General features: G+C 51.3%; 85 protein-coding genes and 4 pseudogenes (1 of these 89 cut by a window edge). 29 read left to right on the top strand and 60 right to left on the bottom strand.

Features of this window, described 5'->3' with window-relative positions:
* Window positions 1–79: IS3 family transposase (locus ACJHX3_RS16210; RefSeq protein WP_322967685.1), on the top strand; the 79-nt coding region annotated here is incomplete at its 5' end.
* 128 nt (window positions 80–207) lie between these two features.
* Here the strand turns inward: ACJHX3_RS16210 and mak are convergent.
* Complete coding sequence (gene mak, locus ACJHX3_RS16205; protein WP_094308319.1) at window positions 208–1,116, bottom strand: fructokinase; 909 nt, start codon at window positions 1,114–1,116, stop codon at window positions 208–210.
* A 124-nt stretch (window positions 1,117–1,240) separates the two neighbouring features.
* Here mak and rdgC point away from each other — a divergent pair, with 124 nt between their 5' ends.
* On the top strand, window positions 1,241–2,152 hold the full coding sequence (gene rdgC, locus ACJHX3_RS16200; protein WP_001298537.1) for a recombination-associated protein RdgC: 912 nt from the start codon (window positions 1,241–1,243) through the stop codon (window positions 2,150–2,152).
* Between the two features lie 77 nt (window positions 2,153–2,229).
* On the opposite strand, the gene ACJHX3_RS16195 is transcribed toward rdgC, so the two are convergent.
* The 7 genes and pseudogenes from ACJHX3_RS16195 to ACJHX3_RS16165 all read right to left on the bottom strand — a co-directional run bounded on the left by ACJHX3_RS16195 (window position 2,230) and on the right by ACJHX3_RS16165 (window position 5,493).
* A complete protein-coding gene (locus ACJHX3_RS16195; protein WP_120795376.1) occupies window positions 2,230–2,313 on the bottom strand; it encodes a protein YkiD in 84 nt (27 codons plus the stop codon).
* Window positions 2,310–2,651 (bottom strand): annotated as a pseudogene (locus tag ACJHX3_RS16190) (DUF2773 domain-containing protein); the annotation flags it as partial. The gene ACJHX3_RS16195 and the pseudogene ACJHX3_RS16190, both read right to left, overlap by 4 nt.
* 144 nt (window positions 2,652–2,795) lie before the next feature.
* On the bottom strand, window positions 2,796–3,080 hold the full coding sequence (gene ppnP / locus ACJHX3_RS16185; protein WP_000941942.1) for a pyrimidine/purine nucleoside phosphorylase: 285 nt from the start codon (window positions 3,078–3,080) through the stop codon (window positions 2,796–2,798).
* 71 nt (window positions 3,081–3,151) lie between these two features.
* Complete coding sequence (locus ACJHX3_RS16180) at window positions 3,152–3,829, bottom strand: AroM family protein (RefSeq protein ID WP_001276416.1); 678 nt, start codon at window positions 3,827–3,829, stop codon at window positions 3,152–3,154.
* 257 nt (window positions 3,830–4,086) lie between these two features.
* Window positions 4,087–4,278 carry a protein YaiA gene (gene yaiA / locus ACJHX3_RS16175; protein WP_001142439.1) on the bottom strand — a complete coding sequence of 64 codons (192 nt, stop codon included), beginning with the start codon at window positions 4,276–4,278 and terminating at the stop codon, window positions 4,087–4,089.
* A gap of 49 nt (window positions 4,279–4,327) precedes the next feature.
* The gene (gene aroL / locus ACJHX3_RS16170) at window positions 4,328–4,852 is read right to left on the bottom strand and encodes a shikimate kinase AroL (protein ID WP_000193393.1); all 525 of its coding nucleotides are present in this window, start codon (window positions 4,850–4,852) and stop codon (window positions 4,328–4,330) included.
* Window positions 4,853–5,034: 182 nt separating this feature from the next.
* Window positions 5,035–5,493, bottom strand: coding sequence for a YaiI/YqxD family protein (locus ACJHX3_RS16165; protein ID WP_000158159.1), 459 nt, complete (start codon window positions 5,491–5,493; stop codon window positions 5,035–5,037).
* 119 nt (window positions 5,494–5,612) lie between these two features.
* Between ACJHX3_RS16165 and proC the strand changes: the two genes are divergently transcribed.
* Window positions 5,613–6,422, top strand: coding sequence for a pyrroline-5-carboxylate reductase (gene proC / locus ACJHX3_RS16160; protein WP_001304841.1), 810 nt, complete (start codon window positions 5,613–5,615; stop codon window positions 6,420–6,422).
* A 16-nt stretch (window positions 6,423–6,438) separates the two neighbouring features.
* Here proC and adrA read toward each other — a convergent pair whose 3' ends face one another.
* The 5 genes from adrA to ACJHX3_RS16135 form a co-directional block, all read right to left on the bottom strand.
* Window positions 6,439–7,554: a diguanylate cyclase AdrA gene (adrA, locus tag ACJHX3_RS16155; RefSeq protein ID WP_000484041.1), complete on the bottom strand. Its 1,116-nt coding sequence runs from the start codon at window positions 7,552–7,554 to the stop codon at window positions 6,439–6,441.
* 101 nt (window positions 7,555–7,655) lie between these two features.
* Window positions 7,656–7,976 carry a phosphate starvation-inducible protein PsiF gene (gene psiF / locus ACJHX3_RS16150; protein WP_001295332.1) on the bottom strand — a complete coding sequence of 107 codons (321 nt, stop codon included), beginning with the start codon at window positions 7,974–7,976 and terminating at the stop codon, window positions 7,656–7,658.
* A 118-nt stretch (window positions 7,977–8,094) separates the two neighbouring features.
* Window positions 8,095–9,510, bottom strand: coding sequence for an alkaline phosphatase (gene phoA / locus ACJHX3_RS16145; protein ID WP_001445682.1), 1,416 nt, complete (start codon window positions 9,508–9,510; stop codon window positions 8,095–8,097).
* Window positions 9,511–9,610: 100 nt separating this feature from the next.
* Window positions 9,611–9,871, bottom strand: a complete 261-nt coding sequence (iraP, locus tag ACJHX3_RS16140) for an anti-adapter protein IraP (protein WP_000792975.1) — start codon at window positions 9,869–9,871, stop codon at window positions 9,611–9,613.
* Window positions 9,872–10,052: 181 nt separating this feature from the next.
* Complete coding sequence (locus tag ACJHX3_RS16135; RefSeq protein ID WP_000942026.1) at window positions 10,053–10,256, bottom strand: hypothetical protein; 204 nt, start codon at window positions 10,254–10,256, stop codon at window positions 10,053–10,055.
* Window positions 10,257–10,333: 77 nt separating this feature from the next.
* Between ACJHX3_RS16135 and ddlA the strand changes: the two genes are divergently transcribed.
* Entirely contained in the window at window positions 10,334–11,428 is a 1,095-nt protein-coding gene (gene ddlA / locus ACJHX3_RS16130; RefSeq protein WP_000413677.1) for a D-alanine--D-alanine ligase, read from the top strand.
* Between the two features lie 23 nt (window positions 11,429–11,451).
* Here the strand turns inward: ddlA and ACJHX3_RS16125 are convergent, their stop codons facing one another.
* A complete protein-coding gene (locus tag ACJHX3_RS16125; RefSeq protein WP_001295334.1) occupies window positions 11,452–11,664 on the bottom strand; it encodes a DUF2754 domain-containing protein in 213 nt (70 codons plus the stop codon).
* 259 nt (window positions 11,665–11,923) lie between these two features.
* Here ACJHX3_RS16125 and ACJHX3_RS16120 point away from each other — a divergent pair, with 259 nt between their 5' ends.
* A complete protein-coding gene (locus tag ACJHX3_RS16120) occupies window positions 11,924–12,232 on the top strand; it encodes a YaiY family protein (protein ID WP_000763151.1) in 309 nt (102 codons plus the stop codon).
* A 57-nt stretch (window positions 12,233–12,289) separates the two neighbouring features.
* Here the strand turns inward: ACJHX3_RS16120 and yaiW are convergent, their stop codons facing one another.
* Entirely contained in the window at window positions 12,290–13,384 is a 1,095-nt protein-coding gene (yaiW, locus tag ACJHX3_RS16115; RefSeq protein ID WP_000092043.1) for a surface-exposed outer membrane lipoprotein YaiW, read from the bottom strand.
* A gap of 12 nt (window positions 13,385–13,396) precedes the next feature.
* Window positions 13,397–14,617, bottom strand: coding sequence for a peptide antibiotic transporter SbmA (gene sbmA / locus ACJHX3_RS16110; protein ID WP_001308435.1), 1,221 nt, complete (start codon window positions 14,615–14,617; stop codon window positions 13,397–13,399).
* A gap of 351 nt (window positions 14,618–14,968) precedes the next feature.
* Here sbmA and ampH point away from each other — a divergent pair, with 351 nt between their 5' ends.
* Window positions 14,969–16,126, top strand: coding sequence for a D-alanyl-D-alanine-carboxypeptidase/endopeptidase AmpH (ampH, locus tag ACJHX3_RS16105; RefSeq protein ID WP_000830732.1), 1,158 nt, complete (start codon window positions 14,969–14,971; stop codon window positions 16,124–16,126).
* Here ampH and iprA read toward each other — a convergent pair whose 3' ends face one another.
* Window positions 16,127–16,750, bottom strand: coding sequence for a hydrogen peroxide resistance inhibitor IprA (gene iprA, locus ACJHX3_RS16100; protein ID WP_001295817.1), 624 nt, complete (start codon window positions 16,748–16,750; stop codon window positions 16,127–16,129). It lies immediately after the preceding gene.
* A gap of 85 nt (window positions 16,751–16,835) precedes the next feature.
* A complete protein-coding gene (gene ehaB, locus ACJHX3_RS16095; RefSeq protein ID WP_024041813.1) occupies window positions 16,836–19,784 on the bottom strand; it encodes an autotransporter adhesin EhaB in 2,949 nt (982 codons plus the stop codon).
* A gap of 525 nt (window positions 19,785–20,309) precedes the next feature.
* Here ehaB and hemB point away from each other — a divergent pair.
* Window positions 20,310–21,284, top strand: coding sequence for a porphobilinogen synthase (gene hemB / locus ACJHX3_RS16090; RefSeq protein ID WP_001389855.1), 975 nt, complete (start codon window positions 20,310–20,312; stop codon window positions 21,282–21,284).
* Window positions 21,285–21,323: 39 nt separating this feature from the next.
* Here hemB and tauD read toward each other — a convergent pair whose 3' ends face one another.
* From tauD to tauA, 4 genes are read right to left on the bottom strand one after another with little or no spacing between them, the layout of a single operon-like run.
* Window positions 21,324–22,175 carry a taurine dioxygenase gene (gene tauD, locus ACJHX3_RS16085; protein ID WP_094308322.1) on the bottom strand — a complete coding sequence of 284 codons (852 nt, stop codon included), beginning with the start codon at window positions 22,173–22,175 and terminating at the stop codon, window positions 21,324–21,326.
* Window positions 22,172–22,999, bottom strand: a complete 828-nt coding sequence (gene tauC / locus ACJHX3_RS16080) for a taurine ABC transporter permease TauC (protein WP_024229751.1) — start codon at window positions 22,997–22,999, stop codon at window positions 22,172–22,174. Before tauC ends, tauD begins: the two co-directional genes overlap by 4 nt.
* Window positions 22,996–23,763 carry a taurine ABC transporter ATP-binding subunit gene (gene tauB, locus ACJHX3_RS16075; protein ID WP_000939387.1) on the bottom strand — a complete coding sequence of 256 codons (768 nt, stop codon included), beginning with the start codon at window positions 23,761–23,763 and terminating at the stop codon, window positions 22,996–22,998. The genes tauC and tauB overlap by 4 nt, the downstream gene beginning before the upstream one ends.
* 12 nt (window positions 23,764–23,775) lie before the next feature.
* On the bottom strand, window positions 23,776–24,738 hold the full coding sequence (gene tauA, locus ACJHX3_RS16070) for a taurine ABC transporter substrate-binding protein (protein WP_001389854.1): 963 nt from the start codon (window positions 24,736–24,738) through the stop codon (window positions 23,776–23,778).
* Between the two features lie 608 nt (window positions 24,739–25,346).
* On the opposite strand from tauA, the gene ACJHX3_RS16065 reads away from it, so the two are divergent.
* The 7 genes from ACJHX3_RS16065 to fghA all read left to right on the top strand — a co-directional run bounded on the left by ACJHX3_RS16065 (window position 25,347) and on the right by fghA (window position 31,088).
* Window positions 25,347–26,018: a PIG-L deacetylase family protein gene (locus ACJHX3_RS16065; RefSeq protein WP_000362012.1), complete on the top strand. Its 672-nt coding sequence runs from the start codon at window positions 25,347–25,349 to the stop codon at window positions 26,016–26,018.
* 9 nt (window positions 26,019–26,027) lie between these two features.
* Window positions 26,028–27,224: a glycosyltransferase gene (locus ACJHX3_RS16060; RefSeq protein ID WP_094321701.1), complete on the top strand. Its 1,197-nt coding sequence runs from the start codon at window positions 26,028–26,030 to the stop codon at window positions 27,222–27,224.
* Complete coding sequence (locus tag ACJHX3_RS16055) at window positions 27,202–27,783, top strand: acetyltransferase (protein ID WP_072146072.1); 582 nt, start codon at window positions 27,202–27,204, stop codon at window positions 27,781–27,783. The genes ACJHX3_RS16060 and ACJHX3_RS16055 overlap by 23 nt, the downstream gene beginning before the upstream one ends.
* A gap of 1 nt (window position 27,784) precedes the next feature.
* Complete coding sequence (locus ACJHX3_RS16050; RefSeq protein ID WP_000596081.1) at window positions 27,785–28,558, top strand: YaiO family outer membrane beta-barrel protein; 774 nt, start codon at window positions 27,785–27,787, stop codon at window positions 28,556–28,558.
* A gap of 184 nt (window positions 28,559–28,742) precedes the next feature.
* Window positions 28,743–29,018: a formaldehyde-responsive transcriptional repressor FrmR gene (gene frmR, locus ACJHX3_RS16045; protein WP_001141271.1), complete on the top strand. Its 276-nt coding sequence runs from the start codon at window positions 28,743–28,745 to the stop codon at window positions 29,016–29,018.
* Between the two features lie 34 nt (window positions 29,019–29,052).
* Complete coding sequence (frmA, locus tag ACJHX3_RS16040; protein WP_000842102.1) at window positions 29,053–30,162, top strand: S-(hydroxymethyl)glutathione dehydrogenase; 1,110 nt, start codon at window positions 29,053–29,055, stop codon at window positions 30,160–30,162.
* A 92-nt stretch (window positions 30,163–30,254) separates the two neighbouring features.
* Window positions 30,255–31,088 (top strand): S-formylglutathione hydrolase, encoded by an 834-nt coding sequence (gene fghA, locus ACJHX3_RS16035; RefSeq protein WP_094308325.1) that lies wholly within the window; start codon window positions 30,255–30,257, stop codon window positions 31,086–31,088.
* 124 nt (window positions 31,089–31,212) lie between these two features.
* Here fghA and ACJHX3_RS16030 read toward each other — a convergent pair whose 3' ends face one another.
* The 8 genes from ACJHX3_RS16030 to ACJHX3_RS15995 all read right to left on the bottom strand — a co-directional run bounded on the left by ACJHX3_RS16030 (window position 31,213) and on the right by ACJHX3_RS15995 (window position 39,515).
* Window positions 31,213–31,752 carry a DUF2058 domain-containing protein gene (locus tag ACJHX3_RS16030; RefSeq protein ID WP_001096703.1) on the bottom strand — a complete coding sequence of 180 codons (540 nt, stop codon included), beginning with the start codon at window positions 31,750–31,752 and terminating at the stop codon, window positions 31,213–31,215.
* 101 nt (window positions 31,753–31,853) lie between these two features.
* The gene (mhpT, locus tag ACJHX3_RS16025) at window positions 31,854–33,065 is read right to left on the bottom strand and encodes a 3-(3-hydroxy-phenyl)propionate transporter MhpT (protein ID WP_094308348.1); all 1,212 of its coding nucleotides are present in this window, start codon (window positions 33,063–33,065) and stop codon (window positions 31,854–31,856) included.
* A 179-nt stretch (window positions 33,066–33,244) separates the two neighbouring features.
* On the bottom strand, window positions 33,245–34,258 hold the full coding sequence (mhpE, locus tag ACJHX3_RS16020) for a 4-hydroxy-2-oxovalerate aldolase (RefSeq protein WP_094321702.1): 1,014 nt from the start codon (window positions 34,256–34,258) through the stop codon (window positions 33,245–33,247).
* Window positions 34,255–35,205: an acetaldehyde dehydrogenase gene (gene mhpF / locus ACJHX3_RS16015; protein WP_000044314.1), complete on the bottom strand. Its 951-nt coding sequence runs from the start codon at window positions 35,203–35,205 to the stop codon at window positions 34,255–34,257. The genes mhpE and mhpF overlap by 4 nt, the downstream gene beginning before the upstream one ends.
* A complete protein-coding gene (mhpD, locus tag ACJHX3_RS16010) occupies window positions 35,202–36,011 on the bottom strand; it encodes a 2-keto-4-pentenoate hydratase (protein WP_094308327.1) in 810 nt (269 codons plus the stop codon). The genes mhpF and mhpD overlap by 4 nt, the downstream gene beginning before the upstream one ends.
* A 9-nt stretch (window positions 36,012–36,020) precedes the next feature.
* Window positions 36,021–36,887, bottom strand: a complete 867-nt coding sequence (gene mhpC, locus ACJHX3_RS16005) for a 2-hydroxy-6-oxonona-2,4-dienedioate hydrolase (protein ID WP_000121878.1) — start codon at window positions 36,885–36,887, stop codon at window positions 36,021–36,023.
* A 17-nt stretch (window positions 36,888–36,904) separates the two neighbouring features.
* Window positions 36,905–37,849, bottom strand: a complete 945-nt coding sequence (gene mhpB / locus ACJHX3_RS16000) for a 2,3-dihydroxyphenylpropionate/2,3-dihydroxicinnamic acid 1,2-dioxygenase (protein ID WP_000543457.1) — start codon at window positions 37,847–37,849, stop codon at window positions 36,905–36,907.
* Between the two features lies 1 nt (window position 37,850).
* Window positions 37,851–39,515: a bifunctional 3-(3-hydroxy-phenyl)propionate/3-hydroxycinnamic acid hydroxylase gene (locus ACJHX3_RS15995; protein ID WP_094308328.1), complete on the bottom strand. Its 1,665-nt coding sequence runs from the start codon at window positions 39,513–39,515 to the stop codon at window positions 37,851–37,853.
* A gap of 190 nt (window positions 39,516–39,705) precedes the next feature.
* Between ACJHX3_RS15995 and ACJHX3_RS15990 the strand changes: the two genes are divergently transcribed.
* The 5 genes from ACJHX3_RS15990 (at window position 39,706) to lacA (ending at window position 46,877) form a co-directional block, all read left to right on the top strand.
* On the top strand, window positions 39,706–40,539 hold the full coding sequence (locus ACJHX3_RS15990; protein WP_097769431.1) for a DNA-binding transcriptional regulator: 834 nt from the start codon (window positions 39,706–39,708) through the stop codon (window positions 40,537–40,539).
* Between the two features lie 76 nt (window positions 40,540–40,615).
* On the top strand, window positions 40,616–41,698 hold the full coding sequence (lacI, locus tag ACJHX3_RS15985) for a DNA-binding transcriptional repressor LacI (protein ID WP_000805877.1): 1,083 nt from the start codon (window positions 40,616–40,618) through the stop codon (window positions 41,696–41,698).
* Between the two features lie 122 nt (window positions 41,699–41,820).
* Window positions 41,821–44,895 carry a beta-galactosidase gene (lacZ, locus tag ACJHX3_RS15980; protein ID WP_094308330.1) on the top strand — a complete coding sequence of 1,025 codons (3,075 nt, stop codon included), beginning with the start codon at window positions 41,821–41,823 and terminating at the stop codon, window positions 44,893–44,895.
* 51 nt (window positions 44,896–44,946) lie between these two features.
* Window positions 44,947–46,200 carry a lactose permease gene (lacY, locus tag ACJHX3_RS15975; RefSeq protein ID WP_000291549.1) on the top strand — a complete coding sequence of 418 codons (1,254 nt, stop codon included), beginning with the start codon at window positions 44,947–44,949 and terminating at the stop codon, window positions 46,198–46,200.
* 65 nt (window positions 46,201–46,265) lie between these two features.
* Window positions 46,266–46,877, top strand: coding sequence for a galactoside O-acetyltransferase (lacA, locus tag ACJHX3_RS15970; RefSeq protein WP_001445686.1), 612 nt, complete (start codon window positions 46,266–46,268; stop codon window positions 46,875–46,877).
* 87 nt (window positions 46,878–46,964) lie between these two features.
* Here lacA and cynX read toward each other — a convergent pair whose 3' ends face one another.
* Genes cynX through cynT form a run of 3 tightly spaced genes read right to left on the bottom strand, consistent with a single transcriptional unit; the run spans window position 46,965 to window position 49,312 of the window.
* Complete coding sequence (gene cynX / locus ACJHX3_RS15965) at window positions 46,965–48,146, bottom strand: cyanate transporter CynX (RefSeq protein WP_089646553.1); 1,182 nt, start codon at window positions 48,144–48,146, stop codon at window positions 46,965–46,967.
* Between the two features lie 5 nt (window positions 48,147–48,151).
* Window positions 48,152–48,622, bottom strand: a complete 471-nt coding sequence (gene cynS / locus ACJHX3_RS15960; protein ID WP_000616241.1) for a cyanase — start codon at window positions 48,620–48,622, stop codon at window positions 48,152–48,154.
* Between the two features lie 30 nt (window positions 48,623–48,652).
* Window positions 48,653–49,312 (bottom strand): carbonic anhydrase CynT, encoded by a 660-nt coding sequence (cynT, locus tag ACJHX3_RS15955; RefSeq protein WP_094321703.1) that lies wholly within the window; start codon window positions 49,310–49,312, stop codon window positions 48,653–48,655.
* A 109-nt stretch (window positions 49,313–49,421) separates the two neighbouring features.
* On the opposite strand from cynT, the gene cynR reads away from it, so the two are divergent.
* Window positions 49,422–50,321, top strand: a complete 900-nt coding sequence (gene cynR, locus ACJHX3_RS15950) for a transcriptional regulator CynR (RefSeq protein WP_000952487.1) — start codon at window positions 49,422–49,424, stop codon at window positions 50,319–50,321.
* A 132-nt stretch (window positions 50,322–50,453) separates the two neighbouring features.
* Here the strand turns inward: cynR and codA are convergent, their stop codons facing one another.
* The 6 genes from codA to prpB form a co-directional block, all read right to left on the bottom strand.
* Window positions 50,454–51,737: a cytosine/isoguanine deaminase gene (gene codA, locus ACJHX3_RS15945; RefSeq protein ID WP_001445687.1), complete on the bottom strand. Its 1,284-nt coding sequence runs from the start codon at window positions 51,735–51,737 to the stop codon at window positions 50,454–50,456.
* Complete coding sequence (gene codB / locus ACJHX3_RS15940; RefSeq protein WP_000076233.1) at window positions 51,727–52,986, bottom strand: cytosine permease; 1,260 nt, start codon at window positions 52,984–52,986, stop codon at window positions 51,727–51,729. Before codB ends, codA begins: the two co-directional genes overlap by 11 nt.
* A 236-nt stretch (window positions 52,987–53,222) precedes the next feature.
* Entirely contained in the window at window positions 53,223–55,109 is a 1,887-nt protein-coding gene (prpE, locus tag ACJHX3_RS15935; RefSeq protein WP_094321704.1) for a propionate--CoA ligase, read from the bottom strand.
* A gap of 39 nt (window positions 55,110–55,148) precedes the next feature.
* Window positions 55,149–56,600 carry a 2-methylcitrate dehydratase gene (gene prpD, locus ACJHX3_RS15930; protein ID WP_001589780.1) on the bottom strand — a complete coding sequence of 484 codons (1,452 nt, stop codon included), beginning with the start codon at window positions 56,598–56,600 and terminating at the stop codon, window positions 55,149–55,151.
* Window positions 56,601–56,633: 33 nt separating this feature from the next.
* Window positions 56,634–57,803 (bottom strand): 2-methylcitrate synthase, encoded by a 1,170-nt coding sequence (prpC, locus tag ACJHX3_RS15925; RefSeq protein ID WP_094321705.1) that lies wholly within the window; start codon window positions 57,801–57,803, stop codon window positions 56,634–56,636.
* 44 nt (window positions 57,804–57,847) lie between these two features.
* Window positions 57,848–58,738 carry a methylisocitrate lyase gene (prpB, locus tag ACJHX3_RS15920; protein ID WP_000052173.1) on the bottom strand — a complete coding sequence of 297 codons (891 nt, stop codon included), beginning with the start codon at window positions 58,736–58,738 and terminating at the stop codon, window positions 57,848–57,850.
* 238 nt (window positions 58,739–58,976) lie between these two features.
* Between prpB and prpR the strand changes: the two genes are divergently transcribed.
* Window positions 58,977–60,563 carry a propionate catabolism operon regulatory protein PrpR gene (prpR, locus tag ACJHX3_RS15915; RefSeq protein WP_001589779.1) on the top strand — a complete coding sequence of 529 codons (1,587 nt, stop codon included), beginning with the start codon at window positions 58,977–58,979 and terminating at the stop codon, window positions 60,561–60,563.
* 100 nt (window positions 60,564–60,663) lie between these two features.
* Here the strand turns inward: prpR and yahO are convergent, their stop codons facing one another.
* Entirely contained in the window at window positions 60,664–60,939 is a 276-nt protein-coding gene (gene yahO / locus ACJHX3_RS15910) for a DUF1471 family periplasmic protein YahO (protein WP_000691953.1), read from the bottom strand.
* A gap of 146 nt (window positions 60,940–61,085) precedes the next feature.
* Between yahO and ACJHX3_RS15905 the strand changes: the two are divergent.
* A pseudogene (locus ACJHX3_RS15905) lies at window positions 61,086–61,757 on the top strand (LysE family transporter).
* 16 nt (window positions 61,758–61,773) lie between these two features.
* Here the strand turns inward: ACJHX3_RS15905 and yahM are convergent.
* The 14 genes and pseudogenes from yahM to ACJHX3_RS15835 all read right to left on the bottom strand — a co-directional run bounded on the left by yahM (window position 61,774) and on the right by ACJHX3_RS15835 (window position 76,922).
* The gene (gene yahM / locus ACJHX3_RS15900; RefSeq protein ID WP_000290600.1) at window positions 61,774–62,019 is read right to left on the bottom strand and encodes a protein YahM; all 246 of its coding nucleotides are present in this window, start codon (window positions 62,017–62,019) and stop codon (window positions 61,774–61,776) included.
* A 412-nt stretch (window positions 62,020–62,431) separates the two neighbouring features.
* Window positions 62,432–63,247 (bottom strand): protein YahL, encoded by an 816-nt coding sequence (gene yahL, locus ACJHX3_RS15895; protein WP_001309286.1) that lies wholly within the window; start codon window positions 63,245–63,247, stop codon window positions 62,432–62,434.
* A gap of 242 nt (window positions 63,248–63,489) precedes the next feature.
* Window positions 63,490–64,539: an NADPH-dependent aldehyde reductase YahK gene (gene yahK / locus ACJHX3_RS15890; protein WP_001558665.1), complete on the bottom strand. Its 1,050-nt coding sequence runs from the start codon at window positions 64,537–64,539 to the stop codon at window positions 63,490–63,492.
* A gap of 86 nt (window positions 64,540–64,625) precedes the next feature.
* Window positions 64,626–65,582 (bottom strand): ABC transporter permease, encoded by a 957-nt coding sequence (locus ACJHX3_RS15885; RefSeq protein WP_001558664.1) that lies wholly within the window; start codon window positions 65,580–65,582, stop codon window positions 64,626–64,628.
* Window positions 65,579–66,550, bottom strand: a complete 972-nt coding sequence (locus tag ACJHX3_RS15880; protein ID WP_000818902.1) for an ABC transporter permease — start codon at window positions 66,548–66,550, stop codon at window positions 65,579–65,581. Before ACJHX3_RS15880 ends, ACJHX3_RS15885 begins: the two co-directional genes overlap by 4 nt.
* Window positions 66,543–68,027 (bottom strand): sugar ABC transporter ATP-binding protein, encoded by a 1,485-nt coding sequence (locus ACJHX3_RS15875; RefSeq protein WP_140427148.1) that lies wholly within the window; start codon window positions 68,025–68,027, stop codon window positions 66,543–66,545. The genes ACJHX3_RS15880 and ACJHX3_RS15875 overlap by 8 nt, the downstream gene beginning before the upstream one ends.
* Window positions 68,028–68,075: 48 nt before the next feature.
* Window positions 68,076–69,058 (bottom strand): annotated as a pseudogene (locus ACJHX3_RS15870) (autoinducer 2 ABC transporter substrate-binding protein).
* A 253-nt stretch (window positions 69,059–69,311) separates the two neighbouring features.
* Complete coding sequence (locus tag ACJHX3_RS15865; protein ID WP_000152768.1) at window positions 69,312–69,722, bottom strand: ASCH domain-containing protein; 411 nt, start codon at window positions 69,720–69,722, stop codon at window positions 69,312–69,314.
* A gap of 298 nt (window positions 69,723–70,020) precedes the next feature.
* The gene (locus tag ACJHX3_RS15860) at window positions 70,021–71,403 is read right to left on the bottom strand and encodes an amidohydrolase family protein (RefSeq protein WP_000665143.1); all 1,383 of its coding nucleotides are present in this window, start codon (window positions 71,401–71,403) and stop codon (window positions 70,021–70,023) included.
* Between the two features lie 9 nt (window positions 71,404–71,412).
* Window positions 71,413–72,363, bottom strand: a complete 951-nt coding sequence (locus ACJHX3_RS15855; RefSeq protein WP_087890987.1) for a carbamate kinase family protein — start codon at window positions 72,361–72,363, stop codon at window positions 71,413–71,415.
* A 95-nt stretch (window positions 72,364–72,458) separates the two neighbouring features.
* Window positions 72,459–73,877, bottom strand: coding sequence for a DUF1116 domain-containing protein (locus ACJHX3_RS15850; RefSeq protein ID WP_087890988.1), 1,419 nt, complete (start codon window positions 73,875–73,877; stop codon window positions 72,459–72,461).
* The gene (gene fdrA, locus ACJHX3_RS15845; protein WP_087890989.1) at window positions 73,877–75,424 is read right to left on the bottom strand and encodes an acyl-CoA synthetase FdrA; all 1,548 of its coding nucleotides are present in this window, start codon (window positions 75,422–75,424) and stop codon (window positions 73,877–73,879) included. The genes ACJHX3_RS15850 and fdrA overlap by 1 nt, the downstream gene beginning before the upstream one ends.
* On the bottom strand, window positions 75,414–76,277 hold the full coding sequence (locus tag ACJHX3_RS15840) for a DUF2877 domain-containing protein (protein WP_087890990.1): 864 nt from the start codon (window positions 76,275–76,277) through the stop codon (window positions 75,414–75,416). Before ACJHX3_RS15840 ends, fdrA begins: the two co-directional genes overlap by 11 nt.
* 39 nt (window positions 76,278–76,316) lie before the next feature.
* Window positions 76,317–76,922, bottom strand: a complete 606-nt coding sequence (locus ACJHX3_RS15835) for an ankyrin repeat domain-containing protein (RefSeq protein ID WP_000153102.1) — start codon at window positions 76,920–76,922, stop codon at window positions 76,317–76,319.
* A gap of 257 nt (window positions 76,923–77,179) precedes the next feature.
* On the opposite strand from ACJHX3_RS15835, the gene ACJHX3_RS15830 reads away from it, so the two are divergent.
* On the top strand, window positions 77,180–77,677 hold the full coding sequence (locus ACJHX3_RS15830) for a DUF1097 domain-containing protein (protein WP_001013882.1): 498 nt from the start codon (window positions 77,180–77,182) through the stop codon (window positions 77,675–77,677).
* Window positions 77,678–77,768: 91 nt separating this feature from the next.
* Window positions 77,769–78,701, top strand: coding sequence for a LysR substrate-binding domain-containing protein (locus ACJHX3_RS15825; RefSeq protein WP_001084392.1), 933 nt, complete (start codon window positions 77,769–77,771; stop codon window positions 78,699–78,701).
* 41 nt (window positions 78,702–78,742) lie between these two features.
* Here ACJHX3_RS15825 and pdeL read toward each other — a convergent pair whose 3' ends face one another.
* Together pdeL and betT are read right to left on the bottom strand one after the other, a co-directional pair.
* A complete protein-coding gene (gene pdeL, locus ACJHX3_RS15820) occupies window positions 78,743–79,831 on the bottom strand; it encodes a DNA-binding transcriptional activator/c-di-GMP phosphodiesterase PdeL (RefSeq protein WP_001305451.1) in 1,089 nt (362 codons plus the stop codon).
* Between the two features lie 876 nt (window positions 79,832–80,707).
* Window positions 80,708–82,741 (bottom strand): choline BCCT transporter BetT, encoded by a 2,034-nt coding sequence (gene betT / locus ACJHX3_RS15815; RefSeq protein WP_000131044.1) that lies wholly within the window; start codon window positions 82,739–82,741, stop codon window positions 80,708–80,710.
* Between the two features lie 128 nt (window positions 82,742–82,869).
* Here betT and betI point away from each other — a divergent pair, with 128 nt between their 5' ends.
* The 4 genes and pseudogenes from betI (at window position 82,870) to ACJHX3_RS15795 (ending at window position 87,496) form a co-directional block, all read left to right on the top strand.
* The gene (gene betI / locus ACJHX3_RS15810; RefSeq protein ID WP_001469423.1) at window positions 82,870–83,457 is read left to right on the top strand and encodes a transcriptional regulator BetI; all 588 of its coding nucleotides are present in this window, start codon (window positions 82,870–82,872) and stop codon (window positions 83,455–83,457) included.
* Window positions 83,458–83,470: 13 nt separating this feature from the next.
* Window positions 83,471–84,943 (top strand): betaine-aldehyde dehydrogenase, encoded by a 1,473-nt coding sequence (gene betB / locus ACJHX3_RS15805; protein WP_024216464.1) that lies wholly within the window; start codon window positions 83,471–83,473, stop codon window positions 84,941–84,943.
* A gap of 13 nt (window positions 84,944–84,956) precedes the next feature.
* Complete coding sequence (gene betA / locus ACJHX3_RS15800) at window positions 84,957–86,645, top strand: choline dehydrogenase (protein ID WP_024216463.1); 1,689 nt, start codon at window positions 84,957–84,959, stop codon at window positions 86,643–86,645.
* Window positions 86,646–86,840: 195 nt separating this feature from the next.
* A pseudogene (locus tag ACJHX3_RS15795) lies at window positions 86,841–87,496 on the top strand (hypothetical protein).
* Between the two features lie 242 nt (window positions 87,497–87,738).
* Here ACJHX3_RS15795 and ACJHX3_RS15790 read toward each other — a convergent pair.
* The 4 genes from ACJHX3_RS15790 to rclR form a co-directional block, all read right to left on the bottom strand.
* Window positions 87,739–88,434 carry a lactate utilization protein C gene (locus ACJHX3_RS15790; protein ID WP_024216461.1) on the bottom strand — a complete coding sequence of 232 codons (696 nt, stop codon included), beginning with the start codon at window positions 88,432–88,434 and terminating at the stop codon, window positions 87,739–87,741.
* Window positions 88,427–89,854 carry a LutB/LldF family L-lactate oxidation iron-sulfur protein gene (locus ACJHX3_RS15785; protein WP_024216459.1) on the bottom strand — a complete coding sequence of 476 codons (1,428 nt, stop codon included), beginning with the start codon at window positions 89,852–89,854 and terminating at the stop codon, window positions 88,427–88,429. Before ACJHX3_RS15785 ends, ACJHX3_RS15790 begins: the two co-directional genes overlap by 8 nt.
* Before the next feature lie 10 nt (window positions 89,855–89,864).
* Entirely contained in the window at window positions 89,865–90,584 is a 720-nt protein-coding gene (locus tag ACJHX3_RS15780; protein WP_001102123.1) for a (Fe-S)-binding protein, read from the bottom strand.
* Between the two features lie 525 nt (window positions 90,585–91,109).
* Window positions 91,110–91,964, bottom strand: coding sequence for a reactive chlorine-specific transcriptional regulator RclR (gene rclR, locus ACJHX3_RS15775; RefSeq protein WP_000339593.1), 855 nt, complete (start codon window positions 91,962–91,964; stop codon window positions 91,110–91,112).
* Between the two features lie 225 nt (window positions 91,965–92,189).
* Here rclR and rclA point away from each other — a divergent pair, with 225 nt between their 5' ends.
* Window positions 92,190–93,471, top strand: the 5' portion of a protein-coding gene (rclA, locus tag ACJHX3_RS15770) for a reactive chlorine resistance oxidoreductase RclA (protein ID WP_001046322.1). It continues 44 nt past the right edge of the window; only the first 1,282 of its 1,326 coding nucleotides appear in the window; its start codon is at window positions 92,190–92,192; the stop codon falls past the right edge of the window.

Below are 93,471 nucleotides of genomic sequence, written 5' to 3'. Positions count from 1 at the left end.
GAATCAAAAAAGAATAAAACTCAGTCTTGGGGGACTCAGCCCGGTAGAATACCGGACTGAGTATCAAAAAGCCGGTTAACTGAAACTGTCCAGGTTTTGGGGTTCAGTTCAGAACACCTTATCCGGCCTACGGGCTGCTCATTTTGTAGGCCTGATAAGACGCGGCAAGCGTCGCATCAGGCATGATGCACCAATTGCCTGGTTTTTTTACTCTTGTGGCCATAACCACGCAGCGCCGCGTACGCCGCTGGAATCACCGTGCTTCGCCTTACGTACCGGCGTTTCACATTCGCCGCCGAAGACAAATTGTTTAATCAACTGCGGAACCGTTTGATATAAACGGTCTACATTGCTCATCCCGCCCCCCAGGACAATCACATCCGGATCGAGAATATTCACGACATGTGCCAGCGATTTTGCCAGCCGCAGCTCGTAGCGACGCAATGCCAGTTCCGCTACCGGATCGCTTTCTTCTACCAGGCGGATAATTTCACTGCCTTTCAGCGCATGTCCGCTCAAACGACGATAATCCGTCGCGAATCCCGTGCCCGAAATAAAGGTTTCAATACAACCTTGTTTACCGCAATAACAAGAGACTTCCTCGCGATAACGCAGTTCGTCTTCGTCCATCCACGGTAGCGGATTGTGTCCCCACTCGCCTGCCGTGCCATTGCCGCCGATATGCGCCCGCCCATTGAATGCCACGCCCGCGCCGCATCCCGTGCCGATAATCACGGCAAATACCGTCTGCGCTCCCGCTGCCGCGCCATCTACCGCTTCTGAAACCGCCAGACAGTTGGCGTCATTTGCCAGCCGCACTTCCCGCTGCAACCGCGCGCTTAAGTCTTTATCGAATGGCTGACCGTTGAGCCAGGTTGAATTGGCATTCTTCACCACGCCGGTGTAGGGCGAAATCGAACCAGGAATGCCCATACCTACCGTTCCGCGCTGCCCTGTTGCCTGCTCCGCCATATCAACCAGCGTGGCGATCGTTTCAATGGTCTGGCGGTAATCTTCACGCGGCGTGGGCAGACGATGGCGGTACAACTGCTCCCCTGCATCGCCCAGTGCAATCACTTCAGTTTTGGTGCCGCCTAAATCGATACCTATACGCACGGTACTCTCCTTATTTTTTTCAATATCAATAGCGTAGAGACGGACAACCGGATTGGCAATGCAAGCCCGCCGACAATTCGTTATCATGCCCGCTAAATTTAACGACAAGGCCGTGGAAATTATCATGCTGTGGTTCAAAAATTTAATGGTTTACCGTCTTAGCCGCGAGATTTCGTTGCGTGCAGAAGAGATGGAAAAACAGCTAGCCTCGATGGCATTTACCCCATGCGGCAGCCAGGACATGGCGAAGATGGGCTGGGTTCCTCCGATGGGATCGCACAGCGATGCGTTAACGCACGTTGCCAATGGTCAAATTGTTATCTGCGCGCGCAAAGAAGAAAAAATCCTCCCGTCTCCGGTGATTAAACAGGCGCTGGAAGCGAAAATCGCCAAACTGGAAGCGGAACAGGCGCGTAAGCTGAAGAAAACCGAAAAAGATTCGCTGAAAGACGAAGTGCTGCACTCTCTGCTACCGCGTGCTTTCAGCCGTTTTAGCCAGACAATGATGTGGATCGACACGGTTAACGGTTTGATTATGGTGGACTGCGCCAGTGCCAAAAAAGCGGAAGATACGCTGGCACTGCTGCGTAAAAGCCTGGGGTCGTTACCGGTTGTACCATTGAGCATGGAAAACCCGATTGAACTGACGCTGACCGAATGGGTTCGCTCCGGCAGCGCGGCACAGGGCTTCCAGCTGCTTGATGAAGCCGAGCTGAAATCGCTGCTGGAAGATGGTGGAGTGATCCGCGCGAAGAAACAAGATCTGACCAGCGAAGAGATCACCAACCACATTGAAGCCGGAAAAGTGGTGACTAAACTGGCGCTCGACTGGCAGCAGCGCATTCAGTTTGTGATGTGCGACGATGGTTCGCTCAAGCGTCTGAAGTTCTGCGACGAGCTGCGCGATCAAAACGAAGATATCGACCGTGAAGATTTCGCCCAGCGTTTTGATGCCGATTTCATCCTGATGACTGGTGAACTGGCAGCGTTAATTCAAAACCTGATTGAAGGATTAGGTGGCGAAGCACAACGTTAATTGCTGATTTACCTTTAATGCCGGATGCGACGCCTGCCGCGTCTTATCCGGCGTACGAAGCTACACCAGGCATATAATTATTCGCTACGGCGGGCAATAATTTTTAGCGCAGCAATATTATGCGTTTTACGCTGTAACTTGCTCCAGGGGCGTTGTGTCATTGTTTTTCCTCAAGCCGGTGACGCGCTTCACTGCGAATTTTCCGCGTTGCCCCGGTTTTCACTAAATCCCGTAACTGCGAAAGAGCGGGTTGATCGACAAATAAAAGTAATGATGGCTCCTCTTTTAGCCACACCGTTTTCACATCGGCAGCCAGCTGTGGATTATTAATAGCCAGCGACCGATCCTGAGACTCCGTCAATGTCGTTAACAACATCGGGGTATGTGCGTTGCGCAATGCCGTTTGGCGCAAATGATCATTGCGACTTTGCAGCAACGCACGCCACCATTCATCATCTGATTTATCTTTTATCGTGGCCAGTTCCGCAAAAATATCTGGAGATCTTCGCTGATATTTATATCAACCTTGATGAATTATGAATATATCGGAAATCGAAAAAATCCCAGCAAAGGAAATATTATTATGGGTTAAAGAGAGGACATTTCAGAAAAATGCCCTCCCATTCAAGGGGAAGGCGAGGAATTACAGATAGCGGCACAGATAAGAGGTGGGTTCGGCAACTTGCAGATGAAACTCGCTGTGACCGGGAACATTAAACACCGAACCGGCTTCATACACTTGCCAGTCGGTCGCGTCAGGCAGTAACACATTCAGCGCGCCACTGATTACCGTCATCTCTTCAGGCTCAGCGGTGCTGAAGGTGTATTCACCTTCAACCATAACACCCACGCTGGCGCGACCAGTGCTGCTGCTGGAAAAGCCGATCGATTTCACTTTGCCTGAAAAGTACTCATTACTTTGAAGCATAAACTGGCCCTGTCTGGTAGTTGAACATCTACTTCACTATAGGGGCCAGAGGCGCTGGCTGTCACGCAAAATTACATCAGTAATTCCGCAGCCAGCCGTGCAATCAATACGTTAGAGAGCAAGACAGGAACATCGAGCTGTTTTTGCAGTAAATCGCGATGACGCTGGTTAAATCCCAAACAATCCAGCATGATGACATCTGCACCTTTTGCCAGTAATTCTTTCCCGGCATCAATGATTTTTTGTTCCGAATCATGAATGGGGTTACCCAATGAAAATACTGGCGGTTTCTGCAAAATTTGCCATTTTTGCGCCTGAACGGTCAGCAACTCCTCAACCGGTACGATAACCCCCACCTGATGATCTTCAACAATAGAGGAAACCAGCGGAGGCAATATTCGCGACGGCTCAAGAAAGATCGTATTACGCGCAGTCATACTACTAATGTTTGCTGTACTCATTAATAAAATGACGTCATAACCCTGATTATCGAGCACTTCAACCACACCTTGCAGGTCCCGTTCCACTTTGCGACGCGAAACATGGGCCAGCTGGTTGTCATTTAATAATGTGAGAATGGTGTCTTCACCTGCTTCTGGCGCGTACTCCGCCATCACTTCTTCGCGGCTTAACTTCCCCAGCAGGCTATGATGGGAAATATTATCTTCGTCAATGTATTCTGTCAGGAGCGGCAAAACTTCCTGCATAGGTACAATGCCGATGGTCAGGATCGCCAACGACGCACTCATTGTTCTTCCACCTTACTTTTCTTTCGTCGTTAATTACCGGGCAAGCGCTAAGCACCACTGCTGACACTTACCTGTACTACAAATGACAAAAAGCGTAGCAGCAGACCTGCACGGCATAATGTAAAGATTCCAAATGATTCCAGTAATGGATTGTTATTGTTTAATATTCTAATTATTTGAAAAACATGAATTGTGAAAAATGTGACGCAGATCCCTTGTGGTGGCACTCAGAATCCCTTCCGAGCAGTCTGATGCGGTCACTCTTTGTCAGGATCCTCATAGCGTTTTTTCGCATCCATCGCTTCCTGAGCGGTCGGATGTTCACTGATCAACGAGTCTGGTTTAGGATGATCGGCTCTGAGTTGGTACCAGGTTACCGTCTGTCCTGGTTTTCCTTTTTCAATCGTCACTATATATGCTTCACGAGGATAAGGCGGTTTCGTTGGCATCGTTCTTCCTTATTTCACGGGATGAACGTTAAGTATAGGCGCTCGAAAATCAACAATTGATCGTCTGTGCCAGAGCACTGCGAATTTCAGAAATCACCTGGCTGGGTTCGTTTGTTGCGTCGATGATAATATGCGCAACTTCGCGATAAAGCGCATCGCGTTCTTCCAGCACTTCCTGAACTTCTTCGCTCAGCGGTTTCCCCGTTAAGGTTGGCCGTAAATCTTCTTCCGGTGCAGCTTGCAGTCGGTTAACCAGGACTGATACTGGCGCACACAAATAAACCACGATCCCGTTATTTTGCATAAAGTGACGATTAAATTCCGTCAGGATAATGCCGCCGCCCGTGGCGATAACGGTGGATGGCGCAGTTACCGCTTCCAACGCCGCCGTTTCTCTGGCGCGGAATCCCGCCCACTCTTCCCTTTCGACGATCTCCGCGACCGTCATATTGAGCTGTGATTGCAACCACTGGTCGGTATCGACAAATCGACGGTTAAGCGAATCGGCAAGGGCCATTCCGACCGTTGTTTTACCACAGCCCCGAGGCCCGATCAGAAAAAGAGGTTGTGTCATCGTGGGTTTTCCCCAATAGGTCGCAATGCGGCGAAAGCCGGTATCATGAGAATAGCGATCATACCATCAAACTAGTACAATTTCGATTGTAAAGAAAAAATTCCACTTAAAGTGAAAATTTTAATACACCCCTTACTATACCAATAAATTTTCAAGAATGAAGTGTAAATAATAAATTACATTCAGCCACGACTACGTTGCACTTCCAGCCACCACTTCTCCAGCTCCGCGGCAAAGGCCTGGCGGTCACGTTGTGAAAGGCTATCTGGTCCCCCGGTCTGGATCCCACTGGCGCGTAAGGTATCCATAAAATCGCGCATCGTCAGGCGCTCACGAATGGTCGCTGGCGTGTAACGTTCGCCGCGTGGATTAAGCGCCGCCGCGCCTTTCTCGATGGCTTCAGCAGCCAAAGGAATATCTGCGGTGATCACCAAATCGCCAGCTTCACACTGCCGGACAATTTCGTTATCGGCAACGTCGAAACCTGCCGCGACGCGCAGCGTTCGAATAAATCGCGAAGGCGGTACGCGTAAACTCTGGTTTGCTACCAGTACCAGCGGCATCTGCATACGTTCAGCCGCGCGATACAAAATCTCTTTAATTACATTGGGACACGCGTCGGCATCCACCCAAATTGTCATAAAGTCATCCTTTGTTGGGTAATTCTCTATTGTGTCGCGCTTTTGCCTTCCGGCATAGTTCTGTTTATGCTTCTGCCAGCGATTATCAAAACAATGAATTTCACGGCAGGAGTGAGGCAATGGAAAAGAAAATCGGTTTTATTGGCTGCGGCAATATGGGAAAAGCCATTCTCGGCGGTCTGATTGCCAGCGGTCAGGTGCTTCCAGGGCAAATCTGGGTATATACCCCCTCCCCGGATAAAGTCGCCGCCCTGCATGACCAGTTCGGCATCAACGCCGCAGAATCGGCGCAAGAAGTGGCGCAAATCGCCGACATCATTTTTGCCGCCGTTAAACCAGGCATCATGATTAAAGTGCTTAGCGAAATCACCTCCAGCCTGAATAAAGACTCTCTGGTCGTTTCTATTGCTGCAGGTATCACACTCGACCAGCTTGCCCGCGCGCTGGGCCATGACCGGAAAATTATCCGCGCCATGCCGAACACTCCCGCGCTGGTTAATGCCGGGATGACCTCCGTAACGCCAAACGCGCTGGTAACCCCAGAAGATACCGCTGATGTGCTGAATATTTTCCGCTGCTTTGGCGAAGCGGAAGTAATTGCCGAGCCGATGATCCACCCGGTGGTCGGTGTGAGCGGTTCTTCCCCAGCCTACGTCTTTATGTTTATCGAAGCGATGGCCGACGCCGCCGTGCTGGGCGGGATGCCTCGCGCCCAGGCGTATAAATTTGCCGCTCAGGCGGTAATGGGTTCCGCAAAAATGGTGCTGGAAACGGGAGAACATCCGGGGGCACTGAAAGATATGGTCTGCTCACCGGGAGGCACCACCATTGAGGCGGTACGCGTACTGGAAGAGAAAGGCTTCCGTGCCGCAGTGATCGAAGCGATGACGAAGTGTATGGAAAAATCAGAAAAACTCAGTAAATCCTGATGACTTTTGCCGGACGTCAGGCCGCCACTTCGGTGCGGTTACGTCCGGCTTTCTTTGCTTTGTAGAGCGCCAAATCTGCCGATTTCAACCACTCGCGATAGTGACTCATTTGTGGGTTCAGCGGCGCAACCCCCACACTAATCCGTAACATCACCTGCGGCGTATTCGGCAGGCGTAACGTATTTAATCCTTCATGCACTCGTAACATGGCGGTAATGGCGCTCTCAGCTGGCGTACCGGACATGATTACCGCAAACTCATCGCCGCCAAACCGACCAATCACATCGCTACCGCGCAGGGTTATTTGTAATTGTCGGGTAAGCGCCACAATCGCTTCATCGCCCACATCATGGCCCCAGGTATCGTTGATGCTCTTGAAATGGTCGATATCGATAATCAGTAATGTCGCATCGCGGTTATGCCGCCGACAGTTATCAAATTCATTGCGTAACATAGTTTCCCAATGACGTCGGTTATACACGCCCGTCATACCGTCGCGGGTACTCATGACCTGCAACCTGCGTTTATGTTCCGCCAGTTTAGTCGCCGTCTGGTAGCTGACCCAGCCAAACAGCAGAGGATAAATGACGATAATGGGAAGGGAGAGCCACCATTCCAGCGGCGCACTATTGAACGACACGGTGATGCCCGTCAGTTCAAGGGTGACAAGACAGGAAACCACCATCAATACCAGACCCGCGACAAACAGACGGGGGCCGCCTGCCCCCATCAAATTCAGACACATAATCATCAACATCGCGGTGGAAGGCAGCACGTTTACGCCCATTACGCCTACCCACATTCCCGCTAATACTGCATCGGTTTTTAAGTTGTAAATTTCCCGGCTAAGCGGATCGACGGCCCTGCTCGCTATCTGCCAGGCTAAATGCGGCCAGACGAACGCCCAGCCGACCAACACCAGCCACCACCAGCCCGGCGGCGGGTGCGAAACCAGCGTTGAAGCAATCGGTAAGAACATGCCAGCCAGGCCAACCGCGCGGGGTAGTCTGACGCGACGGGCGAAGCGCAGCCCGGATCGCTGATGTTCGTTTTGAGGAGTTAAAGGAGGTTCCTCCCCATGCGCCGCCGCTTTTTTGAAAAAGTTTTCATCATTCATTATTTTTGGGAACATTCAGAAACAATTTTCCCAAATTATAGAGACGGGGCTAAAGGCAGAAGTATGAAATTTCGGGTGAGCCATTTTCGTAGCTCACCCGTTAGCACTATCAGGTATCAGGCGGCTTTCTTGAGGCAGGCGCTCATAAACTTATTACGATCATCACCTTTCAGAGATTGTTGCGTTGCTTGATTATTACATTCGCGCATCTTTTGCTGCTGTGGCGTCAAACTTTTTTCACCAGGCGCAGACTTGCTGTTCTTCAGGCAATCACTCATGTAGGTCTTACGAGCATCCCCTTTCAACGCCTGCGCCGTCGCCTGCTGATTACAGGAGGTCATACGCTGTTGTTGCGGGGTTAAGGTTCTCTCGGCAGCGCCGACGGTGGTTAAAAAAACCAGACCGAAAAGCAAGGTAACCAGTAATGTTATTTTCATAGCACCATCCCTCTTCATGTTTTAACCATGAGCGTATGCGCCCGTGATCTGCCATTAAGTCTGGTTGCTAACAGCAAAAAAACCACCCGGCAGCGAAAATTCACTGCCGGGCGCGGTTTTATTTCAGCCCCAGGGCGGCTTTCATGGTGTAGAAGAGATCGGTCTGGTCGGTTAGTCCAACAACATTGGCGGCATGCGGGCCATACGCCGCAATACGCAACTGACTGCCGGTATGTTCTTGTGAATCCTCTTCGGAGTTCCCGTAACTCATCACCATCACTGCGCCATCTTTGGTATTTAGTGCCTGGGTGAGGCCCGGCGCTTTGGTGTCCGGCGCGACAATCTGGCTGGCGTGGGCGTGATCAGCGGTGACTATGACCAGCGTGTTGCCATCCTTTTTAGCGAATTCCAGCGCACGTTGTACGGCTTCATCGAGATCGACCGTCTCGCCAATTTGCCCACAAGGATTCGCAGCGTGATCCTGTTTATCGATGGATGCACCTTCAACTTGCAGGAAAAAGCCTTTCTCATTTTTACTCAACAATTCAATGGCTTTGTCGGTCATCTGCGCCAGGGTCGGTACGCTGTCATTACGTTGCGGATTAGGCGTACAGGTAACTGCGGGCTTGTCGATATTGCCGTGGTACGTTGCTTTCGGTCCTAGCCAGCGCACTGGCATATTGCCGTCAGCAAACAGGCCAAGCAGGGGTTTTTGCTGATTCGCTTCCGTCACCGCATTTAGCGATGCAGCATCACTCACCAGCTGATAACCACGCGCCTGTGCCTGTTCACGCAGCGTTTTTCCCTGCCATTCGCCAGCGGTTGCCGTTTCAGCAAAGGTTTTTGCGCCGCCGCCAAGCGTAACATCGGCACGGGCGTTAAGCAGCTGTTCGGTAATCGATCCTCTCCCGCCTTTTTCCAGAGCGTTATCCGGACATTTTTCACTGGTCGCGCTCGGACCGTAGCATTTGCGCGAGGTCACATGCGCCACCAGCGCGGCGGGCGTGGCATCCTGCAACTCTGCGGTAGAAACGTTACCGGTCGCCAGACCTGCGGCTTTTGCCATTTCCAGAATCGTTGGGTGATCTTTTTCGTGAATATCGACGCCCAGCGCACCGTTATAGGTTTTGACACCAGTTGACCAGGCGGTTGCTGATGCAGCCGAGTCGGTAACGTAGTCCGGTTTGCCGGTTTTTTTATTCAGCGCATAGTGTGTGTATTGTCCGGTAAGCGGTAAGGCATCGATACCTTTAAAAAAGCCGCCCGCACCTTCGGCATAATTGCGTGCAGCAGTAATTTCCGAGTCCCCCATCCCATCGCCAATCAGCAAAATAATATTTTTGGCAGGTTTATCGCTAAGAGAATCACGCAGAGCGGCGGTCTGATCACCCGTTAAGCGGCGAGCACCGCCGGGTGCAGTAATATCTCCCTGAGCAGCCCGGTTTTCCAGAACAGGCATTTCTGGTGTCCGGGCTTTTGTCACAGGGGTAAACAGTAACGGTAAGAGTGCCAGTGCAATAGTGCTTTGTTTCACTTTATTTTCTCCATGTACAAATACATTAAAAAATAAAAACAAAGCGACTATAAGTCTCGGCCGTGACAGCTTTATGACAGCTGTTGAAAAGATTAACTTTTTACTGACGAGGATGCTTCAATAACTTCTTTACATAATTGCGCAGCAGCTCCGTATCGTCGTCAGGAATGCTGGCATCGGGCTTTACCTCGTACAGCGCCCCCTCTACCTGATCAATCAACCTTTGTTGGTCATTTTGCGCCATATTGCGAAGCATTGCAGTGACGATAATCTCCAAAGCTTCTACCTGCGCGCACAGTTCTTTCGACTCTTCTTCTTTTTGGGCAAGCTTAAATAACAACTCAGCAATGAGATTTTTCATGTCTGTATTTCCTTATCCAAAGTATGGAGAAGTTAACATTATGTTTCACAACTTCATAGTGTCTGGAAGTATTATTTTTATGACAAAGGAAATACTTTGCGCAAATATTTTTTGTTTGATTACCAGCGAAACGTTTCTCTTATTTTAATAATTACCCACACAAAATATAGGCTTTTAATTATCAACCTTTATTATAAATAAAAGTTATGAAATATATTCTCTTCGTAAACTTATAATTAAGAGAAAAAAACTCACTGCATGGCCATACAAGCCAGGAATAAATTAGCTTCCCGTTCATCATTTTTGTGATCTTGCGCACATCATTGAGATAACGCGCTTTCTTCACCAGTACGTTGCACGCTTTGTCAGCAGAAGATTGCAACATTCTGTCAGAAGGCCGCGAATCCCCCGTTTTGTCGTGGTAATGTATGCACTTTGTGTTAGACGGGATAGGTTTTTAAGATGGAAAAACTGCGGGTAGGAATCGTTTTTGGTGGTAAATCAGCGGAACATGAAGTGTCTCTGCAATCGGCAAAAAACATTGTCGATGCCATTGATAAAAGTCGCTTCGACGTTGTGCTGCTGGGCATTGATAAACAAGGGCAATGGCACGTCAGCGATGCCAGCAATTATCTGCTAAATGCAGACGATCCTGCCCATATTGCGTTGCGCCCTTCGGCGACCAGCCTTGCGCAGGTGCCTGGTAAACATGAACATCAGCTTATCGACGCGCAAAACGGTCAGCCGTTGCCGACGGTGGATGTCATTTTCCCGATTGTCCACGGTACGCTGGGCGAAGATGGTTCCTTGCAGGGAATGCTGCGGGTCGCCAATTTACCGTTTGTAGGTTCTGATGTTCTGGCTTCAGCGGCCTGTATGGATAAAGATGTCACCAAACGTCTGCTGCGCGATGCCGGGCTGAACATTGCGCCATTTATTACCCTGACGCGCGCTAATCGTCACAACATCAGTTTTGCCGAAGTGGAGTCTAAACTGGGGTTACCGCTGTTTGTAAAACCGGCTAATCAGGGCTCTTCTGTTGGTGTCAGCAAAGTAACCAGTGAAGAACAGTACGCAATTGCCGTCGATCTGGCGTTCGAGTTCGACCATAAAGTGATCGTTGAGCAAGGGATCAAAGGTCGTGAGATCGAATGCGCAGTTCTGGGCAACGACAATCCGCAAGCCAGCACCTGTGGCGAGATCGTACTCACCAGCGATTTTTATGCCTACGACACCAAGTACATTGACGAAGATGGCGCGAAAGTGGTAGTTCCGGCAGCCATTGCGCCAGAAATCAACGATAAGATCCGGGCGATTGCCGTTCAGGCTTATCAGACGTTGGGATGCGCAGGCATGGCGCGTGTAGACGTGTTTTTAACCCCAGAGAACGAAGTGGTGATCAACGAGATCAACACACTGCCTGGCTTCACCAACATCAGTATGTATCCGAAGCTGTGGCAAGCCAGCGGTCTGGGTTACACCGACCTGATCACCCGTTTGATTGAGCTGGCGCTGGAGCGTCACGCTGCGGATAACGCATTGAAAACCACAATGTAATATTTAAACGCCCGATAATATTCTTATTGGGCGTTTTCAGTTTCTTCATCGCGACGACGAATAATCAGCCCCGCCAGCCAGAAACTAATCACCCACGTCACCAGACCGACGGCATAGGTCTGCCAACCTTTTGCTTCAAATCCCAGTAACCCCACCACGCCATTAAGAATGAATATAAGGCCAATGGCGAACGCATAGTAGTGCCAGTCACGGCGGATTTTTACAGGCAAGTTCATGGCAGCTCCGTTAACGAAAAACAACATCCTTGCATATTCTGCAACATCCGTCTGTGGCGTAGACAACATTTCCGTAATTGTTAATAAATTTAACTTAAGGTTGTCATTTTGTGACTTACGACGAAGATTCACGCTTCGGGAATATTCCCAACATCAATTTACCATGATTCTGATATTGACAATCTTAATGACCTGTCAGACTTGCCATAAGCCGCTGGTATCACACCAGAAGAGAAGCAGATGACTTCCGGAGGTTTTTATGGCTGATTTCACCCTGTCAAAATCGCTGTTTAGCGGAAAATATCGCAATGCCTCTTCAACGCCTGGCAACATTGCCTATGCGTTGTTTGTGCTGTTTTGCTTTTGGGCTGGGGCGCAATTGCTGAACCTGTTAGTGCATGCGCCCGGCGTCTATGAGCGCTTAATGCAGGTCCAGGAAACAGGTCGCCCACGGGTGGAAATTGGTTTAGGTGTCGGCACCATTTTCGGGCTGATCCCGTTTTTAGTAGGCTGCCTCATTTTTGCAGTAGTGGCGCTATGGCTGCACTGGCGACATCGCCGCCAGTAAGATTTACTTGCCAGATAGGACCTAAAACGCTTTATCTGGCATGACATTCCTGTTTGATCACTGTTTCATACAACGCGCCCGCCGTTCGTCTACGCGCTTCGCAAACCAGGCCGTAGTCAGGTTGCGGGTGATTTTCGGGCTTTCCAGTTGAATGCCAGGCAACATTTCGCGGGGTAGTGATTTACCCGTTTTCGCTTCGGCAAGTTGATAAACTTTCTTGTACAGCGCCGTCTCCTCAAAAGAGAAGCTGTCCCCTTTCTCTAACTGGCGGCGAATTTCACTGTCACTCATCCCCAGTTTTCCCGCCAGTTTGCGCGTTGCCAGTTCGGTTTTCCCGGGCTCTTTACTGTCGTAACGAATTAAATCACCGTCCAGTGCCAGCTTCACGCCGCTGGCTTTACTGACCGCGTTCTGAAACGCGGCATTACGGCTGGCGTACCAGCCAGCGTTAAAATCAGCAAAACGGTATATCGGCGCGCTATAGCTGGCGGGATAATTCAGTAAATGGTAAGTACCAAACCACAACCCGCCGCGACGACTGAAGACTTCCTGACGGACTGTACCGTCCATTTTCCACGGATACCCTTTGGTATGCTGTTCGGCAAAGGCAATGCTGACCTGCATCGGCCCACCGGTGCGCACCGGATTAAGCGAACCAAACAACGTCTGCCCCATTGGCACCATGCTGATCAGATCGTCAAAAATCGCGCTCAATTGCTTTTCTGTACGCACCGAATCTAACCGTTCGCTATAGCTTTTGCCGTTTGGCGATTTGATTTTTAGCGCGGTATGCACCAGAAAAGCAGGAATGTGCATCCGTTCAGCACGACGGTCAATCTCTTGCCAGGCGATCTTGCTTAAGCCCGGAACGGCTGGATCTGCCTGATAATTTGACTCCTGCTGCGCCACCGCCAGCACCGAGCAGACGTTTTCCAGCGTCGGTGCCAGCCCCTGACTTTCAAACGTGGTGGCGAGATCTTTCGCCCAGGCATCGCGGTCTTTCACGCTCGCAGGCATCTTCTGCCGCACGACGCTCGCCACATCTATCGCTTTTTCGCCCTTTTTCAACGGTTGCGGAGCCTGACTACTACACCCCGCTAAAACCAGAACCGCCAACAATGACAGCGAAGATAGATGATTGACGCGCGACATTACTTCTCCTTTTTAGCTCAAGGTATGGGTTACTTCCTGAATTTTGTCACCATCCAGCTCATGTTCAAAGCTGCGCAGACGTTTGTAGATAGACATCAACTCAACCAGTGTGGTCCATGAGTTAATCAGGTACTGGAAAGCTCCGCGAACCTGACCAAAAACGTTGGTAATCTGCGTCATCAGGCCGAGCGTAATCGTACCGGCAACAATTGACGGAAACAGCAAGAACAAACCGAAAACGTTATCGACCTGCAAATAGAGAATGCGGGCGATGTTGAAATACATATAGTGAAAATAGAGGCGGAAATAGTTTTTCCGTACGGCGCTAAACAGCTCGCGTACCGTAGGCGGCGTCGCGCGCGTGGCATCGTCTTCACCATAAACCAGCTCTTTACGGTAGGCAGCCTCTACACGCTGGTTTTTAAACTCCAGCCCCGGCAGTTTGATCCCTACCACTGCCAGTAATCCGGTCCCCATCAGCGACCAGACGATAGCGGCAATCACCAGACCATACGGAATGTGCCCGACAATCGGCAGCTCCGGCACATGCGCGGAGAGCGTTACCAGCACCGGCAGGAAGGCGATCAACGTCATGATAGCGTTGATAAAGCTGACGCCCATATTCTCCAGCGTTGAAGCAAAACGCATGGTGTCTTCCTGCACGCGTTGGGCGGCACCTTCGATATGACGCAGTTGTTGCCAGTTCGCCATGTAATATTCGTTCATCGCTGTACGCCAGCGGAACACGTAGTGACTGACAAAGAAGTTGTTCAGCACACTGATCACTACCGCGATCAGCGCAATCCCCAGAAAGACGCCCACTTCGCGGTAAAATTGTTCGATGGTGACTTTATGCGGCGAACTTAGCGCGGTTTGAATCAGATCATAGAACGGCGCATACCAGGCGTTGACGGCGACCCCGACTTCCACCAAAAACCAGGTGACGAAGATGATCAGTGCAGTACCGAGTATTGACCAATATTGCCAACGATGCGGGCTGTAGATAAACCAGAACAATGCAAAAAGTCCTACGCAAACAATGTAGTAAGCGTAAAAAATCAGGAAATCTAACGACCAGAAACGCGCGGCGCTAATCGGGATCTGCCCGGAAGCTCCGGTGATACGCGCCACCCAGTCACCCCCACCTGCTTGCCAGAAGATAACGGCAATCAATGCCCAAACAAAGGCCGAGAGAAAAAACGGTCCCGGCTTTGGGAAAAAAGACTTAAACATATGCACTCCTGCTAACTTCTTATCGTTTTAACAACTGCTGTGTATTAACCGCATGACCGCTACAAAGCGTCAGCCAAATGAAACCGCCCATTGTGACCCATAGCAAGGCGCTTAGTTCGCCAGCCTGAGCATAAGAATTGTTTCGACGGATTTCACAAACCAAAGATTGTTTACATAATCGGATTAACACGCGCAGGATCACAAATGCAGGCATTGGTGAGCAGGAAAAAGATCGTGTTTACGCGCCGTTACGTTTTTAACACTATTATTGCACTAATTCGCCCTTTGCAATCCATCAATGAGTAGTATAAATACGCTCAGTTACCTTCATTCAATCTATGGACACCACCGTTGAAACGTAGTCTGCTTTTTTCTGCCGTGCTGTGTGCGGCGTCATTGACCTCCGTCCATGCGGCGCAGCCGATCACTGAACCGGAGTTCGCCTCTGATATTGTCGATCGTTATGCCGATCATATTTTTTACGGCAGCGGTGCCACGGGGATGGCGCTGGTTGTTATCGACGGTAACCAGCGCGTCTTTCGCAGTTATGGCGAAACGCGACCTGGTAATAACGTTCGCCCGCAGCTGGATTCGGTCATACGTATTGCTTCCCTCACCAAGCTAATGACCAGTGAGATGCTGGTGAAATTGCTCGACCAGGGGACCGTGAAGTTAAACGATCCGCTAAGTAAATATGCTCCGCCAGGCGCACGCGTGCCAACCTACAATGGGACGCCCATTACGCTGGTGAATCTGGCAACCCATACCAGCGCCCTGCCCCGTGAACAGCCCGGTGGCGCGGCACATCGTCCGGTATTTGTCTGGCCAACGCGCGAGCAACGCTGGAAATACCTTTCCACTGCCAAACTAAAAGCCGCGCCGGGCAGCCAGGCCGCGTACTCCAACCTCGCATTCGATCTGCTGGCAGATGCACTGGCGAATGCGTCCGGCAAGCCTTATACCCAGTTGTTTGAAGAGCAGATTACCCGTCCATTGGGGATGAAAGACACCACCTACACCCCCTCGCCGGACCAGTGCCGCCGTTTAATGGTTGCAGAGCGCGGTGCCAGTCCATGCAATAACACGCTGGCGGCAATTGGCAGCGGCGGCGTCTATTCCACGCCTGGCGATATGATGCGCTGGATGCAGCAGTATTTGTCATCTGATTTTTATCAGCGCAGTAACCAGGCTGATCGCATGCAGACGTTGATTTATCAGCGAGCGCAGTTTACAAAAGTGATTGGCATGGATGTCCCCGGCAAAGCGGATGCGCTTGGTTTAGGCTGGGTATATATGGCCCCGAAAGAGGGTCGTCCAGGGATTATTCAGAAGACAGGTGGTGGTGGCGGTTTCATTACCTATATGGCGATGATCCCGCAGAAGAACATTGGCGCATTTGTGGTGGTCACTCGTTCGCCATTGACGCGCTTTAAAAATATGAGCGATGGCATCAATGACCTGGTGACCGAACTGAGCGGGAATAAACCGTTGGTCATCCCCGCGTCCTGATTAATACTCTGAAGGCAAACGGTTGATAGCGACCAGTTTGCCTTTATTCATTTCGATATAGCCGCCTTTACGTAAAGCAGCGAGAACTTCTGCGACGACAGAACGCGATATGCGTGTACGTTGATGGATATAATTCATCACACCAATACGTGAGCGTAATTCTTCATTCCAGTCAATCATTGATAATAACGTTGCGCGGATTTGTTCGTAGGAATTATGCCCAATGAGCTGTACGTCACGTAATTCCAGAATTCTATTTTGCCAGGCTAACCAGTAAAAAGCGTCTCGCCAGAGTTGATTTTGTTCAATAAGGGTGATGGTTTGTTTGGCTGGTAGATGATATCCCGTACAATTTCCTTCTGATATTAATTTGTATGGTATATCGTTTTTCATTAAACCATCAGCCAGTCCCATAATATAAGGAGCCTGGGTAATACCGATAAGTACGTTTTCTTCTCTACGCAGAGAGATAACGCCCTCTAAAATAACGAAAGTATCTTCGCTATTGACATCACTTGAAAATATAACTTGCTTTTCATTATTAAACTCGAAGCGCGTGCCATATCTGGACAAACATTTATCGAGCTTACCAAATTCCTGAAGAGGTTTAACTACAGATAACATTTGCGCGTCCTTTGCAGTAATGCCCGTCAAATCCTTGACGGGCATTATTTAGATTAAATAACCTATTTCTTCAGAGTGAAGAATATTACCAGGTATATTTAACACCCACGTTCGCGGACCAGTCTTGATCTACGTCACCACCACCGAGGTAGTTAGCATCGGTATAGGCGCTGAAGTTCTTGGTGAAGCTGAACTGAGTACCCAGACCAACACGTACCGCAGACCCTTCAGTACCGTTATCGATGGAATCACCGTTCACATCGTTATCGTTGTTAGAGTCGTCGTAGACGTAAGCCAGTTTGAAGTACGGAGTCAGAGCCTGGTCTTCGCTGTAGGTGAAGGTATAACCTGCATCTACACCCAGTTCATAACGCATGCTGTCGTAAGACTGACCGTCAACTTTCATGTTGTTGCTCAGCTGGTAGTCATCACCAGACTGGAACAGACCAGAAATGCTGCCGTAAGGAGTCACGTAACCAGCATCACCCAGTTTGAAGTCGTAACCGGCTTTCAAACCGAAGCCCCAAGCGTCGGAGTTGGTGCTACCGTCAACGTAAGTACCGTTGCTCATGGTTGCAGACAGGTCGTTGTTGAAGTGAGAGTAGCTCAAGCTACCATCAACAAAGACGTTGTTCGCGAAGTGAGCAGAAGAGTAGATGTAGGCAGTCTGGCTGTCTTGATCCACCTGACCAGAACGGTCATTCATGTCACCTTTAGCGAAGCCTGCAGCCGCACCGACGATCCACTTAGCGTTGTTACCATCAATTTTGGTATCAACACCAACCATGATGCCGTTAACATCCTGATCATAGTTGATGGTGCCGTTGTCGCCGTTGAAGTTGCCACCGAAGTAGCTTACCCATGCGCCGCCGTTATCAGCCAGGCCATGACGAGAGTTGGTCAGACGAGTACCAACGGTGTCTTGTTCCAGGTTCCAGATATTGGTGTTCGCAGACGGGATGCTCAGCGCCATGTTAGCGTAGTCGGTCAGCTCCATCTGTTGCAGAACAACGGTGTTACCACGCTGTTCAGCCTGATAGGTGTATGCACCCAGGTCAGCTTTGTTAGCAGCAGAGAAGGTTGCGTTGCTGTTTTTGTCGTTAACGTAGATCAGCTCGTTGCCGTTGTAGTCAGCGATAGAACCAGCACCAGTAGCGTTGTCGATACGAACTTTGTAGTTACCGGTTGCAGCTGCAACATGGTCACCGTTGTTATCAACTTCGTTCTGACCAGCTTCGATAGAAGCAGTGTTGTCGTTATCGCCGTTACCGTTAATGGTCAGGTGACCATCAGAGTTCATTGCGATTAAACCATAACCGTAGTTTGACTTGGTAGTATCGTTGGTACGGTCGTTGGTCAGGTCGGCATCAAGTACGAAGCGGTTGCTTTCGATGTTGAACACACCAGCGTGAATGTTACCACTGGTATCAGTAGTGCTGGTCAGGTTCAGAGTATCAACCTGCAGAGCATTCGCCGCAGTGTTACCGACATTCAGAATACCGTCGTTAGTCACTTTGATGTTGTTGGCATACAGAGCAGCATCACCTACAGCCCAACCAGCAGAAACTTCATCAGAAATGGTTACGGTACTGTTGTCGACAGTCAGTGAATCAGTTGCAACATGACCATCTTCGTTGATGTTCAGCGCAGAAAGACCTGTCAGAGAGATAGAGTCAGAAATCAGCGTTGAATCAGCAACATTAACCGTTGAACCACTGTTGATGCTCAGAGTATCAATCAGAGAAGTTTTGGTGGTATCCCACTGTGAACCGGTGTTCAGGGTCACATTGAACAGACCGCTCTGGTAAACTTCGTTACCGATGATGTGATCAAATTCGCTGTATTCAGAGTCGCTGTTTTCTACACCAACAGTTGATGAAGGCCACAGGCTGTTAGCTGCGATGTCGATCAGAGTTGCAGTGGCTTCAGTATTGATTCCATATGTATAGGAGTCATTTACACCATCGTCATCGGTATCAACACCAATCTGATGCGCAGACATTGCCGCACCGACCCACTTGCTGCCATTGTTCAGGGTCAGATCCAGGCGATCAGTACCATCCCAACCGTTAGTATCTACATCACCGTCAGCATCACGATAGCTATCACGACCATGCGGGAAGAAGTTCTCATCAAAGTTACTTGAGAAGAATACATCGCCCATCAGTGTGGAATTATCGAATGTTGCAGTGGTTTGCATGGCGTTATCAGCAGCAGGATGTGCAATAACAGCTAATGCGATATCGTCAGCGTTCCAACCTTTACCATTGTAATCGCTGGCATTACCTGTATTACCGAACCAACCAGTTGTACCTTCATCAGTCCATGAACCAGAGGTCACGGTTGAATCTTTAACAGTGATGGTGTTATTAAACACTTCGCTGCTGTTTACACCAGTGCTGACAGTGTTGTCGTCGATATCTTCCCACTCATAACCCTGAGTCAGCGTAATACCTGCTACATGAGAGTTATTAGAGATGGACAGATCAACTTCCTGATCCAGAGTGATGGCAGTACCAATGTTAAATACATTTACAACATGAGTGTCAGCGGCATTATTGTAGGTGCCGTTATATGTGTAGTGTTCGTAGTTGTCATCGATCGTTGAATTATCAACGGTCAGCGCCAGACGATCATGGTAGTAGTCATTCGCACGATCAGCACAATCAGTTGTCATGCACTCGGAATAAATCATGCCGTGAATAGTGCTGTTTTTGATTGTCAGGCTATTGGCGTTGGTATTAGTAGAAATACCGTCATCCAGATAGTAGGTAGAAATCACGCCGTTAACGGTAGCGTTATTAATGACCGGATAGATATCGCCGTTGTAATAACTATCAGCGGCATAGTTATTCCAGCCTACATAACCATCATAGTAAACGTCATCAGCATAGGTGGCGTCGTTGTAGTGATGGAAAGTATTGTAAGTTTGACCAGAAATATCGTTGGTCGCTGCATTAGCCTGAGAGGTGATAGCCAGAGTGCAAGCCAATGCTAATTGTGATACTACAAGTTTCTTTTTCCAGGAGTGCATTTGTCATCCCTCCTCAGGGACGTAATAAGTTGATCCATCAATTATCAATGCATAGAAAACATCTTATGTTTCGCGTTGACGATTATGCGGCGTTATAGAGGAATGGTTCAATTATTCTTTCCCCGAAGTCCGGTTACGGACATATATAAAGCACGGAGGAACACACAAAGAAAAAATTGATAAAGGCTTGATGTTTCAACAAGTTAACAGGAGTTCCATTTTTAAAGCATATGCATTTAAAATATCAAACACACAAACCAGACAAATAATCTATCAATAATCAATGAACTTTAAATCATTCCGTTTTTGATAACGCAACCGAATTCGTAAAAACAATAATCGAGGGATATAAATAAAAATTAAAAATATTTTCAGTGAATATAAAATTATTGCTATTTCTATTACAAAGATGTCCTGGCCTCTCTTCCATTCTCTTCTTGTCAACATCGCGACAACTTTCGTAAAACATCCCCACCCTGCTTAAGGTATACTATGCCCCTCGATTCCACAAAAATCAGGCAGACCATGACAGATTTAATCCAACGCCCTCGTCGCCTGCGCAAATCTCCTGCGCTGCGCGCTATGTTTGAAGAGACAACACTTAGCCTTAACGACCTGGTGTTGCCGATCTTTGTTGAAGAAGAAATTGACGACTACAAAGCCGTTGAAGCCATGCCAGGCGTGATGCGCATTCCAGAGAAACATCTGGCACGCGAAATTGAACGCATCGCCAACGCCGGTATTCGTTCCGTGATGACTTTCGGCATCTCTCACCATACCGATGAAACCGGCAGCGACGCCTGGCGGGAAGATGGACTGGTGGCGCGGATGTCGCGCATCTGCAAGCAGACTGTGCCAGAAATGATCGTCATGTCAGACACTTGTTTCTGTGAATACACTTCTCACGGTCACTGCGGTGTGCTGTGCGAGCATGGCGTCGACAACGACGCGACTCTGGAAAATTTAGGCAAGCAAGCCGTGGTTGCAGCTGCTGCAGGCGCAGACTTCATCGCCCCTTCCGCCGCGATGGACGGCCAGGTACAGGCAATTCGCCATGCGCTGGACGCTGCGGGCTTTAAAGATACGGCGATTATGTCGTATTCGACCAAGTTCGCCTCCTCCTTTTATGGCCCGTTCCGTGAAGCTGCCGGAAGCGCATTAAAAGGCGACCGCAAAAGCTATCAGATGAACCCAATGAACCGTCGTGAGGCGATTCGTGAGTCACTGCTGGATGAAGCCCAGGGCGCAGACTGCCTGATGGTGAAACCAGCTGGAGCGTACCTCGACATCGTGCGTGAGCTGCGTGAACGTACTGAATTGCCGATTGGCGCGTATCAGGTGAGCGGTGAGTATGCGATGATTAAGTTCGCCGCGCTGGCGGGTGCTATAGATGAAGAGAAAGTCGTGCTCGAAAGCTTAGGTTCGATTAAGCGTGCGGGTGCGGATCTGATTTTCAGCTACTTTGCGCTGGATTTGGCTGAGAAGAAGATTCTGCGTTAATGTTCATTATGCCGGGTTATCCAACCCGGCATTTCCCCCTTACCCCGCCCGATAAAACGGTTTATCCCCAAGGATCGTCGCCCGATGCATTATCCGCCGCTGTGGCAGGTAATCCGCATTGGCATAGTGCTGGGTTACGCGGTTATCCCAAATCGCAATATCATTTGGTTGCCAGCGCCAGCGCACCTGAAACTCCGGTTTGGTGATGTGGGCAAATAAAAAGCCCAGCAAGGCTTCGCTCTCTTTCTCGCTGACATCAACAATTCGCGTGGTAAAGCCTTCATTCACAAACAGCGCCTGTTTACCGCTCACCGGATGCGTTCGCACCACCGGATGTAGCAACGGCGGATTTTTCGCGACCGCCTCGCGCCAGCGTTGATGCTCCTCCTCGGTTTTGCGGTATTTGTATTCCGGGAACGATTTACGGAAATCATGCTCCGCACGCAGCCCGCTCAGCAGCTGGCGGAAGGGAACAGAGAGCGCCTCATAGGCCGCAATACCGCTGGTCCAGAGCGTATCGCCGCCGGTCGAGGGTAACTCTTTTGCCGCCAGAATCGCCCCTGCGGGTGGCGTTTCAATAAATGTCACATCGGTATGCCAGTTGTCGTTATCCGGCGGATTATCGTTATGAGTATCCAGCACGATGATCTCGTCAACCCCTTCGGCATGAGGGTAAACAGGGTGAATATGCAGTTCGCCAAAACGCTGGGCCAGCACGCGTTGCTGCTGCGGCATAATAGCTTGTTCGCGCAGAAACACCACCTGATGGCGCAGCACCGCATGGTAAAGCTGTTCAAACTGATTATCGCTTAACGGGCGCGTCAGGTCGGCACCCGAAATTTGTGCGCCAATATACGGCCCCAGCGGGGTAATGCTCAGACGTTCACTCATTGTACTTCTCCATGCCAGGGCGTCAGGCGGCGCTGTAACGCGCGCAAACCCAGTTCTAAAAGAAAAGCGATAATCGCAATCACCGCGATCCCCGCCAGCACCACGTCAGTCACGAGAAATTCACCCGCTGACTGAACCATAAATCCTAAACCGCGCGTCGCGGCAATCAGCTCCGCCGCTACCAGCGTAGACCAGCCCACACCCAGACCAATGCGTAATCCGGTGAGGATTTCCGGCAGCGCGCCGGGCAAAATGACAAACCACAGCACCTGCGCACGACTGGCACCCAGCGACTGGGCGGCACGAATGCGAACCTGCTGCGCGCTTTTCACCCCCGCCAGCGCCGACATCGCCACCGGTGCAAAAATCGCTAAATAGATCAGTAAGATCTTCGAGGTTTCACCAATACCAAACCAGATCACCATCAGCGGCAAATAAGCCAGCGGCGGCACCGGACGATAAAGCTCGATTATCGGATCCAGAATGCCGCGCACCGTCGGGCTTAGCCCCATGGCGATCCCGACCGGAATACCGATCAACACCGCCGCGAGTAGTGCCAGCAAAATGCGCGTCAGGCTGGCTGCAAGATGCTGCCACAGGGTGGCGTCCATAAATCCCTGCGGCCCGGCAATGGTGAGCAGTTTTGCCAGTACCTGTTGCGGTGGCGGCAAAAACAGCGGGCTAATCAGGTGCAGCGCCGCGACTGCCCACCATACAGTGAGCAAAACCGCTAACGTGCCAATGCTTAAGGTCACCTGACGCGAGAGCGGCCAGCGCCATTTCAGCCGATGCGAATGCAGTTTTTCATTAATGAGCACACTCATGAGAACGCCTCCCGTTGCTCAAATACGCGGCTTAAAACATATTCGCGCATGGCGATGAATCGTGGATCGGACTTGATGCTGCGGCTCGACTCTCCCGCAACAAAGCGGCGAGCAAAGTTGAGCGGCAGCCGCTCCAGCACGCGGCCAGGGCCGGGTGAAAGCAGAACCAGTTCAGTCGCCATAAACACCGCTTCTTCTATATCGTGGGTAATCAACAGCACCTGCTTGCCCGTCTCCTGCCAGAGTTTCAGCAGCAGGGTTTGCATCTGGTCGCGGGTGAAGGCGTCCAGCGCGCCAAACGGTTCATCGAGTAATAACAGCTGGGGATTCGCCGCCAGCGCGCGGGCAATCCCTACCCGCTGACGTTGACCGCCGGAAAGCTGCCAGATATAGCGTTTTTCTGCGCCTTCCAGCCCCACTTTTTTCAGCATCTGGTGCGCGATTTCCAGGCGCTGTACTTTCTCTACACCTGCCAGTTGCAGGCCGAACGCCACGTTGTCTACCACATTACGCCACGGCAACAGCCCTTCATTCTGAAAAACCACGCCCCGCTCTGCGCCCGGTCCCTCAATGCGTTTGCCCGCCAGTTGAATACTGCCGTGCTGATAAGGCACAAAACCGGCAATCAGATTCAGCAGGGTGGTTTTACCGCAGCCGGACGGCCCCAGCACCACCAGTAGCTCGCCGCTTTCCAGCGTCAGGTTGATATCTTCCAGCGCCGGTTTGCCGCCATAATCGGCATAGAGATGAGAGATTTGCAGCATCTGCGCCTCCTTTTATTGCACGAAGCGCGAGGTCACGTACTGGCTGTAATCTTTCGCTACAGCCGGGACTTTGCCCTGCTCTTTCAAAAACTGCGCGGTGTCGATGATCGCTTTGTTCACCGGTCCGGTCAGTTCTGCCGTTTGCTGCTGCGGCGTCAGATAGGTATTCCCCTTCACCAGCCCCGGAACGTCACCTTCAGGTACGCCGCTTAAACGTGCCAGTTTGCTGATGTTTTCCGGCTGTTTCAGCCACGCGTCTGGATTAGCAATGTACGGTTGTTGAGCATCGATGGCGCTTTTAGCGAACGCTTTCACGACCTCAGGATGTTTCTCGGCAAAATCTTTGCGCACCACCCAGACGTCCAGCGTTGGCGCGCCCCACTGCCCAACCTGTTCAGAATCGGTCAACACCTTGCCGTCTTTTTCCAGGGCGTTAACCGCCGGTGCCCAGACATAAGCACCATCAATGTCTCCCCGTTGCCATGCGGCGATAATCGCGGGTGGCTGCAGGTTCACTATCTCCACTTGTCCGGGTTTTATACCCCAGTGTTTCAGCGCCGCCAGCAGGCTGTAGTGGGTGGTGGAGATAAACGGTACGGCGATGCGTTTGCCAATGAGATCTTCCGGTTTGCTGATAGTTTTCTTTACCACCAGCGCTTCGGAGTTACCCAGTTTTGACGCCAGTAAGAAGACTTCAATCGGCACCTGTTGGCTGGCTGCCACCGCTAATGGGCTGGAACCGAGGTTACCGATTTGGACATCGCCTGAAGCCAGCGCCCGCACGATGCTGGCTCCGCTGTCAAACTTGCGCCAGTCCACCGTCGCCCCGCTCTCTTTAGCAAAGGTGTTATCAGCCTGAGCCACTTTCGCCGGTTCAGCGGAGGTTTGATAGGCCACGGTGACGTTCACCGCCTGTGCCTGAAAAGCGATGAATGCCAGTGCGGCAAGAAGTGTGTTACGCGATGAAATTGCCATGATTGTCTGCTCCCCTGTCTTGTTATAGGAGCAGTATTCAGGAATAAAAACATTCATTAAAAGAATTAGTCGTTATCGCACAGATGATTTTATTCTTAGCAAAAAAGTGGCAAAGGAAAGATTAAATATGCAATTACACCCACTCTGACAATTCAGTAAGTTACTGCACTTCATTTTTATTAATGCATAAACAAGCAGAACATAATGTCTTTTATTTTATTAACAGCAATACATATAATGAAATCATTATATTCACATTGCATATATAACTGTATCATTCTCAATCAACCACATAATACATTCACATAATGTATATAATCCATATTTGTGCCTAGAACATATTTTTAATATGTAATTAATTGACAAACTAAATCACATCTAAATACAATATATAAAACAAAATAACTATACAAACCAAACACACAAACACTTAACATATGAACTACATAAAAGATTACGCAGTCGTATCCCCGTACCTGAAAGCCCCTTATTTTTCAGCTATCAGTAATTTTTAACACTTAAAAATTAGCATCTGTCTGTGCCAGAGATTACGTCTCTGCGGGCATCGTTGTGCTTGTAGTATAATAAATAAAATGGAGTGTCATTAAGTGGATAAGGTTTTAGATTCAGCCATCCTTTCTTCGGCAAATAAAAGAAAGGGTATCCTTGCTATTGGCGCACATCCTGACGATATAGAATTGGGCTGTGGCGCGTCGCTTGCTCGTCTTGCGCAAAAAGGAATTTATATCGCAGCCGTGGTGATGACTACCGGCAACTCTGGCACAGATGGAATAATCGATCGCCATGAAGAATCGCGCAACGCCCTAAAGATATTAGGGTGCCACCAAACTATTCATCTTAATTTTGCTGACACCCGCGCGCATTTGCAGCTCAATGATATGATTTCCGCCCTGGAAGACATCATTAAAAATCAAATTCCTTCTGATGTTGAAATCATGCGGGTATATACCATGCATGATGCCGACCGCCATCAGGATCATCTTGCTGTTTATCAAGCTTCAATGGTTGCCTGCCGAACTATTCCACAAATTCTCGGCTACGAAACCCCAAGCACCTGGCTTTCATTTATGCCTCAGGTTTTTGAATCCGTTAAAGAAGAATATTTCACAGTCAAACTTGCTGCATTAAAAAAACATAAAAGCCAGGAACGACGCGATTATATGCGTCATGATCGCCTGCGTGCAGTTGCACAATTTCGCGGGCAACAGGTCAATAGCGATCTGGGTGAAGGCTTTGTAATTCATAAAATGATTCTTTGAGCAAATTGCATGAAAACCTGGATATTTATATGTATGGCCGTAGCAATATTGCTATGGTTCCTGAGTACGTTAAGGCGTAAGCCCAGCCAAAAAAAAGGTTGTATTGACGCCATTATACCTGCGTATAACGAAGGCCCGTGTCTGGCACAGTCACTGGATAATCTACTGCGTAACCCTTATTTTTGCCGGGTAATTTGCGTTAACGACGGCTCCACGGACAATACCGAAGCGGTCATGGCGGAAGTCAAACGCAAATGGGGCGACCGCTTTATTGCCGTCACGCAAAAAAATACCGGTAAAGGTGGTGCGCTGATGAATGGCCTCAATTACGCCACCTGCGACCAGGTTTTTTTAAGTGATGCCGACACCTATGTTCCGCCCGATCAAGACGGAATGGGCTATATGCTGGCAGAAATAGAGCGCGGTGCTGATGCCGTAGGCGGCATTCCCTCTACTGCGTTGAAAGGCGCGGGTCTGTTACCGCACATCCGCGCGACCGTAAAGTTGCCGATGATTGTTATGAAGCGCACGCTACAGCAGCTCCTGGGCGGCGCACCGTTTATTATCAGCGGTGCCTGCGGGATGTTCCGTACTGATGTATTGCGTAAGTTCGGTTTCTCCGATCGTACTAAAGTCGAAGACCTTGATCTCACCTGGACATTGGTGGCAAACGGCTATCGTATTCGGCAGGCGAATCGCTGCATCGTATACCCACAGGAATGCAACAGCCCGCGTGAGGAGTGGCGTCGCTGGCGGCGTTGGATTGTGGGCTACGCGGTCTGTATGCGCCTGCATAAAAGGCTTTTATTTAGCCGCTTCGGTATCTTCAGTATATTTCCTATGCTGTTGGTTGTGCTTTATGGCGTTGAGATTTATCTCACTACCTGGTTTAATGAATTCATTACCACCGGGCCGCATGGTGTGGTGTTGGCAATGTTTCCGCTTATCTGGGTCGGCGTAGTTTGTGTTATTGGTGCTTTTAGCGCCTGGTTTCATCGTTGCTGGTTGTTGGTGCCTTTAGCACCGCTTTCCGTTGTGTATGTATTATTAGCTTATGCCATCTGGATTATTTATGGACTTATTGCCTTTTTTACTGGACGCGAACCTCAGCGCGACAAACCCACCCGCTATTCCGCACTGGTGGAAGCGTCAACCTCTTATTCCCAACCTTCTGTCACAGGAACTGAAAAACTTTCTGAAGCTTAATGTTAAAGAGAAAAATATTCAGATTGCAGACCAGGTAATTATTGATGAAACTGCAGGTGAAGTTGTTATCGGCGCGAATACCCGTATTTGTCACGGTGCCGTTATTCAGGGTCCGGTAGTGATTGGCGCAAACTGCCTGATAGGTAATTATGCGTTTATTCGTCCTGGCACAATAATCAGCAATGGCGTAAAAATTGGCTTCGCCACCGAAATTAAAAATGCGGTTATTGAAGCGGAAGCAACGATTGGTCCGCAATGCTTTATTGCCGACTCGGTAGTTGCAAACCAGGCATATTTGGGCGCACAAGTACGAACCAGTAATCATCGTCTGGATGAACAGCCCGTGTCTGTTCGAACTCCCGAGGGAATTATCGCTACCGGATGCGATAAATTAGGTTGTTATATCGGGCAGCGTTCACGCCTTGGCGTACAAGTTATTATTTTGCCTGGGCGAATTATTTCCCCGAACACGCAACTTGGCCCGCGCGTGATTGTAGAACGTAATTTACCTACCGGAACTTATTCACTCCGACAAGAACTTATCCGTACAGGAGATTAAAATGATAAAACGGACGTTATTAGCGGCGGCCATTTTTAGCGCATTACCCGCTTATGCCGGGTTAACTTCCATTACCGCGGGCTACGATTTTACCGATTATTCTGGCGATCATGGCAACCGTAATTTAGCGTATGCTGAACTGGTGGCGAAAGTTGAAAACGCAACGCTGCTTTTTAATCTTTCCCAGGGGCGTCGTGATTATGAAACTGAACATTTCAATGCCACTCGCGGTCAGGGTGCGGTCTGGTATAAATGGAATAACTGGCTGACAACCCGAACGGGTATTGCCTTTGCGGATAATACGCCGGTCTTTGCCCGCCAGGATTTTCGTCAGGATATTAACCTGGCACTGTTGCCAAAAACGCTTTTCACGACCGGTTATCGCTACACTAAATATTACGATGATGTCGAAGTCGATGCCTGGCAAGGCGGCGTATCACTCTATACTGGCCCGGTGATCTCCAGCTACCGCTATACCCATTATGACTCCAGCGATGCAGGTGGTAGTTACAGCAATATGATTTCCGTGCGTCTGAATGACCCGCGCGGCACTGGTTATACGCAACTATGGCTAAGCCGCGGAACAGGCGCTTACACCTATGACTGGACGCCAGAAACACGCTACGGCAGCATGAAGAGCGTCAGTTTGCAACGTATTCAACCGCTGACTGAGCAACTTAATCTCGGGCTGACGGCAGGTAAAGTGTGGTACGACACCCCAACTGATGATTATAACGGTCTGCAATTTGCAGCCCATCTGACCTGGAAATTCTGATTGCTTCTGCCGCCCGCTATCCGGGGCGGCCTTCCCTGCCGATTAGCCCCCCCTTTCCTCTTTGTTTTCCGACCACATTCACCGGATAAATTTTATTCTCCAGTGTTATATACTATAGGGGGGTATGTATTGACATATGGCATACCCCCCTATAGTATATTGCGTGCAGATGATGAGGTGCGAAATGCCCAGTACTCCGGAAGAGAAGAAAAAGGTCCTTACTCGAGTTCGTCGTATTCGGGGGCAGATTGATGCTCTGGAACGGTCGCTGGAGGGTGATGCCGAATGCCGTGCCATACTCCAACAGATCGCTGCCGTTCGGGGCGCGGCTAACGGGCTGATGGCAGAAGTGCTTGAAAGCCATATCCGGGAAACGTTTGACCGAAATGACTGCTACAGCCGCGAAGTCAGCCAATCCGTTGACGACACTATTGAACTGGTTCGTGCCTATCTTAAATAGCTGAATCTATTACCATATTGAGGAAGAGCGAGAGATGAAATCACGTGCTGCCGTTGCATTTGCTCCCGGTAAACCGCTGGAAATCGTTGAAATTGACGTTGCACCACCGAAAAAAGGTGAAGTGCTGATTAAAGTCACCCATACCGGCGTTTGCCATACCGACGCATTTACCCTCTCCGGCGATGACCCGGAAGGTGTATTCCCGGTAGTTCTCGGTCACGAAGGGGCCGGCGTTGTGGTTGAAGTCGGTGAAGGCGTAACCAGCGTCAAACCTGGCGACCATGTGATCCCGCTTTACACCGCAGAGTGCGGCGAGTGTGAGTTCTGTCGTTCCGGCAAAACCAACCTCTGTGTTGCGGTTCGCGAAACCCAGGGTAAAGGCCTGATGCCAGACGGCACCACCCGTTTTTCTTACAACGGGCAGCCGCTTTATCACTACATGGGATGCTCTACATTCAGTGAATACACCGTGGTCGCGGAAGTGTCTCTGGCCAAAATTAATCCAGAAGCAAACCACGAACACGTCTGCCTGCTGGGCTGTGGCGTGACGACCGGTATTGGCGCGGTACACAACACGGCTAAAGTCCAGCCCGGTGATTCTGTTGCCGTATTTGGTCTTGGCGCGATTGGTCTGGCAGTTGTTCAGGGCGCGCGTCAGGCGAAAGCGGGACGGATTATCGCTATTGATACGAACCCGAAGAAATTCGATCTGGCGCGTCGCTTCGGTGCTACCGACTGTATTAACCCGAATGACTACGACAAACCGATTAAAGATGTCCTGCTGGATATCAACAAATGGGGTATCGACCATACCTTTGAATGCATCGGTAACGTCAACGTGATGCGTGCGGCGCTGGAAAGTGCGCACCGCGGCTGGGGTCAGTCGGTGATCATCGGGGTCGCGGGTTCCGGTCAGGAAATCTCCACCCGTCCATTCCAGTTGGTCACTGGTCGCGTATGGAAAGGTTCCGCGTTTGGCGGCGTGAAAGGTCGTTCCCAGTTACCGGGTATGGTTGAAGATGCGATGAAAGGTGATATCGATCTGGAACCGTTTGTCACGCATACCATGAGCCTGGATGAAATTAATGACGCCTTCGACCTGATGCATGAAGGCAAATCCATTCGAACCGTAATTCGTTACTGATTGCCCGCAGGTTTACCCCGTCCAGTTCAGGCGGGGTTCTTAATACTCTCCCCGGGCAGCCGTCCGGGGGATTAACCGTGAGATAATGACTGATGGAACTCATTGAAAAACATGCCAGCTTTGGCGGCTGGCAAAATGTGTATCGGCATTATTCCCCATCACTGAAATGTGAAATGAATGTCGGCGTCTATCTCCCACCAAAAGCCGCAAGTGAAAAATTGCCGGTGTTGTACTGGCTTTCAGGGCTGACTTGCAACGAGCAGAATTTCATTACTAAATCGGGGATGCAGCGTTACGCGGCGGAGCACAACATTATTGTTGTTGCGCCAGACACCAGTCCGCGAGGCAGTCATGTCGCAGATGCTGACCGTTACGATCTCGGGCAAGGTGCCGGGTTTTACCTGAACGCAACGCAAGCGCCGTGGAATGAACATTACAAAATGTATGACTATATCCGCAACGAGCTGCCGGATTTAGTGATGCATCATTTTCCGGCAACGACCAGAAAGTCTATCTCAGGTCATTCTATGGGCGGGCTGGGCGCGCTGGTGCTGGCGTTACGTAACCCAGATGAATATGTCAGCGTCTCGGCGTTTTCGCCCATTGTCTCCCCATCGCAAGTACCGTGGGGACAGCAAGCCTTTACCGCATATCTTGGTGAAGATAAAGAAGCCTGGTTGGATTACGACCCGGTGAGTCTTATTTCACAAGGTCAACGCGTTGCGGAAATCATGGTTGATCAGGGGTTGAGTGATGATTTTTACGCAGAACAGCTGCGGACTCCAAATCTTGAAAAGATCTGCCAGGAGATGAATATCAAGACGTTAATCCGTTATCACGAGGGTTATGATCACAGCTATTATTTTGTCTCCAGTTTTATTGGCGAGCATATTGCCTACCACGCCAATAAACTGAATATGCGTTAATAATAGTGCACGATTGCCGGATGCGGCGTGAACGCCTTATCCGCCTACATTTCGCCCGCAGGCCGTAGGCATGATAAGACGCGCATAGCGTCGCATCAGGCATCTACGTACGACTTATCTATGTTTACCACATCAAATCATCAGGCACTTTGAAGTCGGCATACGGGTCGTCTTCATCCTGCTCTTCGGCACTGAGCGCGCTGTGCAACACAATACTGCTGGCATCACGCTGAGCAATTTTATCGGCAACGCTGGCGGGAATAATGGCGTATTCACCTTCGCTATTGTTATCGAGCAACAAGCGGGCAATCGCCAGACGACCATTAATCAACTGCGCCTGTGTGAGCTTATCGACAAAAATCTTCTTAATCAGATTGCCGTCAGTGAAGTTAAAACCAATATCGCCATTGGCAATGGTGATTCGGTTCATTTCAATGAGCTGCTTCACCTGAGCTTTATATTCTTTCGCCAACGCCGCTTGTTTTTGTTGCTCGCTAAGCTGTTTATCACGCTCAAGCTGTGCCTTTTTATTTTCTTCTACCGCCGCCCGAGCTTCACGCGCCTGAACGCGCGATTTTTTCGCCGTTCTCTCGACCTTCGCCGCTTTTTTGCTGGTGACTAATCCTGCTTTGAGCAACTGCTCTTGTAAGGTAAGTTTTGCCATCTTTGTTTCCAAACCCGCTGAATAATTTTTAGCGAGTATACCTGTAAACGCCGTAGGTGTATTGGGGGCAAGTCCCTTTCGCCCCTACTTAATAAGGCGCGTCAGGCATCGGCGCACGGCTGCATTCGTGATCTCCGACTCATCAAAATAAACACCGCCAACCCAGCAACAAGAATACCCGGTGCAGAAGCGGCCATTACGCCGACCGTGCCAGTGCCTAATGCCAGCATTTTCCCGGCCAGTAACGGACCGCTCATAGCCCCCAGACGCCCTACCGCCACGGCGGTTCCCACACCTGTTGCGCGGATCTGCGAACTGTAAAACAACGGTGCCAGGGCATACAAAAAGCTTTGCCCACCTGTCGCAAACAACCCCGCGACGAATCCCGCCAGCAACATACCGTTAAATGACGACACCGTTCCCAGCGCCAGCAGCGAAGCTAACATGCCGCTATAAATCAGTAGCGACATGGTTACTGGACGCAGCTTATCCATCAATGCGCCCAACATTAACGTCCCGCTTGCCGCCCCCATTTGCAGTGCAAACATCACCCCTGCCGCCTGCGATGGCTGGAATCCTTGCTCCACTAAAAGCAGCGGTAGCCAGTTGATCAACATGTAGACCACCAGCAGAGTGAAGAAATAACACAACCACAGCAGCAGCGTCGCGGTGGCCGTTTCTGGCGCAAATAACGCACGCAGTGGTGGCGCAGCCTGTTTTTCGCCAGCGAAAACCGCCGACTCCGGCAGCCAGCGCATTAATAGTGGTACCAGAATCAACGGCACTACACCACCGACCCAAAACACCGTTTGCCAGGCTAAGTTTGCCCCCGCGAAACCCAGTGTCGCCGCCAGCGCCGCGCCAATGGGGACACCGCAATACATCAGGCTCACTGCCGTCCCACGAAAACGTGGACCCGCGGCTTCAGACGTCAGGGCGATAAGATTCGGCAACGCCGCCCCCAGCCCGACACCTGTCATCAGCCGCGCAAAGACCAGTGAGGGGAAATCCCAGGCAATCGCCGTTGCCAGTGAGAACAAACCAAACAGCGCAACTGAGCTAATTAAAATACGCTTACGACCATAACGGTCCGCCAGCATTCCGCCAACCAGCGCGCCGGGTAGCAAACCGAGTATTCCGGCGCTGAATATCCAGCCCATTTGCATTTTATCGAGTGCGAAAGCCTGGGCGATGCCACCCGCCGCAATGCCAGCCGCCTGAAGATCCAGTCCTTCCATCAGAGCGACCAAAAAACAAAGCCCGATGGTCAGCATCAGGCGGGATGAAGATGATGAAGGGATACGAGTCGACATAAGATGAACCTCGTTGCGAGTGCAGGTGAATCGCGGCTGATACATTGCCAGCCGCGTAATCAGAACCATTTAATGACTGCCTACAGGCGAAGAAAATGTAGGCCGAACAAGGCGTTTACGCCGCATCCGGCAGTCGTGCTGGGATGGGCATACAAAATGCACGTTCTCGGCAGTCATCATTATTTGTTGTTGCGCAGATCCAGCGCCACGTCGACGATCATATCCTCCTGGCCGCCAACCATCCGGCGTTTGCCCAGCTCAACGAGAATATCCACCGCGCTTAAGCCATAACGCGCCGCCGCCGTTTCACAGTGACGCAGGAAGCTGGAGTAAACACCAGCATATCCCAGCGCCAGCGTTTCGCGATCGACTCGTACCGGTCGATCCTGCAACGGACGCACCAGGTCGTCAGCGGCATCCATTAACGCATAGAGATCGGTCCCATGCGGCCAACCCAGTTTATCCGTGGCGGCAATAAACACTTCCAGCGGCGCGTTACCTGCGCCCGCGCCCATTCCCGCGAGGCTGGCGTCGATTCGGTCGCAGCCCTCTTCCACCGCCGCGATAGAGTTCGCCACGCCAAGACTCAGGTTATGGTGAGCGTGCATGCCGGTTTGCGTTTCTGGTTTCAGCACTGCTTTCAGGGCGCGGAAACGGTCACGGATATCGCTCATGTTCATCGCACCGCCAGAATCCACCACATAAATACAGGTCGCACCGTAGCCTTCCATCAGCTTTGCCTGCTTTGCGAGATTCTCCGGCGTGGTCATATGGCTCATCATCAGAAAACCAACGGTGTCCATTCCGAGCTCGCGGGCATACTGAATATGCTGGGCGGAAACATCAGCTTCGGTACAGTGCGTTGCCACACGAACCACCCGCGCGCCAGCCTGCCAGGCATTTTTCAGATCGTGAATAGTGCCGATTCCTGGCAGCAACAACGTCGCGATTTTGGCGTGCTTCACCACATCCGCCGCTGCTTCAATCCATTCAAGGTCGCTATGTGCGCCGAAACCATAGTTAAAGCTGGACCCCTGCAAACCGTCGCCATGGGCCACTTCAATCGAATCCACGCGGGCATCGTCCAGTGCTTTGGCAATCTGGCGAACGTTTTCCAGCGAATACTGATGACGAATGGCGTGCATACCGTCACGCAACGTGACGTCCGAGATATAAAGTTTTTTACCGTTCATGCCGCTTCTCCTGCCTTGCGCGCCAGTGACTGGGCCATTTTTTCCGCTGTCGCCAGCGCACTGGAAGTCATAATGTCGAGGTTGCCCGCATAGGCAGGCAGATAATGCGCTGCGCCTTCGACTTCCAGCCAGACCGCCGTTTTCAGTCCGGAGAACTGCCCCACGCCCGGCAAATTAACCGGTTTATCCTGCGGGATAACTTCAAACTGCACGCGCTGTTTCAGGCGATAACCCGGTACGTAAGCCTGCACCGCCTCAGCCATTTCATTGATTGAGGCTTCGATATCATCTTGTGAAGCTTCGTCGCTCAATACATACACCGTGTCACGCATCATCAACGGTGGCTCTGCTGGGTTAAGCACAATAATCGCCTTCCCTTTTGCCGCGCCGCCCACCACTTCAATGGCTCGAGACGTGGTTTCTGTAAATTCATCGATATTGGCACGCGTGCCAGGTCCGGCAGATTTACTGGCAATAGAAGCGATAATTTCGGCGTAATGAACACGCGCCACGCGTGAAACTGCCGCTACCATTGGAATGGTGGCCTGGCCGCCGCAGGTAACCATGTTGACGTTCAGTTGATCGACATTCGCCTCGAGATTAACGACCGGCACGCAGTAGGGGCCGATGGCAGCAGGCGTCAGGTCAATTAAGCGAATATCCGGTTTCGCTTCGCGCAAAGCGGCATCGTTTTTCACATGCGCACCCGCGCTGGTCGCATCAAATACAATGTCGATATCAGCAAATTCAGGCATGTTCATCAGCCCGATCACCCCTTCATGGGTGGTGGCGACGCCCATACGTCTGGCACGCGCCAGACCGTCGGACTGAGGATCAATGCCGACCATCACCGCCATCTCCAGATGCTGACCGTGACGCAAAATTTTAATCATCAGATCGGTGCCAATGTTGCCAGAACCGATAATGGCGACTTTACGCTTACTCATGACAGACTTCCTTTTGGCGCTGCGTTTGAAAATGTCGCAGCAACTGAACCTATGCCTTCGATATGGGCTTCAAAACGATCGCCCGCATTTACCGCCACCATCGGACCTAATGCCCCGGTAAGAATGATATCTCCGGCGCGCAGCGGTTCACCCAGGCTGGCCATTTTGCGTGCCAGCCAGACGGCGGCATTAAGCGGATGTCCCAGGCATTCGCTGCCACGCCCACTGGAAACCTCTTCGTTATTACGCGTCATCTTCATGGCGCAGTTTTTCAGGTCTAACCCCGCCGGACGTTGCGCCGGGCCGCCGATGACATACACCCCGCAGGAGGCGTTATCTGCCACGGTATCGACAAACTGAATCGACCAGTCGCGAATGCGGCTACCCACCACCTCCAGCGCCGGAAGTACCCATTCAATGGCGTTATACAGTTCGTCGAAGGTGATATCGGTTGTGGGCAAATCGCGGTTCAACACCAGTGCGATCTCCGCTTCAATGCGGGGTTGCAGAACGCGGGAAAAAGGAATGGTTTCGTTATCGCCATAACACATGTCGGCAAATAATGTCCCGAAATCCGGTTGATCAACGCCCAGTTGTTGCTGCACTTTCGGATGCGTCAGCCCCACTTTACGCCCCACCACGCGACGCCCCTGCGCAACGTCATATTGCACATTTATGTGCTGAATGGCGTAGGCCGCTTCAGCGTTATCGATACCAATCAGATCGCGCAGCGGCGCAATCGCTTCGCCCTGCTCTGCGGCGCGGCGTAAATCCGCCGCCAGTTGCTCAAGAGTATGCTTCGTCATGACCGTTCCTTAAGGGCGTGCGAGGAAATTCAGCACCAGTTGATTGAAAGCGTCGGCATGTTCCCACTGCGCCCAGTGACCACAGTCGCGGAAGATATGCAGTTCAGAACCGGCAATGCCGGACAGCAGACGCAGACCCGCATCCATCGGCACAAAGCGGTCGTTGCGCCCCCAGACAATCAGGGTTTGCGCTTTGATTTCCGCCAGACGTGGGCCAAAATCCGGGAACTGTTTCGGATTGGCTTCCAGGCTCTTAACGAAGTTTTCCAGGTGATCGCGGCGCGACAGCATATTATTCAGGCGCGCTTCAAACAGGGCGTCGGTCAAATCGCTGGTATCAAAAACGAAGATATCCATCATCAGCTTCAGGTTTTCGATAGTCGGCTGACGATAAAGCTGATTCAGTCGCTTAATACCTTCGGTTGGCATCGGCGTAAACAAACTCATGCCGCCCGTACCGCCGCCCATCAGCACCAGTTTGCCGACGCGCTCCGGCCAGTTAAGGGTGAACGCCACAGAACTGTGGCCGCCCATCGAGTTGCCTAGCAGGTGGATTTTGGCGATATCCAGTTGATCCACCACGCTTTTCAGGATTCGCGCATTAAGATCCGATCGCGAACCACTATTAACGATCGAATCGCTCTTACCCCAACCCGGACAATCCAGCAGGATCACCCGATAGCCCGCCTCTACCAGCGGATCGATATTGCGGCTGAAGTTCGCCCAGCCAGTAGCACCCGGGCCGGAACCATGCAGCAGGACAACAGTTTCGTCGCCTTGTCCGCAGTCATTAAAATGGATGCGCAGCGTTTTACCCGCTTCTTCTACATTCAGAAAACAGCTGGTGGCGGCTTCGGTTTGTGGCTGATAACTCATCATCTTCTCCTGCATATTCAGTTCTCTGTTCTGGCGCTTAACGAGCCAAATCCGGCAATCCACTCCGGGATTGGGCGGTAATAACGCCCTTCGCTACGCCAGTTGCCAAACGCAGAAATAGCGGCAAAAGCGGCGACCCAGGTTTTGATTTCATGTGTCGACTTTCCGGCAATGGCGGAAAGCTCTTCGTTACTGACGGCATCCAGTTCCTGTATGCGTCCCTGCTCCAGCAAAGTCATGAACTGGTTATCCCAAATCGGGTTGAGCGGATGCAGCGTTCTCTGATCCTCAACAAACTTCTCAGCGGCGCTAATCACCCGTTGCTGACGCAATTCGCGCTCACTGGCGGGTAAATCTTTCCCGCTCCCCAATAGACGGTCGCGCATATGGGCATCGGCTTTCGCCAGTTCTGGCACCGGCGGCTGATGGGAAAGCCCACCGGACCCAAGGAACAGCACGCGTTTATTGAGAGTGCTGGTGAAACGTCCAATGGCTTCCCCCAACATGCGGGTACGCTGGAAACCGGGCAGCGGCGTGGCGACACCGTTGATGAACACCGGCAGTACTGGCACCTTATCCAGCCCGCCGAGCAGGAACTCCAGCGGCTGGGCGAACCCGTGGTCCACCTGCATACAGTAAGAAACGGCAAGATCGATTCCGCTCTTCATGACGGCATGCGCACAGGCCTCCGCCAGCTCCACAGGCACGGGCAGCTCACCTGCCGCACTGCCGAAATCACCAATTGCCGTCGCCCCAACGCCTAAACAGAACGGTGGCATCACGTCATAGAAAAAGCCGTTGTAGTGATCTGGCGCAAACAGCACCACCAGTTCAGGGGAGAAAGCCGCAATACGCTCGCGGGCGCTGGCAATCACGCCATTGACCTCATCGAGCACCTCTTGCGCCGGGTCGACATACCCCACCAGCGGCGAGTGGGAAAGACAGTGAAGATAAGCGTGCATATCAGGCTACCTTTTCGACAGAAACGTCGGCATCAGGGCGGGTCAGCGTCATCACCGACGCCAGTTTATTCAGGGTCTTGCCCAAGGTTTGCGGAATGGCGGTGGCGGCAACAAAGCGATCCGGGCGCATCACCACCAGCGAAGCATTGTGTTGCGCGAACCAGCTACGCAGGCGACCTTGCGTATCGCCCACGCGTAGTACGCCGTCGTGGTTATCCTGTGCGGTATGAATTTGCACTTCCGGCACCACCTGAATGAAGCGTGTGCCCAACGCGCGCCACTGCTGGATTTGCTCGTCGCTCATCCCCCACAGTGGATTGCATCCCCAGCCAATTACCGCGAAGTTCGCGCCGATCGCGTTATCGAGTAGCGTCACGTCGCCGTTTTCCAGCGTGACTTTCGGCTGAATAAGCATCTTGCCGACCGGAGAGTGCTTCGCTTCGCCCTCACGCACCAGCGCACCGCCGTAATATTGCGGCATCGGCTTGAAGCGCATTTCGAGGAAGTAGCGTTTTACTGGCGGCAGATAATTCAGCAGCCAGGAAACGCCGTCACGTAACGTACCCTGCCAGCGTTTCGGCGGAGCCAGCACGTTGCCCGCCGTCACAGACAGGTCAATCATCGCTTTGGCGTGATCGCGACGTTCTTGTTGATAGGTATCGAGTAGCGCATCACGGGCTTTCCCCTGGATAACCAACGCCAGTTTCCATGCGAGGTTAAAGGCGTCGCGCATACCACTGTTATAGCCCTGCCCCTGCCACACCGGCATGATGTGCGCGGCATCGCCCGCCAGCAGTACGCGATCAATACGAAAACGTTGCGCCAGTCGTGCGTTGTGGGTGTAGACACGCTGGCGAATCAATTCAACATTGTCCGGATTAGGCAGCACTTTGCTTAACAGCTTGCGCATATTTTGCGGCTCACGCAGCTGTTCTTCGGTTTCTCCCGGCATCACCATAAATTCAAAGCGACGTACCGCATGAGGCAGCGCGGCAGAAACATACGGGCGCACCGGATCACAACACAAATAGATATGCGGCGTACTTAACGGATCGTTGGCGATATCTACCACAATCCACTGATTTGGCGCAGTTTTACCTTCAAACGGCACATTCAGAGTGCGACGGACAAAACTTGCCCCACCATCACAGGCCACCAGCCACTGGGCTTTGACCGTTTCCCGCTGCCCTTCTGCCGTTTTCAGGTGCACGGTCACTTCGTCATCTTGCTGGCTGAAGGCCTCCAGCTCGCGGGAAAACAGGCAGCGCACATTCGGAAAACGCGACAATCCTTCCAGCATCACCGCATCGACCTGCGGCTGAATAAAGGCGTTACGGCGCGGCCAGCCAAATTCATCGGTCATTGGCTGAATATCAGCAAAACAGCGACCTTTCGGGGTGAGAAAACGCATCGCGTGCCACGGCGTAGTGTGCGGCAGAACATTATCGACCAGGCCGACCGACTGCATGGTGCGCAGCGCCTCGTCATCAATACCAATCGCACGCGGGTAGTCGATCAACTTATCGAGTTTCTCCACCACCAGCACGTCAATGCCCATCTGGCCGAGATAGTTCGCCATCATCAGCCCGACCGGACCGGCACCAGCAATCGCCACCTGAACGCTATGGTTAACAGCAGGCTGGATGTCAGGGTGTTGTATTGCCATTTCAGTACCTCACGACTCGGACAAAATGCCGTTGCGCGCACAGTACAGCGCAACTTATTTTGTTAAAAACATGTGAATGATTTTTTATTGTGCGCTCAGTATAGGAAGGGTGTTTTCGGCTACAATCAAAACATGCCCGAATGTGCACCAGGTGCACAACGTTGTTTTAACTATAGAAATGTCAATTAATATGCAAAACAATGAGCAGACGGAATACAAAACCGTACGCGGCTTAACCCGCGGTCTAATGTTATTAAATATGTTAAATAAACTTGACGGCGGTGCCAGCGTCGGGCTGCTGGCGGAACTCAGCGGCCTGCATCGCACCACTGTGCGGCGACTGCTGGAGACGCTGCAGGAAGAGGGATATGTCCGGCGTAGTCCCTCCGATGATAGTTTTCGTCTGACCATCAAAGTGCGGCAATTAAGCGAAGGATTTCGTGACGAACAGTGGATTTCTGCACTGGCGGCCCCACTGCTGGGCGAACTGTTGCGCGAAGTGGTATGGCCGACAGATGTGTCCACGCTGGATGTTGATGCAATGGTGGTACGCGAAACCACCCATCGTTTCAGCCGATTATCTTTTCACCGGGCAATGGTCGGGCGACGGTTACCGCTTCTGAAAACCGCCTCGGGCCTGACCTGGCTGGCCTTTTGCCCGGAACAAGAACGCAAGGAATTAATCGAAATGTTAGCCACCCGTCCCGGTGATGACTATCAACTGGCACGGGAACCGTTAAAACTGGAAGCCATTCTGGCGCGGGCGCGCAAAGAGGGGTACGGACAGAACTACCGCGGCTGGGATCAAGAAGAAAAGATCGCCTCCATTGCCGTACCGCTGCGCAGTGAACAACGGGTGATTGGCTGTCTGAATCTGGTGTATATGGCGAGCGCAATGACCATTGAACAGGCAGCGGAAAAGCATCTTCCGGCGCTACAACGGGTGGCAAAACAGATCGAAGAAGGGGTTGAATCGCAGGCTATTCTGGTGGCCGGACGGCGAAGCGGCGTGCATTTACGTTGACACCATCGAATGGCGCAAAACCTTTCGTGGTATGGCATGATAGCGCCCGGAAGAAAGTCAATTCAGGGTGGTGAATGTGAAACCAGTAACGCTATACGATGTCGCAGAGTATGCCGGTGTCTCTTATCAGACCGTTTCCCGCGTGGTGAACCAGGCCAGCCACGTTTCTGCGAAAACGCGGGAAAAAGTGGAAGCGGCGATGGCGGAGCTGAATTACATTCCCAACCGCGTGGCACAACAACTGGCGGGCAAACAGTCGTTGCTGATTGGCGTTGCCACTTCCAGTCTGGCCCTGCACGCGCCGTCGCAAATTGTCGCGGCGATTAAATCTCGCGCTGATCAACTGGGTGCCAGCGTGGTGGTGTCGATGGTAGAACGAAGCGGCGTCGAAGCCTGTAAAGCGGCGGTGCACAATCTTCTCGCGCAACGCGTCAGTGGGCTGATCATTAACTATCCGCTGGATGACCAGGATGCCATTGCTGTGGAAGCTGCCTGCGCTAATGTTCCGGCGTTATTTCTTGATGTCTCTGACCAGACTCCCATCAACAGTATTATTTTCTCCCATGAAGACGGTACGCGACTGGGCGTGGAGCATCTGGTCGCATTGGGTCACCAGCAAATCGCGCTGTTAGCGGGCCCATTAAGTTCTGTCTCGGCGCGTCTGCGTCTGGCGGGCTGGCATAAATATCTCACTCGCAATCAAATTCAGCCGATAGCAGAACGGGAAGGCGACTGGAGTGCCATGTCCGGTTTTCAACAAACCATGCAAATGCTGAATGAGGGCATCGTCCCCACTGCGATGCTGGTTGCCAACGATCAGATGGCGCTGGGCGCAATGCGCGCCATTACCGAGTCCGGGCTGTGCGTTGGTGCGGATATCTCGGTAGTGGGATACGACGATACCGAAGACAGCTCGTGTTATATCCCGCCGTTAACCACCATCAAACAGGATTTTCGCCTGCTGGGGCAAACCAGCGTGGACCGCTTGCTGCAACTCTCTCAGGGCCAGGCGGTGAAGGGCAATCAGCTGTTGCCCGTCTCACTGGTGAAAAGAAAAACCACCCTTCCGCCCAATACGCAAACCGCTTCTCCCCAGGCGTTGGCAGATTCTTTAATGCAGCTGGCGCGACAAATTTCCCGACTCGAAAGCGGGCAGTGAGCGCAACGCAATTAATGTGAGTCAGCTCACTCATTAGGCACCCCAGGCTTTACACTTTATGCGTCCGGCTCGTATGTTGTGTGAAATTGTGAGCGGATAACAATTTCACACAGGATACAGCTATGACTATGATTACGGATTCACTGGCCGTCGTATTACAACGTCGTGACTGGGAAAACCCTGGCGTTACCCAACTTAATCGCCTTGCGGCACATCCCCCTTTCGCCAGCTGGCGTAATAGCGAAGAGGCCCGCACCGATCGCCCTTCCCAACAGTTGCGCAGCCTGAATGGCGAATGGCGCTTTGCCTGGTTTCCGGCACCAGAAGCGGTGCCGGAAAGCTGGCTGGAGTGCGATCTTCCTGAGGCCGATACTGTCGTCGTCCCCTCAAACTGGCAGATGCACGGTTACGACGCGCCCATCTACACCAACGTGACCTATCCCATTACGGTCAATCCGCCGTTTGTTCCCGTGGAGAATCCGACAGGTTGTTACTCGCTCACATTTAATATTGATGAATGCTGGCTACAGGAAGGCCAGACGCGAATTATTTTTGATGGCGTTAATTCGGCGTTTCATTTGTGGTGCAACGGGCGCTGGGTCGGTTACGGCCAGGACAGCCGTTTGCCGTCTGAATTTGACCTGAGCGCATTTTTACGCGCCGGAGAAAACCGCCTCTCGGTGATGGTGTTGCGCTGGAGTGACGGCAGTTATCTGGAAGATCAGGATATGTGGCGGATGAGCGGCATTTTCCGTGACGTCTCGTTGCTGCACAAACCGACCACACAAATCAGCGATTTCCATGTTGCCACTCGCTTTAATGATGATTTCAGCCGCGCGGTACTGGAGGCAGAAGTTCAGATGTACGGCGAGCTGCGCGATGAGCTGCGGGTGACGGTTTCTTTGTGGCAGGGTGAAACGCAGGTCGCCAGCGGCACCACGCCTTTCGGCGGTGAAATTATCGATGAGCGTGGTGGTTATGCCGATCGCGTCACGCTACGTCTGAACGTCGAAAACCCGGCGCTGTGGAGCGCCGAAATCCCGAATCTCTATCGTGCGGTGGTTGAACTGCACACCGCCGACGGCACGCTGATTGAAGCAGAAGCCTGCGATGTCGGTTTCCGCGAAGTGCGGATTGAAAATGGTCTCCTGCTGCTGAACGGCAAGCCGGTGCTGATTCGCGGCGTTAACCGTCACGAGCACCATCCTCTGCATGGTCAGGTCATGGATGAGCAGACGATGGTGCAGGATATCCTGCTGATGAAGCAGAACAACTTTAACGCCGTGCGCTGTTCGCATTATCCGAACCATCCGCTGTGGTACACGCTATGCGACCGCTACGGCCTGTATGTGGTGGATGAAGCCAACATTGAAACCCACGGCATGGTGCCAATGAATCGTCTGACCGATGATCCGCGCTGGTTACCGGCCATGAGCGAACGTTTAACGCGAATGGTGCAGCGCGATCGTAATCACCCGAGTGTGATCATCTGGTCGCTGGGGAATGAATCAGGCCACGGCGCTAATCACGACGCGCTGTATCGCTGGATCAAATCTGTCGATCCTTCCCGCCCGGTGCAGTATGAAGGCGGCGGAGCCGACACCTCCGCAACCGATATTATTTGCCCGATGTACGCGCGCGTGGATGAAGACCAGCCCTTCCCGGCTGTGCCGAAATGGTCCATCAAAAAATGGCTTTCGCTGCCTGGAGAGACGCGCCCGCTGATCCTTTGCGAATACGCCCACGCGATGGGTAACAGTCTTGGCGGCTTCGCTAAATACTGGCAGGCGTTTCGTCAGTACCCCCGTTTACAGGGCGGCTTCGTCTGGGACTGGGTGGATCAGTCGCTGATTAAATATGATGAAAACGGCAACCCGTGGTCGGCTTACGGCGGTGATTTTGGCGATACGCCGAACGATCGCCAGTTCTGCATGAACGGTCTGGTCTTTGCCGACCGCACGCCGCATCCGGCGCTGACGGAAGCAAAACACCAGCAGCAGTTTTTCCAGTTCCGTTTATCCGGGCGAACCATCGAAGTGACCAGCGAATACCTGTTCCGTCATAGCGATAACGAGCTCCTGCACTGGACGGTGGCACTGGATGGCAAGCCGCTGGCAAGCGGTGAAGTGCCTCTGGATGTCGCTCCACAAGGTAAACAGGTAATTGAACTGCCTGTACTACCGCAGCCGGAAAGCACCGGGCAACTCTGGCTAACGGTACACGTAGTGCAACCGAACGCGACCGCATGGTCAGAAGCCGGACACATCAGCGCCTGGCATCAGTGGCGTCTGGCGGAAAACCTCAGCGTGACACTCCCCGCCGCGTCCCACTCCATCCCGCATCTGACCACCAGCGAAATGGATTTTTGCATCGAGCTGGGTAATAAGCGTTGGCAATTTAACCGCCAGTCAGGCTTTCTTTCACAGATGTGGATTGGCGATGAAAAACAACTGCTGACGCCGCTGCGCGATCAGTTCACCCGTGCACCGCTGGATAACGACATTGGCGTAAGTGAAGCGACCCGCATTGACCCTAACGCCTGGGTCGAACGCTGGAAGGCGGCGGGCCATTACCAGGCCGAAGCAGCGTTGTTGCAGTGCACGGCAGATACACTTGCCGACGCGGTGCTGATTACGACCGCTCACGCGTGGCAGCATCAGGGGAAAACCTTATTTATCAGCCGGAAAACCTACCGGATTGATGGTAGTGGTCAAATGGCGATTACCGTTGATGTTGAAGTAGCGAGCGATACACCGCATCCGGCACGGATTGGCCTGACCTGCCAGCTGGCGCAGGTCGCAGAGCGGGTAAACTGGCTCGGATTAGGGCCGCAAGAAAACTATCCCGACCGCCTTACTGCGGCCTGTTTTGACCGCTGGGATCTGCCATTGTCAGACATGTATACCCCGTACGTCTTCCCGAGCGAAAACGGTCTGCGCTGCGGGACGCGCGAATTGAATTATGGCCCACACCAGTGGCGCGGCGACTTCCAGTTCAATATCAGTCGCTACAGCCAACAACAACTGATGGAAACCAGCCATCGCCATCTGCTGCATGCGGAAGAAGGCACATGGCTGAATATCGACGGTTTCCATATGGGGATTGGTGGCGACGACTCCTGGAGCCCGTCAGTGTCGGCGGAATTCCAGCTGAGCGCCGGTCGCTACCATTACCAGTTGGTCTGGTGTCAAAAATAATAATAACCGGGCAGGCCATGTCTGCCCGTATTTCGCGTAAGGAAATCCATTATGTACTATTTAAAAAACACAAACTTTTGGATGTTCGGTTTATTCTTTTTCTTTTACTTTTTTATCATGGGAGCCTACTTCCCGTTTTTCCCGATTTGGCTACATGACATCAACCATATCAGCAAAAGTGATACGGGTATTATTTTTGCTGCTATTTCTCTGTTCTCGCTATTATTCCAACCGCTGTTTGGTCTGCTTTCTGACAAACTCGGGCTGCGCAAATACCTGCTGTGGATTATTACCGGCATGTTAGTGATGTTTGCGCCGTTCTTTATTTTTATCTTCGGGCCACTGTTACAATACAACATTTTAGTAGGATCGATTGTTGGTGGTATTTATCTTGGCTTTTGTTTTAACGCCGGTGCGCCAGCAGTAGAGGCATTTATCGAGAAAGTCAGCCGTCGCAGTAATTTCGAATTTGGTCGCGCGCGGATGTTTGGCTGTGTTGGCTGGGCGCTGTGTGCCTCGATTGTCGGCATCATGTTCACCATCAATAATCAGTTTGTTTTCTGGCTGGGTTCTGGCTGTGCACTCATCCTCGCCGTTTTGCTCTTTTTCGCCAAAACGGATGCACCCTCTTCCGCCACGGTTGCCAATGCGGTAGGTGCCAACCATTCGGCATTTAGCCTTAAGCTGGCGCTGGAACTGTTCAGACAGCCAAAACTGTGGTTTTTGTCACTGTATGTTATTGGCGTTTCCTGCACCTACGATGTTTTTGACCAACAGTTTGCTAATTTCTTTACTTCGTTCTTTGCCACCGGTGAACAGGGTACGCGGGTATTTGGCTACGTAACGACAATGGGCGAATTACTTAACGCCTCGATTATGTTCTTCGCGCCGCTGATCATTAATCGCATCGGTGGGAAAAACGCCCTGCTGCTGGCTGGCACTATTATGTCTGTACGTATTATTGGCTCATCGTTCGCCACCTCAGCGCTGGAAGTGGTTATTCTGAAAACGCTGCATATGTTTGAAGTACCGTTCCTGCTGGTGGGCTGCTTTAAATATATTACCAGCCAGTTTGAAGTGCGTTTTTCAGCGACGATTTATCTGGTCTGTTTCTGCTTCTTTAAGCAACTGGCGATGATTTTTATGTCTGTACTGGCGGGCAATATGTATGAAAGCATCGGTTTCCAGGGCGCTTATCTGGTGCTGGGTCTGGTGGCGTTGGGCTTCACCTTAATTTCCGTGTTCACGCTTAGCGGCCCCGGTCCGCTTTCTCTACTGCGTCGTCAGGTGAATGAAGTCGCTTAAGCAATCAATGTCGGATGCGGCGCGAGCGCCTTATCCGACCAACATATCATAACGGAATGATCGCAATGAACATGCCAATGACCGAAAGAATAAAAGCAGGCAAGCTATTTACCGATATGTGCGAAGGCTTACCGGAAAAAAGACTTCGTGGGAAAACGTTAATGTATGAGTTTAATCACTCGCATCCATCAGAAGTTGAAAAAAGAGAAAGCCTGATTAAAGAAATGTTTGCCACGGTAGGGGAAAACGCCTGGGTAGAACCTCCCGTCTATTTCTCTTACGGTTCCAACATCCATATAGGCCGCAATTTTTATGCAAATTTTAATTTAACCATTGTCGATGACTACACGGTAACAATCGGTGATAACGTACTGATTGCACCCAACGTTACTCTTTCCGTTACGGGACACCCGGTACACCATGAATTAAGAAAAAACGGTGAGATGTACTCTTTTCCGATAACGATTGGCAATAACGTCTGGATCGGAAGTCATGTGGTCATTAATCCAGGCGTCACCATCGGGGATAATTCTGTTATTGGCGCGGGTAGTGTCGTCATAAAAGACATTCCACCAAACGTCGTGGCTGCTGGCGTTCCTTGCCGGGTTATTCGCGAAATAAACGACCGGGATAAGCACTATTATTACAAAGATTATAAAGTTGAACCTTCAGTTTAAATTAGCACTGAAATAAATGTCGGATGCGCCATTGGGCACATCCGACAATAATTCACTCTTCCATTATCTGGCGAAACAAGCGTCGCATCATGCCTCTTTGACCCACAGCTGCGGAAAACGTGCTGGTGCAAAACGCAGGGTTATGATCATCAGCCCAACGACGCACAGCGCATGAAACGCCCAGTCCATCAAGTAATTGCCACTGATACTACGCAGCACGCCAGAAAACCAGGGAGCAAGCCCGGCGATGATAAAACCGATCCCCTGCATAAACGCCACCAGTTTGCCAGCAATAGCCGGTTGCGCAGAGTGATCGAGCGCCAGCAGCAAACAGAGCGGAAATGCGCCGCCCAGACCTAATCCACACACCATTGCCCACAATACCGGCAATTGCAGCGGCAGCCAGATAAAGCCGCAGAACCCCACCAGTTGTAACGCCAGCGCCAGCATCAAAAGTTTCCGCCGATCCTGATGGCGAGCCATAGCAGGCATCAGCAATGCCCCTGCTGCTTGCCCAAGCGTCATCAATGCCAGCAAGGAACCGCTGTACTGCGCGCTGGCACCAATCTCAATATAGAAAGCGGGTAACCAGGCAATCAGGCTGGCGTAACCACCGTTAATCAGACCGAAGTAAACACCCAGCGTCCACGCGCGGGGAGTAAATACCACGCGAACCGGAGTGGTTGTTGTCTTGTGAGAAGAGGCGACCTCGCGGGCGCTTTGCCACCACCAGGCAAAGAGCGCAACAACGGCAGGCAGCGCCCACCAGGCGAGTGTTTGATACCAGGTTTCGCTATGTTGAACTAACCAGGGCGTCAGGGCAGCACCAAGGCCACCGCCGCCCATCAGAGCCGCGGACCACAGCCCCATCACCAGTGGCGTGCGCTGCTGAAACCGCCGTTTAATCACCGAAGGCATCACCGCCTGAATGATGCCGATCCCCACCCCACCGAGCAGTGCGCTGCTAAGCAGCAGCGCACTTTGGGGGTAAAGCTCACGCATCAATGCACCGACGGCAATCAGCAACAAACTGATGGCGACGCTGCGACGTTCGCTGACATGCTGATGAAGCCAGCTTCCGGCCAGCGCCAGCCCGCCCATGGTAACCACCGGCAGAGCGGTCAACAGGGCTGCCACGCTAAAGCTCATTCCACTCGCCTGACGCAATTGCGGTAGCAGTGGTCCGACGGAGGTGAGCAGTGGTCGCATATTAAGACCAATCAGCACCAGAACCAGCAGCATCGTGAACGTCTTTTGATGGTCGCGCATGGTTGTCAGAACGGTTTGGTCGGCAGATATTTGCCATCTAAGGTGATGACCGCGCGTTCGCCACCTTCCGGATCCGCCACTTTCTTAACGTCGAGTTTGAAGTTAATCGCGCTGATAATGCCATCGCCAAACTTCTCATGAACCAACGCTTTCAGGGTTGTGCCGTACACCTGCAACATTTCATAGAAACGATACATCGTTGGGTCGGTTGGAATACGGTCATCAATGCAGCCACGCAGTGGAATCATCTGCAACAGTAGAATGGCGTCTTCGTCGAGATCCAGCTTCGCTCCGACCAGGCGGGCGGCATCGGCAGGAAGCGCCTGCTGACCCAGCAAAGCCGCAGTTACAAAGGCTTCTGCCAGACCGGTGCCGTCGGCAATCTCGGCAAATGAGAGATCTTTTTTAGCTTTGCTGAGCAAAATGGCATCGGCAAGATCAAGACGAATATTGCGGTTAATTTGCGACTGAATCATGGTGGATCTCCTGATGGTTTAAAAATAAGGTTACGCTGCGGTCGGTTGGCGTAGCGGTATGGCACAAACGCGAGGATTAGCGGCCAGTGGCACAAACTGGCGGGTTACGCCGTCAAAAGCTGCGATGCTGCCGCTTTCAATGTCGTAGACCCAGCCGTGCAGGGCGATCCGCCCCTCTTCGAGCGCCAGGCGCACCGATGGATGAGTTTGCAAATTAGCCAACTGAGCAATGACGTTTTCACGTACCATCGCCGCAGCTTTTGACGGTAAATCGGGATGCGGGCGCGCCTCATTAACGACGCGGGCTGAATCGGCATAACGCAGCCAGTGGGAGACGGCAGGCATATGGTCCATGCACTGACAGCTGGCAATGGCGGTCATCGCGCCACAGTTGGAATGACCGCAAATCACAATGTCAGATACCCGAAGCGCAGCGACGGCATACTCCACCGAAGCAGAAACGCCACCGGGTTCCGGCCCGTAGGAAGGGACGATATTGCCCGCGTTGCGAATAACGAACAGATCGCCAGGCTCACGTTGCGTCACCAGCTCAGGGACCAGACGGCTGTCGGAGCAGGAGATAAAAAGTGTGCGCGGGCTTTGCTGTGTCGCCAGCTGTTTAAACAAGGCTTCCCGCTTCGGAAATGCCTCGCGCTGGAATTTAAGGAATCCATCAATAATCTCTTTCACCGTTAACCTCTGTCTGTCTCTGGAATGAGAGGCAGACTACTCGCCGATTGTCATAAGGTAAAAGTCTCATTTATGATGAGTTCTATTGGATTTATTTATAGGTTGGCGAATGCTCTCTCGACATATCAATTATTTTCTTGCCGTGGCTGAACATGGCAGCTTTACCCGTGCCGCCAGTGCGTTGCACGTCTCCCAGCCTGCGCTTTCCCAGCAGATTCGCCAGTTAGAGGAAAGTTTGGGCGTGCCGCTGTTTGACCGTAGCGGGCGAACGATTCGTCTCACTGATGCGGGAGAAGTCTGGCGACAGTACGCCAGCCGGGCGTTACAGGAACTGGGGGCGGGTAAACGGGCGATTCATGATGTTGCCGATCTGACGCGAGGATCGCTGCGTATCGCCGTCACTCCCACCTTTACAAGCTACTTTATCGGCCCTTTAATGGCGGATTTCTATGCGCGCTACCCCGGCATCACGCTCCAGCTACAGGAAATGTCGCAGGAGAAAATCGAAGATCTGCTTTGTCGCGACGAGCTGGACGTTGGGATTGCCTTCGCACCTGTGCATTCGCCGGAGCTGGAGGCAATTCCTTTACTGACAGAAAGTTTAGCGTTAGTCGTGGCGCAACATCATCCGCTGGCTGCCTGTGAACAGGTGGCGTTGAGTCGCTTGCATGATGAAAAACTGGTCCTGCTCAGCGCGGAATTTGCCACCAGAGAGCAAATTGACCACTACTGCGAGAAAGCGGGGCTACATCCACAGGTGGTCATTGAGGCGAACTCAATTAGCGCGGTTCTGGAGCTGATTCGCCGCACTTCCCTTTCCACATTGTTACCAGCAGCGATTGCCACACAACATGACGGGCTTAAAGCGATTTCTCTTGCCCCGCCACTACTGGAGAGAACGGCGGTTTTGTTGCGGCGGAAAAATAGCTGGCAGACTGCCGCTGCGAAGGCATTTTTGCACATGGCGTTGGAGGAATGTGCGGATGTTGGCGGAAATGAATCGCGGTAACCACTGACACAATTGCCTGATGCGCTACGCTTATCAGGCCTACGAGTTCAGTGCTCTACGTAGGCCGGATAAGGCGTTCACGCCGCATCCGGCATAAACTACGCTCGCTTTGTCAACACACAGCCCAGCCGATCACCGTTTGTAATCGATGGCTTCTGGCTGCTCCAGATATACGGTGGTTTGTGCCGGTTGTGTGCTGGCAATCACCTTGCCGCCACGTACCGAATAGCGCACCGGAACCTGACGGCGCAGCGCATCAAACCCATTTTCAGCCGGCAGGATAATCAGGTTGGCGCTGTTTCCGGCGGCAATGCCATAATCCTGCAAATTCAACGTCCTTGCGCTGTGGTGGGTGATTAAATTCAGGCCATCGTTAATCTGCCCGTAGCCCATCAACTGGCAAACATGCAGCCCCATATGCAGCACTTGCAGCATATTCGCCGTTCCCAGCGGATACCACGGATCGAAGACATCATCGTGACCAAAGCAGACGTTAATGCCGGACTCCAGCATCTCTTTAACGCGCGTGATGCCGCGACGTTTTGGATACGTATCGAAACGTCCTTGCAGATGAATATTGACCAGCGGGTTGGCGACAAAGTTAATACCGGACATTTTCAGCAAGCGGAACAGGCGTGAGGTATACGCCCCGTTATAGGAGTGCATTGCCGTGGTGTGGCTGGCGGTGACTCGCGCGCCCATGCCTTCACGGTGCGCCAGGGCTGCAACGGTTTCGACAAAGCGCGACTGTTCGTCATCAATCTCATCACAGTGAACGTCGATGAGACGGTCGTATTTTTGCGACAGGGCGAAGGTTTTATGCAGCGACTCCACGCCGTATTCACGGGTAAATTCAAAATGCGGAATCGCCCCCACTACGTCTGCCCCTAAGCGTAACGCCTCTTCCAGCAACGCTTCACCGTTGGGATACGACAAAATCCCTTCCTGCGGGAAGGCGACGATTTGCAGATCAATCCACGGCGCGACTTCCTGCTTCACTTCCAGCATTGCTTTCAGCGCAGTCAGCGTTGCATCCGAAACATCGACATGGGTACGCACATGCTGAATGCCGTTGGCAATCTGCCATTTCAGCGTTTGCCAGGCGCGTTGTTTCACATCGTCATGGGTTAATAACGCTTTGCGCTCGGCCCAGCGTTCAATGCCTTCAAACAGCGTGCCGGACTGATTCCAGTTCGGTTGTCCGGCGGTTTGCGTGGTGTCCAGGTGAATATGTGGCTCCACAAACGGCGGTATAACTAAACCTTGTTCGGCATCCAGGCTGTTTTCAGTTATGGGCATCACCCCGGATTGCGCATCAATGGCGCTGATTTTTCCGTCCAGCAGATGAATCTGCCACAGCCCCTCTTTGCCGGGTAACCGGGCGTTAATAATTGTCTGTAAAGCGTTATTCGACACTGTTAGCCTCCACATGCGTCATTGCAGCCGTCGTTTTGCGATTCAAAATCGGGTTAAGGATCAGATAGCTCAGCGCGCCACCTAATACCGCGTTGACCGGAACAATTCCCGGTAACCAGTGGCCTGCGGCAATCCCCAAGGCGACCGCCAGAATCGCCACCCAATTGACACTCATCATACGCGTGGTCGCAAAGTGCTCATAGCGGCGACGGTTCATCAGATAGTCAGCGATGATCACGCCCCCTACCGGAGGAATAGCTGCCGAAAGGAAGGTCAGCCAGCCGACAAAATTGTTATACAACCATAATGCGCAGACCGTACCGATAATACCGTTAATCACCGAAAGGGTTTTACTCGACATACCGGTAATGTTGGCGAAACCTAAACCCGACGCATAAAGTGCGTTATCGTTGGTGGTCCAGATATTCAGCCCCAGCACCACAATCGCAGGCAGCAGCAGACCCTGAGCAATCATCACATCAGAGATATCCGCCATCCCCAGTGCCGCCGCGCCCGCTGCACCGAAAATAAACATCAACGAGTTGCCGAGGAAAAAGGCCACCATCGCCACTAGCACCGCCAGTTTGGCATTACGACCAAACCGGACAAAGTCAGCGGTGAGCGTGCCCGCACTGATAAATGACCCCACAACCAGCGCCAGCGCGACATTGAAATCTAACGGTTGTGCGGGAACGACCGCTTTTAATGCGTCCAGGCCGCCCATGCCGTTAACGGCCAACCACACGGAATAACCGCCAAGACAGGCGATAGCCGGAACTGCAATCACCGAAAGAACCGTTAGCGCCGAAATGCCAAAGAAGACGGTGACGGTCATCAGTAAACCGGAAACGGCAATCAGCAAATTAATATCCAGCCCAGTTGCCTTGCCCACCGGAATGGCAAACATCGCCACGCCAACGCCAAACCAGCCAACCTGGGTGCCGCCCAGCAGCAGTGAAGGCAGCCATGAGCCTTTAACACCAAAAGAGAAGCGAGCAAGAAGATGAGTGGTCAGGCCGGTTTTTGCGCCAATGTAACCAAGAAATGAAGTGTAAATACCGAGGAGAAGATTACCGATGAGGACTGCGAGGAAGAAATCATGATAGCTAAGACCGGTTCCGAGAGTGCCGCCGGTCCACATACTGGCGGAAAAGAAGGTTAATCCCAGCATGACGAACGTCAATGCCAATACCCCTTTCCGCGCCGACTGCGGGACTGGCCCCTGGCTAAAGTTGTTATCTTGCGACACGAAATTCCCCCTTTTTGCTGTTTGAAACCCAAAAAATCCGCCGCATTCTATTCATCTGAAGATAAAAAGCAATCGTTTTCGTGGGGAAATATATTTTTTATATGAATGAGTGCAAAAAGGTGGGGGAAAAATTATCGGTGTAAAAACAGTGGGTAGCCATAATAAGACGCGGTAAGTGTCGCATCAGGCATCGGCGCATGGTGTCGGATGCGCCAGACGACGCATCCGACAATAACCTACTCTTCCATCGCCTGGCGGATCTGATCCAACGACGCAGGATCATCAATGGTCGTCAGATCCCCAGGATCGCGTCCTTCACAAATCGCCTGGATCGTGCGGCGCAGCATTTTTCCGGATCGCGTTTTCGGCAATTGCGAGACAAACCAGACGTGCGCCGGGCGACCAAAGTTGCCAATCTGGCTGTCCACCAGCGCCATAATCGCCTTCTCTTGCGAGTGCACCACCTCACGGTCTTCCAGACTGTCGCTCTCTTTCGGAATAACAAACGCCACCGCCACCTGCCCTTTCAGCGCATCTTTCACCCCAACCACCGCCACTTCGGCAACGCCCGGATGACTGGAGATACTCTCTTCAATCTCGCGCGTCCCCAGCCGATGCCCGGCAACGTTAATTACATCGTCAGTGCGCCCGAGAATAAAGTGATAACCGTCAGCGTCACGGATGCCCCAGTCAAAGGTGGCGTACACCGGGCGGGAAAACAGCGACCAGTACGTCTTCACAAAGCGGTCGTCGTCGCCCCAGATGGTCTGAATACACCCCGGCGGCAGCGGCCCTTCCACCACCAGCATCCCTTTCTCGTTGACGCCGCACGGTTCGCCGGTGACTTCATTGAGCAACTGCACGTTATAGCCATACATCGGCACGCCGGGGCTACCCAGACGCGTCGGCCTGTCGTCCAGACCGCGAGCAATCGCCATAATCGGCCAGCCGGATTCGGTCTGCCAGTAGTTGTCGATGACCGGCACATCCAGCGTATTGCTCACCCAACTGGCGGTTGGCTCGTCCAGCGGCTCCCCCGCCAGATAGAGCACTTCCAGCGACGAGAGATCGTGTTTGCGAATTTCGGCGGTAGGGAATTTTTTCAGCACGCGAATGGCGGTTGGCGCTGAGAACATTCGGCTCACCTGATATTTCTCGACGATTTTCCACCACACGCCGCAGTCCGGCCAGGTCGGCAATCCTTCGTAAACGATAGTCGCCATCCCCGCCAGCAGCGGCGCGTAGACGATATACGAATGCCCCACCACCCAGCCGATATCCGAAGCACAAAAGAACACACCGCCCGCTTTGCCGCCAAAAATAGTGTCCATCGAGGTCGCCAGCGCCACCGCATAACCGCCGACGTCACGCTGCACGCCTTTAGGTTTGCCGGTCGTGCCGGAGGTGTAGAGAATGCAGGAGGTTTCGTTGGATTCCAGCCACGCCACCGGTACCCGCGCGCCGATGTGTTGATGGCGCAACGACGCGAAATCGACATCCCGCCCGCTGACGCGTGCCATTTTCGCCAGCCCGCGATCCACCAGTAAAACGTGGCGCGGCTGATGCTGCGCCTGACTTATCGCATCGTCGAGCAATTTTTTATACGGAATAATTTTGCCACCGCGCGCTCCGGCATCTGCCGAGACAATCAGCACCGGTTTAGCGTCATCAATTCGCGCCGCCACGCTGTGCGAGGCAAATCCCCCAAACACCACCGAGTGAATAGCGCCAATGCGCGCGCAAGCCAGCAGAGTAATATGTGCTTCGGCAATCATCGGCATATACACCAGCACCCGATCGCCGCGCTGCACACCCAGCGAGCGCAGCATTGAGGTCACCGCATTCACTTCGTCATGTAACTGGCGGAAGGTAAAGGTGCGCTCTTCTTCTGTTTCCGAAGAGACGGCAATCAGCGCCAGCGCCTCTGGCTGTTTCTCCAGCCAGCGGTCGATAGCGTTGTGGCACAAGTTGGTTCGGCCTTCACAAAACCAACGGGCAAACGGCGGGTTGCTGTGGTCGAGCGTTTGCGTAAAGGGCGTCTGCCAGTCAATACGCCGGGCCTGCTCGGCCCAGAACTGCTCCGGTTCGTTAATCGAACGCTGATAAAATTCGCTAAAAGACATAATGCTCTCCTGTTGAACTTACGCCTTACCGCCGTTTACTTAAATGACGTACAGGTCGAGATACTCATTGACCGGCATCTGTTCCAGGCGAGCTCTGTCGAGAGAAACCTCCAGAATGCGCTGTTGCTGGCGAGTCGGGAACTGGCGCGCGAGATTGATTTTGAATTTATCGACCAGTTTCGGAATGCCATCCTGACGGCGGCGAGCATGACCAATGGGGTACTCCACCACCACTTCTTCAAAGCGCGTGCCGTCGGTGAACTCAAGGGTTATGGCATTGGCGATGGCACGTTTTTCCGGGTCGTGGTAGTCAGCGGTAAATGCCGGATCTTCAAAGCAATTGATCTTCTCGCGCAGGGCGTCGATGCGTTTATCTTGCGCAACGTTGTCCTCGTAATCTGCCGCCGTTAAGCGTCCGAACAGCAGCGGGATCGCCACCATGTACTGAATGCAGTGGTCGCGGTCAGCCGGGTTATTGAGCGGCCCTTTTTTGTCGATGATGCGAATACAGGCTTCGTGGGTGCGAATGGTCACTTTTTCGATATCCGCCGCCGTTTTGCCTGCTGCCTGCATCTGTTCATAGAGCATCATCGCCGCTTCAACTGCCGTCTGGGAGTGGAACTCCGCCGGGAAGGAGATTTTGAACAGCACATTTTCCATCACGTAAGAACCGTACGGACGCTGGAAGCGGAACGACTCACCTTTAAAGGAGACGTCGTAGAAGCCCCATACTGGCGCAGTCAGGGCTGACGGATAACCCATTTCGCCCGTTTTTGCCATCAATGCCAGACGTACCGCGCGGGAAGTGGCATCGCCCGCCGCCCAGGATTTACGCGTGCCGGTGTTCGGCGCATGGCGATAGGTGCGCAACGACTGACCGTCCACCCACGCCAGCGAAACGGCGTTGAGAATTTCCTCGCGGGTCAGGCCGAGCATTTCTGCAACCACGGCGGTGGAAGCCACTTTCACTAACAGAACGTGGTCGAGGCCGACGCGGTTAAAGGAGTTTTCCAGCGCGATGCAGCCCTGAATTTCATGGGCTTTGATCATTCCGGTCAGCACCTGCTTCATGGTCAACGGCGCTTTGCCGCTAGCGACCGCGTTGCGCGAAAGCCAGTCCGCCGTTGCCAGAATGCCGCCGAGGTTGTCGGAAGGATGGCCCCACTCCGCCGCCAGCCAGGTATCGTTGAAATCGAGCCAACGGATCATCGCGCCGATGTTAAATGCCGCCTGGACGGGGTCGAGCTGGAACTGAGTTCCGGGGACGCGCACGCCGTTGGGTACGACGGTGCCAGGGACAATTGGCCCCAGCAGTTTTTTACAGGCCGGGTATTCGAGAGCTTCCAGACCGCAGCCGAGCGTGTCGAGCAGGCAGTAATGTGCGGTCTCGTAGGCCACTCTGGAGCTGATTTCGTAGTTCATCACGTAATCGACGATATCAACGATTTCACGATCAAATTCCGGGCGGATGTTGTTGATTTGAGCTGACATTGGGTACGTTTCCTTATTGTTATTCGTAGAGGTTTACTGGCGCTTATCCAGCGCGACAAACTGGCGGTCTTCCGGTCCAACATAATTGACGGAAGGACGGATAATTTTGTTGTCCTGACGTTGTTCGATAATGTGCGCCGCCCAGCCGGTGACGCGGGCGATAACAAACAGTGGGGTGAACATCTCGGTAGGAACGCCCATCATGTTGTAGGAAACAGCGGAGAACCAGTCGAGATTGGGGAACATCTTTTTGCTCTCCCACATCACTGTTTCCAGGCGATCGGCGATGTTGTACATCTTCAGCGAGCCGCCTTCCTGCGAGAGCTGCTTCGCCACGCGTTTGATCACCTGATGACGCGGGTCGGCGATGGTATAAACCGGATGACCAAAACCAATGACCACTTCTTTGTTTTCCACCCGCTTGCGGATATCGGCTTCGGCTTCGTCCGGCGTTTCGTAGCGTTGCTGGATCTCCAGCGACACTTCATTCGCCCCGCCGTGCTTCGGCCCGCGCAGTGCACCAATCGCGCCAATAATCGCGGAATACATATCAGAGCCGGTGCCCGCAATCACCCGGCTGGTAAAGGTGGAGGCGTTAAACTCGTGTTCGGCGTACAGCACCAGCGAAATATGCATCGCCTTTTCCCAGCTTTGCGATGGCTTTTCGCCGTGCAGCAGATGCAGGAAGTGACCGCCGATGGAGTCGTCATCGGTTTCCGGCTGGATGCGTTCGCCGTTGTGGCTGTAGTGATACCAGTAGAGAAGAATCGAGCTAAGTGACGCCAGCAGTTTGTCGGCAATATCCCGCGCACCAGATACAGTGTGCCCCTCTTTTTCCGGCAGTGTGCAGCCGAGCGCGGAAACGCCGGTGCGCATAACATCCATCGGGTGCGACGCCGCTGGTAAGGCTTCCAGCACAGTACGCACGTTAGCCGGTAAACCGCGCAGGGCTTTCAGTTTCGTTTTGTAGGCGGCGAGTTCGTCACGGGTCGGCAGTTTGCCGTGGATCAGCAGATGCGCCACTTCTTCAAATTCGCAATGTTCCGCCAGATCAAGAATGTCGTAGCCGCGGTAATGCAAATCATTGCCACTTTTACCCACGGTGCAGAGCGCCGTATTGCCCGCCGGAACGCCAGAAAGTGCCACCGATTTTTTCGGTTTAATGACATGGGTACTGTTTTGCAGGATCGTTGTGTCGCTCATATTGTCCTCGTCATTTGTAGGGTCGAGATATTTTTCGTTGTGTTTTATTTCACCTGGCTACGGGCAAACAGGTCGTCGAGCTTCTCTTCGTACTGATAGTAATTGATGCTTTCGTACAGCTCGTTGCGGGTTTGCATGGTGTCGATGACGCTTTTCTGCGTGCCTTCCTGACGCAGGACGTTGTAGACATGTTCGGCGGCGCGGTTCATGGCGCGAAACGCTGAAAGCGGGTACAGCGCCATTGCAACATGGGCACTGCGTAATTCATCGGTAGTAAACAGCGGTGTTGCGCCAAATTCGGTAATATTGGCGAGGATCGGCACCTGCACCGCATCGGCAAACTGGCGGTACATGGCGAGTTCGGTAATCGCCTCCGGGAACAACATCTCGGCACCCGCTTCAACATAGGCCTGCGCACGCTCAATCGCCGCATCCAGCCCCTCTACCGCCAGCGCATCGGTGCGCGCCATGATCACAAAATCAGGATCGGTTTTCGCATCCACCGCCGCGCGGATCCGATCCACCATCTCCTCTTTCGAGACGATCGCTTTGTTCGGACGATGACCGCAGCGTTTCGCACCAACCTGATCTTCAATATGCAATCCTGCCGCACCGGCTTTAATCATCGATTTCACGGTGCGCGCCACGTTAAAAGCAGAAGAACCAAAACCGATATCCGCATCCACCAGCAGCGGCAGCGAACAAACGTCGGTGATACGGCGAATATCTGTCAGCACGTCATCAAGAGTAGAAATACCGAGATCGGGCAGCCCCAGCGACCCTGCCGCCACGCCACCGCCGGAGAGATAAATTGCCTGATATCCGGCACGCTGCGCCAACAGCGCATGGTTGGCGTTAATGGTGCCAACAATCTGCAATGGATTTTCTTTAGACAGTGCAGCGCGAAACGCTTTACCTGGAGAGTGTAGAGACATAGCCCATCCTTTGTTATCAACTTGTTATTTGCGTTGATAAAGACAAAGCAAGGGGTGTGCCACAATTGACTGAATAAAATTAAATGTTTAATTTCAATTTGTTATAAATAAAGTCATGAAGTAATCCGCAAATATGCGTTTCAGTTAACGTTTCAGGCAATGTTTCACCGCGTTTCATTGCAACAATTATGAAACAAGACTAAACCCAATATTCGGTTTCTTAACTTTGCGGTGCGCTATGGCACATCCACCACGGCTGAATGACGACAAACCGGTGATCTGGACGGTATCTGTAACGCGCCTGTTCGAGCTGTTTCGCGATATCAGCCTCGAGTTTGATCATCTGGCGAACATTACCCCTATCCAGCTTGGCTTTGAAAAAGCGGTGACCTACATCCGCAAAAAACTGGCAAACGAACGCTGTGACGCCATCATCGCTGCTGGCTCTAACGGCGCGTACCTGAAAAGCCGCCTGTCAGTGCCAGTTATTTTGATTAAACCGAGCGGCTACGATGTGTTACAGGCACTGGCAAAAGCCGGAAAACTCACCTCTTCTATCGGCGTTGTCACTTATCAGGAAACCATTCCAGCGCTGGTGGCGTTTCAAAAAACCTTTAATTTGCGCCTCGACCAACGTAGCTACATTACCGAGGAAGACGCACGCGGGCAGATTAACGAGCTAAAAGCTAACGGCACCGAAGCGGTGGTCGGCGCGGGGCTGATTACCGATCTGGCAGAAGAAGCCGGAATGACCGGAATTTTTATCTATTCCGCCGCCACCGTGCGCCAGGCATTCAGCGATGCGCTGGATATGACGCGCATGTCGTTACGCCATAACACTCACGATGCCACCCGCAACGCCCTGCGTACTCGTTACGTGCTGGGCGATATGCTCGGTCAATCACCACAGATGGAACAGGTACGGCAGACTATTTTGCTGTATGCCCGCTCCAGTGCGGCGGTGTTGATTGAGGGGGAAACGGGGACGGGCAAAGAACTGGCAGCCCAGGCGATTCATCGGGAATATTTTGCCCGCCACGATGCGCGACAGTGCAAAAAATCGCATCCGTTTGTTGCCGTCAACTGCGGGGCGATTGCCGAATCGCTGCTGGAAGCAGAGCTGTTTGGCTATGAGGAAGGGGCGTTCACCGGCTCGCGACGTGGAGGTCGCGCCGGGCTGTTCGAAATTGCCCACGGCGGTACGCTGTTTCTGGATGAGATTGGCGAAATGCCGCTGCCGTTGCAGACTCGGCTGCTGCGGGTGCTGGAAGAAAAAGAGGTCACCCGCGTCGGCGGGCATCAGCCTGTTCCGGTAGATGTGCGGGTCATTAGCGCCACTCACTGCAATCTGGAAGAAGATATGCAGCAAGGACGTTTTCGCCGTGATCTGTTTTATCGGCTGAGTATTTTGCGTCTGCAATTGCCACCACTGCGCGAGCGGGTGGCGGATATTCTGCCGCTGGCGGAAAGCTTTTTGAAAGTGTCTCTGGCGGCGCTCTCCGCCCCGTTTTCTGCCGCATTACGCCAGGGATTACAGGCAAGCGAAACCGTGCTGGTGCACTACGACTGGCCGGGCAATATTCGTGAACTGCGCAATATGATGGAGCGACTGGCGCTGTTTTTAAGTGTGGAACCGACGCCGGATTTAACGCCGCAATTTTTGCAGCTGCTACTGCCGGAACTAGCGCGCGAGTCAGCGAAAATTCCCTCCTCATCCTTGCTGACACCACAACAGGCACTGGAGAAATTTAATGGCGATAAAACAGCAGCGGCGAATTATTTAGGTATCAGCCGGACGACGTTCTGGCGGCGGCTGAAAAGCTGAACTGCCGAATGCAGCGCGAACGCTTTATCCGGCATAAATTTTAATAGATGATGATCACCGATAAACTTACGCATCGGGGATGTTTACATAGGTTTCAGAATTACTTCTTCTTATAAATATTTGCCGTGCCGTGAATCTTATTGTCAGTTTGACCAGAGGTCAGCACCAACACATCAGCCCCTTTTTCATCGGCTTTTTTGATTAAATCTTCTTTTGCATCTGCAGTCGACATTTCATTACTGGTTGAAATATCACCTATTTTTTCATACTGCGATTCAACTTTTTCAAATTCCGCTTTGGTCATCAATTCAGCGGCATAGACATTGGTAACGGCAAACGCTAACGCACCGACTAACATTTTAGAGATTATTTTCATATTACGGCTCCAGAGTTGTTATCACACTATCACCCACCGACATTATTGGGTTGATTAATAATTAGTTCAGTCAGGGCATAAACGCCAGTAACCGGAAATAAGACACTTTGTGATCTCTCTCGCACCCGATTATTTTTGGTAGAAATATGATGCAGTTAGTTCACTTATTTATGGATGAAATCACTATGGATCCTTTGCATGCCGTTTACCTGACCGTAGGACTGTTCGTGATTACTTTTTTTAATCCGGGAGCCAATCTCTTTGTGGTAGTACAAACCAGCCTGGCTTCCGGTCGACGCGCAGGAGTGCTGACCGGACTGGGCGTGGCGCTGGGCGATGCGTTTTATTCCGGGTTGGGTTTGTTTGGTTTGGCGACGTTAATTACGCAGTGCGAGGAGATTTTTTCGCTTATCAGAATCGTCGGCGGCGCTTATCTCTTATGGTTTGCGTGGTGCAGCATGCGCCGCCAGTCAACACCGCAAATGAGCACACTACAACAACCGATTAGCGCCCCCTGGTATGTCTTTTTTCGCCGCGGATTAATTACCGATCTCTCTAACCCGCAAACCGTTTTATTTTTTATCAGTATTTTCTCAGTAACATAAAATGCCGAAACACCAACATGGGCACGTTTAATGGCCTGGGCGGGGATTGTGCTCGCATCAATTATCTGGCGAGTCTTTCTTAGTCAGGCGTTTTCTTTGCCCGCAGTGCGTCGTGCTTATGGGCGTATGCAACGCGTTGCCAGTCGGGTTATTGGTGCAATTATTGGTGTATTCGCGCTACGCCTGATTTACGAAGGGGTGACGCAGCGGTGAGCAGATAATTTACTCTCTACGTAATCAACCTGATTTGCCGAATCCCGACCATCGGCGATGATAGCCCCCGTAATGCGTGGTCCTTATTTCCGATAAGTTTACTTGAGTCTTTAGCTTCCCATTTCAGCCCACTCTCCCCTGTGTGGGCTTTTTTCATTGCTCTGACCCGTCCTGAATAGCCAAACAATGGCAATGTTTCACTTTGCAGGGATGATAATAAGGGGATCTGATTCAGAAGAGTTATGAAAAGTTGGACCGCCATCGAGGCCTCGAACCCCGTACCATACAACAATCCTGGTTGTCGTCTGCTCTTCCTGATGAGCTAATGGCGGTTTTTGATATGAGCCTTACAGCATATTTTCTGTCAGGCTTGAGTGCGATGCGTAAGATACAGAAAAGACCCCACACAAACATGATGGAATTATGATTTTTTTCATATGAATGTCAACCCACACATTCACAAAACATCTGCATGAGATCATTTTTTATACACCGTATAGCTGCGAAACCACTGCTGATGCTTTTTTAAGCGAAGCGTCGCCGATCACAACAAAATATCGGCGAAAAAGGCGGTGGAATGCCATTTGGCATACGGATATACAGATGAAATGATTACCTGCTTTGCGATTCACTCTCTGGTGGAATAACAACTCGCAGGTGGAACCCTTTCTGAACTAAAGAGTGTAGCGGATTTTAACGTGCTTATTTACAGGATAATATCTGTCACCTAATTCCTGGACTCTATTAGATATCCATTGATTTAATCGCGCATCATCTCTGTATGTTTTTACGTCCAGAACAGAGAGCAATAACATCACCAGTGATTCAGGAAAAACAGGGTAGATATTTTTTAAGTGTAATAATAATCCATGCGCAAGCGCCTGCTTAATGGGTGCGTCGGTCTCCGGAATAGACGACATTTCGCGAAGCCATTTTTCCACATGCATACACTCTTTCCCTTTAGGGAAAAGTCTCAGCAAAGGCATATGGTGTTCAAGAAGAATACATTTGCAATCTGTTCGCACTGAATCGATAAACTGCACTAATTTCTTAAGCCCGGTAAAGCGTCCAGCCTGCACGTTTGCTTTAATATCAAGAAACGCATCGTCCTGGTCATATACCCAAACTGTCCCTTTTTGATTTTCAAGTATGCGAAAAACAAACTTAACCGGGTGATCAGGGTAATCCATCCAGTCATAAAATCCAGGGAAATCATTAAACTGCACATTTATAGTGAGTGCGTTATCGTCTGACCACTCACAGTCTCGTACAGCAGCCATGAGATGAATGAGTTTGTCGTCATCGACTAAATCATCACGACAATCATAAGGATAATCATAATATTGTTTAATCAAAACCTTGAATATATCGACACAGGAGACCAGGGAGCTTTTGATATCCTCTGGTAACTGATTGTTTTTTACTGTATTAAGTATGCTTTGTTGCGTATATGGCATCAAATTATTGTGCGGAGCTTTTAATGATATCATCGCGATCTCTCTTAAATAAAAATAAACGTCGCAGATAATAAAGCCCTGATTAAACCAGGCACTATCAGAAATCGCTCATAACTAACGTGTGAAGTATTGTGTACTGGAGGGAGTTAATTTAACAATTTGAATTTACGTTATAGGTTTTACTGCTACTTTGATATTATTTCGCTCTCCTTAACTAAAAAGTTAAGTGGAGAGCGAAGTTAATATGTTAAACCACAGGGTATTTATTAATTTTTTCAGTCTGTTAGTGTGCGATTATCGATAACAAAACGATATTTCACATCACCACGCAGCATTCGCTCATAGGCTTCATTAATTTGATCGGCCCGAATCATCTCTATATCAGCCACGATGCCATGTTCGGCGCAAAAATCGAGCATCTCCTGAGTTTCTGGAATGCCGCCAATCATAGAACCGGCTATCGCACGGCGTTTCATGATCAGGTTGAAAACTTCCGGCGATTTATGCGGTGTCGCAGGCGCACCAACCAGCGTCATGGTGCCATCACGCTTCAGCAAGGTGGTAAAATCGTCGAGATTATGTGGCGCAGCTACTGTATTCAAAATGAAATCGAAACTCTTGAGATGAGCCGCCATCTCATCGGCATTGCGTGAGTTAACAACTTCATCGGCCCCCAGGGCTTTTGCCGCTTCGCGTTTTGACTCAGAAGTGGTAAATGCCACCACATGCGCCCCCATCGCGTGGGCCAGCTTAATCCCCATATGTCCCAGACCGCCGATGCCGACCACGCCCACTTTTTTACCCGGCCCGGCCTGCCAGTGACGTAGCGGCGAATACGTGGTGATCCCTGCACACAATAAAGGAGCCACCGCCGCCAGCTGCTCTTGCGGGTGACGAATACGCAGAACATATCGCTCATGAACGACGATCTGTTGTGAGTAGCCGCCCAGCGTATGGCCCGGTTCGTCCGGCGTCGGCGAGTTATAGGTGCCGGTCATGTGATCACAGTAGTTTTCCAGCCCGTCTTCACACTCTTCGCAATGTTTACAACTGTCGACAATGCAGCCGACACCGACCAGATCGCCCGTCGCATGTTTTTCTACCTGATCACCAACGGCTACCACACGCCCTACAATTTCATGGCCCGGCACGCAGGGATAAACCGTCCCCGCCCACTCGGAACGGACCTGGTGGATATCGGAATGGCAGACGCCACAGTAAGCGATTTCAATTTTGACATCATGCGGTCCCGGTTCACGCCTGGTAATATCCATCGGTTCCAGCGGTTGTTTAGCGGAATATGCACCAACAGCTTTGATCTTCATTGTGTTTACTCCTGATTAGCTATGTGTATTTGGCGATGCCTGATATGTCATCGCGGCAAAACGCGTCCATTGAATATAGCCAATATTTAAACCACCCGATCCAGCCCCAACATGCCGCGAGCCTGAATGAAACAGAGCAGCAACGTTCCCCATAAGGCCATCGTCAGGTAGGGGCTTATACCGAGAATATTGAAGCCGCTTTCAATAATTTGCAGAAGAAACAGCGCCAGCACCATACCAATTATCCGCCCGCTGCCGCCGTCCGGATTAACCCCGCCGAGTACTGCCGCGAGGATTGACACCAGCAAGTACGATTCGCCATAAGAGGCCTTAGCCGAGTTGAGTTTCGACATCATCAAAAATGCCGCTACCGCACAAAGTAAGGCGGAAATGACATACACCCATATCAGCACCCGACGAGTGTTAATACCGGAGTAAAGTGTTGCTCGTTCGTTAGAACCAATCAGATAAATGGCTTTACCGAGCGGCGTTTTCTCCAGCAATATCCACAGCCCCAGTGCCACTGCGGCAAACAACCACATCGGTAGCGGAATACCGAACCATTGCGCATGATTCAACCACAGCACCCATGAGGGATAATTGGCAATGGCGCTACCGCCTGTCACCAGAATATTTACCCCTTTGAGCAACGTCATCATCCCAAGCGTTGCAAGAATTGGCGACACTCGAATACCAGCAATCAATACGCCGTTACATAAACCGATTATCACCGCCGCGCCAGCGCCCGCCAGCAGCGTAGCGACAACCGTAGCAATACCCGGTGGATACTGAGTCGCCACCCACGCCATCACCAGTGAACAGGCGTTAGCAGTGGCAATAATTGACAAGTTAATGCCACCGCAAAGCATGGTCACCGCCATAGCCAACGCCAGAATGCCCAGCACGGGCATTTGCGAAGCGACGGACTGGAAATTACTTATCGACCAGAAAATCTCCGGCATAGTAATGCTGAACGCGGCAACCGTTAGCACCAGCAGGCCGATCAAGTAAAACTCAACGTTATTACGCCACGATTTTTTCATAGCAGACTCCGGTTCTGATGCTGACTCCACGCCGTGGCGCTAATGCTGGCAACGATGATGATGCCGGTGATCAATGTTTGCCAGTAAGACGAGACTCCCAATAAATTTAGCCCGTTTTGCATCACTGCCAACAACACCACGCCGAGCAAAGTACCGGTTAACGTGCCGCGCCCGCCGAGCAAACTAGTGCCGCCAAGCACCACCGCAGCCAGTACTGTCAGCTCATAACCCAGAAGAGAATCGGGGGCGACAGTCATCACCGTCCACGACTGCACTACACCCGCAGCACCAGACATCAATCCCATATAGCCGTAGACGAAAAGTTGCAGTTTCAGCACGCTAAAGCCGATGCGACTGGCGGATTCACGGTTCCCGCCAAGGGCATAAATTTTGCGCCCTACACTGGTGAAATTCATGATAAACGCTGTCAGCAGCACCACCGTAATCATGGCGATCAGCGGCAGACCAAGGCCATAGTCATAGCCGTCAGCATCGGTGTACTTGAACAACATTACCCCCTGCTCAAACCACGGCGGAAAGTCGTACAGCCACACACCTTTACTCAACCATAACAGCAGGCCATAGAAAATATTCAGCGTCGAGATAGTGATGATGATAGAAGGCACCCGTAGGCGATTAACCAGTAAGGCGTTAATTAAGCCAAGTAAAATGCCGATGCCGCCCGCCAGGGCAAACGCGACAGCGAAGTTACCACCAATTTTTTGCAGCAACAGCACCATGCCGTATTGCGCAATGATGGTCATTGCTGGAAACGAAATATCAATTCCACCGGAAATCAACACCACAAACAAACCACAGGCGAGAATAGTCAACATGGCATAGTTATTGGCGAGATCGTACAAATTACCGAATGTCAGAAACTCGTCGCTGCGCCAGGCAAGGCCAACAAACAGCACCACAATCAGTAATGCCAGCCAGAATTCATGGCGTTTTTTCAGTTCAGCCATTTACCACCTCCGCAATCCTGGCCTGAGAACTGCTGTCAGGCAGGAAGCTATGGGTGATCTGACCTTTTTGCATTACCAAAATCCGGTGGCTTTGATACCACGCTTCTTCAATTTCATCGCAGATCATCAATACCGCAATGCCATGAGCCGCCAGATCGCTGATAATGCCGTATATTCCTGCTTTGTTGGCGATATCAACACCGACAGTCGGGCTATCGAGAATCAACAGTCGTGGCCCAATCGCCAGCCATTTGGCGATCGATACTCGCTGCGCGTTATCCCCGGAAAGCGTATTCACCGGGAGATGTGGGTCAGAGACTTTGATGGTCAATGCCTTGATTAGCCTGTCCACCAGGTCACGCACTTTAGCTTCACTCAGAAAGCCGAAGCGATCTTTTACCTTGTGAAAAACAGTGCTAATGATGTTGTCTTCAATAGATTGCGCCATCACCAAACCGCGCGACATGCGATCTTCCGAAACATAACCAATACCGTGGCGGATGGCGTCCTGGTTACTATGCAGTATAACCGGCTGACCGTTGATGAGGATCTCACCAGCATCCGGTCGGGTCATACCAAACAGACTCAGACATAATTCCGTGCGCCCCGCACCAAGCAGGCCAACAATCGACACCACTTCGCCCGCTTCCACCCGCAAGTTAATATTTTGATATTCCCCATGACGACTTAAATTACGCACCTCCAGCACCGGGGTGCTAGATTTTCCCTGCCACAACTCTCGCACCTGATATTCGAACTCCTGGCCGGTCATCAGAAAACTGAGTTGTTTTGTGGTCATCTCTGCGGCCGGAAAGGTCCCGACCAGCTCACCATCTTTCAGCACTGAAATACGGTCGGAAACTTCCATCACTTCTTCCAGACGATGACTGACGAAGACCACGCAGATCCCGCGTTCCCGCAATTGATGCACCACCTGTAATAACCCTTGCACTTCCTGATGGGTCAGCGAAGCGGTTGGTTCATCCATCACGATCAACCGTGCGTCCTGCGCCAGTGCACGGCAAATTGCCACCAGCTGACAGCGGGCAATTGAAAGCTCAGAAACGAGCGTATCCAGTGGCAATGTGACGTTAATACTGGTCATTGCCGCCTGCGCCACCTCACGCAGACGACGGCGGTTAACAAACAGACCGTGGTGATAGTGATTCACGGCGATATTCTCCCAGACACTCAGGTTAGGAAATAAAGAGAGGTCCTGATAAATCACCTGAATCCCCTGCGCCACCGAAGCGGCGGGTGTCAGCTTTGACCAGTTTTTCCCACCAAGCGTAATTTCCGCTCCCTCATCCGGGCGATAAACACCGGACATAATTTTAATCAACGTCGATTTACCACAGCCGTTTTGCCCGGCAAGGCAGTGCACTTCACCCGACATAAAGTCGAGAGAAACATCGCGCAGCGCTCGCGTGGCATGAAACGTTTTGTTGATATGACGAAGGGAAAGGAAGGTTTCCATAGCATCCCCTGGCAATAAGAATCGGGGCTTTCGCCCCGAAGAAATGGATTAATAAAGTGAGTCGATATTGTCTTTGTTGACCAGTAATACCTTATGGAAACGGATAATTCGCTTATCCATATCTACGTCGGCCTTACCGAGATTCTCCATTTCTAATCCAGGTTTGATCTCTTCACCCTTCAGCAACGTGCTGGCGACAGCCGCGAGTGCGTAACCTGCAGAGGCCGGATCGTAAGTAATCCCTTCGGTGATATCACCACTTTTAATCAGTGATGCCGCCTGTGAAGGGATCATCATGCCATAGACTGCGACTTTATTTTTCGCCCGTTTCTCTTTCACTGCACGTCCCGCGCCAATCGGACCGTTTGAACCAAAGGAGACAACCGCTTTCAAGTCAGGATAGGTTTTCATCAGGTCCAGTGTGGTACGACGTGAGTCATCCACACTCTCGGCAACCGGCATGCGGCGGGTAACTTCATGCATATCCGGGTAATGCTCTTTCTGGTATTTCACCAGCAAGTCAGCCCATAAGTTATGCTGCGGCACGGTCAAACTACCCACGTAAATCACATAGCCGCCCTTGCCACCCATGCGTTTCGCCATATGCTCAACATATTCAGCGGCAAATTTTTCGTTATCAATGATTTCGATATCCCAGTTAGCACTTGGCTGACCGGGGGATTCGTTGGTCAGAACCACAATTCCGGCATCTCGCGCTTTTTTGAATACCGGTTCCAGCACGTTGGCATCGTTTGGCACGATAGTAATTGCATTAACCTTACGGGCGATTAAATCCTCAATAATTTTAACCTGTTGCGGAGCATCAGTACTTGAAGGCCCCACCTGTGACGCATTAACACCAAAGGCTTTACCCGCCTCAACCACACCTTCGCCCATGCGATTAAACCACGGCATACCATCGACTTTAGAGATATTCACCACGACTTTTCCGCTGCCTGGAGCGGCGCAGAAATTAGCGCAGCGCCTAATAACAGCGAAGACACCATATTGATAACAAAACGTTTATTCATCATTTCAGCCTCATTGCAGGGTAGTCAGGAAGTGTTCGCCCAAATTAGCGCGCTGGAGAGAATAAGAATTTTCGAATATTTTTATGCAGAATAAACAGCCCTATTTCAGGCAGCTATTAAAAATTTGGTTATAAATATGGACAAAACGGGCAGCAATAATAAGTGTGATATTCATCACGTAAAAAATAGCAAAATAAACAAAATTAGCGATATTTTATGTTTGTGAGCTTATTTCGCGTAGAAAAATAGTTATCTACACAACGTCAATAAGGGCATATTCTTCAAAGATAACGTCCATTTCGGGTGAATAGCATCCTTCTGCCTGGAAAAAACGACGGTGTTCATTACGCCAATATTCAAGACTGAGGTCACCTTCACCTTCCTTACGGGCAAGCTCCGCGGTGACATCAGAAAAGCGCAGTAAATGCAGGCCAATCACTCTGATAACACAGACAGGCTCACCACGGCTATTTTCTACAATCTTATACTCACCAATCATCGGAAATGCGTTGTCTTCAATACATCCCGCCAGCGAACCACAGGAAGCTGTTTTAACACCTGTCGCAATCAACGTTGCGAGGTGATCGGCCAACGCTGCTGAATCGCCAAAAGTACAAAAGGAAGCATGGGGATATTTTTGTGAGATTTTTTCTTTTATGGTCATGAGAATATTTTCGCGATTACGGAAAAAAAATCACATCTTAATTACTGTTGATAACCATCAGCAAGAGGAACATTGGTTTTTCTATGTTTAATCTTTTTTATCCGAAGCCGGTCACATTTATGGCTTGATAAATACCTTTGTTAAAACTCACTTTTGTGTATTTCTCTCAAATAATCCCCTGGAAATTATGCCGGGAGATTATAAAGTTCAGGATCATTCATTAGCAAACCATTGCTGCCCCACTCCCTGGGGCTTTAAATCTCTTACGATTCACCATTGCAGGCGTTTCAAATGCGTATCAACCTGCCACACTCCCCCACACCAGTTGCCCTTTATGGAACGTCGCCGTTCTCGGCGAGATACGCGCCACCGCCTCGGCGGAACAGGAGGCGTCCACCAGCACAAAGCTGGCATCATCCTGCGCTTTGGGCCACACGCGCTCGCCTTTTTCGTTGAGCGGCAATACATCGCCAGTGGCTAAAAACAGCGAGCGGGAGAGGTTCTGTTCGTTAGGACGAATATAGAGCTGCGCGTACAGATTGGCTTTTTCCAGCATGTCGCCCAGGCCGTAAGGCGACCAGTGGTCGATAACGCTGTCGGTGCCGGTCATCACTTTTACGCCTTTGTCGTGCAACTGTTTGAGCGGCATATGCAGCGTGCCAATCGGCACCGTCGAGGCGATAGAAATTTGCTGCGCCGCCATCCGGTGCGCCAGTTCATCTACCTGTTGCTCATTGAGCGTTGCCAGCGCAAAGGCGTGGCTGATGGTCAGCTTGCCCTTCAGTTGCGGCGTTTTCTCCACCGTTTCAACCATATAATTGATGGCTGCCACGCCTGCCGGAGTGGTTTCGTGCAGGTGAATATCAACGCCTTTGTCGTAGTCCAGCGCAATCTGGAACATGGTGTCGAGGGATTTTTCCATCGCGCCATCAACACTGGTCGGGTCCAGCCCGCCGACGTAATGCGCCCCCGCCTGCATCGCTTCGCGCATTAAGGGTTCTGATTTCGACAGCAGCAAACCGTGCTGCGGGAAGGCGACAATTTCACACTCGAAGCCCGCCTGACGTCGCGCCAGAACCGCCTGCAAATTTTGCAGATTTTTCAGGCCGGAAACCGGTTCGATATTGCAGTGGCTGCGGGCAATGGTAGTGCCTTTCGACTGCAATAAATCAATCAGTTTTTCCGCCCGTTCCTGAGTGTACGGTTGCAGTTCCGGCAGCATTTTCTGCTCAAGCTTAATCATGTCCTGGATGGTGGTGCCTGCCGGACGATTGAGCGAGCGCCACGGCCCGCCGTAGAAGGTTTTGTCGAGATGAATATGCATGTCGCGGGTGGTGGGCAGCATCAGCTTACCGCCAGCGTCATAGTGCGGCAGCGTGGCGTCCGGATGCTGATTGTTCTCGCGCAGGGCAACAATTTTGCCGTTCTGAATTTCCACAGTCTGGCGCGCCGTGCGGGTCTGCACCGCCACGCCATTTTCGTAGTCAAAACCGGTTTCCAGCAACACGTTGTCGAGATAGTAGTGCGGGTCAGTGATTTTCATGGTGTTATTCGCGTCGCAGTGGGTTGTGCCAGAGACTGCCGCATGGGCGAGCGGCACAGAGGTACCAAACAGCGCGGCGGCGGTGACCATCTTACCGCTCTGGCTCAGAAACTCACGGCGGCTATTGCTTTCTTTCATCTTACGTCCTTACGTTTTAATAATATGGGTGCCCGTTTCACCGCGCAGCGCCGCAGGCAGGCATTCCGGCGTGGTGATAATCACTTCTTTGCCGCCCTGTTCCAGGAACGTCAGGCTGGCGATGATTTTTGGCAACATGCTGCCAGGCGGAAAATGCCCTTCCTGCATATAGCGGGTTATGGTGGCAATATCCACCCGATCGAGCGCCTGCTGCTGCGGTTTGCCAAAGTGAATACACACTTTTTCGACGCCAGTGGTGATCACCAGAATGTCGGCGTGAATTTCACGGGCCAGCAGCGCGGTAGAGAGATCTTTGTCGATAACCGCGTCCACGCTTTGGTAATCCCCCGCTTCAGTACGCACTACCGGAATTCCACCGCCGCCCGCGCCAATTACGACAAAGCCTTGTTGGATCAGCGCCTTAATGGCAGGTGCCTCGACAATACGTTTCGGTTCCGGCGAGGCGACCACGCGGCGATAGCCCCGTCCGGCATCTTCAACAAAACGCCAGTCAGGGTTTGCCTTTTGTAATTCGTCACGCTGGCTTTCACTGAAGAATGCGCCGATGGGCTTGGTGGGATGAGCAAAACCCGGATCGTTTTTATCCACTTCCACCTGAGTCACCACGGTGACGGCTTTTTTCTCGCCGTGACGCGCCAGTCGGTTATTCAGCGCCTGTTGGATCAGATAGCCAATGCCGCCTTGCGTATCCGCCACACAGTTCGCCAGCGGCGTTAAGGGCAGCCCTTCGCGCTCGTGAGCAATCTCCGCGCGGCGTAAATCCAGCCCGACCTGCGGCCCGTTACCGTGGGTCAGCACAATGTCGTAATCGGAAGCCAGCATTTCCAGCACCGTATCGGCCACGGCTTTCACCGCCTCCGCCTGATGCTCAATCGACTGGCTGGCGTTATCTTTGATAATGCTGTTGCCACCAATGGCAACGACCACAAGCTCTTTCATGTTGTTATGTCCGCTACAGAGGGTGATGGGGTTATGAGAGTGAGGTTGCCCCTCTCCCCAGAAGGGAGAAGGGATCGTAAGGTGCGGTTGGAGAGTCAAACGCCGTAACGTTCGCACCAGCCAAGAATGGCTTTCTCGAAGCAGGCGAATGGTGGATGCACAATGCCCGCGCCAATCATGCCGATGCCCGCATCTTTATGAGCGATGGCGGTGTTGATCACCGGCAGAATGCCACTGCTACCCACGCGGGTGATGTCGATTGCCGATGGCACGCCCATAAAACCGAGCAGCGGAATGGTGACGTTGGGGTTTTCGCCAAGGGTGATTTCACGCATCTGACGGGAGAAATCGATAGCCTCTTCCACCGTGCCACCCACCAGCGCGACGATCGCGGGCGCGGTCGCCATAGCAAATCCGCCAATGCCGTAGGTTTCGGTGATGGCGCTGTCGCCAATATCCAGCCCCGAATCTTCCGGCTTATAACCGGCAAACATCGGGCCGATGACCTGCTGCGCCGGACCGGTAAACCATTGCCCCGGTAATCCGCTGACCCGCAGGCCGAACTCGACGCCGTTACGCGCCATCGTGGTGACCACGGTGCTGTATTCGATGCCGTGCGCCGCATCCATCGCCGCTTTACACATCGCCATCCACGTCGGGCCGGAGAAGTAGTCACTGCTGGCGACAAACTCAAACACTTCGCGCTGTTGCTCGACGGAATAACCCGCCTGAATAATCCCTGGCGTCAGCGCCTGAATCAGCAGCGTCGTCCCGGCGTTATTGCGGTTATGGCATTCATCGCCCATATGCAGCGCTTGCGCCAGCATTAAGCGCAGATCGATCTCGCCGATAATTTTCATCGCGTCACGCAGCATTGGCCCCTGCACATCGCGCATCCAGTTGAGGCGGTCAATCACGCTCTGGTCGTTAGCGCCCATACGCAAAATCTTCGCCATCTGCTCGCTCATATTGGTGTAAGCGATGTTGCCGTAGGTTTTGTTTTTTACGATGTGCATAAACATCGAGGCCGAGGTAACACCCGCCATCGAACCCACGCAGTCGTGCTCGTGGCACGGCGAGAAGGTGATCTCCCCGGAGGCCGCCAGTTCAGCCGCCTCATCGAGATCTTTCGCCAGTCCTTCGAACACCAGCGCTCCGGTGACCGCGCCTTTCATCGCGCCGCACATTTTTTCCCAGGTGATCGGCGGCCCGGCGTGAAGAATGGTTTTCGGCGTCATACCCGGCACCACGTTAATCGCCTGATCAAAACCAATCAGCACCGGATGCGACTGGATAATGCGCTCCAGCGCCTGCTGGTTAGCGGCGGCGATTTTATCTGCCAGCGGCGAATCGGCAATATTGTCCAGCGCCTGCACCACCTGCATATTGCCCTGCCCCGGCGGCGTCCAGTCGAGTTGGGTCACTTCTACATGCTGCTTTTTCAAATCATCGCTAAACATGGCGATGCCGACGTTAATAACGTTCAACGGTTGGCTAAACAGTGACTGGCTCATCAGGCTTCCTCCCCTTTGCAGATAAATTCACGCGCCAGCAATCCGGTATTGGTGCTGCTGCTTGCCAGAATTACCCCAGCATCAAGCAGCATCTGGCTTTGTTGTTCTAACGATGGCGTATCGAGATCGGTACCCAGCACATAGGCGAGAATGATCAACTCGCGCCCTTCGGCAGCGGCGATCGCTTTCGCCTCTTTGATCGCCTCGATGGTGGAACCGACCGGATCTTCATGCGATCCAAACCCGAGCACAAAATCCATCACGATCACCGCCACTTCTGGATCGCGCGCTTCTTCGATCAACCGGCTGATGCGGTTGGTCGGGTCAATCATTGGATGCGGCTTGCCGTTGGTGAAGTCGTCATCGCCAAAGTCGAGGAAGGTGTGTTTGATGCTGCGGTTGATATCTTGCAGGCGGAATTCAGGATCGGGCTGGATGTTGCTGTAGACATCGCCGTGTTTTTCCATCACCGCGAACATGGTTTCGTCACACAGCGTGCCGCCGCAGAACAGGCCACGAATGTATTTCTGCTGCGGTTGCAGACGCGCACGCACATCCGCAATCAACGGCTGGTTCAGGGTATGCAAGTCGAGATGTTCTTGTTTCACACCGGAGAGCATCACCGCTTTTAGTGCCGCCTCTTTGGTGCCGCGAGCAAACTGTAGCCCCTGCTCATCCACTGGCGTTTCGCCACGACCGAGGAAGCAGACCACCACTGGCTTACGGCAGGCGCGTGCGCGTTCCAGCACTTTGCGGGCCACCGCAGGCGCTGGCGGTTTGGAGATAAGCACAATGATTTCAGTTTGCGGATCGTTTTCCAGCATCCCGATAGCGTCGAGCATCATCAGGCCGCCGATTTTCTCGCTCAGGTCGCGCCCGCCGGTGCCAATCAGTTGCGAAACGCCGCCGCCAAATTCATGAATGCGGACGCTCAGTTCCTGACTACCGGTGCCGGATGCGCCAACAATACCGATGTTGCTACGACGCACGGCGTTACCAAAGCAGAGCGCCGCGCCGTTGATAATCGCCGTACCGCAGTCTGGCCCCATCATCAGCAGCCCTTTTTCGTGGGCCAACTGTTTGAGCGCCAGTTCATCTTCAACTGAGACGTTATCGGAAAACAGCATCACGTTAAGATCGTTTTGCAGCGCCTGACGCGCTTCGCGAGCGGCAAACAGACCGTTGACCGAAATCACTGCCAGGTTACTTTCCGGGATATGCTTTTTGGCGCTGGCAATAGTGGCGTAACGCGCCTCGTGCGAGCCACTTTGCGCTTTGGTGTTGAACAGTTCTTCAATCTCCGCCAGCAACTGCTCGTTGTCCACACCCGATTTACCATTGATGACAATCATCAGGTCGCCGTTTTTCGCCTGCTCCAGCTCCGGCGTCAGCAGCCCTAAATTCTTCAGCACGCCTTTGTTCATTTCGGTCGCCATCGCCACAAATGCCTGCTCGACGCCGTCGAGTTTATTTGCACGCGTGGAGATAGACATCAGCGAGACAGAATCAAAATAGGTATTCGGTTTAATGACTATTTTAACTGACATAATTCCCTCCGTAGGTTTGGCTCAGCGCACAACCATCGGCCATGCCATACAGCATGTCGCAGCCGGAACTGGAGCCAATATGTTTAATTTTTTCTATTGCCTGAGTTGCGTTCCCAGGGATGTCATAAATAATGTTATGAATAAAACGATGAATATTTTCCCGGCAGCGTTGTTGTAATGCGGCTTCCAGCGTTATGGCACTTAATAACGTGGTATTATTTCTGCCGCGTTGCAGACCGAGATAAAATTCCTCTTTGTATTTTTCCGCCGGATGCCCGGAAATAAATAAAATAAGCGCCAGACCTGTTAAATAATCGTCGGCTGATGGCGTAAGGCCAATCCCTAAGCCCATCATACTGGCGACTGCTGAGGCGATATTTTGTTTATCGTTTACGGCCTGAATAACTGCCCGTCGTTTAATATGTAATTCTTTATTTAACGCCTGATAAAACGGATTATCGCCGCGATAATTAAACAGGGTTTCATTTTGCCCCAGGTGCTGATGAATAATGTCATGCCACTGTTGCCAGGCGATAAGGTGAAAATTCACAGCGGCCATTTGCAAGGTTGGGGACAGCCAACGCCGACAACGACTCATCTCTATATGAAGATGTTGACCAACCGTAATGCCTTGATCGTCAAACTGAACCTTATCACCATGCCGGAACAGACCATCAAAGTGAGTGAGTGCCAACCGACAACTGTTTGGCGCATTGTCGTACTCTTCACAAAGCAGCGTCAGCAACTGCTGGCGGGCCGGAAGTGCGATATTTACCGCTCTGGCAAAGACCTGTTCAACCTGACCTTGCCCCCGCTGCGCCAGAAAATCAGCATCCGCAGTTAGCGCCCACACACACCGTCTTTCTGGTGTGTTGATAGCAAGCCTCCCGGTTTATGCACCTGCGGCAATCAGTAACTGCGCAATCTCTTCAAAGCCTCGTTCCCGCGCCAGTTCCAGCGGCGTTTTGCCATATTTATCCGTCATGTGCGGGCTGGCACCGTGTTCCAGCAATAACTGGACAATCGCCTGCTGTTTAATCCCGCCATCATTAAGCACAATTGCTTCCAGTAGCGGCGTCCAGCCAACATGGTTGGTCTGGTTAACGTTAATCTCCGTATGCGCCAAAAGCTCTTTTACAATACTTAAATGGCCTTTTTCACAGGCAGGCGTCAGGCCGACACCGCCAAAACGGGTGACGCAATTAAGATCGGGTTTAGCCGGTAAAATAATCCGTAACAGGGTTAAATCGCCGGTCAGGCAGCTAATTAAAAAAGGATTTGAACATATTTGATCTTGCTTATTAATATCTGCTCCGGCATCAATTAATGCCTGAACGCAAGCATATTGCTGATATAAACTTGCCAGCGTAATTGCCGTTTTCCCCTGACGATCGCAGGTATTAATATCGACACCCAGCGCAAGGCATGTTTTTACTTTATCGATATCACCCTGTTGCGCAGCCAATAAATAGTCGGCAGGTAGATTTTTTATAGTCATTCACATTCCCCTGGTTTTTGTGGCTGTTTTCGATGAATTGAGAATAGCAACGATAATCTGATAAAAGAACCCGCTTAAATTTAATTCGCCGTATTTCGCCTTTTTGTTGAATGATGTTCAACAATCTTTTCGCAGTGTGCGGTAGTGCAATATTTGTTTCTTTGACCCGATACCCTTTCACTCAATCAGGTTTTATTTCTCTATAGTCTGCACATGTAAGAGTAGCTTTCGTCCATGTCTAACCAGAGGGGAACAAGATGAACGGACTCACGGCAACGGGTGTCACCGTCGGTATTTGTGCAGGGCTTTGGCAGTTAGTGTCTTCACATGTCGGGCTCTCTCAGGGATGGGAATTATTAGGAACCATTGGCTTCGTCGCCTTTTGCAGTTTTTATGCCGCAGGCGGCGGTAAATCGGGGTTTATCAGAAGTCTGGCGGTTAATTATTCCGGGATGGTGTGGGCGTTTTTCGCCGCGCTGGCTGCCGGCTGGCTGGCCTCGGTGAGTGGATTGTCCACGTTCTGGGCGAGCGTGATTATGACTGTACCCTTCTCGGCGGTGGTGGTCTGGCAAGGACGTTTCGGTTTATTGTCTTTTATTCCCGGAGGCTTTCTCGGCATGACGCTATTTTTTGCCAGCGGGATGAACTGGACAGTGACATTACTGGGTTTTCTGGCGGGTAACTGCGTGGGGATAATTTCAGAATATGGCGGACAAAAATTAAGCGAAGCGACGACTAAACGCGACGGGTATTAAAAGTTATTCAAAAATGATTATCTATCTTTAACCGATACCTCTACAGTCATGGCTGGAGAAATTCATATTCGATAATGGCGGGAATGGTTTAATGAACTCAATTTTTACCGAAGAGAATCTGTTGGCATTTACTACCGCTGCGCGTTTTGGCAGTTTCAGTAAAGCCGCAGAAGAGTTGGGTTTAACCACTTCCGCCATTAGCTACACCATCAAGCGAATGGAAACAGGGCTGGATGTGGTGCTGTTCACTCGCAGTACCCGAAGCATTGAGTTAACGGAGTCCGGGCGTTATTTTTTCCGCAAAGCTACCGACCTGCTGAATGATTTTCACGCCATCAAACGCAGCATCGATACTATTTCGCAGGGTATAGAAGCACGGGTGCGCATATGTATTAACCAACTGCTTTATACGCCCAAACACACCGCACGCTTATTGCAGGTACTGAAAAAGCAGTTTCCAACCTGCCAGATTACCGTGACGACCGAAGTGTATAACGGCGTCTGGGATGCGATTATTAATAATCAGGCGAATATTGCTATCGGCGCGCCCGACACACTGCTGGACGGCGGCGGCATTGATTACACGGAGATTGGCGCAATTCGCTGGGCTTTTGCTATCGCCCCGGATCACCCATTAGCCTTTGTGCCGGAGCCGATCGCCGAAAGCCAACTGCGTCTCTATCCTAATATCATGGTGGAGGACACCGCGCATACGATTAATAAAAAAGTGGGCTGGTTGCTGCATGGGCAGGAGTCGATTCTGGTGCCAGATTTCAACACCAAATGTCAGTGCCAGATTTTAGGTGAAGGGATTGGTTTTTTGCCGGATTACATGGTCCGTGAGGCGATGACGCAATCCCTGCTGGTTACCCGACAAATCCATAATCCGCGCCAGGATTCGCGCATGTTACTGGCGACTCAGCATTCTGCTACGGGTCAGGTGACGCAGTGGATTAAAAAACAATTTGCGCCAAATGGCATATTAACGGGGATCTATCAGGATTTACTGCATCGGGAGAATTAATCGCTGCCAACCTCCCGATGCGCTGTGAATAGCGGTTTACATCAACCACCTGCTTTCATTACCCATTCAGAGATAAATTTATTACCCGGAACTGGCGGGGAGTACAAATAGCCCTGTAAAAAGTGAACGCCTTTGCCGATCATTAAATCCGCCTGCTCCTGGGTTTCTACCCCTTCCGCCACGATACTCAGACCAGGCTTACGCGCCAGTTCGACAATATTGTCCACAATATGACCGGATATTTCGTCCACGCTCGCCATTTGCACAAATGACTTATCGATCTTAATAAAATCGACCGGGAACGCCTGCAAGTAACGATAGGTCGCATAACCCGTACCAAAGTCATCCAGCGCAAAGGTAATGTTGTGCTGATGAAGGCTGTCAAATATCGCTCTGGCTTCTGGCGTTACCGGAATAGGGTTACGTTCCGTTAGCTCGAGAACCAGTTTGATTTTATCGTTACCTAATTTCTTAACCAGGTTCAGACACTCTTTTTCAAATCCCGCAGCCAAAAAACAACCCGCCGAGACGTTGATGCCAATATGGAAATTGTCCGGCAGCAAATGTTTTACCGGCATCAGAATATCCGCAGTCTGTTTCATCAACTGGCGAGTCATTATGACGATAAGACCAGATGACTCCGCCAGAGGAATAAACTGATCCGGTGGGATAATTCCCGTTTGTGGATGTTCCCAGCGGACAAGCACCTCACAGCCCGTCAGTACCCCAGTCTGCGCGCAGAAAACCGGTTGGATCCACGGTTTAAACTCATGGTTTTCCAACGCCAGACTGATGGCTTCAGGCGTGACGATATGGTGATAGTGATTATCATTAATATATTTGTGACTATTATTACCCGTGGCGGATATGATCTCCGGATTGTACTGAAAGAAAATATCCCGCCAGAAAGTAATATCACTCTGAATCCCCAGTTTCTCAAAGAGCTGTTTCTTTTGATGTGAAATGGTCTTTGCACTGCGATTTCTGTACTGTGATATTTCTGTTACAGACATTCCCTGCATCAGCAGCTTGAGTAGCAGTCGTTCTTTCTCGGATACGCTACCAGGCAATGACAAATGAACCGTTGTACCGAACTCTTGCAGAAAAACACGAAAATCACATGAATTCATGAACACACCTTTTATCTTTTATCGCTGTTCAGTATGAGTGATTACCTGTGGATTCCTGAGCACACATAAGGGGTAACCATAAACATCAGCGATGCCATACGCATAACATCCCACATCACTATCAAAAAGATTATCTTTACCTCTGATGCTCGCTCAAAAACAGTTACGCTAAATACCTTAAAAAGGTAATCACAAGTCAAACTCAGGAGATAATCACGCAAGAATGCAATATTAAAATTCAGATACTCATTTTTGGTAATAAAGAAGTAGTTGGACTATTTCAATATTTATAATTTCCCACTACGTATTGACGCCCATTCATGAGTAAAGGCGCATTATATGAATTTAACAATCCAGATCAACTGAAAATACCTCAACCTCATAAACACATAGCGTCAACATTCAATGACATAATGAGTAAAGATGTTGGTTATGCATACACGTCATTACTCTATGCCTATCCCTTAACAACCTGCTTTTTAAGGCTGAATCCATTCAGCAATAGATGGCCAACATTATAACAATGACAATAAAACAATATTTAAAACAATCAATAAAATATCAGACACAGACAATTAAACCTTAAACAACAAACAGTTACATTGATTTTAGTTGATTTGCGCTACGCGTTTCCCATGAATAAAGCGTCATTTCAAATTAGCACCAATATTTACATTAAATAAGACTAAGCTTATTGAACATTCACAACAGTCCAAGCGTAGGTTTTGGGCTTCAATAGTTCTTTTCTTTTTTATTATCTGTTGCCTGGCAATCATCAATCGATACTAAGGGCTTAACTGTACACAGATATAACGTATCAAGAGGTAAGAGAAACCGCGCCATATGCAGACATGGCGCGGTTTTATGCAATAACAATCACGCGTCCGGGAACATCACGCTATGGCCCGGCGCTTCACGATGGAGATGGATAAAGTTAAGGTGCCGCTCGTACTGGTCGAGAATATCGGTGATCACCTGCTCTTTGCTGTAGTCCATCAGGTCGTTGCCCTGGCTGCCTTCTAACAGGAAGGTTTCCAGCCGGTAGTAGGTCGATTTACCGCTACGTGCGCGGTAGGTAAAGCCCGGCACCGAATATTGCTGCGGCCAAATCTGATAGACAAAGTTTTGCTCTTCGCCCATATGCACCAACAAATCCAGATGCCCCAACTGTTGCCCCTCTTCCGGCGGCAGGCTTTTTAGCTCCACGTACGCGCCGCGCAACCGCAGTTCCTGCGCCACTTCTTCCATTGCCGGGTAACAGACCGTCTCCATCATCTGTTTAGTGTAACGCGTGCCCGGATAATTCATCAGGCGCGAGAGACGTTTTTTCCAGCTCAGGCGATCCTGAAGCCCCAGCGGTCGCGGCGCGGTATCACGGTTGGCACTTTCACGGCGGTAATCTTCTACCTTCAGAGATTTATACAACCCCGCCATCACGAAGAAAATCACAAAGCTGAACGGCAGCCCCATGATTACCGTGGTGTTTTGCAGCGCGGATATCCCGTTGGTCATCAGCATGCCAAGCGTCAGCAGACCAATCGCCACCGACCAGAAGACGCGCAGCCAGCCGGGGGCGTCGCTGTTGATATCTTTAAGCTGCGAGGTGAAATTCCCCAGCACCAGCGCGCCGGAGTCCGCCGAGGTCACATAAAACAGCAGGCCAGTAATGGTGGCGACAGAGGCGCTAAAGGTAAACGCCGGATATTGCGCCAGCAGGCTGTAGAAGCCGCGCTCCGGATGGACCATAGCTTCCTCGGCAAATGCCGCGCCGCCGTGGATGATTTCATACAGCGCGCTATTGCCGAACACCGAGAGCCATAACAGCGTGAAGGTAAACGGAATAATCAACGTGCCCAGCACGAACTGGCGAATGGTGCGCCCGCGCGAGATACGCGCCAGAAACAGGCCGACAAACGGCGACCATGCCACCCACCATGCCCAGAAGAAGAGCGTCCAGTTATTCATCCACTCAACCGGACGGTCGAAGGCAAAACTGTTGAGCGTCATTCCCATAAAGCGATTCACATAGTCGCCAACGTTCAGCACCAGCGCATTAAGCAGGAACGAGGTATCGCCCATAAACAGCACGAACAGGATCAGCCCCAGCGCCAGCGCAACGTTGAGTTCCGATAACACGCGAATGCCCTTATCGACACCGGAGGTGACAGAGATCGTTGCGATGATCACCGACAAGGCGATCAGTGCCGCTTTCGCCGCCATCGAATCGGGAATATCAAACAGTACGCTCAAGCCATAGTTAAGCTGCACCACACCGATACCGAGCGTAGTGGCAATACCAAAGATGGTGCCGATCACCGCAGCAATATCCACTGAGTGACCTATCGGCCCGTTAATCCGTTTACCGAAGATCGGGTACAGCGCCGAGCGGATAGTGAGCGGCAAATTATAACGATAGCTAAAGTATCCGAGCGCCATGCCCATCAGCGCATACATCGACCAGCCGGTTAAGCCGTAGTGAAACAGCGTCCAGACCATCGCCTGACGCGCGGCCTCAATCGTCTGTCCCGCGCCTTCCGGCGGCTGCATATACTGCGTTACCGGTTCGGCTACGGAGAAGAACATCAGGTCGATACCGATCCCGGCAGCAAACAGCATCGCCGCCCAACTCAGCAGACTGAATTCCGGTTTGGATTGTTCTGGCCCGAGCTTCACCGAACCAAAACGCGAACAAGCGATACAGACCACAAAGACAATATAGAGCGTTGCCGCCAGCAGATAGTACCAACCGAAGGTTTTAGAAACCCAGTCCAGCGTGCGGCCAATCCACAGGGCCGAGAAGTCGCGAAACAGGATCGTTGTCAGGGAAAACAACAAAATCAGTCCGGCGGAAGTGTAAAACACCACCGGATTGATTTTGTCCTTTTCCCTGCTGTGTGAAAGGTCTGTCATCCAGTATCCCCACTGTTATTGTTACCATTTAAAATCAAATTCGTAACAATTAAGACACATTTTATATTGAACGTCCAATCAATAACCGCTTTAATAGATAAACAACGCTGATGAATGGAGTGGCAAAAATGCCCAAATTGGGGATGCAGTCGATCCGGCGCAGACAACTGATCGACGCCACGCTGGAAGCAATCAATGAGGTGGGCATGCACGATGCAACGATCGCGCAGATCGCCCGCCGTGCAGGCGTTTCTACGGGGATCATCAGCCACTATTTCAGGGACAAAAATGGTCTGCTGGAAGCAACCATGCGCGATATCACCAGTCAGCTGCGTGACGCGGTTTTGAACCGCTTACATGCACTTCCGCAGGGCAGTGCAGAGCTGCGATTACAGGCGATTGTTGGTGGAAACTTCGATGAGACTCAGGTGAGCGGCGCGGCGATGAAAGCCTGGCTGGCGTTCTGGGCCAGCAGTATGCATCAGCCGATGCTCTATCGCTTGCAGCAGGTCAGTAGCCGCCGCTTGCTGTCGAATCTGGTGAGCGAATTTCGCCGCGAGTTACCGCGCCAACAGGCACAGGAAGCGGGCTACGGCCTTGCCGCGCTAATTGACGGATTATGGCTGCGCGCGGCACTGAGCGGCAAAGCGCTGGATAAACCTCTCGCACACTCGCTGACCCGTCACTTTATTACTCAGCATTTACCCACCGATTAACTGAGGAGACGTGATGTCCCGAATGGCAGAACAGCAGCTTTATATACATGGTGGTTATACCTCCGCCACCAGTGGTCGCTCCTTCGAGACCATTAACCCGGCCAACGGTAACGTGCTGGCGACCGTGCAGGCCGCCGGGCGTGAGGATGTCGATCGCGCCGTGAAGAGTGCCCAACAAGGGCAAAAAATCTGGGCGGCGATGACCGCTATGGAACGCTCGCGTATTCTGCGTCGGGCCGTTGATATTCTACGTGAACGCAATGACGAACTCGCAAAACTGGAAACCCTCGATACCGGAAAAGCGTATTCGGAAACATCAACCGTCGATATCGTTACCGGCGCGGACGTGCTGGAGTACTACGCCGGGCTGATCCCGTCGCTGGAAGGCAGCCAGATCCCATTGCGTGAGACGTCATTTGTTTATACCCGCCGCGAACCGCTGGGTGTGGTGGCGGGGATTGGCGCATGGAACTACCCGATCCAGATTGCTTTGTGGAAATCCGCCCCGGCGCTGGCGGCGGGTAACGCGATGATCTTCAAACCGAGCGAAGTCACCCCGCTTACCGCGTTAAAGCTGGCTGAAATTTACAGCGAAGCGGGCCTGCCGGACGGTGTATTTAACGTGTTGCCGGGCGTGGGCGCGGAGACCGGGCAATATCTGACCGATCATCCGGGCATTGCCAAAGTGTCATTTACCGGCGGTGTCGCCAGCGGCAAAAAAGTGATGGCTAACTCGGCAGCTTCCTCCCTGAAAGAAGTGACCATGGAGCTGGGCGGTAAATCGCCGCTGATCGTTTTCGACGATGCAGACCTCGATCTCGCCGCTGATATCGCCATGATGGCGAACTTCTTCAGCTCCGGTCAGGTGTGTACCAACGGCACCCGCGTCTTCGTTCCGGCGAAATGCAAAGCCGCATTTGAACAAAAGATTCTGGCGCGCGTTGAGCGCATTCGCGCGGGCGACGTTTTCGATCCGCAAACTAACTTCGGCCCGCTGGTCAGCTTCCCGCATCGCGATAACGTGCTGCGCTATATCGCCAAAGGCAAAGAGGAAGGCGCGCGCGTACTGTGCGGCGGCGATGTAATGAAAGGCGATGACTTCGATAACGGCGCATGGGTTGCACCGACCGTGTTCACCGATTGCCGCGACGAAATGACCATCGTGCGCGAAGAGATCTTCGGTCCGGTGATGTCGCTTCTCACTTATGAATCTGAGGACGAAGTGATTCGCCGCGCCAATGATACCGACTACGGCCTGGCGGCGGGCATCGTGACGGCGGACCTGAACCGCGCGCATCGCGTCATTCATCAGCTGGAAGCGGGTATTTGCTGGATCAACACCTGGGGCGAATCCCCGGCAGAGATGCCCGTTGGCGGCTACAAACACTCCGGCATTGGTCGCGAGAACGGCGTGATGACGCTCCAGAGTTACACCCAGGTGAAGTCCATCCAGGTTGAGATGGCTAAATTCCAGTCCATATTCTAACCAGGAGGTTTATTTGCAATTTGACTACATCATTATTGGTGCCGGCTCAGCCGGCAACGTTCTCGCTACCCGTCTGACTGAAGATCCGAACACAACCGTGCTGCTGCTTGAAGCAGGCGGCCCGGACTATCGCTTTGACTTCCGCACCCAGATGCCCGCCGCGCTGGCGTTCCCGCTACAGGGTAAACGCTACAACTGGGCCTATGAAACGGAGCCCGAACCGTTTATGAATAACCGTCGCATGGAGTGCGGACGCGGTAAGGGGCTTGGCGGGTCATCACTGATCAACGGCATGTGTTACATCCGTGGTAACGCGCTGGATCTCGATAACTGGGCGCAAGAACCCGGTCTGGAGAACTGGAGCTACCTCGACTGTCTGCCCTACTATCGCAAGGCCGAAACTCGCGATGTGGGCGAGAACGACTACCACGGCGGCGACGGCCCGGTGAGCGTCACCACCTCCAAACCCGGCGTCAATCCGCTGTTTGAAGCGATGATTGAAGCGGGCGTGCAGGCGGGCTACCCGCGCACGGACGATCTCAACGGTTATCAGCAGGAAGGTTTTGGACCGATGGATCGCACCGTCACGCCGCAGGGCCGTCGCGCCAGCACCGCGCGTGGCTATCTCGATCAGGCCAAATCGCGCCCTAACCTGACCATTCGTACTCACGCCATGACCGATCGCATCATTTTTGACGGCAAACGCGCGGTGGGCGTCGAGTGGCTGGAAGGCGACAGCACCATTCCGACCCGCGCGGCGGCGAATAAAGAAGTGCTGTTATGTGCAGGCGCGATTGCTTCACCGCAGATCCTGCAACGCTCCGGCGTCGGCAACGCTGGACTGCTGGCGGAGTTTGATATTCCGCTGGTGCATGATTTACCCGGCGTCGGCGAAAATCTTCAGGATCACCTGGAGATGTACCTGCAATATGAGTGCAAAGAACCGGTTTCCCTCTACCCTGCCCTGCAGTGGTGGAATCAGCCGAAAATCGGTGCGGAGTGGCTGTTTGGCGGCACCGGCGTTGGTGCCAGCAACCACTTTGAAGCAGGCGGATTTATTCGCAGCCGTGAGGAATTTGCGTGGCCGAATATTCAGTACCATTTCCTGCCAGTGGCGATTAACTATAACGGCTCGAACGCAGTGAAAGAGCACGGCTTCCAGTGCCACGTCGGATCGATGCGCTCGCCAAGCCGTGGGCATGTGCGGATTAAATCCCGCGACCCGCACCAGCATCCAGCGATTCTGTTTAACTACATGTCGCACGAGCAGGACTGGCAGGAGTTCCGCGACGCAATTCGCATCACCCGGGAGATCATGCATCAACCGGCGCTGGATCAGTATCGTGGCCGCGAAATCAGCCCCGGTGTCGAATGCCAGACGGATGAGCAGCTCGATGAGTTCGTGCGTAACCACGCCGAAACCGCCTTCCACCCGTGCGGTACCTGCAAAATGGGTTATGACGAGATGGCAGTGGTTGACGCCGAAGGCCGCGTACACGGGCTGGAAGGCCTGCGCGTGGTGGATGCGTCAATTATGCCGCAAATTATCACCGGCAATTTGAATGCTACGACGATTATGATTGGCGAGAAAATAGCGGATATGATTCGCGGGCAAGAAGCGTTGCCGAGGAGCACGGCAAGATATTTTGTGGCAAATGGGATGCCAGTAAGAGCGAAAAAAATGAGTCGTGATTTGAACTAACTCAGGAACCTATCAGATTGAGAGTTACCGTTCTACTATGAGGACCGAATCCTTATATAAAACACTGAGGTAACTCTCATGCTTCATATCCAGTATTCATGATGCTGGTTTTTCGCTGATATTTAACCCGAACATTCCTGATACAGACTATTAATACAATATTATCTGCGACAGATTTCATTTTCTGGATATATTATGAATGAACAAATCAAACAGGATATCGATCTGATTGAGATTTTAAAAAGATTCGTGTTATCCTTTTTATTATAGCTATCTGTATGGCAATGGTGCTTTTATTTCTGTATATCAATAAAGATAATATAAAAGTGAGTTACAGCCTAAAAATAAACCAGACAACACCAGGCATACTTGTTAGCTGTGATAGCAATAATAATTTTGCCTGTCAGACCACAATGACTGAAGATGTTATACAGCGAATTACTACATTTTTTCACACCAGCCCAGATGTCAAGAACAGAGAAATAAAGCTGGAATGGTCAGGAGATAAGAGAGATTTACCAACTGCTGAAGCGGAAATATCTCGCGTGCAGGCGTCTATTATCAAATGGTATGCGTCAGAATATCATAATGGCAGGCAAGTTCTCGATGAGATACAAACACCTTCAGCAATTAACAGTGAGCTTTATACAAAAATGATATACCTGACCAGGAACTGGTCATTGTATCCGAACGGTGATGGCTGTGTAACTATAAGCTCACCAGAAATAAAAAATAAATACCCTGCTGCCATTTGTCTGGCTCTGGGGTTTTTTATAAGCATTGTAATTTCTGTAATGTTTTGCCTTGTCAAAAAAATGGTAGATGAATACCAACAAAACTCTGGGCAGTAATAAACAGCATTCTGATAGAGAGTGCCTGTATAAAGCTGAAGTGACAATGACCGGGAAGGGAACCCGTTTTCAGGAATGGATGCCTGTCTTTTTCACTGTAAATATCCTGGCATTACTAATGCCAGGATATTTACAGAAGAGCAGCATAACCATGACGGAACGGGGTTAAGTCAGGTTGTCCTTAACGCTATTCACAACCTCGTATGCTGCCTTCAGGTTTATGTCCAGACTTCATATCTCTCTCAGCAATCCTCAATAATCAGATACACCGCTTTCACCGGGCCATGAACCCCGACGACTTTGATAAGCTCAATATCCGCCGTTGAACTAGGGCCGCTAATGATGTTAATGCAGGACGGCATTCGTTCACCGGCCTGCGCTTTCTGATGCAATTTTTCTGCGAGTTGCGCTACACGCGGCAGGATTGTGCTTTTACGCAGGATAAAAAGAGAAGATTCCGGGAGCAGGCTCAATGAACGCCCGCGCTCGGCGGCGGAAAAAAGAACCACGCCTCCCGATTCGGTTAAACCATATTCAGCATACACGACACCCACTTTAGCCTGCTCTGCCTGTGAGATATTCTCGGCACCTTTCGCCGGATCCCAAACAACGGCATTGCATTCCTGCTGCAAACGTTCGCTAATCCCCAATTCCTCCAGCCTCGTGTCACCGCTAATCACGACCGACTGATCTCCCAGCTCTTTACACAGACGTATTGCAGCTTCTGCCGCCTTCGCCTCGCTGGTCAGTTCACAGCGCGTCAACATAACATCGCTGGCAAACTGGATAAACGCGTCACAACGCTGCTGTTGGGTAAGTTGGGTAAGCCGCTCGTTAGCATAGTTGTTAAGCGGCGCATCTTCTGCTTGCGGTTCAAGTCGCAGCGGGCGACCCAGTGCCTGAGCAACGTTATTCAAAAATTCGCTCCGATTATCCATTCTTTTTCTCCTGCGCCTGATGTTTCTTAAACCAACTACGGAAACTCTCTCCGTCAGCTTCAGGAAGATCGCGTGCTTCCATCCAGTCGCTAATCGCGCCAAATTTGAGTGGTGTTTTGCCGCCATTGATAAACCAGCTTGCCGCATGAGCGCCGGCCATCATCCCGACTTTCCACAATCCTGGATGACTATTGGCATAAGCGAACATTTTTATCGCCCGTTGCTCTGCTTTTGCGGTGATCCCTTTTTCAGCCATCACCCGACGATGACGCAAAATCAGTTTTGACAGCGGAATACGCACCGGACACACGTTGTCACAAGCAGTGCATAGAGAGCAGGCGTAGGGTAAATCTTTAAAATCTTTATAGCCGCCAAGTAGCGGAGAAATCACCGCACCAATTGGCCCTGGATAAATAGAGCCATATCCATGACCGCCAATATGGCGATATGCCGGACAAGTATTCATACAAGCCCCGCAGCGAATACAGCGCAGCACATCCCGAAATTCAGAGGCCAGCACCTCAGAACGCCCGTTATCGACAATAACCAGATGAAACTCTTCAGGACCATCAACGTGCCCCGCTTCGCGCGGCCCTGTCAGCCAGGTGTTGTATCCCGTCAAACGTGCACCAACGGCACTGCGCGCCAGCATGGTGATCAATACATCTACCTCTGCAAACGTGGGAGCAATACGCTCCATTCCCATCACTGCAATATGCGTTTTAGGCAGCGTGGTACACATTCGCGCATTACCTTCATTGGTCACCAGGCATACCGAACCTGTCTCTGCCACCGCGAAATTACAGCCGGTAATACCTATTTCAGCACTGAGGAAATCTTCGCGGATTTTTTGCCGAATGAATAAGGTCATCGCTTCAGGCGTTTCCGGCCCCTCATAGCCCAGACGTTCGTGTAGCACTCGACGGATCTGATGGCGATCTTTATGAATTGCCGGGACCACAACATGAGAGGGCGGATCTTGATCCAGCTGGAGAATGTATTCACCCAGATCGGTTTCAATCACCTGAATCCCGGCATCCTGCAACACATGATTGACACCAATCTCTTCGGTCACCATCGATTTAGATTTCACCACCTTCCGGGCATTTTTGCGTTGGGCAACCTGTAAAATGTAGCGGGTGGCGTCTTCTTTGGTTTTTGCAAAATAGACGTGACCGCCGTTTTGTGTCACTTTTTCTGAGAGCTGGTACAGATAAGCGTCGAGATTACTCAGAACATGATCACGTATCTGGGCGGCCCGATCGCGCCACTCCTCCCAGTGCCCCATTTCATCGACCATTTTTTGCCGATTTGCCCCAATACGCTGCTGCGCGTTTGCCACCGCTTTGCGCATGATCGGATCTTCAATTTGCTGACGGATGCGTGTCTTAAAATCTGTATTACTGGTTTTGATCGACATCTTTATATCCTCAGCGGCTCATCAGCACTTCAGCAATATGCATCACTTTGACTTTCTGCCCTTCCCGTTGTAATCGTCCACTGATGTTCAGCAGGCAACTCACGTCAGCACCAATTAAATACTCAGGGCGAACTTCCATCAGGTGCGCAACCTTTTCTTTCACCATCTCGCCGGATATTTCGGCCATTTTGACCGAGAACGTGCCGCCAAATCCGCAGCAGGTATCCTGTTCAGCAAAGGTCAACAGCTCCAGTCCACGCACATTTTTCAGCAGCGTAAGTGGTTCGTCCTTCACCCCCAGCTTACGGGCCAGGCTACAAGATGGGTGATACACCGCTCTCCCTTGCAAACTGGCACCTACATCGACTACCCCTAATGTATTAACAATAAAAGAGGTGAGATCCTGCATACGCGCGGCTACCTTTTCGGCACGTGATGCCCATTCAGGTTCATCCGCCAGATACGTCGGGTAACTTTTTACGGCATAGGTGCAAGAGCCAGCCGGTGAAATAATGGGATCGTCGTTATCCTCCAGTGCGGCGATCAGATTTTTCATCCCTGGAATCGCTTCTTTGATATAACCACTATTGATCGCAGGCTGACCGCAGCATCCCTGTTTCTCCGGGAAATTTACGCGACAGCCGAGTTTTTCCAGTAGCAGCACGGAGTCTCGTGCCATTCTTGATTTCAGGGCGTCACCAATACAGGTGACAAAGAAATTGACATTCACAACTAATACTCCATTACTTCATGCCCATTTATGCCCGATGGTTCCCCCCACCAGGGGATCAATCATCAATAAATATGGCGTTCTTTTTTAATTGGCTAGCAACATACCACCCCTCATTTGTATGACAAATGATAATCTTTCATCTAAACTTCAAATGCAATAACTAATTTTATTTCTTTCGGCATCGCTCACATTTTATAGGGAAATCGACGATCATTTTTGGCATAAGAAATCCATTTAAAAAGGCTACATCCCTTATACCTATTCAGAGCTACTTATTCAGGGGTTATTGAGATATACACTGATGGTGTACAAAAAAAATCACCGACAATAATCACGTATCAAGTAATAGTCGGGATTTTATTTAATTGAAGCAATTTAGTTTGCATTTTTATTTAAAAACCGAGCTAGAGTCCATCAAAAAAATATATAAAGCCCAAAACCACCGTTGGAAATAGAAATAGTTGAAAGGCTCACAACTCCCGGAATGCGGATTATCTTTGCCCTGATTTCTGGCGGTTTTATTCAGGGTGCAAGCTGTCTGACCCTTTCCCGATATTCTCCCGGAGTACAACCAAACTCGCGGACAAACGCCTTGTGAAAAGATGATTCACTGGCATAGCCTACTGACTCAGCGATCACCACAACAGGGAGCATTTCCCGGGAAAACATCTGGGCCGCTATTTGTAGACGCAACTTTGTTAATACAGCCAGCGGCGTGGTTCCGGAAACATCACGGAAAAGCTGGGCAAAACTTGCCCGGGACATGTGGGCGATGCTGGCCAGCGATTCGACGGTCCAGGCGTGTCCTGGCATTTCCAGCATTTGCTGTATTACCGCACCAAGACGTGGATGCAGAAGCAAACTGAGAATGTTTTTCTCAGTATTAACCTGTGCAATCCACTCACGCACCGCGAGGGTAAAGAATGTAGCGCAGATCTGGCTACACAGTGCATCCACTCCCGGCATCGCCGATCTGGATTCCTGTTGTAAAAACGGGATCGCCTCCCTCAGCCAGTTATATTCCACGCTGTGGTTAACTGGTGCTAAAAACAGCGTTTCCGGCAAAGACGTTAAAAAATAACGCGCCGAATGTTGCAGCCGAAGAGTGCCGCAGACAATACAGGTCGATTCATTATCGACATGACTCAGGCGATGAGCTGAATTTTGTGGTAGCAGGACCACATTTCCCGGGCGTAATGTAAAAATCTCTCCCGTCGGCATTTCCAGCTTCGCCGCTCCTTGCGTTAACGCATGCCAACGAATAACCGACAATTCCCCGGCACCATGTGGAAGCTGCCAGTCACTTCCTAACACGCAATTCTTATCGATCGTTCCTTGTGGAGCGTTAAGCATCAACAAACGGCTAAGGGCATCCATATCAGACTCCTGAGTGGTTTTTGATTACAAATACCAACAATCTTAGTAAATAATTAATGTAATACCATCAAATAGTTAATCATGATTTTTGTTTTGTGATTCTGATTAAGAAAAAGAAAATACCAGACGATAAGACAAAATATCAAGCGTTGTGAAGAAATGTTATTTGCTCTTTTGCGTCTATAGTCATGATGTCAAATGAACGCGTTTCGACAGGAAATCATCATGAATAAATATCAGGCAGTGATTATTGGTTTTGGCAAGGCTGGAAAAACATTAGCCGTCACGCTGGCAAAAGCAGGTTGGCGAGTGGCTCTCATCGAACAATCAAATGCAATGTATGGCGGGACCTGTATTAATATCGGCTGCATCCCAACCAAAACATTGGTTCATGACGCACAGCAGCACACAGATTTTGTCCGTGCCATACAGCGTAAAAATGAAGTGGTTAATTTTTTACGTAATAAGAATTTTCATAATCTTGCGGATATGCCCAATATCGACGTGATCGACGGCCAGGCGGAGTTTATCAATAATCATAGCCTGCGTGTTCATCGGCCTGAGGGAAATCTGGAAATTCATGGCGAGAAAATTTTTATTAATACCGGTGCACAAACCGTGGTTCCGCCAATTACTGGAATTACCACCACGCCTGGTGTATATGACAGCACCGGATTACTTAATCTAAAAGAATTGCCTGGGCATTTAGGTATTTTGGGCGGCGGATATATTGGCGTTGAGTTCGCCTCTATGTTCGCTAATTTTGGCAGCAAAGTAACCATTTTAGAGGCAGCTTCGCTGTTTTTGCCTCGGGAAGATCGGGATATTGCTGATAATATCGCGACGATTTTACGCGATCAGGGCGTCGATATTATCCTCAATGCCCATGTGGAGCGAATCAGTCACCATGAAAATCAAGTGCAAGTGCATAGCGAGCACGCCCAACTGGCGGTGGATGCACTGTTAATAGCTTCCGGTCGTCAACCGGCTACCGCTTCGTTACATCCAGAAAATGCCGGTATCGCAGTAAACGAGCGCGGGGCAATTGTCGTTGACAAGCGATTACATACCACCGCAGACAATATTTGGGCGATGGGAGATGTTACCGGCGGGCTGCAATTTACTTACATATCACTGGATGATTACCGCATTGTACGTGATGAGTTACTGGGTGAAGGCAAACGTAGTACTGATGATCGGAAAAATGTGCCTTATTCCGTATTTATGACACCGCCCCTGTCCAGGGTTGGTATGACAGAAGAACAAGCCAGAGAGAGTGGTGCTGATATTCAGGTGGTGACATTGCCTGTAGCTGCAATTCCGCGTGCCAGAGTGATGAATGATACTCGTGGGGTATTAAAAGCGATTATTGATAATAAAACCCAACGTATATTAGGGGCATCACTGCTGTGTGTTGACTCCCACGAGATGATTAATATAGTGAAAATGGTGATGGATGCCGGGCTGCCTTATAGCATATTACGCGATCAGATATTTACTCATCCGT

It is taken from the genome of Escherichia sp. WS1265, assembly GCF_046487585.1.
Classification (GTDB): Bacteria; Pseudomonadota; Gammaproteobacteria; order Enterobacterales; family Enterobacteriaceae; genus Escherichia; species Escherichia coli.
This window is presented reverse-complemented; position numbering and strand designations above follow the sequence as displayed.

What these genes read in the sequence shown, in the direction of transcription:
- rdgC (WP_001298537.1), top strand. Translation starts at nt 1,241, where the DNA reads ATGCTGTGGTTCAAAAATTTAATGGTTTACCGTCTTAGCCGCGAGATT.
- ACJHX3_RS16195 (WP_120795376.1), bottom strand. Translation starts at nt 2,313, where the DNA reads ATGACACAACGCCCCTGGAGCAAGTTACAGCGTAAAACGCATAATATT.
- ppnP (WP_000941942.1), bottom strand. Translation starts at nt 3,080, where the DNA reads ATGCTTCAAAGTAATGAGTACTTTTCAGGCAAAGTGAAATCGATCGGC.
- ACJHX3_RS16180 (WP_001276416.1), bottom strand. Translation starts at nt 3,829, where the DNA reads ATGAGTGCGTCGTTGGCGATCCTGACCATCGGCATTGTACCTATGCAG.
- yaiA (WP_001142439.1), bottom strand. Translation starts at nt 4,278, where the DNA reads ATGCCAACGAAACCGCCTTATCCTCGTGAAGCATATATAGTGACGATT.
- aroL (WP_000193393.1), bottom strand. Translation starts at nt 4,852, where the DNA reads ATGACACAACCTCTTTTTCTGATCGGGCCTCGGGGCTGTGGTAAAACA.
- ACJHX3_RS16165 (WP_000158159.1), bottom strand. Translation starts at nt 5,493, where the DNA reads ATGACAATTTGGGTGGATGCCGACGCGTGTCCCAATGTAATTAAAGAG.
- proC (WP_001304841.1), top strand. Translation starts at nt 5,613, where the DNA reads ATGGAAAAGAAAATCGGTTTTATTGGCTGCGGCAATATGGGAAAAGCC.
- adrA (WP_000484041.1), bottom strand. Translation starts at nt 7,554, where the DNA reads ATGTTCCCAAAAATAATGAATGATGAAAACTTTTTCAAAAAAGCGGCG.
- psiF (WP_001295332.1), bottom strand. Translation starts at nt 7,976, where the DNA reads ATGAAAATAACATTACTGGTTACCTTGCTTTTCGGTCTGGTTTTTTTA.
- iraP (WP_000792975.1), bottom strand. Translation starts at nt 9,871, where the DNA reads ATGAAAAATCTCATTGCTGAGTTGTTATTTAAGCTTGCCCAAAAAGAA.
- ACJHX3_RS16135 (WP_000942026.1), bottom strand. Translation starts at nt 10,256, where the DNA reads ATGTTGCAATCTTCTGCTGACAAAGCGTGCAACGTACTGGTGAAGAAA.
- ddlA (WP_000413677.1), top strand. Translation starts at nt 10,334, where the DNA reads ATGGAAAAACTGCGGGTAGGAATCGTTTTTGGTGGTAAATCAGCGGAA.
- ACJHX3_RS16125 (WP_001295334.1), bottom strand. Translation starts at nt 11,664, where the DNA reads ATGAACTTGCCTGTAAAAATCCGCCGTGACTGGCACTACTATGCGTTC.
- ACJHX3_RS16120 (WP_000763151.1), top strand. Translation starts at nt 11,924, where the DNA reads ATGGCTGATTTCACCCTGTCAAAATCGCTGTTTAGCGGAAAATATCGC.
- yaiW (WP_000092043.1), bottom strand. Translation starts at nt 13,384, where the DNA reads ATGTCGCGCGTCAATCATCTATCTTCGCTGTCATTGTTGGCGGTTCTG.
- sbmA (WP_001308435.1), bottom strand. Translation starts at nt 14,617, where the DNA reads ATGTTTAAGTCTTTTTTCCCAAAGCCGGGACCGTTTTTTCTCTCGGCC.
- iprA (WP_001295817.1), bottom strand. Translation starts at nt 16,750, where the DNA reads ATGTTATCTGTAGTTAAACCTCTTCAGGAATTTGGTAAGCTCGATAAA.
- ehaB (WP_024041813.1), bottom strand. Translation starts at nt 19,784, where the DNA reads ATGCACTCCTGGAAAAAGAAACTTGTAGTATCACAATTAGCATTGGCT.
- hemB (WP_001389855.1), top strand. Translation starts at nt 20,310, where the DNA reads ATGACAGATTTAATCCAACGCCCTCGTCGCCTGCGCAAATCTCCTGCG.
- tauD (WP_094308322.1), bottom strand. Translation starts at nt 22,175, where the DNA reads ATGAGTGAACGTCTGAGCATTACCCCGCTGGGGCCGTATATTGGCGCA.
- tauC (WP_024229751.1), bottom strand. Translation starts at nt 22,999, where the DNA reads ATGAGTGTGCTCATTAATGAAAAACTGCATTCGCATCGGCTGAAATGG.
- tauB (WP_000939387.1), bottom strand. Translation starts at nt 23,763, where the DNA reads ATGCTGCAAATCTCTCATCTCTATGCCGATTATGGCGGCAAACCGGCG.
- tauA (WP_001389854.1), bottom strand. Translation starts at nt 24,738, where the DNA reads ATGGCAATTTCATCGCGTAACACACTTCTTGCCGCACTGGCATTCATC.
- ACJHX3_RS16060 (WP_094321701.1), top strand. Translation starts at nt 26,028, where the DNA reads ATGAAAACCTGGATATTTATATGTATGGCCGTAGCAATATTGCTATGG.
- ACJHX3_RS16050 (WP_000596081.1), top strand. Translation starts at nt 27,785, where the DNA reads ATGATAAAACGGACGTTATTAGCGGCGGCCATTTTTAGCGCATTACCC.
- frmR (WP_001141271.1), top strand. Translation starts at nt 28,743, where the DNA reads ATGCCCAGTACTCCGGAAGAGAAGAAAAAGGTCCTTACTCGAGTTCGT.
- frmA (WP_000842102.1), top strand. Translation starts at nt 29,053, where the DNA reads ATGAAATCACGTGCTGCCGTTGCATTTGCTCCCGGTAAACCGCTGGAA.
- fghA (WP_094308325.1), top strand. Translation starts at nt 30,255, where the DNA reads ATGGAACTCATTGAAAAACATGCCAGCTTTGGCGGCTGGCAAAATGTG.
- ACJHX3_RS16030 (WP_001096703.1), bottom strand. Translation starts at nt 31,752, where the DNA reads ATGGCAAAACTTACCTTACAAGAGCAGTTGCTCAAAGCAGGATTAGTC.
- mhpT (WP_094308348.1), bottom strand. Translation starts at nt 33,065, where the DNA reads ATGTCGACTCGTATCCCTTCATCATCTTCATCCCGCCTGATGCTGACC.
- mhpE (WP_094321702.1), bottom strand. Translation starts at nt 34,258, where the DNA reads ATGAACGGTAAAAAACTTTATATCTCGGACGTCACGTTGCGTGACGGT.
- mhpF (WP_000044314.1), bottom strand. Translation starts at nt 35,205, where the DNA reads ATGAGTAAGCGTAAAGTCGCCATTATCGGTTCTGGCAACATTGGCACC.
- mhpD (WP_094308327.1), bottom strand. Translation starts at nt 36,011, where the DNA reads ATGACGAAGCATACTCTTGAGCAACTGGCGGCGGATTTACGCCGCGCC.
- mhpC (WP_000121878.1), bottom strand. Translation starts at nt 36,887, where the DNA reads ATGAGTTATCAGCCACAAACCGAAGCCGCCACCAGCTGTTTTCTGAAT.
- mhpB (WP_000543457.1), bottom strand. Translation starts at nt 37,849, where the DNA reads ATGCACGCTTATCTTCACTGTCTTTCCCACTCGCCGCTGGTGGGGTAT.
- ACJHX3_RS15995 (WP_094308328.1), bottom strand. Translation starts at nt 39,515, where the DNA reads ATGGCAATACAACACCCTGACATCCAGCCTGCTGTTAACCATAGCGTT.
- ACJHX3_RS15990 (WP_097769431.1), top strand. Translation starts at nt 39,706, where the DNA reads ATGCAAAACAATGAGCAGACGGAATACAAAACCGTACGCGGCTTAACC.
- lacZ (WP_094308330.1), top strand. Translation starts at nt 41,821, where the DNA reads ATGACTATGATTACGGATTCACTGGCCGTCGTATTACAACGTCGTGAC.
- lacY (WP_000291549.1), top strand. Translation starts at nt 44,947, where the DNA reads ATGTACTATTTAAAAAACACAAACTTTTGGATGTTCGGTTTATTCTTT.
- lacA (WP_001445686.1), top strand. Translation starts at nt 46,266, where the DNA reads ATGAACATGCCAATGACCGAAAGAATAAAAGCAGGCAAGCTATTTACC.
- cynX (WP_089646553.1), bottom strand. Translation starts at nt 48,146, where the DNA reads ATGCGCGACCATCAAAAGACGTTCACGATGCTGCTGGTTCTGGTGCTG.
- cynS (WP_000616241.1), bottom strand. Translation starts at nt 48,622, where the DNA reads ATGATTCAGTCGCAAATTAACCGCAATATTCGTCTTGATCTTGCCGAT.
- cynR (WP_000952487.1), top strand. Translation starts at nt 49,422, where the DNA reads ATGCTCTCTCGACATATCAATTATTTTCTTGCCGTGGCTGAACATGGC.
- prpE (WP_094321704.1), bottom strand. Translation starts at nt 55,109, where the DNA reads ATGTCTTTTAGCGAATTTTATCAGCGTTCGATTAACGAACCGGAGCAG.
- prpD (WP_001589780.1), bottom strand. Translation starts at nt 56,600, where the DNA reads ATGTCAGCTCAAATCAACAACATCCGCCCGGAATTTGATCGTGAAATC.
- prpC (WP_094321705.1), bottom strand. Translation starts at nt 57,803, where the DNA reads ATGAGCGACACAACGATCCTGCAAAACAGTACCCATGTCATTAAACCG.
- prpB (WP_000052173.1), bottom strand. Translation starts at nt 58,738, where the DNA reads ATGTCTCTACACTCTCCAGGTAAAGCGTTTCGCGCTGCACTGTCTAAA.
- prpR (WP_001589779.1), top strand. Translation starts at nt 58,977, where the DNA reads ATGGCACATCCACCACGGCTGAATGACGACAAACCGGTGATCTGGACG.
- yahO (WP_000691953.1), bottom strand. Translation starts at nt 60,939, where the DNA reads ATGAAAATAATCTCTAAAATGTTAGTCGGTGCGTTAGCGTTTGCCGTT.
- yahM (WP_000290600.1), bottom strand. Translation starts at nt 62,019, where the DNA reads ATGGCGGTCCAACTTTTCATAACTCTTCTGAATCAGATCCCCTTATTA.
- yahL (WP_001309286.1), bottom strand. Translation starts at nt 63,247, where the DNA reads ATGATATCATTAAAAGCTCCGCACAATAATTTGATGCCATATACGCAA.
- yahK (WP_001558665.1), bottom strand. Translation starts at nt 64,539, where the DNA reads ATGAAGATCAAAGCTGTTGGTGCATATTCCGCTAAACAACCGCTGGAA.
- ACJHX3_RS15885 (WP_001558664.1), bottom strand. Translation starts at nt 65,582, where the DNA reads ATGAAAAAATCGTGGCGTAATAACGTTGAGTTTTACTTGATCGGCCTG.
- ACJHX3_RS15880 (WP_000818902.1), bottom strand. Translation starts at nt 66,550, where the DNA reads ATGGCTGAACTGAAAAAACGCCATGAATTCTGGCTGGCATTACTGATT.
- ACJHX3_RS15875 (WP_140427148.1), bottom strand. Translation starts at nt 68,027, where the DNA reads ATGGAAACCTTCCTTTCCCTTCGTCATATCAACAAAACGTTTCATGCC.
- ACJHX3_RS15865 (WP_000152768.1), bottom strand. Translation starts at nt 69,722, where the DNA reads ATGACCATAAAAGAAAAAATCTCACAAAAATATCCCCATGCTTCCTTT.
- ACJHX3_RS15860 (WP_000665143.1), bottom strand. Translation starts at nt 71,403, where the DNA reads ATGAAAGAAAGCAATAGCCGCCGTGAGTTTCTGAGCCAGAGCGGTAAG.
- ACJHX3_RS15855 (WP_087890987.1), bottom strand. Translation starts at nt 72,363, where the DNA reads ATGAAAGAGCTTGTGGTCGTTGCCATTGGTGGCAACAGCATTATCAAA.
- ACJHX3_RS15850 (WP_087890988.1), bottom strand. Translation starts at nt 73,877, where the DNA reads ATGAGCCAGTCACTGTTTAGCCAACCGTTGAACGTTATTAACGTCGGC.
- fdrA (WP_087890989.1), bottom strand. Translation starts at nt 75,424, where the DNA reads ATGTCAGTTAAAATAGTCATTAAACCGAATACCTATTTTGATTCTGTC.
- ACJHX3_RS15835 (WP_000153102.1), bottom strand. Translation starts at nt 76,922, where the DNA reads ATGACTATAAAAAATCTACCTGCCGACTATTTATTGGCTGCGCAACAG.
- ACJHX3_RS15830 (WP_001013882.1), top strand. Translation starts at nt 77,180, where the DNA reads ATGAACGGACTCACGGCAACGGGTGTCACCGTCGGTATTTGTGCAGGG.
- ACJHX3_RS15825 (WP_001084392.1), top strand. Translation starts at nt 77,769, where the DNA reads ATGAACTCAATTTTTACCGAAGAGAATCTGTTGGCATTTACTACCGCT.
- pdeL (WP_001305451.1), bottom strand. Translation starts at nt 79,831, where the DNA reads ATGAATTCATGTGATTTTCGTGTTTTTCTGCAAGAGTTCGGTACAACG.
- betT (WP_000131044.1), bottom strand. Translation starts at nt 82,741, where the DNA reads ATGACAGACCTTTCACACAGCAGGGAAAAGGACAAAATCAATCCGGTG.
- betI (WP_001469423.1), top strand. Translation starts at nt 82,870, where the DNA reads ATGCCCAAATTGGGGATGCAGTCGATCCGGCGCAGACAACTGATCGAC.
- betB (WP_024216464.1), top strand. Translation starts at nt 83,471, where the DNA reads ATGTCCCGAATGGCAGAACAGCAGCTTTATATACATGGTGGTTATACC.
- ACJHX3_RS15790 (WP_024216461.1), bottom strand. Translation starts at nt 88,434, where the DNA reads ATGGATAATCGGAGCGAATTTTTGAATAACGTTGCTCAGGCACTGGGT.
- ACJHX3_RS15785 (WP_024216459.1), bottom strand. Translation starts at nt 89,854, where the DNA reads ATGTCGATCAAAACCAGTAATACAGATTTTAAGACACGCATCCGTCAG.
- rclR (WP_000339593.1), bottom strand. Translation starts at nt 91,964, where the DNA reads ATGGATGCCCTTAGCCGTTTGTTGATGCTTAACGCTCCACAAGGAACG.